Annotated in this window: 95 protein-coding genes, 1 tRNA gene and 1 pseudogene (1 of these 97 cut by a window edge); 40 read left to right on the top strand and 57 right to left on the bottom strand. The window is 58.4% G+C overall.

The window, feature by feature from the left end:
* From K5R89_RS15380 to K5R89_RS15365, 4 genes and pseudogenes are all read right to left on the bottom strand, one after another.
* A pseudogene (locus K5R89_RS15380) lies at window positions 1-182 on the bottom strand (hypothetical protein); the annotation flags it as partial.
* Window positions 183-327: 145 nt separating this feature from the next.
* On the bottom strand, window positions 328-630 hold the full coding sequence (locus K5R89_RS15375; protein ID WP_004205145.1) for a PTS lactose/cellobiose transporter subunit IIA: 303 nt from the start codon (window positions 628-630) through the stop codon (window positions 328-330).
* A 98-nt stretch (window positions 631-728) separates the two neighbouring features.
* Window positions 729-2,051, bottom strand: a complete 1,323-nt coding sequence (locus K5R89_RS15370; RefSeq protein WP_023291424.1) for a PTS sugar transporter subunit IIC — start codon at window positions 2,049-2,051, stop codon at window positions 729-731.
* Between the two features lie 11 nt (window positions 2,052-2,062).
* A complete protein-coding gene (locus K5R89_RS15365) occupies window positions 2,063-2,377 on the bottom strand; it encodes a PTS sugar transporter subunit IIB (RefSeq protein ID WP_023291423.1) in 315 nt (104 codons plus the stop codon).
* Window positions 2,378-2,670: 293 nt separating this feature from the next.
* Here K5R89_RS15365 and K5R89_RS15360 point away from each other — a divergent pair, with 293 nt between their 5' ends.
* Complete coding sequence (locus K5R89_RS15360) at window positions 2,671-3,612, top strand: LacI family DNA-binding transcriptional regulator (RefSeq protein ID WP_032429020.1); 942 nt, start codon at window positions 2,671-2,673, stop codon at window positions 3,610-3,612.
* Between the two features lie 64 nt (window positions 3,613-3,676).
* Here the strand turns inward: K5R89_RS15360 and K5R89_RS15355 are convergent, their stop codons facing one another.
* From K5R89_RS15355 to eefA, 8 genes are all read right to left on the bottom strand, one after another.
* Complete coding sequence (locus K5R89_RS15355) at window positions 3,677-3,967, bottom strand: YicS family protein (protein ID WP_101991011.1); 291 nt, start codon at window positions 3,965-3,967, stop codon at window positions 3,677-3,679.
* A gap of 106 nt (window positions 3,968-4,073) precedes the next feature.
* Window positions 4,074-4,976: a DMT family transporter gene (locus K5R89_RS15350; protein ID WP_004205129.1), complete on the bottom strand. Its 903-nt coding sequence runs from the start codon at window positions 4,974-4,976 to the stop codon at window positions 4,074-4,076.
* A 152-nt stretch (window positions 4,977-5,128) separates the two neighbouring features.
* Window positions 5,129-6,559 carry a PTS N-acetylmuramic acid transporter subunit IIBC gene (gene murP, locus K5R89_RS15345; protein WP_023291414.1) on the bottom strand — a complete coding sequence of 477 codons (1,431 nt, stop codon included), beginning with the start codon at window positions 6,557-6,559 and terminating at the stop codon, window positions 5,129-5,131.
* A gap of 24 nt (window positions 6,560-6,583) precedes the next feature.
* Window positions 6,584-7,486 carry an N-acetylmuramic acid 6-phosphate etherase gene (gene murQ, locus K5R89_RS15340; RefSeq protein ID WP_023291413.1) on the bottom strand — a complete coding sequence of 301 codons (903 nt, stop codon included), beginning with the start codon at window positions 7,484-7,486 and terminating at the stop codon, window positions 6,584-6,586.
* Window positions 7,487-7,648: 162 nt separating this feature from the next.
* Window positions 7,649-8,812: a multidrug effflux MFS transporter gene (locus tag K5R89_RS15335; RefSeq protein ID WP_023291412.1), complete on the bottom strand. Its 1,164-nt coding sequence runs from the start codon at window positions 8,810-8,812 to the stop codon at window positions 7,649-7,651.
* Between the two features lie 45 nt (window positions 8,813-8,857).
* Window positions 8,858-10,222, bottom strand: coding sequence for a multidrug efflux RND transporter outer membrane subunit EefC (gene eefC, locus K5R89_RS15330; protein ID WP_032454402.1), 1,365 nt, complete (start codon window positions 10,220-10,222; stop codon window positions 8,858-8,860).
* 3 nt (window positions 10,223-10,225) lie between these two features.
* Window positions 10,226-13,333 (bottom strand): efflux RND transporter permease subunit, encoded by a 3,108-nt coding sequence (gene eefB / locus K5R89_RS15325; protein WP_217220507.1) that lies wholly within the window; start codon window positions 13,331-13,333, stop codon window positions 10,226-10,228.
* Complete coding sequence (gene eefA, locus K5R89_RS15320) at window positions 13,333-14,457, bottom strand: multidrug efflux RND transporter periplasmic adaptor subunit EefA (protein WP_032454398.1); 1,125 nt, start codon at window positions 14,455-14,457, stop codon at window positions 13,333-13,335. The genes eefB and eefA overlap by 1 nt, the downstream gene beginning before the upstream one ends.
* 206 nt (window positions 14,458-14,663) lie before the next feature.
* Here eefA and K5R89_RS15315 point away from each other — a divergent pair, with 206 nt between their 5' ends.
* On the top strand, window positions 14,664-14,786 hold the full coding sequence (locus tag K5R89_RS15315; RefSeq protein ID WP_032454401.1) for a hypothetical protein: 123 nt from the start codon (window positions 14,664-14,666) through the stop codon (window positions 14,784-14,786).
* Here K5R89_RS15315 and K5R89_RS15310 read toward each other — a convergent pair.
* The gene (locus K5R89_RS15310; protein ID WP_065805572.1) at window positions 14,746-14,862 is read right to left on the bottom strand and encodes a hypothetical protein; all 117 of its coding nucleotides are present in this window, start codon (window positions 14,860-14,862) and stop codon (window positions 14,746-14,748) included. The two genes, K5R89_RS15315 and K5R89_RS15310, sit on opposite strands and share 41 nt — an antisense overlap.
* On the opposite strand from K5R89_RS15310, the gene K5R89_RS15305 reads away from it, so the two are divergent.
* Window positions 14,837-15,253 (top strand): GNAT family N-acetyltransferase, encoded by a 417-nt coding sequence (locus K5R89_RS15305; protein ID WP_032454397.1) that lies wholly within the window; start codon window positions 14,837-14,839, stop codon window positions 15,251-15,253. The genes K5R89_RS15310 and K5R89_RS15305 overlap by 26 nt on opposite strands.
* A gap of 548 nt (window positions 15,254-15,801) precedes the next feature.
* Here K5R89_RS15305 and K5R89_RS15300 read toward each other — a convergent pair.
* Window positions 15,802-16,449, bottom strand: coding sequence for a TetR/AcrR family transcriptional regulator (locus tag K5R89_RS15300; protein WP_023291407.1), 648 nt, complete (start codon window positions 16,447-16,449; stop codon window positions 15,802-15,804).
* Between the two features lie 80 nt (window positions 16,450-16,529).
* On the opposite strand from K5R89_RS15300, the gene K5R89_RS15295 reads away from it, so the two are divergent.
* A complete protein-coding gene (locus tag K5R89_RS15295) occupies window positions 16,530-18,023 on the top strand; it encodes an MDR family MFS transporter (RefSeq protein ID WP_049013931.1) in 1,494 nt (497 codons plus the stop codon).
* On the opposite strand, the gene K5R89_RS15290 is transcribed toward K5R89_RS15295, so the two are convergent.
* On the bottom strand, window positions 18,020-18,934 hold the full coding sequence (locus K5R89_RS15290) for a LysR substrate-binding domain-containing protein (protein ID WP_023291405.1): 915 nt from the start codon (window positions 18,932-18,934) through the stop codon (window positions 18,020-18,022). The two genes, K5R89_RS15295 and K5R89_RS15290, sit on opposite strands and share 4 nt — an antisense overlap.
* Window positions 18,935-19,029: 95 nt before the next feature.
* Here K5R89_RS15290 and K5R89_RS15285 point away from each other — a divergent pair, with 95 nt between their 5' ends.
* Window positions 19,030-19,662 (top strand): pyridoxamine 5'-phosphate oxidase family protein, encoded by a 633-nt coding sequence (locus tag K5R89_RS15285; RefSeq protein ID WP_048298581.1) that lies wholly within the window; start codon window positions 19,030-19,032, stop codon window positions 19,660-19,662.
* Window positions 19,659-20,129 carry a nuclear transport factor 2 family protein gene (locus K5R89_RS15280; protein ID WP_044525066.1) on the top strand — a complete coding sequence of 157 codons (471 nt, stop codon included), beginning with the start codon at window positions 19,659-19,661 and terminating at the stop codon, window positions 20,127-20,129. Before K5R89_RS15285 ends, K5R89_RS15280 begins: the two co-directional genes overlap by 4 nt.
* Before the next feature lie 20 nt (window positions 20,130-20,149).
* Here the strand turns inward: K5R89_RS15280 and K5R89_RS15275 are convergent, their stop codons facing one another.
* A complete protein-coding gene (locus K5R89_RS15275) occupies window positions 20,150-20,686 on the bottom strand; it encodes a carboxymuconolactone decarboxylase family protein (RefSeq protein ID WP_032433699.1) in 537 nt (178 codons plus the stop codon).
* Between the two features lie 118 nt (window positions 20,687-20,804).
* On the opposite strand from K5R89_RS15275, the gene K5R89_RS15270 reads away from it, so the two are divergent.
* From K5R89_RS15270 to K5R89_RS15260, 3 genes are all read left to right on the top strand, one after another.
* Window positions 20,805-21,710 carry an AraC family transcriptional regulator gene (locus K5R89_RS15270; protein ID WP_087827819.1) on the top strand — a complete coding sequence of 302 codons (906 nt, stop codon included), beginning with the start codon at window positions 20,805-20,807 and terminating at the stop codon, window positions 21,708-21,710.
* Between the two features lie 127 nt (window positions 21,711-21,837).
* Window positions 21,838-22,647, top strand: coding sequence for a lipoprotein NlpA (nlpA, locus tag K5R89_RS15265; RefSeq protein ID WP_023291400.1), 810 nt, complete (start codon window positions 21,838-21,840; stop codon window positions 22,645-22,647).
* A 24-nt stretch (window positions 22,648-22,671) separates the two neighbouring features.
* Complete coding sequence (locus K5R89_RS15260; RefSeq protein ID WP_087827818.1) at window positions 22,672-23,526, top strand: DMT family transporter; 855 nt, start codon at window positions 22,672-22,674, stop codon at window positions 23,524-23,526.
* Here K5R89_RS15260 and K5R89_RS15255 read toward each other — a convergent pair.
* Window positions 23,516-24,076 carry an NUDIX hydrolase gene (locus K5R89_RS15255; protein ID WP_044525065.1) on the bottom strand — a complete coding sequence of 187 codons (561 nt, stop codon included), beginning with the start codon at window positions 24,074-24,076 and terminating at the stop codon, window positions 23,516-23,518. The two genes, K5R89_RS15260 and K5R89_RS15255, sit on opposite strands and share 11 nt — an antisense overlap.
* A 167-nt stretch (window positions 24,077-24,243) precedes the next feature.
* Between K5R89_RS15255 and K5R89_RS15250 the strand changes: the two genes are divergently transcribed.
* A complete protein-coding gene (locus K5R89_RS15250) occupies window positions 24,244-25,023 on the top strand; it encodes an MBL fold metallo-hydrolase (protein ID WP_023291397.1) in 780 nt (259 codons plus the stop codon).
* A 21-nt stretch (window positions 25,024-25,044) separates the two neighbouring features.
* Complete coding sequence (locus tag K5R89_RS15245; protein WP_023291396.1) at window positions 25,045-25,998, top strand: GlxA family transcriptional regulator; 954 nt, start codon at window positions 25,045-25,047, stop codon at window positions 25,996-25,998.
* Here K5R89_RS15245 and K5R89_RS15240 read toward each other — a convergent pair.
* Window positions 25,995-27,044 carry an NAD(P)-dependent alcohol dehydrogenase gene (locus K5R89_RS15240; protein WP_044525064.1) on the bottom strand — a complete coding sequence of 350 codons (1,050 nt, stop codon included), beginning with the start codon at window positions 27,042-27,044 and terminating at the stop codon, window positions 25,995-25,997. The two genes, K5R89_RS15245 and K5R89_RS15240, sit on opposite strands and share 4 nt — an antisense overlap.
* 362 nt (window positions 27,045-27,406) lie before the next feature.
* Here K5R89_RS15240 and K5R89_RS15235 point away from each other — a divergent pair, with 362 nt between their 5' ends.
* Window positions 27,407-28,105, top strand: coding sequence for a winged helix-turn-helix transcriptional regulator (locus K5R89_RS15235; protein ID WP_044525063.1), 699 nt, complete (start codon window positions 27,407-27,409; stop codon window positions 28,103-28,105).
* 49 nt (window positions 28,106-28,154) lie between these two features.
* Here K5R89_RS15235 and K5R89_RS15230 read toward each other — a convergent pair whose 3' ends face one another.
* The 4 genes from K5R89_RS15230 to K5R89_RS15215 all read right to left on the bottom strand — a co-directional run bounded on the left by K5R89_RS15230 (window position 28,155) and on the right by K5R89_RS15215 (window position 30,301).
* Window positions 28,155-28,445, bottom strand: coding sequence for a putative quinol monooxygenase (locus K5R89_RS15230; protein WP_023291393.1), 291 nt, complete (start codon window positions 28,443-28,445; stop codon window positions 28,155-28,157).
* Between the two features lies 1 nt (window position 28,446).
* Window positions 28,447-29,454, bottom strand: coding sequence for a zinc-binding alcohol dehydrogenase family protein (locus K5R89_RS15225; RefSeq protein ID WP_044525062.1), 1,008 nt, complete (start codon window positions 29,452-29,454; stop codon window positions 28,447-28,449).
* A 112-nt stretch (window positions 29,455-29,566) separates the two neighbouring features.
* Window positions 29,567-30,034, bottom strand: a complete 468-nt coding sequence (locus tag K5R89_RS15220) for a DUF3237 domain-containing protein (protein WP_087827829.1) — start codon at window positions 30,032-30,034, stop codon at window positions 29,567-29,569.
* Window positions 30,035-30,206: 172 nt separating this feature from the next.
* Window positions 30,207-30,301: transfer RNA gene (locus tag K5R89_RS15215), tRNA-Sec, on the bottom strand.
* Window positions 30,302-30,589: 288 nt separating this feature from the next.
* Here K5R89_RS15215 and K5R89_RS15210 point away from each other — a divergent pair.
* A complete protein-coding gene (locus K5R89_RS15210; protein WP_087827817.1) occupies window positions 30,590-30,784 on the top strand; it encodes a hypothetical protein in 195 nt (64 codons plus the stop codon).
* A 31-nt stretch (window positions 30,785-30,815) separates the two neighbouring features.
* The gene (locus K5R89_RS15205) at window positions 30,816-31,538 is read left to right on the top strand and encodes a MurR/RpiR family transcriptional regulator (RefSeq protein ID WP_087827816.1); all 723 of its coding nucleotides are present in this window, start codon (window positions 30,816-30,818) and stop codon (window positions 31,536-31,538) included.
* 108 nt (window positions 31,539-31,646) lie between these two features.
* Here K5R89_RS15205 and K5R89_RS15200 read toward each other — a convergent pair whose 3' ends face one another.
* From K5R89_RS15200 to K5R89_RS15185, 4 genes are all read right to left on the bottom strand, one after another.
* A complete protein-coding gene (locus K5R89_RS15200; RefSeq protein ID WP_048335591.1) occupies window positions 31,647-33,026 on the bottom strand; it encodes a glycoside hydrolase in 1,380 nt (459 codons plus the stop codon).
* 12 nt (window positions 33,027-33,038) lie between these two features.
* Complete coding sequence (locus tag K5R89_RS15195; protein ID WP_087827815.1) at window positions 33,039-34,598, bottom strand: PTS transporter subunit EIIC; 1,560 nt, start codon at window positions 34,596-34,598, stop codon at window positions 33,039-33,041.
* 247 nt (window positions 34,599-34,845) lie between these two features.
* Complete coding sequence (locus tag K5R89_RS15190) at window positions 34,846-36,561, bottom strand: AsmA family protein (RefSeq protein WP_087827814.1); 1,716 nt, start codon at window positions 36,559-36,561, stop codon at window positions 34,846-34,848.
* A 151-nt stretch (window positions 36,562-36,712) separates the two neighbouring features.
* Window positions 36,713-38,104 (bottom strand): NCS2 family protein, encoded by a 1,392-nt coding sequence (locus K5R89_RS15185; RefSeq protein ID WP_004150226.1) that lies wholly within the window; start codon window positions 38,102-38,104, stop codon window positions 36,713-36,715.
* Between the two features lie 283 nt (window positions 38,105-38,387).
* On the opposite strand from K5R89_RS15185, the gene gltS reads away from it, so the two are divergent.
* Entirely contained in the window at window positions 38,388-39,590 is a 1,203-nt protein-coding gene (gene gltS / locus K5R89_RS15180) for a sodium/glutamate symporter (RefSeq protein ID WP_032454381.1), read from the top strand.
* Window positions 39,591-39,810: 220 nt separating this feature from the next.
* On the opposite strand, the gene glpK is transcribed toward gltS, so the two are convergent.
* Together glpK and K5R89_RS15170 are read right to left on the bottom strand one after the other, a co-directional pair.
* Window positions 39,811-41,322 (bottom strand): glycerol kinase GlpK, encoded by a 1,512-nt coding sequence (glpK, locus tag K5R89_RS15175; RefSeq protein ID WP_004873089.1) that lies wholly within the window; start codon window positions 41,320-41,322, stop codon window positions 39,811-39,813.
* A 21-nt stretch (window positions 41,323-41,343) separates the two neighbouring features.
* Window positions 41,344-42,195, bottom strand: coding sequence for an MIP/aquaporin family protein (locus K5R89_RS15170; RefSeq protein ID WP_012967047.1), 852 nt, complete (start codon window positions 42,193-42,195; stop codon window positions 41,344-41,346).
* Between the two features lie 442 nt (window positions 42,196-42,637).
* On the opposite strand from K5R89_RS15170, the gene zapB reads away from it, so the two are divergent.
* From zapB to K5R89_RS15150, 4 genes are all read left to right on the top strand, one after another.
* Entirely contained in the window at window positions 42,638-42,883 is a 246-nt protein-coding gene (gene zapB / locus K5R89_RS15165; RefSeq protein ID WP_086075620.1) for a septal ring assembly protein ZapB, read from the top strand.
* A gap of 152 nt (window positions 42,884-43,035) precedes the next feature.
* Window positions 43,036-44,025 (top strand): sulfate ABC transporter substrate-binding protein, encoded by a 990-nt coding sequence (locus K5R89_RS15160; protein ID WP_023291381.1) that lies wholly within the window; start codon window positions 43,036-43,038, stop codon window positions 44,023-44,025.
* A gap of 162 nt (window positions 44,026-44,187) precedes the next feature.
* Window positions 44,188-44,958: a CDP-diacylglycerol diphosphatase gene (locus K5R89_RS15155; protein WP_072096576.1), complete on the top strand. Its 771-nt coding sequence runs from the start codon at window positions 44,188-44,190 to the stop codon at window positions 44,956-44,958.
* Between the two features lie 64 nt (window positions 44,959-45,022).
* On the top strand, window positions 45,023-46,327 hold the full coding sequence (locus K5R89_RS15150) for an SLC13 family permease (RefSeq protein ID WP_217259434.1): 1,305 nt from the start codon (window positions 45,023-45,025) through the stop codon (window positions 46,325-46,327).
* Between the two features lie 91 nt (window positions 46,328-46,418).
* Here K5R89_RS15150 and tpiA read toward each other — a convergent pair whose 3' ends face one another.
* Window positions 46,419-47,186 carry a triose-phosphate isomerase gene (gene tpiA / locus K5R89_RS15145; RefSeq protein WP_002922909.1) on the bottom strand — a complete coding sequence of 256 codons (768 nt, stop codon included), beginning with the start codon at window positions 47,184-47,186 and terminating at the stop codon, window positions 46,419-46,421.
* Window positions 47,187-47,295: 109 nt separating this feature from the next.
* A complete protein-coding gene (locus tag K5R89_RS15140) occupies window positions 47,296-47,895 on the bottom strand; it encodes a YiiQ family protein (protein ID WP_130941848.1) in 600 nt (199 codons plus the stop codon).
* A gap of 112 nt (window positions 47,896-48,007) precedes the next feature.
* Between K5R89_RS15140 and K5R89_RS15135 the strand changes: the two genes are divergently transcribed.
* Window positions 48,008-48,436, top strand: a complete 429-nt coding sequence (locus K5R89_RS15135) for a DUF805 domain-containing protein (protein WP_004173894.1) — start codon at window positions 48,008-48,010, stop codon at window positions 48,434-48,436.
* Here the strand turns inward: K5R89_RS15135 and fpr are convergent, their stop codons facing one another.
* From fpr to gmk, 7 genes are all read right to left on the bottom strand, one after another.
* Window positions 48,437-49,183 (bottom strand): ferredoxin--NADP(+) reductase, encoded by a 747-nt coding sequence (fpr, locus tag K5R89_RS15130; RefSeq protein ID WP_087827813.1) that lies wholly within the window; start codon window positions 49,181-49,183, stop codon window positions 48,437-48,439. It lies immediately after the preceding gene.
* Window positions 49,184-49,333: 150 nt separating this feature from the next.
* Window positions 49,334-50,344, bottom strand: coding sequence for a class II fructose-bisphosphatase (gene glpX / locus K5R89_RS15125; RefSeq protein WP_023291376.1), 1,011 nt, complete (start codon window positions 50,342-50,344; stop codon window positions 49,334-49,336).
* 48 nt (window positions 50,345-50,392) lie between these two features.
* Window positions 50,393-52,474 carry an ATP-dependent DNA helicase RecG gene (gene recG / locus K5R89_RS15120; RefSeq protein WP_023291375.1) on the bottom strand — a complete coding sequence of 694 codons (2,082 nt, stop codon included), beginning with the start codon at window positions 52,472-52,474 and terminating at the stop codon, window positions 50,393-50,395.
* A 5-nt stretch (window positions 52,475-52,479) separates the two neighbouring features.
* The gene (trmH, locus tag K5R89_RS15115; protein ID WP_017900060.1) at window positions 52,480-53,169 is read right to left on the bottom strand and encodes a tRNA (guanosine(18)-2'-O)-methyltransferase TrmH; all 690 of its coding nucleotides are present in this window, start codon (window positions 53,167-53,169) and stop codon (window positions 52,480-52,482) included.
* A gap of 163 nt (window positions 53,170-53,332) precedes the next feature.
* Window positions 53,333-55,453 (bottom strand): bifunctional GTP diphosphokinase/guanosine-3',5'-bis pyrophosphate 3'-pyrophosphohydrolase, encoded by a 2,121-nt coding sequence (spoT, locus tag K5R89_RS15110; RefSeq protein WP_004205080.1) that lies wholly within the window; start codon window positions 55,451-55,453, stop codon window positions 53,333-53,335.
* An 18-nt stretch (window positions 55,454-55,471) separates the two neighbouring features.
* The gene (gene rpoZ, locus K5R89_RS15105; RefSeq protein WP_000135058.1) at window positions 55,472-55,747 is read right to left on the bottom strand and encodes a DNA-directed RNA polymerase subunit omega; all 276 of its coding nucleotides are present in this window, start codon (window positions 55,745-55,747) and stop codon (window positions 55,472-55,474) included.
* Window positions 55,748-55,801: 54 nt separating this feature from the next.
* The gene (gene gmk / locus K5R89_RS15100) at window positions 55,802-56,425 is read right to left on the bottom strand and encodes a guanylate kinase (RefSeq protein ID WP_002922664.1); all 624 of its coding nucleotides are present in this window, start codon (window positions 56,423-56,425) and stop codon (window positions 55,802-55,804) included.
* 258 nt (window positions 56,426-56,683) lie between these two features.
* Between gmk and ligB the strand changes: the two genes are divergently transcribed.
* A complete protein-coding gene (gene ligB / locus K5R89_RS15095; RefSeq protein ID WP_217220510.1) occupies window positions 56,684-58,363 on the top strand; it encodes an NAD-dependent DNA ligase LigB in 1,680 nt (559 codons plus the stop codon).
* 5 nt (window positions 58,364-58,368) lie between these two features.
* Here ligB and K5R89_RS15090 read toward each other — a convergent pair whose 3' ends face one another.
* A complete protein-coding gene (locus K5R89_RS15090) occupies window positions 58,369-58,986 on the bottom strand; it encodes a trimeric intracellular cation channel family protein (protein ID WP_002922654.1) in 618 nt (205 codons plus the stop codon).
* Window positions 58,987-59,261: 275 nt separating this feature from the next.
* Between K5R89_RS15090 and K5R89_RS15085 the strand changes: the two genes are divergently transcribed.
* Window positions 59,262-60,512: a chloride channel protein gene (locus K5R89_RS15085; protein WP_217220513.1), complete on the top strand. Its 1,251-nt coding sequence runs from the start codon at window positions 59,262-59,264 to the stop codon at window positions 60,510-60,512.
* A gap of 58 nt (window positions 60,513-60,570) precedes the next feature.
* Here the strand turns inward: K5R89_RS15085 and K5R89_RS15080 are convergent, their stop codons facing one another.
* A complete protein-coding gene (locus K5R89_RS15080) occupies window positions 60,571-61,434 on the bottom strand; it encodes a YicC/YloC family endoribonuclease (RefSeq protein WP_002922636.1) in 864 nt (287 codons plus the stop codon).
* Window positions 61,435-62,056: 622 nt separating this feature from the next.
* On the opposite strand from K5R89_RS15080, the gene K5R89_RS15075 reads away from it, so the two are divergent.
* The 6 genes from K5R89_RS15075 (at window position 62,057) to pyrE (ending at window position 68,368) form a co-directional block, all read left to right on the top strand.
* Window positions 62,057-63,757 (top strand): lysophospholipid acyltransferase family protein, encoded by a 1,701-nt coding sequence (locus K5R89_RS15075; protein WP_110237994.1) that lies wholly within the window; start codon window positions 62,057-62,059, stop codon window positions 63,755-63,757.
* A gap of 89 nt (window positions 63,758-63,846) precedes the next feature.
* Window positions 63,847-64,812: an HlyD family secretion protein gene (locus K5R89_RS15070; RefSeq protein WP_276097429.1), complete on the top strand. Its 966-nt coding sequence runs from the start codon at window positions 63,847-63,849 to the stop codon at window positions 64,810-64,812.
* The gene (locus tag K5R89_RS15065; protein WP_101997453.1) at window positions 64,805-65,722 is read left to right on the top strand and encodes an ABC transporter ATP-binding protein; all 918 of its coding nucleotides are present in this window, start codon (window positions 64,805-64,807) and stop codon (window positions 65,720-65,722) included. Before K5R89_RS15070 ends, K5R89_RS15065 begins: the two co-directional genes overlap by 8 nt.
* Window positions 65,709-66,848, top strand: coding sequence for an ABC transporter permease (locus K5R89_RS15060; RefSeq protein ID WP_048335572.1), 1,140 nt, complete (start codon window positions 65,709-65,711; stop codon window positions 66,846-66,848). Before K5R89_RS15065 ends, K5R89_RS15060 begins: the two co-directional genes overlap by 14 nt.
* Before the next feature lie 96 nt (window positions 66,849-66,944).
* On the top strand, window positions 66,945-67,661 hold the full coding sequence (rph, locus tag K5R89_RS15055) for a ribonuclease PH (RefSeq protein ID WP_004205074.1): 717 nt from the start codon (window positions 66,945-66,947) through the stop codon (window positions 67,659-67,661).
* A gap of 65 nt (window positions 67,662-67,726) precedes the next feature.
* Entirely contained in the window at window positions 67,727-68,368 is a 642-nt protein-coding gene (pyrE, locus tag K5R89_RS15050; protein ID WP_004205073.1) for an orotate phosphoribosyltransferase, read from the top strand.
* A gap of 45 nt (window positions 68,369-68,413) precedes the next feature.
* On the opposite strand, the gene slmA is transcribed toward pyrE, so the two are convergent.
* The 3 genes from slmA to coaBC form a co-directional block, all read right to left on the bottom strand.
* Window positions 68,414-69,010: a nucleoid occlusion factor SlmA gene (gene slmA, locus K5R89_RS15045; RefSeq protein WP_050533485.1), complete on the bottom strand. Its 597-nt coding sequence runs from the start codon at window positions 69,008-69,010 to the stop codon at window positions 68,414-68,416.
* 124 nt (window positions 69,011-69,134) lie between these two features.
* On the bottom strand, window positions 69,135-69,593 hold the full coding sequence (dut, locus tag K5R89_RS15040) for a dUTP diphosphatase (protein ID WP_004145270.1): 459 nt from the start codon (window positions 69,591-69,593) through the stop codon (window positions 69,135-69,137).
* The gene (gene coaBC / locus K5R89_RS15035) at window positions 69,571-70,785 is read right to left on the bottom strand and encodes a bifunctional phosphopantothenoylcysteine decarboxylase/phosphopantothenate--cysteine ligase CoaBC (protein WP_050533623.1); all 1,215 of its coding nucleotides are present in this window, start codon (window positions 70,783-70,785) and stop codon (window positions 69,571-69,573) included. Before coaBC ends, dut begins: the two co-directional genes overlap by 23 nt.
* A gap of 172 nt (window positions 70,786-70,957) precedes the next feature.
* Between coaBC and radC the strand changes: the two genes are divergently transcribed.
* The 4 genes from radC (at window position 70,958) to mutM (ending at window position 73,209) form a co-directional block, all read left to right on the top strand.
* A complete protein-coding gene (gene radC / locus K5R89_RS15030; protein WP_017900054.1) occupies window positions 70,958-71,623 on the top strand; it encodes a DNA repair protein RadC in 666 nt (221 codons plus the stop codon).
* 216 nt (window positions 71,624-71,839) lie between these two features.
* On the top strand, window positions 71,840-72,076 hold the full coding sequence (rpmB, locus tag K5R89_RS15025) for a 50S ribosomal protein L28 (protein WP_000091955.1): 237 nt from the start codon (window positions 71,840-71,842) through the stop codon (window positions 72,074-72,076).
* Between the two features lie 20 nt (window positions 72,077-72,096).
* Window positions 72,097-72,264, top strand: a complete 168-nt coding sequence (gene rpmG / locus K5R89_RS15020; protein WP_002922510.1) for a 50S ribosomal protein L33 — start codon at window positions 72,097-72,099, stop codon at window positions 72,262-72,264.
* Between the two features lie 135 nt (window positions 72,265-72,399).
* Window positions 72,400-73,209, top strand: coding sequence for a bifunctional DNA-formamidopyrimidine glycosylase/DNA-(apurinic or apyrimidinic site) lyase (gene mutM / locus K5R89_RS15015; protein WP_032454367.1), 810 nt, complete (start codon window positions 72,400-72,402; stop codon window positions 73,207-73,209).
* Between the two features lie 123 nt (window positions 73,210-73,332).
* Here mutM and coaD read toward each other — a convergent pair whose 3' ends face one another.
* The 7 genes from coaD to rfaQ all read right to left on the bottom strand — a co-directional run bounded on the left by coaD (window position 73,333) and on the right by rfaQ (window position 80,267).
* A complete protein-coding gene (coaD, locus tag K5R89_RS15010; protein WP_004205067.1) occupies window positions 73,333-73,812 on the bottom strand; it encodes a pantetheine-phosphate adenylyltransferase in 480 nt (159 codons plus the stop codon).
* On the bottom strand, window positions 73,809-74,585 hold the full coding sequence (locus tag K5R89_RS15005; protein ID WP_032454366.1) for a glycosyltransferase family 2 protein: 777 nt from the start codon (window positions 74,583-74,585) through the stop codon (window positions 73,809-73,811). The genes coaD and K5R89_RS15005 overlap by 4 nt, the downstream gene beginning before the upstream one ends.
* The gene (gene waaA, locus K5R89_RS15000; RefSeq protein WP_004205065.1) at window positions 74,585-75,859 is read right to left on the bottom strand and encodes a lipid IV(A) 3-deoxy-D-manno-octulosonic acid transferase; all 1,275 of its coding nucleotides are present in this window, start codon (window positions 75,857-75,859) and stop codon (window positions 74,585-74,587) included. The genes K5R89_RS15005 and waaA overlap by 1 nt, the downstream gene beginning before the upstream one ends.
* A 91-nt stretch (window positions 75,860-75,950) precedes the next feature.
* Complete coding sequence (locus K5R89_RS14995; protein WP_217220516.1) at window positions 75,951-76,940, bottom strand: glycosyltransferase; 990 nt, start codon at window positions 76,938-76,940, stop codon at window positions 75,951-75,953.
* A 29-nt stretch (window positions 76,941-76,969) separates the two neighbouring features.
* Window positions 76,970-78,064 carry a glycosyltransferase gene (locus K5R89_RS14990; RefSeq protein ID WP_217220519.1) on the bottom strand — a complete coding sequence of 365 codons (1,095 nt, stop codon included), beginning with the start codon at window positions 78,062-78,064 and terminating at the stop codon, window positions 76,970-76,972.
* 2 nt (window positions 78,065-78,066) lie between these two features.
* The gene (locus K5R89_RS14985; protein ID WP_023291363.1) at window positions 78,067-79,194 is read right to left on the bottom strand and encodes a glycosyltransferase family 4 protein; all 1,128 of its coding nucleotides are present in this window, start codon (window positions 79,192-79,194) and stop codon (window positions 78,067-78,069) included.
* Window positions 79,191-80,267: a putative lipopolysaccharide heptosyltransferase III gene (gene rfaQ / locus K5R89_RS14980; protein WP_217220521.1), complete on the bottom strand. Its 1,077-nt coding sequence runs from the start codon at window positions 80,265-80,267 to the stop codon at window positions 79,191-79,193. Before rfaQ ends, K5R89_RS14985 begins: the two co-directional genes overlap by 4 nt.
* Before the next feature lie 111 nt (window positions 80,268-80,378).
* On the opposite strand from rfaQ, the gene K5R89_RS14975 reads away from it, so the two are divergent.
* Window positions 80,379-81,341, top strand: a complete 963-nt coding sequence (locus K5R89_RS14975; RefSeq protein ID WP_023291361.1) for a polysaccharide deacetylase family protein — start codon at window positions 80,379-80,381, stop codon at window positions 81,339-81,341.
* 18 nt (window positions 81,342-81,359) lie between these two features.
* Window positions 81,360-82,439, top strand: coding sequence for a glycosyltransferase family 9 protein (locus K5R89_RS14970; RefSeq protein ID WP_171005042.1), 1,080 nt, complete (start codon window positions 81,360-81,362; stop codon window positions 82,437-82,439).
* 44 nt (window positions 82,440-82,483) lie between these two features.
* Here K5R89_RS14970 and K5R89_RS14965 read toward each other — a convergent pair whose 3' ends face one another.
* From K5R89_RS14965 to rfaD, 5 genes are read right to left on the bottom strand one after another with little or no spacing between them, the layout of a single operon-like run.
* Entirely contained in the window at window positions 82,484-83,653 is a 1,170-nt protein-coding gene (locus tag K5R89_RS14965; protein WP_179207818.1) for an O-antigen ligase, read from the bottom strand.
* Window positions 83,631-84,539: a sugar glycosyltransferase gene (locus tag K5R89_RS14960; protein WP_049013046.1), complete on the bottom strand. Its 909-nt coding sequence runs from the start codon at window positions 84,537-84,539 to the stop codon at window positions 83,631-83,633. The genes K5R89_RS14965 and K5R89_RS14960 overlap by 23 nt, the downstream gene beginning before the upstream one ends.
* Window positions 84,539-85,510, bottom strand: coding sequence for a lipopolysaccharide heptosyltransferase RfaC (gene rfaC, locus K5R89_RS14955; RefSeq protein WP_217259435.1), 972 nt, complete (start codon window positions 85,508-85,510; stop codon window positions 84,539-84,541). The genes K5R89_RS14960 and rfaC overlap by 1 nt, the downstream gene beginning before the upstream one ends.
* A 3-nt stretch (window positions 85,511-85,513) precedes the next feature.
* Window positions 85,514-86,572, bottom strand: a complete 1,059-nt coding sequence (gene rfaF, locus K5R89_RS14950; protein WP_217259436.1) for an ADP-heptose--LPS heptosyltransferase RfaF — start codon at window positions 86,570-86,572, stop codon at window positions 85,514-85,516.
* 8 nt (window positions 86,573-86,580) lie between these two features.
* Entirely contained in the window at window positions 86,581-87,513 is a 933-nt protein-coding gene (rfaD, locus tag K5R89_RS14945; RefSeq protein ID WP_023291355.1) for an ADP-glyceromanno-heptose 6-epimerase, read from the bottom strand.
* Window positions 87,514-87,726: 213 nt separating this feature from the next.
* On the opposite strand from rfaD, the gene kbl reads away from it, so the two are divergent.
* The 3 genes from kbl (at window position 87,727) to K5R89_RS14930 (ending at window position 90,916) form a co-directional block, all read left to right on the top strand.
* Entirely contained in the window at window positions 87,727-88,920 is a 1,194-nt protein-coding gene (gene kbl / locus K5R89_RS14940; protein WP_017900044.1) for a glycine C-acetyltransferase, read from the top strand.
* 12 nt (window positions 88,921-88,932) lie between these two features.
* A complete protein-coding gene (tdh, locus tag K5R89_RS14935) occupies window positions 88,933-89,958 on the top strand; it encodes an L-threonine 3-dehydrogenase (RefSeq protein ID WP_004205051.1) in 1,026 nt (341 codons plus the stop codon).
* 169 nt (window positions 89,959-90,127) lie between these two features.
* Window positions 90,128-90,916 carry a glycosyltransferase family 2 protein gene (locus tag K5R89_RS14930; RefSeq protein ID WP_023291354.1) on the top strand — a complete coding sequence of 263 codons (789 nt, stop codon included), beginning with the start codon at window positions 90,128-90,130 and terminating at the stop codon, window positions 90,914-90,916.
* A 5-nt stretch (window positions 90,917-90,921) separates the two neighbouring features.
* Here the strand turns inward: K5R89_RS14930 and K5R89_RS14925 are convergent, their stop codons facing one another.
* From K5R89_RS14925 to gpmM, 3 genes are read right to left on the bottom strand one after another with little or no spacing between them, the layout of a single operon-like run.
* On the bottom strand, window positions 90,922-91,878 hold the full coding sequence (locus K5R89_RS14925) for a divergent polysaccharide deacetylase family protein (RefSeq protein ID WP_023291353.1): 957 nt from the start codon (window positions 91,876-91,878) through the stop codon (window positions 90,922-90,924).
* A gap of 3 nt (window positions 91,879-91,881) precedes the next feature.
* Window positions 91,882-93,153, bottom strand: a complete 1,272-nt coding sequence (gene envC / locus K5R89_RS14920) for a murein hydrolase activator EnvC (protein ID WP_023291352.1) — start codon at window positions 93,151-93,153, stop codon at window positions 91,882-91,884.
* A 9-nt stretch (window positions 93,154-93,162) separates the two neighbouring features.
* Window positions 93,163-94,707 (bottom strand): 2,3-bisphosphoglycerate-independent phosphoglycerate mutase, encoded by a 1,545-nt coding sequence (gene gpmM, locus K5R89_RS14915; RefSeq protein WP_086075609.1) that lies wholly within the window; start codon window positions 94,705-94,707, stop codon window positions 93,163-93,165.
* A 245-nt stretch (window positions 94,708-94,952) separates the two neighbouring features.
* Between gpmM and K5R89_RS14910 the strand changes: the two genes are divergently transcribed.
* The 3 genes from K5R89_RS14910 to secB all read left to right on the top strand — a co-directional run.
* Window positions 94,953-95,384: a rhodanese-like domain-containing protein gene (locus K5R89_RS14910; protein ID WP_023291350.1), complete on the top strand. Its 432-nt coding sequence runs from the start codon at window positions 94,953-94,955 to the stop codon at window positions 95,382-95,384.
* A gap of 104 nt (window positions 95,385-95,488) precedes the next feature.
* Window positions 95,489-95,740, top strand: coding sequence for a glutaredoxin 3 (gene grxC / locus K5R89_RS14905; RefSeq protein ID WP_002922429.1), 252 nt, complete (start codon window positions 95,489-95,491; stop codon window positions 95,738-95,740).
* Window positions 95,741-95,800: 60 nt separating this feature from the next.
* On the top strand, window positions 95,801-95,927 hold the beginning of the coding sequence (gene secB / locus K5R89_RS14900) for a protein-export chaperone SecB (protein ID WP_002922428.1). Its footprint extends 341 nt past the window's final position; 127 of the gene's 468 nt are visible here — the first part of the coding sequence; its start codon is at window positions 95,801-95,803; its stop codon lies off the right edge, out of view.

Here is a 95,927-nt window from a genome sequence, read left to right as displayed (position 1 = left end):
ACGTCGACCTTTTTGTCGGCCGCGGCGTCAATTTTCGCCTGGCGGTCGGCCAGCGCTTTATCAACGGCTTTGGCGACAATGGCGTCGATCTGTTCCTGAGTAAATTCTTGCGCCATTACGGAAATTGGGCACAGCGCGGCGACAACCGCCATGGCTAAAGGCAGTTTTTTCACAGTATTCATGGTTATCTCGCTTTAATAATTAATATATTTCAGATAATAACCATCCCATTCTGGCTAAAATAAATAACCAAAATAAGCTGATTTGTTTTTTTAGGGTACAGCGACGCCGGAGAGTAATATTCTCGCTGACGTTATTCCATATTAATTAACGCTGGTACAGATGGATTAATTCTTCTGAGAACTCGCGGGCCAGCAGCGAATTCATCAGATGATCCTGGGCATGTACCATAATAAGCGTCATAGGCTGACGCGCTTCACCGGCATCCTGCTCGATGAGCTGGGTCTGCATCTGATGCGCCCGGCGGGCGTAACCGTCGGCCTCATTTAAGAGTAAACGCGCTTCGTCGATATTTCCGGTTCGGGCCGCATGCAGCGCTTCAAAACATAATGAGCGTGACTGTCCCGCATTGACGATAATTTCCATTACCGCATCTTCTAATTCAATCATGTGTATTCCTGAAGTCTTTATTATTTAATAATGCAGTGAAAGTCCTTTTTCTGCATTATGACGCTGTCATCATATTATCTCTCCGGGGCGGAGAGGAATTAGCTAACGGTTTCTGCCACCGGAACGCTATTTTTGGTTTTCTCAACTTCGGTTTTCATTAAGGAACGTTCATAGGCGCGCAGGAACGGCAGGTAAATCACCGCCGACATCACCATGCAGATAAGGCACATCACTACCGGGCTCAGCGTCCAGTTGGCCGCCCACGAGGCGCCAATCGGTGCCGGCGTGGTCCACGGAGTGAGAGACACCACCTGGCTCAGCCAGCCAAGACGCGTCGCGCCGTAAGCCAGCACCGCGTTGACCATCGGTACGCAGACGAAGGGGATAAACATCATCGGGTTCATGATGATCGGCGCCCCGAACAGGATCGGCTCGTTGATATTAAAGAAGCTCGGCACGATGCCCATCTTGCCGATGGTGCGCAGATGAGTGGCCCGGCTACGCAGCAGCAGGAAGGCCAGCGGCAGGGTCGAACCGACGCCGCCAATCAGCAGATAGTGATCCCAGAAACCCTGCAGATAGACGTGCGGCAGCACCGTGCCGGCCGCCAGCGCCGCCTGGTTTGCCGACAGGTTGGCCATCCAGAACGGGTTCATAATGCCGGTGACAATCAGCGAGCCGTGGATCCCGGCGAACCAGAAAATCTGGCACATCAGAACGGAGAGCAAAATCGCCGGCAGCGAGTCGGAGGCGGAAACCAGCGGCTCCAGCAGATGCATGATCGCCTGCGGCAGGATCATCCCGGTCTGCGCTTCGATAAACAGGTTCAGCGGATGCAAAGTACCAATCACCACCAGCACCGGGATCAGGATTTCAAATGAACGGGCGACGCCGGTCGGCACCTCTTTCGGCAGACGGATGGTGATGTTGTTTTGCTTCAGCCACGCGTAGACGCGGGTGGAGTAGATGGCGGTGATCAGGGCGGTAAAAATGCCCTGGCCGGACAGATACTGAGTGGAAATTTTACCATCGGCATAGGGCGCGGCGACCAGCAGGAAGGCCATAAACGCCAGCAGACCGGACATCACCGGATCGAGCTGAAACTGACGACCGAGGCTGGCGCCAATGCCGACCGAGATAAAGAAGGTCATTACGCCCATGCTGAGGTTAAACGGCAGCATCAGCTGTTCGCGGTAGTGCTGGGAGAAATCGAGCCAGCCGCGGGCAAAGCCGTTGGTGGTATCGGGTGAAAACGGCGGAAAGATAAATACCAGCATGAAAGAGCCGATGATCATAAACGGCAATGCGGCAGTGAAGCCATCGCGGATAGCGATAACATATTTCTGCTGCCCAAGGCGTCCTGCCAGCGGAGTAATAGATTGCTCGATCACGGCAATCATGGACTGATACAGAGAACTCATTTCAACACCTCTCAGTGCGCCGCTGGGATCAGCGACAGAGCATAATTCAGGACGTTGTCTCCCCGCTGCATGCCGTAGTCCATCGTATCGATGGGCTGAACCGGAATGTTCAGGGAAGCCGCTTTGTCAGACAGGGTTTTCAACATGTATTTCACCTGGGGGCCAAGCAACACCACCTGATACTGCGGAAACTGGATGTCAAATTCGGAAACGCCATAGGCGTCAATCTGCACCGGCAGATCACGTTCATTCGCCGCCTCCACCATCTTTCTGACCAGCAGACTGGTGGACATTCCGGCAGAACAGCACAGCATAATCTTGTACATCGACGACCATCCTCAAAATGTAAAAAGTTATTGCGTGGATGATTTGATATCAGACGGAAACCGGTTTCCATTTATAAAAAGCAGAACTGTGATAGTGGTCAAGATCTCCTGCTTATGGGGCGGATTTATTGGATTTGGCTCACATTATTCTGTCGATTTGGCGATGTTTTGCGCTGAAATGGAAAATCGGTTTCCAAACAAATGGTGAAATGGATATACTGCGCTGGTCATAATTGAAGCGATTCAGGTTTACGGGATTTTAGCGGGGCGCGGCGCCCGCGCAGGGGAAAATGATGTCGACAATCAATGATGTTTCACGACTTGCCGGGGTTTCCAAAGCCACGGTGTCGCGAGTGTTGAGCGGCTCACGTGGCGTGAAGGAGGCCAGTCGTCAGGCGGTGCTGCAGGCGGCGGAAACGCTCAATTACCGGCCAAACATGATAGCCCAGTCGTTGCTTAGCCAGTCCACCGGCTGCATCGGCGTCATCTGCGCCCAGGACAATATCAATCAAACCACCAGCTATCTCTACGCCCTGGAAAAACAGCTCAGCCAGCACCAGAAGCACCTGCTGCTGCGCTTCGCCAACACCAGCAGCGGCGTGATGAACTCGCTGGAGGAGTTGACCTGCGGGCTGTGCGATAACGTGCTGATCATCGGCGCGCGTTTTCCTCTGAATATTAACCGCCCGGACGTGGTGCTGGTGGACTGCCTCGACAGCGAGGGCGAAAACAGCATTCAGTTCGATCACGCCTTCGCCGCCGAAACCGCCTGTCACTATCTGATAAGCCAGGGCAGAAGGCAGATTGCGCTGATCCATCCCCAGAGCAGCGGCTTCGCCGATCAGGTGCTGCTGGGCTACAAGCACGCGCTGGAAAAAAACTTTTTGCCGTTTAATCGCAATCTGGTGTTTTTGGATAACACCTCGCCGTCGGTGGCGGTGCAGGAGCTGGTCAATAACGCCACGACGCTGAACTTTAACGCGCTGCTGGTGAGCGATGAACAGCAGGCGCAGCGCGTGGTGCCGCAGCTGCAGGCGTTTAACCGCGCCGTTCCGCAAAATGTGATGGTGTTTAGCCTCGCCGGATCGTTACAGCTGCCCGGTATCCCGACTATCCCGGCGATTGAATATTCCATGGACGCGATGGCGTCGCGGATCGTCAACTGGTTGACCGAGAAAACGGACAACCCGGGCGGCAGCCCGCTGCGCGGCGATTTAATTATTCCGAAGCACTAAACGCAGCACTCACCGAGATCTCCCGCCGTCTGTCCACGACAGGACGGCGGTCATGCCGAGATGGCTATTTGGCCGGACAGACGATTTTGTCGATCGCGGCCTGGTAGCTTTTCTGGTTATTGCGCTCTTTCGCCAGCGTTGCTTCGCGGACCGCGTTCTTGTTGCCGTCGGTCGCCAGCACGTTATTGGCAAAATCGTTGTCGCTGAGGTGGCTTGCTGGCGCGCATTTTTCCTTCACCGCTTTAAGCACCAGCTGCTTTTGCTGTTCGAACTGCAGGCTTTGCAGCGGTGATTCAGCCCACGCCGACGTGGCGCTCAGGGCGGTGACCAGGCATACCATCCAACATGCTTTCATCAGGCTTCTCCTTCCGTAATCGCTTCCGTCAACTATATGCGCAGGCGGGCAAACACGCAAATAGCGGTTAATTTAACTTGTTGAAAAGGCGTTTGTTATCATCGCCTCAGGCGGCTCTCACCCGCCGCCGCGAGTCGATGGCGATCAGCACCACCGAGGCCAGGATCAGCAGCGTGCCCAGCCAGTCCGGCAGCGTGAAGGTGATCCCCAGCAGCAGAAGCGACAGCAGGGCGCTGCTCAGCGGTTCGGCGCAGCTGAGGATCCCGGCTTTGGCGCCGCCAATCTTCTGCGCGCCGTTAAGATAAAGGCTGAAGGTCAGCGAAGTACCGATCACCACCAGGTAGAAAAAGGCTAACAGCAGGCTGCCGTTAACCACAAAATCGGTGCCCTGGCCGCCATAAAACGGCAGCAGCATCGCGCCGCCGAACAGCATGCTCCATCCCACGATCGGCAGCGTCCCGTAGCGGGCAATCAGCGTCGAGGGATAGGTGGTATAAAACGCGGCGGCAAACGCCGAGGCGATCCCCCAGAACAGCGCCGCCGGCGAAATCGACAGCGTCGTCGGGTTGCCGTGGGTCACCAGCAGAAAGGTGCCTGCCAGCGAGGTGCAGATAGCCCCCAGCACCAGCGGAGTGGGGCGCGCTTTACGGGCGAGGGCGAACCAGGCGACGATGATCGTCGGGGACAGGAACTGCAGCACCGTGGCCGTGGCGGCATTCGATTTTTCAATGGTCATCAGAAAGGTGAACTGCACGGTTAACGCGCCAAACAGCGAGAAAAACAGCAGGCTGACGGCGTCGCGGCGGTTTTGCAGCACGCGGAAAATGCGGTCGCCGTGAACAAAGCCGAGCATCAACAGGATCAGCCCGGCGAACAGCAGACGCGTCATGGTCAGAAACGGCGACGACATCTGGCTTTCCTGCATAATAAACTGCGCGCACACCCCGGAACTGCCCCACAGCACGGCGGCAATCAGTACGTTCAGCATCCCTTTTTTGCTGGAGCCCATCTTTTCCTCTGGCGAAATATGACAAAGGGGAATCATAGCATGCGCCCGCCCGGGGCGGCGGGGCAGGAAATGGTAGTCGGGCGCGGCGGTACAACTATTTTGCAGGCCCGGTAAGGCGAAGCCGCCGCCGGGCATTAACCGACAATCGCGTTCTAACTTAAATCGACATTTTTACTGCCGAACAGCCAGGTGAGCGCAAAGCCGCACAGGTAGGAGACCGCCAGTCCGCCGGCGTAGACCGCCATCCCGGCGTAAATCCCGCTGCCGGAGGTCATCAGCGGCAGCGCCACCAGGCCGGACGGACCAAACACCGTGTTCAGGCCGACCGGCAGCCCCAGCCAGGCGATCAGCCCGACGAAGAAGCCGCCGCAGGCGCCGCCGAGGCAGGCGGTGACAAACGGCTTCATCCGCGGCAGGGTGACGCCGTAGATTAGCGGCTCGCCAATCCCGAGGAAGCCCGGAATAATCGCCCCCTTAATCTGGGTTCGCAGCAGCGAATCGCGCTTCGCCCGCCAGAACAGCGCCAGCGCCGCCCCCACCTGCCCGGCCCCGGCCATCGCCAGGATTGGGAACAGCGAGTTAAAGCCCTGGGCATCCACCAGCGCAAAATAGACCGGGACAAACCCCTGATGGACGCCGAACATCACCGCCAGCAGGAACAGACCGGCCAGCACCGCCGAGCCAAACGGATTGCCGTTAAGATGCAGGAACAGCCACGACATGCCGGTAAACAACCAGCCGCCAATCGGCATGATCACCGTAAAGGTCACCGCGCCCATGATCAGCAGCGTCACCGCCGAGGTGAGGATCATATCGAGGTTGGCCGGCATGACCCGCCGCACCTGGCGTTCAACCCACGCCCCAAGGATGGCGGCGATCAATACGCCGATGATATTGCCGCGCGGATCGATACCGTGGCCGAAGAAGGTGGAGATCCCGGCATAGACGCCGCTGGTCGCCTCCGGGTTGTAGCCCAGCACGAACAGCGAGGCGATAATCGCGCCGTTCACGCCGGAGCCGCCGAACGCCTTCTGGGCGTTATAGCCAATCAGGATACTCAGGAAGGTGAACATCCCTTTGCTGAATACCTTCATATAGCCAATCAGCGCCACCAGGCTGGCGTTCGGATGGGCGTTCTCCAGCACGAAAACCTGTTCCGCCAGGGTGGCGAAGCCCAGCAGCAGCCCGACGGCGATAAAGCCGGGGATCAGCGGCGTAAAAATGGTGGCGAATTTGGCGAGAAACTTCTGCACCGCGCTGGTCTGCTTGCCCTTCAGCGCCTGTTTTTTCTCCGCCGCGACGTCGGCCAGCGTCGGCGCGGCGGGCGCCTCCTCCAGCAGGCCGTTCATCATCTCGGCGGCGGTTTGCGCCTTGCCGGGGCCGAGCACCACCTGGAACTGCTCGTCGCTGACGATCACCCCCATCACGCCGTCAATCTGGCGGATGGCGGCGGTGTCGGCCAGGCCTTCATCGCGCAGGGTCAAGCGCAGGCGCGTCATGCAGTTGCCTGCCTGCGCGACGTTAGCGGCGCCGCCTGCGTGGGCGAGGATCCGCGCTATCATCTCTTTCGTTATTTTTGCCATTGCCCGTTACCTGTCTGTCGGCGCTCAGGTGTTGCTGAGCGCCTTGCGGATGTAGCCGTTGTTCTTCGCCAGCAGCGACTGCGCCGCTTCGGCGCTTAAGTCCGCCAGCACCATCACGATTGCCGTTTTACAGTGGCGGCCGCAGGCCTCCAGCGCCTTCTGGGCAGTGGGACGATCGCAGTCGGTCGCCTCCATCACGATGGAAACCTGGCGCTCAATCAGCTTGGCGTTGGTCGCTTCGACGTCGACCATCAGGTTGCTGTAGACCTTGCCGACGCGGATCATCGCCCCGGTGGAGATCATGTTCAGCACCAGCTTCTGCGCGGTACCGGCTTTCAGGCGGGTCGAGCCGGTCACTACCTCCGGGCCGACCACCGGGGTGATGGCGACGTCCGCCAGCTGAGCCATTTCGCCATGCGGGTTACAGCTGACGATGGCGACAAAGGCATTCTGACGATGGGCATACTCCATGGCGCCAATGACGTACGGCGTGCGTCCGCTGGCCGCCAGCCCCACCAGTACATCGCGGTTGCTGAAGTTCAGGTTCTGCAGATCCATCGCCCCCTGCGCTTTGTTGTCTTCCACGTTTTCCACGGCGCTGAGAATCGCTTTATGTCCGCCGGCGATGATCCCCACCACCTGCTCCGGGCGGGTGCCAAAGGTCGGTGGGCATTCGCTGGCATCGAGGATCCCCAGACGCCCTGAGGTGCCAGCGCCGATATAAATCAAGCGGCCACCGGCCTGCAGCGCCGTCGCGACCTTATCCACCACCTCGGCAATCTGCGGCAGATAGGGCGTAATCGCCTGGGCCACCTGCTGGTCTTCCTGGTTTATCACCGTCAGCATCTCGAGGGTGGAAAGGGTGTCAATGTTGGCGCTGTTGGCGTTGCGTCGCTCGGTCAGCAGTTTGCTCAGGTCAATACTCATAGAAACCTCGTTATTCTCAGTCGTGCGCAGTATAAGGAATTATTTATTCCTTTCCTGTGAAGAGTATCACGATTAGTTCGAGGAGAATAATATGAGAATGGTAGAGATGGCGGGAAATAGTGCGGTAATCAAGGTGGAATATTTTATTACCGCACCTGGCGTTTAGCGCGCGCCGCGCGGCTGGCTGAGGCCCATCAGCAGCGCCAGCAGGTAGCAGATCGCCATCGCGAGGCTCATCTTCAGCATCGTTTCGCCGCCGAGGCCCGCCAACGGCGCGGCGATGCCGCCGAAAACAAACATCAAGGTGCCCATCAGCGCGGACGCGGTCCCGGACTGGGCGGCGTCGACGGCGCTCATCGCTTCCGCGCCGGCGACGGTACTGATGCCGCTCATCAGCGACACGGTAAAAAACAGGCCGACCAGCGCCAGAACCGGCAGCTGCAGCCAGGCAAACAGCAGCATGATCGCCGCGCAGCCCACCGCCAGCGTCAGGCCGCCGCGCAGCAGGCCTTCGGCGCTGAAGCGGCGCGCCAGACGGGAAAAGATCATCGCCGCGATAATCAGCCCGATACCGTTCAGACCAAACAGCAGGCTGAACTGCATGGCGCTCATGCCGTATTCGCTCTGCATTACGAAGGAAGAGGAGCCGATGTAGGAGAACAGCCCGGCCATCATAAACGCCTGAATCAGGCAGAAGCGCAGAAAACGACGATTCTTCAGCACCGGCTGGCCGGGCCGCTGGCGGGCGGCATGGGTCGCCGCGGCCGGGCGCGTTTCCCGCAGGATAGTCAGGCTCATGACCAGCAGCGCGCCGCCAATGGCGGCCATCGTCCAGAAGAGAATTCGCCAGTCGAAGGCGGTGATCACGTAGCCGCCCAGCACCGGGGACAGGACCGGCGCAATGCCGTTCACCGTCATCAGCAGGGCGAAAAACTGGGTCAGCAGGGTGCCCTGGTATTTATCGCGGGCGATGGAGCGCGACAGCACCGAGCCGCCGGCGCCGGCGAAGCCCTGTAAAAAGCGCCAGACAATCAGCATGTTGATATCCCGGGTCAGGGCGCACATCGCCGAAGAGAAGATAAACAACAGCAGGGACAGCGCCAGCGGTTTCAGGCGGCCAATCCGGTCGCTCAGCGGGCCGAAAAACAGCTGACCCAGGCCGAGGCCAATCAGCGCGGCGGTCAGCGACAGCTGGGTCTGGGTGCTGGTGGCCTGCAGCTGCTGAGTGATCTCCGGCAGAGCCGGCAGATAAAAATCCGTGCACAGCGGCCCAATGCCCGACAGCAGGCCGAGGATCAGCGCCCAGGAGAGGGAAACACGTGGCATAACGATTCCTTACAGAAGCCGGGCGCGGTCGCCCGGCGGGTGAAATTAACTGGCGCCGCCGCCCAGCGACTGCCAGAGGGTGATCCGGTTATTGAGGTCGGTCTGCTGCAGGGACAGCAGCGTCGTCTTCGCCGACCACAGCGTGCGCTGGGCGGTGAGCACCGACAGATAATCGCCGACCCCAGCCTGATAGCTCTTCATGGCGATATCCAGCGAGGTCTGCTCGGCGGCGACATACTGTTGCTGGGCATCGAGCTCTTCATTTAGCGTTTCCCGGCGCGCCAGCGCATCGGCAACGTCCTTAAAGGCGCTCTGAATCGATTTCTCGTAGGTGGCGATCAGCCCCTTCTTCTCCGCTTCCGCATAGCGCAACTGCGCCAGGTTGCTGCCGCCGGTGAACAGCGGCAGGCTAATGGAGGGGGCGAACGACCACACCTGCATCCCGTGGCTGAACAGCGACGACAGCGAGTCGCTGCCGACGCCGGCGCTGGCGGTCAGGGAAATCGACGGGAAGAAGTTCGCCCGCGCCGCGCCGATATCGGCATTGGCGCTCTTCAGATTATGCTCCGCTTCCTGAATATCCGGCCGGCGCAGCAGCACCGACGATGACACCCCCGCCGGCACCAGGGCGATGCAGTTATCCCCGAGACTGTCGAGGGTGCCGGGCAGCAGGCTCTCCGGCACGGTTTCCCCCGCCAGCAGGTTAATAGCGTTTTTATCCTGCGCCACCAGCGTGCGGTAGCTGGCGACGCTGGCGCGCGCCTGCTGATAGACGCTTTCCGCCGAGCTTAAATCGCCGGCGGAGGCGGTGCCCACCGCCATCTGACGGGCGACGATGTTGCGCGAGTTTGCTGCGCTGTCCATGGTCTGCTGCGCCAGCGCCAGATTGCTGTTATCCGTCGCCAGGGTCACCCAGGCGGTGGTCAAATCGGCAATCATCGTCAGCCGGGTATTCTGCGCGGTGAATTCGCTGGCAAGCCAGGTTTCGCGCGCCGCGCGCGACAGGCTCTGGTTCTTGCCAAACAGATCCAGCTCGAAGCTGGAGACCGCCCCGTCGGCCTGCGAAGCGGAGCTCAGGCCGCTGGCCACCGTTTTGCTGCGCGTATGGCTCAGCTCGGCATCGACGGTGGGGAACAGCGACGCCCGCGTCTCGCCGTACTGGGCGCGCGCGGCCTCGATATCGGCCAGCGCCTTTTGCACATCGCGGTTGCTGTTCAGCGCGATACTGACCACTTTTTTCAGCCGCGCGTCATTGACCACTTTCTGCCAGTCGCCGACCACCGCCGTCGATTCGCCGTGCGCCCCGGGGAGGGTAGCCGGCACCGGCGCGGCCGGGCGATCATAATGCGGATCAAGCGAGACGCAGCCCGCGGTCAGGAGCGCGATAAACATAAAACTCAAACGAAACATACCTTACTCCTGAGAAGAACGTTGGCGGGTGAAGAAGCGTTTCACCAGCACGAAGAACAGCGGTACGAAGAACACCGCCAGCAGGGTGGCCGTCAGGGTGCCGCCGATGATGCCGGTGCCGATCGCCACGCGGCTGTTGGCCCCGGCGCCGGTGGCGATGGCCAGCGGCAGCACCCCGGCGATAAACGCCAGCGAGGTCATGACAATTGGGCGCAGACGGGTCTGCGCGGCGCGGATAGCCGCCCGGGAGAGCGAATAACCCTCATCCACTGCGGATTCAGCGAACTCCACGATCAGGATGGCGTTCTTCGACGACAGGCCGATGGTGGTCAGCAGCGCCACCTGGAAGTAGACGTCATTGCTTAAGCCGCGCAGCGTCGCCGCCAGCGCCGCGCCGAGCAGGCCGAGCGGGATGACCATGATCACCGAGAACGGCACCGACCAGCTCTCATACAGCGCCGCCAGGCACAGGAACACCACCAGAATCGAGATGGCGTACAGGCTCATCGCCTGTCCGCTGGCCAGCTTTTCCTGCAGCGAAATGCCGCTCCACGCCCAGGTGGAGCCCGCCGGCAGGCTGTCGGCCAGCTTTTCCATCTTGTCCATCGCCGCGCCGGAGCTGAAGCCGGCGGCGTTTTCGCCCTGGATCTCAAAGGCGGCGGAGCCGTTGTAGCGCACCAGGCTTTCCGGACCGTATTGCCAGTGGGTGGTGGCGAAGGCGGAGAAGGGCGTCATGCTGTTATCGCTGCCGCGAACGAACCATTTGCCGAGGTCGGAGGGCACGGCGCGCGCGTCGCTCTCGCCCTGGATGTACACCTTCTTCACCCGGCCGCGGTCGATAAAGTCATTCACGTAGGTACCGCCCCAGGCGCTGGAGAGGGTATCGGTCACGTCGCTCAGCGACAGCCCCAGCGAGACCGCTTTGTTGTTATCGATATCCACCTGCAGCTGCGGCATCTGCGGCAGGTCGTTGGCGCGCACCGACTGCAGCTCGCCGCTCTGGTTGGCCGCGGCCAGCAGCTGACTGCGTAGCTTCATCAGGCTGTCGCGGTCGGTACCTCCGCTGGCCATCAGCTCGAAGGTGAAGCCGTTGCTCTGTCCGAGACCGTCCACCGACGGCGGGGTCATGGCGAACAGGGTGGCGTCGCGGATCGTCCCCAGCTCTTTATTGGCGCGCAGGGCGATGGCCTGGGCGGTATTGTCGTCGCCTTTGCGCTGCGACCAGTTGTTCAGCGACACGAAGGCCATCCCGGCGTTCTGACCGCTGCCGCTAAAGCTGAAGCCGTCGACGGTGAAAATGACGTTGGTATTGGCTTTCTCTTTGGTCAGGAACCAGTCGGTGACCTGGCGACGCACCTCGGCGGTACGCACCGCGGTGGCCCCGGCGGGCAGGGTGTACTGGACCATGATCTCCCCCTGGTCCTCCACCGGCAGAAAGCTGCCCGGCAGTTTCCACATCGCCAGCGCCATCGCCCCGCAAATCAGGACGTAAGCGCCCATCATCACCGCGCCACGGCGCAGGCCGCCGAGCACGCGGCGCTGGTAGCCCGCTTCCGTGCGCCCCCACAGGCGGTTAAACGCGCCGAAGAACCCTTTGGTATGAGGCCTGGAGTGGCTGAGCAGCGCGCCGCACAGCGCCGGGGTGAGGGTCAGGGCCACCACCACCGACAGCATCATCGCCGAGATAATGGTCACCGAGAACTGGCGATAAATGACCCCGGTCGAGCCGCCGAAGAAGGCCATCGGCAGTAAGACCGCCGACAGCACCAGGGCGATCGCCACCAGCGCGCCGGAGATTTCGCCCATCGATTTTTCGGTGGCTTCCCGGGCGGGCAGCCCTTCGTCGCGCATAATGCGCTCGACGTTCTCCACCACCACAATGGCGTCGTCCACCAGCAGGCCGATCGCCAGCACCATGGCGAACAGCGTCAGGGTGTTAATCGAGTAGCCGAACAGCGCCAGCACGCCGAAGGTGCCGAGCAGCACCACCGGGACCGCTACCGCCGGGATCAGCGTGGCGCGGAAGTTCTGCAGGAACAGATACATCACGCAGACCACGAGGATAATCGCTTCGAAAAGGGTCTGAATCACGTCTTCGACCGAGATTTTGATGAACTCGGTGCTGTCCTTTGGATAGGCGATATCGTAGCCCTGCGGCATCTGACGCTGGAATTCGGCGATTTTGCTTTTCACCAGGGTCGCGGTGTCCAGCGCGTTGGCGCCGGGGGCCATCATCACCGCGATCCCGGCGGCCGGGTGGCCGTTGAGATTGGCGGTAGCGGTGTAATCCTCGCTGCCCATCTCCACCCGTGCGACATCGCTCAGGCGCACTACCGAACCGTCGGCCTGGCTTTTCACGATGATCGCTTTGAACTGGTCAGGGGTTTGCAGCCGCGACTGCGCGCGCACGGTGGCGGTCAGCTGCTGGGCGCTGGACGATGGCAGGGCGCCGATTTTACCGGCGGAGACCTGCACGTTCTGCGCCTCAATCGCCGACTGGACGTCGGAAGGCATCAGCGAGTAGGAGGCGAGTTTGGTCGGGTCCATCCAGACGCGCATCGCGTATTCGGCGCCGAACACCTGCAGGCTGCCGACGCCCTCTACGCGCGCCAGCGGGTCCTGCAGGTTGCTGACCAGCCAGTCGGAGATATCGGAGCTGGTGGCGCGGTCGGTTTTGTCATACACCGCGAGGATCAGCAGGAAGCTGCTCTGCGATTTTTCCACCGTCACGCCGGACTGCTGGACTTCGCTCGGCAGCCGCGATTCCGCCTGCTGGACTTTGTTCTGCACCTGCACCTGGGCGGTGTCCGGGTCGGTCCCCTGCTCAAAGGTGACGGTGATGCTGACCGAGCCGTCGGAGCTGCTGGTGGAGCTGAAGTAGAGCAGATGGTCGAGGCCGGTAAGCTGCTGCTCGATCACCTGGGTGACGCTGTTCTCCAGGGTTTCGGCGGAGGCGCCGGTATAGGTGGCGGAGATTTTCACCGCCGGCGGGGCGACGTCCGGGTACTGGCCCACCGGCAGAGTGCGGATCGCCAGCACGCCGGCGAGCATAATCAGAATGGCGATCACCCAGGCAAAGACCGGGCGACGCACGAAGAAACGGGAGAACATCAGGCGTTGCCTCCGTTATTGTTGACGGCAACGGCCTTCACCGTCTGGCCAGGGGCCACTTTACCCGTGCCTTCGACGATCAGCTTGTCGCCCGCTTTCAGGCCGCTCAGCACCAGCCATTTATCGCCGTAGGTGTCGCCGGTTTCCACGGCGCGCTGCGCAACTTTGTTGTCGGCATCGACCACCAGCGCCGTGGCGTCGCCTTTGGCATCGCGGGTAATCCCCTGCTGCGGGGCGAGGATCGCGTCGTTCATGATGCCTTCATCGATGCGCGCGCGGACAAACATCCCCGGCAGCAGGACGTGCTGCGGGTTGGGGAAGATGGCGCGCAGGGTTACCGAGCCGGTGGATTCATCGACGGCGACTTCGGTGAGCGCCAGACGCCCTTTTTCGCTGTAGGTGCTGCCATCTTCAAGGATTAACGTCACGCTGAGGGTATCGCTGTTGCTGGCCAGGCTTTGTTTGCGTAAACGCAGGAGATCGACGCTGGATCGCGTCAGATCGACATACATGGTGTCGAGACCGCGGATCGTCGCCAGCGCGGTATCCTGATCGGCGGAGACCAGCGCCCCCGGCGTGACCGACGAGATGCCGATGCGTCCGGCAATCGGCGCGGTGACGGTGGTCCAGTTCAGGTTGATGCGCGCGCTCTCCAGCGCCGCTTTCTTCGATGCCACGCTGGCCTTGTCCTGGGCGCAGGTGGAGGCGGCGTCGTCGGCATCCTGGCGGGAGACGCCGTTATCCCGGACCAGCGACGCGTAGCGCTGAGCCTTCTGGCAATCGGAGACCACCAGCGCCTGGGCCTGTTTCAGCGCCGCCGCCGCTTCATTCCAGGTCGCGCGATAGCTGGAGGGATCGATCTGGTAAAGGGCCTGCCCGGCCTTCACCATATCGCCTTCGGTAAACAGGCGCTTCTGGATGATGCCGCCCACCTGCGGGCGTACTTCGGCGCTGAGCGAGGCGGTGGTGCGGCCGGTGAGCTGGCTGACTACCGGAACCGGCTGGCTTTGCAGAGTGACCACGCCCACTTCCGGCGTGGGTTGCTGCGGGGCAGATGTCTGCGCATTATCACATCCGCTAAGGAGAAATAATGCTGTTGCGATGGGAGCTATGATGTATTTCATTATATTTTCTCAAGATATAAGACGTCCGCCCCGTTTATTTAAAAACGAGGGAATAGGTTGGGCGCTGAGGCATTTTCGGCTAAGCGAAAATGACAAAAAAGGAACACAGATGTTCCTGAACGTGATTGTTATCGTGTCTCCGCTGAAGCCAACCTCTTCGGCCTTCAGGAGGTGAAAAGCGCATCTCCTCTGGTTTTGTGGTGAGAATGATCATTCTCATTTTTTCCCATTATACGATCCGCCGCGATAATGGAAAGGTTTTTTTGCTTACTTTTAGAACGCAAAAAATTAAGGCAAATAATCATGGAGAAAATAAGAATTTTTTGTGAAAGTGGAGAGGGAAAATAACCTTTCGGCACTGCGATACTGGAGATAGTTAATGGCGTTAATTATTACAAAAAGCATTAATCCCGACGATCAACAAGAATTGTTTGCCGGTCTGCGGCACTATAATCAGCAGTATCTTGATGCGGCGCAGTTTGGCGATCTGGGCGTTTACTCCCGCGATGCGCAAGGGGTGATGCAGGGCGGGCTGATTGCCAAACGCAAGGGTAACTGGCTGTGCATTGAGTATCTGTGGGTCAGCGAAGCGACGCGCGGACGCGGACTGGGGAGCGAGCTGATGCAGGAGGCGGAGCGGCAGGCGCAGGCGCAGGGCTGCAGCCATCTGCTGGTGGATACCTTTAGCTTCCAGGCGCTGCCGTTTTATCAGAAATTAGGCTATCAGCTGCAGATGTCGCTGCCCGACTTCCCGCATGCGGGAATGCAGCGTCACTATTTGTCGAAGGCGCTGTAACGATCCTGATATCGCCGGGCGGTCAGGTACCGTACCTGTGATTGTGCCGGATGGCGGCATAAATGCCTTATCCGGCCTACACAGTTCTCCCGTCGTTTCGCCCCACCCAGGACCGGCAAGCGCAGCGCCGCCGGGCAGGATATCAGGCACGGCACCTGTATTCTTGCCGGGTGGCGGCTGCGCCTTACCCGGCCTACGGTTCGTGCTGTGCCCGCCATGATGCCGAGCGGCCTGTTGTTGATATACCCACTTGCGCGACTGAAACTGCCGGTGCTGGCCGGAGCCCGGGGGTACAGGGGGCGGCGGCGACTGGCCGCCCCCTGTGCGCTCCCTGCGCCATGCCAGGCATAACGCAGAAGAAGTATCGGGAGCGCAATCTGCCCGGACATAACACGGGAGTGCTGGCCCTGCTAAGCGCAGTGCGAGCAGGGAAATTTAAGGTTGTGCCGTTATTTCTGTAGCCCTGCTAAGCGTAGCGCGAGCAGGGAAAATCCCGGATGGCGGCGCGTGGCGCCTTATCCGGGCTACAAAAGCGTCAAAACCACGCCTTAACCCCCGACGCCATGGCCCATTAACGCCAGCGCGTGGCTGACGATGGTCTGGCGGTCGACCGCCTGTAAACGCGGATCGCTGTGGATGCGCGAAAACGGCACCAGCACCAGGCTAATCACCGTGGTAAACAGCAGCTCCGGCGACAGCGCCGGGTTAATCTTGCCCTCCCGCTGCCAGCGGCGCACCGCCTCCAGCATCACCTGAAAACGCTCCTCGCCGAAGCGGGCGTCCATATGCTGACGCAGGATCGGCATCTCGCCGATGATCTCCTGCATCCACAGCGGCGCGAACCAGGCGTTTTTCTCCGCCATGTGCGCCAGCGTCTCGACCATCATCGTCAGCGCCAGCACCGGGTCCTGCGGATGGTCGACAAAGATGCGGCTGATGTGGTTGCGCAGCGGCATAAAGCGCTCTTCGATCAGCTGCGTCACCAGCGCATCCCGCGAACTGAAATAGTAATGCAGCATCGCCGGCGTCACCCCGGCCTCTTTGGCGATGGCATTCAACGACACGCGGGCCGCGCCGTCGCGGGCAAACAGCGTCAGGGCGATGTCCATCAGCTGTTCGCGGTTGGCGGTACCCGGTTTTTTACCGCGCGGCCGCCCCGGGCGGCGGGGGGTATCCTGATCCTTTTGTGCTGTCATGATATGGCGATCTCTTGACCCGACTCATTCTTTCACTAAATATTAATTATGCATTTAATTAATTTCAAGCGAGTGTTGTGATGACTTCTCAAGTCGCGAACCCACCGGTGCAGTCGATACGCCTGCTGTTTAGCGCCTTGCTGCTGGTGATGCTCCTCTCCGCGCTGGATCAGACCATTGTCTCCACCGCGCTGCCGACGATTGTCGGCGAACTGGGCGGGCTGGACAAGCTTTCCTGGGTGGTTACCGCCTATATCCTCAGCTCCACCATCGCGGTGCCGCTGTACGGTAAATTCGGCGATCTGTTCGGCCGCAAAATCGTGCTGCAGGTGGCGATTGGGCTGTTTCTTGTCGGCTCCGCCCTCTGCGGGCTGGCGCAGAACATGACCCAGCTGGTGCTGATGCGCGGCCTGCAGGGGCTCGGCGGCGGCGGCCTGATGGTCATCAGCATGGCGGCGGTGGCCGACGTCATCCCGCCCGCCAGCCGTGGCCGCTATCAGGGGCTGTTCGGCGGCGTTTTTGGCCTGGCGACGGTGATCGGCCCGCTGATCGGCGGCTTTTTGGTGCAGCACGCCTCCTGGCGCTGGATCTTCTACATCAACCTGCCGCTGGGCCTCTTCGCGCTGCTGGTGATCGGCGCGGTATTCCACAGCAGCAATAAACGCAGCCAGCATGAGATTGACTGGCTGGGGGCGATTTACCTCAGCATGGCGCTGCTGTGCATCATCCTGTTTACCTCGGAAGGGGGCAGCGTTCATGCGTGGAATGACCCGCAGCTGTGGTGCATTCTGGCCTTCGGCATCGTGGGGGTCATCGGTTTTATCTACGAAGAGCGAATGGCCGCCGAGCCGATTATTCCGCTGTCGCTGTTCCGCAACCGCAGCTTCCTGCTGTGCAGTCTGATCGGCTTCGTCATCGGCATGTCGCTGTTTGGATCAGTCACCTTCCTGCCGCTCTATCTGCAGGTGGTGAAGGAGGCGACCCCCACCGAGGCCGGGCTGCAGCTGATCCCCCTGATGGGCGGCCTGCTGCTGACCTCGATTATCAGCGGGCGGATTATCAGCCGTACCGGTAAATATCGCCTGTTTCCGATCCTCGGTACCCTGCTTGGCGTGACCGGCATGGTGCTGCTGACCCGGATCACCATTCACTCACCGCTGTGGCAGCTGTACCTGTTTACCGGCGTGCTGGGGGCCGGTCTGGGGCTGGTGATGCAGGTGCTGGTCCTGGCGGTACAGAACGCGATGCCGGCGAAGCTTTACGGCGTCGCCACCTCCGGCGTGACCCTGTTCCGCTCGATCGGCGGCTCCATCGGCGTGGCGCTGTTTGGCGCGGTGTTCACGCACGTGCTGCAGAGCAACCTGCAAAAGCTGTTGCCGGAAGGCGCGGTACTGCCGCCGGGAATGAATCCGGTGGCGGTGCAGCACCTGCCCGCGGATATCCGCCTCGACTATCTCGACGCCTTCGGCGCGGCGATCCACGGGGCGTTCCTCATGGCGGCCTGCATTATGGCGGTGGCGTTTGTCCTCTCCTGGCTGTTAAAGGAGGCGCCGCTGAAGACCGCGACGCACTAAGCGGCCCCGGCGATGCGCAGCAGCGCCTGACGCAGCGCCGGCGCGGCAAAATCGATAAATTTTCGCAGCTTAAGCGGCGCCAGGTCCCGGGCGGTATACAGCAAATGGACCGGCGCCGGCTCCGGCTCGACGCGCTCCAGCAGCAGACGGAGCTCACCCTGTCGCAGGCCGTCCAGCGCCTGATAGTGCAGTAAGCGAGCTACGCCCACCCCCAGCCGCGCGGCATCGGCAGCGCTCTCCGGCGTGGTGACCGATAACGCCGGCGGCAGGTTAATCAACTGGTCCTCGCGCTCAGCGGCGCGAAAGCGCCAGCCGCGATAGGGCATCGGCGATTCAATGCGGATGATCGGCAGCGCCGCCAGATCGCGCGGCCGCTGCGGCTCGCCGTATTTCGCCAGCAGCGCCGGATGGGCGCAGGCCACGATGCGCATCCTGCCGAGGCGGGTGGCCACCATGCTGCTGTCCGCCAGGTCGCCTATCCGCACCGCCAGATCGATATGGTCGCCCACCAGGTCGGCGTTACGATCGCTGAGCAGCAAACGGACGTGAATCTGCGGGTAACGGGCGATGAATTCAGCGATCACCGGGAGAACGTGCTGGCGCCCAAACATTGTCGGCGCAGAGATCACCAGCTCGCCTTTCGGTTCCTGATACTCGCCCGTCGCCTGGCGTTCGGCGTTTTCCACCTCCTCAAGGATCCGCCGCGCGGCAGCGACATAATCGACCCCGGCGTCGGTGAGCGTCAGTTTGCGGGTGGTCCGCGCCAGCAGGCGCACCCCCAGCGCGTTCTCCAGCTCGCCGATATGGCGGCTGACGGTGGTCAACGGCATATTCAGCGCCCGCGCCGCCGCCGACATACTCCCCAGCTCGGTCACTTTCACCAGCAGCGCCATCGCGCTTAATCGATCCATTATTCTCCCGATTTTTGGAAAGATGATTGCCACGAAACCAGTATTATCATTTTTCGCAGTACAGTCCATGATGGCGCCAGACAACAGGAGGCGCTATGGCAGCAACCTTTCTCGATATCGCCATCACCCCGGACGTGATGGATGTGCAGCATGAAATGGGCAGCGACCAGCTGTGGCAAACGCCGCACAGCCGACGCCAGGCCGACCGCTTCGGCGACAGCGAAGCGGGGATGATCGCCACCCGCGACAGCTTTTATCTGGCGACGGTGTCGCAGAGCGGCTGGCCCTACATTCAGCATCGCGGCGGCCCGCCGGGGTTTCTGCATCTGCTGGACGATACCACCCTGGCGATGGCGGATTTCGGCGGCAACCGTCAGTACATCACCACCGGCAACCTGCGCGGCAGCGACCGGGCCTGCCTGTTTTTGATGGATTATCCGCGCCGTGCCAGGCTGAAAATCTACGCCACCGTCGAGGTCGTGGCGGCAGAGAACCACCCGCCGCTGCTGGCGCAGGTGGCGCCGGCCAACTATCGCGCCCGCATCGAGCGCCTGTTTCTTTTTCATCTGCAGGCGTTTGACTGGAACTGCCCGCAGCACATTACGCCGCGCTACAGCGCGCAGCAGGTGGCGGAGTACAGCCAGAACCTGCAGCAACGTATTCATGACCTGGAGCAGGAGAATCAGCGCCTGCAGCAGCAATTAGCCCGCAGAGGAGAGTCAGCATGACCGAACAACGTCCCCCGTTACCGCCGTTTACCCGCGACAGCGCTATCCAGAAGGTCCGCGCTGCGGAAGATGGCTGGAACAGCCGCGATGCCGAAAAGGTCGCTCTGGCCTACACCATGGACAGCGAATGGCGCAACCGCAGCGAGTTTGTCCACGGCAGGGGGCAAATTGTCGAATTCCTGCAGCGAAAATGGCATAAGGAGCAGCAATATCGGCTGATTAAGGAGCTGTGGGCATGGCAGGAAAATCGCATCGCCGTGCGCTTCGCCTATGAGTGGTGCGACGACAGCGGCAACTGGTTTCGCTCGTACGGCAATGAAAACTGGGAGTTTGATCAGCACGGGCTGATGCAGACGCGCTACGCCTGCATCAACGACCTGCCGATCGCCGAAAGCGAGCGCCTGTTCCACTGGCCCCAGGGGCGTCGCCCGGACGATCATCCGGGGCTCAGCGACCTGGGGCTGTAAAACCGGCGCTGCGCGACGGATTAATCGGCTTTCGGGAAGTCGACCACCGTGTCGTTAACCCGGTTCACCATATTGGTGAACAGGATCGCGCTGATGGCGCTGATAATCTCAATCACCTGCTGGTCGCTAAAACCGGCGTTGCGCAGCGCGGCGACGTCGGCTTCCGGCAGCGTGCCGGTGGTGGTCACCAGCGTCTGCGCAAATTTCACCAGCGCATCAAGCTGTGCCTCTTCCGCATACTCCCCGCGGCGCAGGGCGTGGATCTGTTCGCTGCTGAAGCCGGCTTTTTTCGCCATCAGCGTATGTGCGGCCAGGCAGTAGTCACAGCCGGTGGCTTCGCTGACCGACAGGTTAATGGCTTCCAGCTGTTGGGCGCTGAGGCTGCCTTTATGTAGCATCGCATTGTGCGCCAGCGCCTGCTGCAGCGCGGCCGGCGAGTGGCCGCCGATGGCCAGGTAGGCATTCGGCACTTTGCCCATCGCTTTTTTGATCCCGGCGAAAATATCGGCGGCTTTGCCGGTGGCGTCTTGTTCACGGATATCAGCTAAACGGCTCATGGTTAACTCCTGTTGTTTTCGAGGGTGTGTGTTGGCATCGGGGTCATCTTAGGCGGTTGCCGCATGCTAGACTGGCGGTCTTCGTCTCACCTTTTTGTCTTATCGTCTCAGGAGAAGCATGGACAGTCTCAGTCATCTGCTGGCGCTGCTGGCGCCGCGCTGCGAAGTGAACCTGCACTGTCGCTTCGGCGGCCGCTGGCAGGCCGGGCACCAGCAAATGCGCAGCGGCGTGGTGCCATGGCACGTGGTGCTGCGCGGCGAGGGGCGGCTCAACGTCGGCGGCCAGACCCATCACCTGCGCGCGGGAGATGTGGTCCTCCTGCCGCACGGTTCGCCGCACCTGATGGAGAGCCTGGTGGAGTGGGGCCAGGTGCTGCCGGTGGCGCATCGCTTTAACGGCACGGTGACGGAAATGCGCGCCGGCCCGGCGGAGGGGGCGCTGGAGATGCTGTGCGGCGAATTCTATTTTGGTCCGCACGTCAGCTGGCTGTTCACTGAGGCGTCGACGCTGATCCATCTCCATACCGATGCGCGCGAAGACTGCCCGGAGCTGCAGCCGTTGCTTAACATACTGGTCCGCGAAAGTCTGGCGCAGCGTCCCGGCGGCAGCGCTATCGTGCGCAGCCTCGGCGATACGCTGCTGGTGCTGCTGCTGCGCATGCTGCTTGGCGAGCAGCAGCCGCCAGGCGGGCTGCTGCGTCTGATGAGCGATGAGCGCCTGATGCCGGCGGTGCTGTCGGTGATGGCGACCCCGGAGCAGCCGTGGACGCTGGAAACCATGGCCGCCCGCGCCTTTCTGTCGCGGGCCACCTTTGCCCGCCATTTTGCCCGCGTTTATCACCTGACGCCGCAGGCGTGGCTGTCGCAGCTGCGAATGGCGCTGGCCGCCCGGCTGCTGCGCCTGGAGCGTCAGACCAACCTCGAGGTCATTGCCGAACGCTGCGGCTTTCAGTCGCTGGCGTCCTTCTCGAAGCGCTTCAAAATGCGCTATGGCGTGACGCCGGGCGAGTGGCGACGGGGCTAGCGCTTCGCGCCTGGCGAAGATGATTTTATTTCCGGTTGCGCGGTTTGCTGTTTATTACCCCACCCGAAAGTCGCTATAGTTTTGCACGAAAAAAACAACGACAGTCAGGACGGACAGGGTGAAGAGGATGAGATTACGTTTACGTGCCGCCGCCGCGGTAATGCTGGCGGGTCTGGCGCTGGTCGGCTGCGACCAAAAGGGTAATGAAGCGAAGCACATTAAGGTCGGCGTGATTAACGGCGCTGAACAGGATGTGGCGGAAGTGGCGAAGAAAGTGGCCAAAGAGAAATATGGTCTGGAGGTTGAGCTGGTGGGGTTCAGCGGCTCGCTGTTGCCTAACGAATCGACCAACGCCGGGGATCTGGACGCCAACGTCTTCCAGCATCGGCCTTTCCTTGAGCAGGACAACAAAGCGCATAACTACCATCTGGTGGCGGTAGGCAATACCTTCGTCTTCCCGATGGCCGGCTATTCGCGCAAGATAAAGTCAGTCGCCGAACTGAAAGACGGCGCGACGATCGCTATCCCCAACGATCCGACCAACCTCGGGCGGGCGCTGCTGCTGCTGCAAAAAGAGAAGCTGATAACCCTCAAAGCCGGTACCGGCCTGCTGCCGACGGCGGTGGATATCACCGACAACCCGCATCATCTGAAAATTATGGAGCTGGAAGGGGCGCAACTGCCGCGCGTACTCGACGATCCTAAAGTCGACGTGGCCATCATCAGCACCACCTACCTGCAGCAAACCGGGCTGTCGCCGGTTCGCGATGGCATCTTTATCGAAGATAAAAACTCGCCCTACGTGAACATCATCGTGACCCGGGAAGACAATAAAGACGCGGAAAACGTGAAGGAGTTTATGCAGTCGTACCAGTCGCCGGAGGTGGCGAAGGCGGCAGAGACTATCTTCAACGGCGGCGCGGTGCCGGGCTGGTAAGCCAACTTACAGGGAGAGGCGCGTATGTTACGCCAACGGCAGGCCGATCTGCTGCTGATTGCCGCGACGGTGATTGCCGCCTGCGGCTGGATTTTTTCCCGCGAGGCGATCGCCGGCATGCCGGTATTCGCGTTCCTTGGGCTGCGCTTTTTCTTCGCCGCGCTGCTGCTGCTGCCGTTTTGCCGCGGGTTTCGCCCGCAAAAGCAGCACTGGCCAAAGCTCATCATCAGCGGGCTATGGTTTGCGCTCAACCTCTGCCTGTGGATCTACTCGGTCTCCACGACGGCATCGCTCGGCGAAGGGGCGTTTATCATGAGCCTGTCGATGATGTTCGTCCCGCTGACCGCGTGGGTGATGATGAAGGTGCGTCCGCCGCGGGCCTGGTGGGAGTGCCTGCCGATCGCGGTGGTGGGCCTGGGCCTGCTCAGCCTGCACATGCCGATAGTCTTCCATCCCAGCCAGGGCTGGTTTTTGCTGACGGCGCTGGTGCAGTCCATCTGGTTCTGTTACACCAGCCGCTGCGCGCGCGAAGTACCGCTGATCCCCCTGACCACCGTGCAGCTGGCGATCACTGGTATCGTCGGGTTGACCCTCTCCGCTGCCGTTGAACGCTGGGACCAGCCGATGACCCTGCCGACCTTCGGCTGGCTGGTGGCCAGCATTGTCATCGCCACCAGCCTGCGCTTCGGTCTGCAGATGAAGGGGCAGAAGTACGCGGCGGTGGCCAGCGCGGCGATCATCATGGTGCTCGAACCGCTGCTGACGGTCATTGCCGCCGCGCTGTGGTATGGCGAACAGCTGCCGCTGCAGAAGATTATCGGCGGCGTGCTGATCCTGGTTGCCCAGCTGTGGTTCCGCTGGCGGATGCTTAAGCCGTAGCCTGCCCGGTGCGCGGCTGCGCCATCAATTGCAGCAGCGGCACCAGCGACAGCCCGTCCGGCATTTCGCCGCGGGCGATCAGCTGGTTTATCTCCTCAAAGGTAAACCAGCCGGTTTCCATCACTTCATCCTGATCCGCATCCATCCCCACCCAGCGTAAACCGGTGGCCAGCCAGGTGATAAACAGCTGATCGCTGCTGCCGTAGGAGGGGTTGAAGCGAATGATCTCCTCGACGCGTTGCGCCTGCCAGCCGGTCTCTTCCCGCAGCTCGCGCAGCGCGGCGACCGCCGGATCTTCCCCTTCGTCAACGCCGCCTGACGGAATGGCCCACACCACCTTGTCGATCAGGTAGCGGTAGTGGCGAATCAGCAGCACTTTCTCATCCTGAATGGCCACAATCCCCACCGCCGGGCGCGGATAGTGAATGGCGTAAAAGTCGCGGCGCTCGCCGGGGGCGATATCAATACCCACCTTGCGCATGCTGAACCACGGCGTCTCGGCGATGACCTGCGGGTCGTGCATATCGGCGGCGGTCAGTTTTTTCTTCATCCTGCCACTCCTGTCAAAAATGGAGCCTTCAGAACAACATAGCCGGAGGCGGATAGCAATCGCCGCAGGTTGGCCCGATTTCATCGATCCTTGCCCAAATGCCCCTATTGCGCCAGGCTGGTACTCAGTACGATGTTCGTCAAATCACCCCCCTGAGGAACGCCAACATGAACATCACCCATATCCGTAACGCGACCCAGATTATTGAATACGCCGGGAAAAAGTTTCTGATCGATCCGATGCTGGCGGACAAGGGCGCCTGGCCGGGTTTTCCTGGCACCGCGCGCAGCGAGCTGCGCAACCCGCTGGTGGCGCTGCCTTTTTCCCGCGATAAAATCATCGACGTTGACGCGGTGATCGTCACCCATACCCATGACGATCACTGGGACGAGGCGGCGATCGCCGCGATCCCGAAAACCCTGCCGGTGTTCGTCCAGCACGAAGCCGACGGCGCGTTGCTGCGCAGCCAGGGTTTCCAGGATATCCGCCTGCTGACGGCAGACAGCGAATTTGCCGGCGTGCGCCTGCTGAAAACCACCTCCGGCCAGCACGGCAGCGATCGCACCTACGCGGTGCCGGCGATGGCCGAACGCCTGGGCGAGGCCTGCGGCGTGCTGTTTCGCCATCCGCAGGAGAAGACGCTATGGCTGGTGGGGGATACCATCTGGCGTGATGAAATTGCAGCCGACCTGCTGAAGCTGCGCCCGGACGTGGTGGTCCTCAACGCCGGCTACGCCCACGTCATCGGCTTTGGCCCGATTATCATGGGCAAAGAGGATCTCCTGAACGTACACTTCACCCTGCCGGAAGCGAAAATCATGGCGATTCACCTGGAAGCGGTCAACCACTGCCTGGTGAGCCGGGAAGAGATGCGCCAGTATGCGCTGGATAATCAGATAGCCGAGGTAGTGTGTATCCCGCAGGATGGGGAAACCGTGGTTTATTAACGTGCGCAAGGGGAAGGAACGATGAAACTCACCGACGTGGCGATTGTTGCCGTAGAGGGCTTTAGCCCGTTTCATTACGCCGTTCCCTGCATGCTGTTTGGCGATTCGGTCTCTGAAAGCAAACGCTTTAACCTGCACATTTGCGCCGAGCGGCCGGGGCTGCTGCGCGCCCGCGACGGCTTTGCGCTGTACGCCAGCGGCGATTACGCCGTGCTGGAACAGGCGGATATCGTGGTGGTGCCTTACTGGGGCGAGGTTGACCGCCGCCCGCCGCAGGCGCTGCTTGATAGCCTGGTGCGGGCCCGGAATAACGGCGCGGAAATCGTCGGTCTGTGCCTCGGCGCGTTCGTCCTGGGCTACGCCGGGCTGCTGGACGGGAAACGCGCGGCGACCCACTGGGAGTTTGAGCAGGATTTTCAGCGTCGGTTTCCGCAGGTGCGGCTGGATATCAACGCCCTGTACGTCGACGACCAGCGGATCATTACTTCGGCGGGCACCGCGGCGGCGCTGGACTGTTGCCTCTACATCATCCGCCAGCGTTTCGGCAGCCTCGCGGCCAACCAGATCGCCCGGCGGCTGATTGTTTCACCGCACCGCGAGGGCGGCCAGGCGCAGTTCATCGCCCAGCCGGTGCCGAAAAACACCCGCGATGCGCGAATCAACTGCCTGCTGGATTATCTGCAGCAGCATATTGCCGAGCCGCATAATCTTGATTCGCTGGCCCGGGTGGTGGCGATGAGCCGCCGCAGCCTGACCCGCCACTTCGCCCGGGCGACCGGGATGAGCATTACCGACTGGCTGACCGCCGAACGCCTGCGCCGCAGCCAGAGCCTGCTTGAGGCGGGCGATCTGCCGGTTGAGCAGGTGGCGGAGGCGGTGGGTTATCTCTCTGCCGTCACCTGGCGTCAGCAGTTTAAGGCGCGCTTTGGCGTCAGTCCGACCGAATGGCGGCGCACCTTTCGCCGCGGCGCTTAGCCGGCGAGGGTCGCGCTGTCGATCACGAAGCGGTATTTCACATCGCCCTTGACCATTCTTTCCCAGGCTTCGTTGATCTCATCGCCGCGGATCAGTTCGATATCGGCGACGATGCCGTGTTCAGCGCAGAAGTCGAGCATCTCCTGAGTTTCTGCGATTCCGCCAATCATCGACCCGGCAATCGACCGGCGGCGGATGATCAGATTGAACACTTCCGGCGACGGATGCGGCGTGGCCGGAGCGCCCACCAGCGTCATGGTGCCATCGCGCTTCAGCAGCGTGGTGAAGGCATCGAGATTATGCGGCGCCGCCACGGTGTTGAGGATGAAATCGAAGCTTTTGACGTGGGCCGCCATTTCGTCTTCGTTACGCGACACCACCACCTCATCGGCGCCCAGCGCTCTGGCCGCATTACGCTTGGATTCGGAGGTGGTAAAGGCCACCACGTGAGCCCCCATGGCGTGTGCCAACTTGATTCCCATATGCCCAAGGCCGCCGATGCCGACCACGCCGACTTTTTTACCCGGCCCGGCGTGCCAGTGGCGCAGCGGCGAGTACGTCGTGATCCCGGCGCACAGCAGCGGCGCGACGGCGGCCAGCTGCGCTTCGGGATGGGTTATCCGCAGCACGTAGTGTTCTTTAACCACGATCTGCTGTGAATAGCCGCCCAGGGTGTGGCCCGGCGCGTCCTGGGTCGGGCCGTTGTAGGTCAGCACCATATGGTCGCAGTAGTTCTCCAGCCCCTCAGCGCACTCCTCGCACTGTTGACAGCTATCGACCATGCAGCCGACGCCCACCAGATCGCCGACGGCGTAGCGCGAGACAGCGTCGCCGACCGCAGTGACCCGGCCCACAATTTCATGCCCCGGCACGCAGGGATAGAGCGTTCCCGCCCATTCCGATCGCGCCTGGTGGAGATCGGAGTGGCAGACGCCGCAGTAGGCGATGGCGATCTGCACATCCTGCGGCCCCGGTTCGCGGCGGGTGATGGCCATTGATTCCAGCGGCTGGCTGGCGGAGTAGGTACCTATAGCGTTGATCAGCATAGCGAAACCTCTTGATCGAATAGAGCGGGAGATGGATGCGGGTGGTCAGTGGCATCGATAAGGGTAGCCTGGACTGGGAGAGATGCGAGGGGGAAAGCGGCATCAGGCACGGCGTAAGCGAGCGAGTCGCCGGAGCCGCAATTTATAAGGCTGGTTTATCATTTAAGCGGCTAAGCCGTATAAATATTTACGAAAATTATTGTTTTTTAGTGATGGAAAATCGAGGTAAACCGCTTATGCCGATAATAATGCTTACACTCTTTTTATTATGGAAACGACTTGGTTTTTATTCATGATTGCGCGTGTTGATACTATTACCGCTGAAAATCATGCCCTTCAACCTGACTTAATGACACAACACGATGTCGAAACCTGACGCCAACGGCCAGAATTCCCGGTCATTACCCTCTTTTTTTTATGGACGACGAACAAAACCGTTACCTGCGGTGGAATCCTTATTATCCGCGTTCCGGCCTGTCAGCACCCCTTTTGAACTGGCGCAGTCAAACTATTACCATTTTCCCTTGGCCCAAAGCGAATCCGGCTTCATTCTCCTCGAAGAAGGCGTGGCTTCAGTTTGCTTTGCGGAAAATCAACTGGTGATATCGACGGTCCTCGCCCCGGCTATATTGGGATTAATTGATAATTATGGCGTGTTTAACGGACTCCCGGATATACGCCACAGTTCTCTGTTTGCTGAGACGGATTTAAGCGGGCGCTGGATAGCGCATCAGGCTGCGGTCAATATCCTGAATGAGAAAAACCTGTGGCAGGAGATGGCCCATATCCTGACGCAGCGGTTGATGGTGTTGAGCATGCGCGAGCGGGAGCTGCTGGGGGTGGACTCTTACCAGATGGTGCGCATCCTGTTAATGGAGCTGGCGGTCTATTCGGAGACGTACCGTAGACAGATCAATGTATTAAGGTTTATCCAGCGGCGTACCAACCTGTCGCGTAGCCGCATTATGTCGATTCTGTCGGAGCTGCGCAAAGGCGGTTATATTATTATCCACCGCGGGGTGTTGATGACTATCGCCCAACCGCTTCCCGCCAATTTTTGAGCCTGGCAGGCGAAGGGCGTGATTTGTCGCCCCCCACCTGCTGGTCCGCTTAGGGCTCAATCGCCGTCAGGTAGTCCAGCCGCAGCGGCTCAGCCAGCAGACGCTCCATCTGCGTAACAAACGCCTGAAAATAGGGCATCTCTACATGCGCATCAAGGGCGTCCTGCCCACGCCACGCTTCGCGCATGTAGAAAGTGTCCGGCGCGTCGCGCAGCTGGAACAGCGCGTAGTCGAGATTGCCCGGCTCCTGTCTCGTCGGCAGGAGCAGCTTCTGCAGGGCCTGGCGCAGCGCGTCCGTTTGGCCTGGTTTCGCCTTGAGCACGGCGAGCAGGGTTATCATCTTAAAATCCCTCCAGCACAATCTTGCCCACCGCGCGTCCGGTTTCCAGCTGGCGATGCGCTTTCTGCAGATTGTCGGCAGTGATGGCGCCGTAGTGTTCGCCGAGGGTGGTTTTGATCGTGTGGTTGTCGATCAGGGCCGCCACGCGGGTCAGCAGCTGATGCTGGGCGATCATGTCATCCGTCTCAAACATTGAGCGGGTGAACATAAATTCCCAGTGCAGGGAGAGGCTTTTGGCTTTCAGCGGCACCACGTCCAGGGTCTCCGGATCATCAATCAGCGCTAGCTTGCCCTGCGGGGCGAGGGCGTCAATCAGCGCGTTGAAGTGCTGGTCGGTGTTGGTCAGGCTGGCGACATGGGTCACCGCGTTGATGCCGATACGCGCCAGCTCGTCGGCGAGCGGCTTGCTGTGATCGATAACATGGTGCGCGCCCGCCTCGCGGACCCACCGTTGACTCTCCGGACGCGAGGCGGTGCCGATCACCGTCATGGCGGTCAGTTTGCTGGCCAGCTGGGTCAGGATCGAGCCCACGCCGCCCGCCGCGCCGACGATCAGCAGCGTGTCGCCCGCGTTGCCGCCTTCCGTGACGCCGAGACGGTGAAACAGCAGCTCCCAGGCGGTGATCGCCGTCAGCGGCAGCGCGGCGGCGGAGGCGTTATCGAGGGTGCGCGGTTTGTGCGCCACCAGGCGCTCATCCACCAGCTGATATTCACTGTTGCTGCCGGCCCGGCCCAGGGCGCCGGCGTACCAGACCTCATCGCCTGGCGCGAACAGCGTCACTTCCTCGCCGACGGACTGCACCACGCCAACGGCGTCCCAGCCCAGCACCCGCGGCGTGTCGCCCTGGAAGCCGGCGCGCACTTTGGTGTCTACCGGATTGACCGAGACCGCCTTCACGGCAACCAGCAGGTCACGCCCGTGGGCGGAGGGGACCGGCAGGTCGATCTCGGTTAAAAAAGGGATATTGTCGCCGTCAGCGGCGGCTTGAGTAATGGCGATAGCTTTCATAACTGCTCCGGTCTGTGAATCGGGTGAATAAAGCGATGACGCGATAGTAGACCGGTGCCGGGAGGGGAAAAACGGGTTAACGGCAATAACAGTTATATGCAGAAAGTGAAAATCAGCCCACCTGATAGAAATCGAGCATCACCCCATCCTGAGTACGCCCGCCAGCACAGATAAACAGCGAGGTGGTTAGCCAGCTGAGCGCGGGGGTATCCACCTCGAAGGTGGGGACGGTGCGAAAATAGATATCTTCCGGCGGAATAGTGCTAAAAAAGCGCATATCGTCGGCGAACAGTTGGTCATGATAGTGGGCCGGCACCCGGCGGATACCGTTGTTTTCCACGTACACCGTTCCTTCCTCCACCTGCAGGGCATAGCGGGCGGATAGCCTGCACGTGCCGTCGGGCTCGATAATCTGGCTGTCGACGCCGCCGGGCAGCACGTGGCCGCGAAGTTGACCCGAAACGCTGCCCCCGAGAATCGGGATCAGCTGGCGCTTGCCGGTTTGCGGACTGCGGGAAACGATTATCGGTTTATCAACCTGGATGGTAATGGAAAAACAGTGTCTCAGTTCGGGGGTCATCATGGCTCTCCTGTTTCTGTTGGCAACGGCACGCGGCCTTTGCGCCAGTGTAACGGGTTCGCAGGAGACAAAATAACGCAGAGTTTGGATGAAAATGATTGACTGGGATGATGGGTTTTGCGGCTCAGTTTGGAGTTTGGTTGGGCGTGGCTGTGGGCGAGCAGAGGCAAACTGGCGGAAGATCACAGGAGTTGAACCTGCCCGGGACCGCTGGCGGCCCCAACTGGATTTGAAGTCCAGCCACCTCACCGGAGATGACGATCTTCCGCGCCTCGATTGCTACATGGAGGCGGGGCGCATTATAGCTACTTTCAGCCGTTTACCACATACCTGAACGCACTTTTTTACTGTTAAAACTGGACTTTGCAGAACAGTCTGAGACAAATCCGTTCAAAATCCATGAGTTACACTTTTTCATACTCTTTTCAGGCTAACGCGATCGCAAAATACATGAAACATATTCTGATAATGACCTAATTCATCTTCCTGCGGCAAAGGCTGATAAAAAATGTAACCGGTACCCATCTGTGGTGCCGCCAAGGGAATTGTGCCCATATGAAAGATCCTGTTTTGTCCGTCAAAGAGAAAATTGGCTACGGCATCATGGGCGACGGCGCCACCCTCACCATTATTCTCGCCTTGTTCACCCTCATTCCGGCGGAGAGGGTTTTTTTATTCCATTTTTTCACAAAAAGTAACATTCATTTCAGTCTGGTGACTCAGGCCGCAGACGCTATTCCTGAACGGTGATAGCGTATGCTGCCGCTGAGAGGAGCCCGCCATGGACTTAGAAAATATCTTTCGTGACGTGAAGCTAAGCAAAACGGAAATGACCGTGCTGCGCTTTATCCAGAACGACCCGGAGCTGTGTATCCGCCAGGGGATCCGCGCCGTGGCGGAGCAGTGCTACAGTAATCCCTCCTCGCTGGTGCGGTTGGCGAAAAAGCTTAAGTTCAGCGGCTGGCTGGAGCTGGTCTATTTCATCAAGTTCAATATCACCATGCCGAAGCTCGATGTCACCAACGATATCGACTATATGAGCATTCAGCCGGCGGAGGCGCTGACGCCGCTGCTGGCAAGCCTCGCGCAGCAGCGCGTCCTGATCCACGGCAGCGGCTTTTCGCAGCTGATTGCCCAGTATATTTATAACAAGTTTCTCGTCACTGGGGTGAATGCCAGCCTGGCGCTGTGGCCGGATTACGAAATCCTTGAGCAGAAAAACGCCGCTCGCTTCGACTCCATCTGGATCATTTCTAAATCCGGGCGCAGCAGCTCGGCGCTCAACTGGGTGAAGGCCCTGGAGGGGAAGGAGATCAACCTGGTCTGCTTTACCGGTGATTATCAGAGCCCGCTGGCGCAGGCTGCGGATACGGCGTTTATCATTCACGATCCGCAGAAATTCGACGATGATATTTACTGGAGCAACCCGTTTTTCGGCTACTGCATCCTAGGCTTTGAGCGGCTACTGAAGATGTGGTTTACCCGCGCACGTAGCAATAGCTAGCCCCGCTAAGCGCAGTGCCGCCGGGCAATATATCAGGCGCCGCGCCGCCATGTTGCCGGGTGGCGGCTGCGCCTTACCCGGCCTACGCCTCCAGGTCCGGTCAGTGATTTACCGCCAGGCGGCGAACTGCTTATCGTCGAGATAAGCTTCGACCAGGGTTTTCGCCAGCGACCAGGAACCGATCAGCGGGTGCGCCATCAGCGCCCGCACCGCCAGCGACTTATCCTGCTGCAGGATCGCCGCTACCGCCAGCCGCTCATACTCTTTCACGCAGGAAATCATATTCTTCTGCGCCGTCGGCACCTTCGTCGGCGTGACCGGCTTGAGGCCCTCCCGGCTCAGGTCGCAGCTGATCTCAATCACGTCGTCAGGGCGCAAAAAGTCGAGCGTGCCATTATTCTGGATCGACACCACGATCCGCTTGGTGGTGGTGCTGTTCACCGCTTCCAGAATATCCAGCGCCACCCCGGCATAGCCGCCGGTGTCCGGCTCTTCGATAAACTGCCGCAGCGTCAGCGGCTCGCGGGTATGAAATTTCTCCTGCCGGGATTCGTTCTGCATATAGCTGTTTTCCCGGCGCAGGTAGTGCTGCATCCAGATATTGAAGGCGGCTTCCGGCTGCGTTCTGGCATCCACGGTGCGCAGCGCCTGACGCATCTCCTGATTGATACGGGCGATCTGCTCCCCGCGCGTTTCGCCTGCCCCCTGAATCGCCTTCAGCGCCTCGTCGCGATAGTAGTAATAATAGAGATATTCGTTGAGTAACTGGTTATCGCACAGCCGCACCAGCTCGGGTGAGAAGTACTGCATCGCGGTCTTCTGGTACAGCGCCGGGCTGGCGATCAGCCGCTCGGTCACCGCTTCCCCGCGCACGGTGAAGTGGGTAAACCAGGAGAAATGGTTCAGCCCATAGCATTCCACGCTCAGGTCGCGCTCCTCACAGCCGAGGATCGCCGGCAGTTCACGAATCAGCTCGGAAGGCGCATCGCAGATCCCATAGACCCGACGCTTAAAGCCGGACTTGACGATCGCTTCCGTCACCAGGCCTGACGGGTTGGTAAAGTTAAACAGAATGGCGTCTTCGGCGGCATGGGCTTCGATCAGCCGGCAATAGTCGAGGATCGCCGGGATCGAGCGCATGGCCATCGCGAAGCCGCCGGCGCCGGTGGTCTCCTGGCCGAGGGTGTTATGTTGCAGCGCAATGCGCTCGTCGCGAATGCGGCTTTCATCGCCGCCGACCCGCAGGGTGGTAATAATATAATTGGCGTTTTGCAGCGCCGCGACCGGGTCGGTGGTGGTCGTGAAATGAATATCCGGGCGAATGGTCGTAAATACATAGCGGGCAATTTCGCCGAATATCGCCAGATTATCCGCAGAGTTATCGAGAAAAACCACCTCCGTTAAACCAATGCGGTGAGCATTATAGGCCAGAGATTTCGCTAAAAATGCAGAGCGAACGCCGCCCCCGCCTAATACGGTTAATTTCATACAAACTCCTCATTAATTTTCTGCTAACCAGTTATCAACCCGGGAACGTACCTGTCCCACTTTTACGCCATAAATAACCTGAACTTCATTACGATTGCGCACCACGCCGTTGGCGCCGGTATTTTTTAATTGCGCGTCATCAACTTGCGCCATATCGCGCACGGCTATGCGCAGACGTGTAAAACAATTATCGACGGAGAGAATATTCTCCTTGCCCCCGAGGCCGCGGATAATGTCATCGGTAATCGACTGCGGCTGCGCGACTTTCTGGCGGTACTCCGCTTTGCTGTAGAGCTTCACGTTCTCGTCATCTTCCCGGCCCGGCGTTTTCAGATTCAGCTTCACCACCAGGGTGCGGAAAATCACGTAGTAGACGGCGAACTGGCCGATCCCGATAAGGACATATCCCGGCCAGCGCGTTAAGGAGACCGGCAGCGGCAGGTTATAGATCAGAAATTCGATCAGGCCCGATGCGCCCCAGGGGCGTACGGTGAAGAGGTCGCAAATGGCCTGCGAGGCGGCGGTTAACGTCGCATGGATCACCCACAGCAGCGGCGAGACAAACAAAAAGGTGAACTCAATCGGCTCGGTGATGCCGGTCAGCATGGAGGTGATAATCGCCGGCAGCAGAATCGCCTTAGCCATTACTTTTTTCTCCGGCTTCGCGGTGTGGTAGAACGCCAGCGAGGCGCCGGCGAGGCCGAAGATAGTGGTCATCCCTTGCTGTGAGAAGCGTAGGGCCTCATTCATCACCGGGGTCAGATCCGGGTGGCGCATATAGGCGAGGAAAATGGCCTGGGTACCGGAGACCACCTGGCCGTCCACGTTCAGGGTGCCGCCAATCTGGGTGAGCTGGAAGGGGGACCAGACAAAATGGTGCAGGCCGGTCGGGATAAGAAATTTTTCAAAGAAACCATAGACGAAGACCCCGGCGACCCCGGCATTTTTCATAAAGCCGGTGAGGGCGGAGATGCCGTGGGTCATAAACGGCCAAATCCAGGTAAAGGCGATGGCGTAGAAGATAACCACCGGCGTCATCGCCACCAGCGTCAGCTTGGCGCCGCCGTACATCGACAGCGCGCCGGGCAGGTCAATGGTAGAGACTTTATTGTGCACCCACGCGATGGTGCAGCCGAGAATTATGCCAAGGAAAACGCCCATATCCACCACCACAAAGCCCAGCAGCTGGGTTTGCCCGGTGCCATAATATTCACCGTTAATTTTTTCGGCGAGTCCGTGAGTGTGTTCCAGCCAGGAGTGGTTGGCGCCAAGAAACATAATGAAGCACATCACCGCAACCAGCGCGACTTCGGTTTTTTTATCTTTTGCCAGACCATAGCTAATGCCGACGCAAAATAATAAGCCGAGGTTGCCAAATAAAGGCCAAAAGGTGTCGCCGAGCATCTGCCCAAGCTGGTGCAGGAAACTGGTTTCAGCAATTAATGTCGGATTAGTTAATACTGAACTGAGGGCCAGAATTAAGCCAATGACCGGCAAGAACAATACGGCGCCGATCATGGCCCGGGAGAATTTTTGCATATTCTCCAGAATACGCTGACGTATTTCAGGCATGATTGATCCTTTTATATTTTTGTAGGGACAGGGAGCGGTTTTTTATCGACTTCCAGTATTTTGGTTATAGCAACTCTGATATTTGAAGGGAACCAGTAGCGGTAAATAGGCACAGATAGCCGCTTATTGCACACAGGTTTCAGAATGCCTGCAGACCCTCTCCCTGACAGGGAGAGGGCGTAGCCAGAGCGGCGTTTTTGCTGAGAAGCCTTCCCTCTCCCGTGGGGGAGAGGATGATGGGATATCGCTATGGCGTGACGGGAGCGGGCGCTGGCGCGGCGGGGGCGGTATTGACCTCGCCGTTGCGCATCGTTTGCGCCACCTGCTGTTTCTCCATGTTCACGGCGCTAAGCTGTGCGTTGACCGTCGGCTTGAGCGGGGCATCGGCCTGCACGCTGCCGCTGGCGGTCAGCTGGAGATTGCCATCCCCGCTGATGGGGAGCGAAGGCCAGCCCCAGGCCTGCAGAATATTCAGCGGCACGCCGCGGCCGTTCAAGCTCAGATTGACCTGGCGCTGCGGCAGCTGGGATACCGCGGCGGTGGCCTGCAGGATACCGCGCTCGGTGAACGCGCTGAGCTCAGTGATATTGAGCGTCGACGCCGTGGCGCTCAGCTTGAGTGAAGGGCGGCGCACGTCAATTCGGTTAAAAGTCGCCGCCGCGGCGTTCAGCGTCGCACTACCGTTCCACACCCCCCAGCTGCCGTTTTTCACCAGCTGAAGCTCGCCGCCATAGCCATCGAGAGCGGTAATTTGCCATGGGAAGGCAGGGTCCACATCGATGATCAGGTTGCGGCTGGCGCTGAATTTTTTCAGCGTCAGGCTTTGCAGCCAGGCCGGCAGCGGCGTCATCCACAGCGGCTTCCAGTTCGCCGGCAGCGTGTACTCCAGCCCGGCGAAGGCGGTGTCGTCGAGCACCAGCGCGTTACCGGCGCGCAGCCAGTTGCCGGAGGTTCGCACCATGCCGCCCTCCCAGCGCGAGGAGAACTGGCGCAGGGCAATACCCTGGGGTGAAAATTCGGCATTCACGATCGGGTCGAAAAAGTGCAGCGAGCCGTAGATAAATTCGCTGGCATTCATCGACAGCGTGCCGTCCTGGCTCTGCCAGCCGCCGTGACTGAGCGTCAGGTTGCGCAGGTTCAGGTCGAGGTCGGTTACCGCCCAGTCCGGCCCCTGCAGGCGGGCGTCGGTGATATCCAGGCGGCCAATCTGCAGAGAGGGGACCGTGGTTAACGGCGCGAAAAAGTCGGCCAGCGAGGCGGCGCTCTGCAGTCGGATCTCATTTAGCTGAAGGTTATCCACCAGCCAGCTGCCGTCGGCGCTGCGTTTCGCATTGCCGGTTAAGGTGCCGCGGGCGACATCGGCGCCGAGGGTGGAGAGGGTGACCTCGCCCTGATCAATTTTGCCCTGAATCAGGACGTTGCTGGCTTCGACGCCGTTGAGCGTCATTGAACCCGCGCTCATCTGGATCTGCGCCGTTTTCCCCAGCACATTGCCTGCCTCCGGCGCCCATGGGCTGACGCCGCCGGTGACGCGCTGCGCGCTGAGCGCCCAGCCGGTTTCCGGACTATTGAAAGCCATATTGCGCAACATCAGCCGGTCGGCAGCGAACGGCAGGTCGGCAGAGTGGGGGGATAGATTCAGGGTGCCGTCGTTAAGGGCAATCTCATCCGCATGCAGCGGGTCGCTAAACTGGCGGGTGCTGAAACCAATATCGACCGTTTTCGCCACCAGGGTTGCCGGCTTGCCTTCCCGGCCAAAGGTGACGTTTTGCAACTGCACATGCAGAGGGGAGGAGAAATCATGATCCATCGCATCGAAGGAGACCTGCCAGCCGGTGCCATTGCTGAGCCAGGCGCTGGCCTGGCGGGCGCCCCAGTGGGTTTGCAGCAGGAACCACGCGCCAACCATGACGAGCAGCAGAGCGACTAGCAGCCAGAGAATCAGCTTTCCAAGAAATTTCATGGTCTTCCATTCTGTGAGATGCACATAACCGTGTTATGCCCGATTTAGGCGCACTTCTCAAGGCAGGCGTGGTTTATTTCCGTGACGGAGCAGGCGGTGGAGGACAACAGGGGTGCGTCCCGGCCGATGGCACGACCGGGGGCGCGTTAAATCAGGCTTTTTCCGGCGGGAAAATTAAATTCAGAACAATCGCCGTGATACCGCCGGCGGCGATGCCGGAGGAAAGCAGATTCTTCAGCCAGTCCGGCGCGAACTGCAGGATCAACGGCTGTTGCGACACGCCGAGGCCCACCGCCAGCGACAGGGCGATAATCAGGATCGCCCGGCGATTCAGCGGCTCGCGGGAGACGATGCGCACGCCGGACGCGGCGATGGTGCCGAACATCACCAGCGTGGCGCCGCCGAGCACCGGCTCAGGGATATGCTGTACGAAACCGCTCACCGCCGGGAACAGCCCGAGGACGATCAGCATCAGCGCTACCACAAAGCCGACGTAGCGGCTGGCGACGCCGGTCAGCTGGATCACGCCGTTGTTCTGGCCGAAGCAGGAGTTCGGGAAGGTGTTGAAGACCGCGGAAACAAAGGAGTTGAGGCCGTTAGCCAGCACGCCGCCTTTCAGGCGTTTCATATACAGCGGACCGGAGACCGGCTGCTCGGAGACATCGGAGGTGGCGGTGATATCGCCGATGGTTTCCAGGGAGGTGATCATAAACACCAGCATCAGCGGCAGCAGCAGGCTCCAGTCGATGCCGAGGCCATAGTACAGCGGCGTCGGAACGGTGATGAGGCTGCTGTTGGTCGGGGCGGTGTTGGCCGGCAGCATATCGAGGAACCACGCCGCCAGATAGCCCGCCGCCATGGCAATCACCAGCGAAGCGATGCGCAAATAGGGATTACGCTGGCGGTTGAGAATGATGATCAGCGCCAGCACGATGCCCGCCAGCAGCAGGTTCTTCGGCGCGCCGAAGGTGTGGTCGGCCATCGCCGCGTAGCCGCCGCCGATGGAGGTCAATCCGACCTGAATCAGCGACAGGCCGATAATCATCACCACCACGCCGGAGACCAGCGGGGTAATGATGCGACGCGCCAGATGCAGGACGCGGGAGAGGACCATTTCCGTGCAGCTGGCCAGCATCAGGGTGCCGAACAGGGCGGCCATCATTGTCGGGACGTCGGCGCCGCCGGTTTTCAGCGCGGTGCCGCCCATGATGAGCGGGGCGACAAAGTTGAAGCTGGTGCCCTGGATGGAGAGCAGTCCGGAACCGACCGGGCCCCAGGCTTTGATCTGAATAATGGAGGCCACGCCCGAGGCGAACAGCGACATGCTGATGATATGTTGGGTATCTTGCGCCGGGAGACCGAGAGCCTGGCAGATTAACAGCGCCGGGGTGATCACCGCGACAAACATCGCCAGCAGGTGCTGGAAGGCGGCGAACAGGGTTTGCGGTAGCGGTGGGCGATCTTCGAGGCGGTAGATTAATTCGCTGGCTGGTTTATGCGCAACCGGTTGCGCATTTTCTGACTCTGCGGTGTTAACGGACATCACAAGCAATCCCAAGGTGGCAAAGCGGGAATTTTATCGGACTGTAGACCAAAAGCAAACGTTTGCCAGCGTTTGCCCATAAAAATTTATGCCGTGAATATGCGCAACGAGATAATTAACATTTTGTATGCTAAATCGCATCATTCAGGATACAAAATATGTTTTTCTGTCATTTTTTCCGCCGTTCTGCGTAAAATCCCCCTCTGACTCCTCATGATGAGAAGCTAAAGACACCAGGAATATCGTCGCGTGTGAATGGATCATGCGCCATAAGGAGCTTTTTATGTTTCATCTCGATACCTTATCGACGCTCGTTGCCGCAACGCTTGTGCTGTTACTCGGCAGAAAACTCGTCCAAACCGTTCCCCTCCTCAAGCAATACACCATTCCTGAACCTGTTGCCGGCGGTCTGCTGGTGGCGCTGGCGCTGCTGGTGCTGAAAAAAAGTATGGATATCGAAATTGATTTCGATATGAGCCTCAAAGATCCGCTGATGCTGGCGTTCTTCGCCACCATCGGGCTTAACGCCAACCTCGCCAGCCTGCGGGCGGGCGGCAAGGTGCTGGGTACCTTTCTGATTGTGGTGGTTGGTCTGCTGCTGCTGCAGAACGCTCTCGGTATCGGCATGGCGAAGCTGCTGGGGCTGGATCCGCTGATGGGGCTGCTGGCCGGCACTATCACCCTTTCCGGCGGCCACGGCACCGGCGCGGCGTGGAGCAAGCTGTTCATTGAGCGCTATGGTTTTGCCAATGCCACGGAGGTGGCGATGGCCTGCGCGACCTTCGGCCTGGTGCTCGGCGGTCTGATCGGCGGCCCGGTGGCGCGTTACCTGGTGAAGCACTCTTCCTCTCCTGACGGGACGCCGGACGATCAGGTGGCGCCGACCGCCTTTGAAAAGCCGGACGTGGGGCGGGTGATCACGTCGCTGGTGCTGATCGAGAGTATCGCCCTGATCGCCATCTGTCTGACGCTGGGCAAGGTGGTTGCGCAACTGCTGGCGGGCAGCGTCTTTGAGCTGCCGACCTTCGTCTGCGTGCTGTTTATCGGCGTGATCCTTAGCAACAGCCTGGCGCTGGCGGGGTTGTATCGGGTGTTCGATCGCGCGGTGTCGGTGCTGGGCAACGTCAGCCTGTCGCTGTTCCTCGCCATGGCGCTGATGAGCCTCAAACTGTGGGAGTTGGCCTCCCTGGCGCTGCCGATGATTATTATCCTGGCGGTCCAGGCGTTGGCGATGGCGCTGTATGCGGTGTTCGTCACCTACCGGATGATGGGCAAAAACTACGATGCCGCGGTGCTGGCGGCGGGCCACTGTGGGTTTGGTCTGGGGGCAACGCCGACGGCGATTGCCAATATGCAGGCGATTACCGACCGTTTTGGCCCGTCGCACATGGCCTTCCTGGTGGTGCCGATGGTGGGGGCGTTCTTTATCGATATCGTCAACGCGCTGGTGATTAAGCTGTTTCTGCTGCTGCCGGTGTTTGGCTGATAAAAACCCGGAGGCGGTGCGCTACCTGATTATGCGGTCTGCGGGCTGTGTAGCCCGGGTAAGGCGTTTACGCCGCAACCCGGGGATACCCCGGGATTTATGCGTTGGCGCGGCTTCTCCCCGGCTCGCGCTGCGCTTAGCCGGGCTACGGGGTGTGCGGCCTGCTGGTTGTATCCCGGCCAAGGCGTTTACGCCGCCAGCCGGGAATACCTCAACAATCTTACGCTTCGTCGTGCTCTTCCCACGCCAGGGCGCGTTTCACCGCTTTCTTCCAGCCGCTGTAGCGATAGTTGCGCTCGGTGGTTTCAATGCCCGGGCGGAATTCGCGCTCAATCACCGCTTTCTCCTGCAGCTCATCAAGGTTCTGCCAGAAGCCGACCGCCAGCCCGGCCAGATAGGCGGCGCCCAGGGCTGTGACTTCGCGCACTTCCGGACGCTCCACACGGGTGCCGAGGATATCGGACTGGAACTGCATCAGGAAGTTGTTGGCCACCGCGCCGCCGTCCACGCGCAGGGCATGCAGACGGATACCGGAGTCAGCCTGCATTGCTTCCAGCACGTCGCGGGTCTGATAGGCGATGGACTCCAGCGTCGCACGGATAATGTGGTTCGAGTTCACGCCGCGGGTGAGGCCGAAAATCGCGCCGCGGGCATACGGGTCCCAGTAAGGCGCGCCAAGACCGGTGAACGCGGGCACGACATACACGCCGTTGGTGTCCTTCACTTTGGTGGCGAAGTACTCGGAGTCGAACGCATCGCTGATGAGCTTCATCTCGTCGCGCAGCCACTGAATGGAGGCGCCAGCCATAAACACCGCCCCTTCCAGAGCGTAGTTCACCTCGCCGCGCGGACCGCAGGCGATGGTGGTCAGCAAACCGTGAGTGGAGGTCACCGCTTTTTCGCCGGTGTTCATCAGCATAAAGCAGCCGGTGCCATAGGTATTTTTCGCCATCCCTTCCTTGACGCACAGCTGGCCGAACAGGGCCGCCTGCTGGTCACCGGCGATCCCGGCGATAGGAATACGGGTCCCGCCTTTACCACCGATGTTGGTCTGGCCGTACACTTCGGACGACTTGCGCACTTCCGGCAGCATGGCGCGCGGAATATCCAGCGCGTCGAGCATCTTATCGTCCCAGTCCAGGTCGTGGATGTTGAACAGCATGGTGCGCGAGGCGTTGGTGTAGTCGGTGACGTGCACGCGACCCTGGGTCATCTTCCAGATAAGCCAGGTGTCCACGGTGCCAAACAGCAGCTCACCGCGCTTCGCACGCTCACGGGAACCTTCGACATGGTCGAGGATCCATTTCACCTTGGTGCCGGAGAAGTAGGGGTCCACCACCAGGCCAGTGGCCTTGCGGATATACTCCTCCATCCCGTCACGCTTGAGCTGCTCGCAGATCTCTGCGGTGCGGCGGCACTGCCAGACGATGGCGTTATAGATCGGTTTGCCGGTCTCACGCTCCCACACCACCACGGTCTCACGCTGGTTGGTGATACCGATGGCCGCGATCTGATCGGAGTTGATATCCGCTTTGGCCAGCGCTTCGACCAGCGTCGAGCTTTGGGACGCCCAGATTTCCATCGGGTCGTGTTCGACCCAGCCTGGCTTAGGATAAATTTGTTCGAATTCTCGCTGGGAGACGCTGACGATATTGGCATCATGATCCATCACAACGGCCCGGGAGCTGGTAGTGCCCTGGTCAAGCGCAACGATATATTTTTTGTCGGTCATAGTCGGTGTCCCGTAGTCAGATTACAGCGAAGCTTTATGTTGAGTGGTGGAAGAGGAGGGGCTCTGTTGCTCTTCGTCCACGCAGGTGTCGCAAGGCAGGTGGCGGCCAATCAGCTTACGATAGCTGAACGCGCCCAGCGCCGCGCCGACCACCGGTGCGCACAGCGGCACCAGGAAATAAGGTATATCTTTGCCGCCGGTGAAGGCGACATCACCCCAGCCGGCCAGCCAGGCGAAGGCTTTCGGGCCGATATCACGCGCCGGGTTCATGGCGAAGCCGGTCAGCGGGCCCATGGAGGCGCCAATCACCGCGATCAGCAGGCCGATCAGCAGCGGCGCCAGCGGGCCGCGCGGCACGCCGTTGCCATCGTCGGTCAGCGCCAGGATGACGCCCATCAGGATAGCGGTAATCACCATCTCTACCGCGAAGGCCTGCACAAAATTGATATGCGGGTTCGGGTAAGTGGAGAAGATGCCAGCCAGATCAAGGCTTTCCACGCTGCCGCGTACCATATGGTGGGTGGTTTCATAATCGAGGAAAAGATTGTAATAAAGCCCGTAAACTAATGCCGCAGCGCAAAAGGCGCCAGCGAATTGCGAAATAATAAAAGGAACCACTTTGCGGCCATCGAAGCAGGCGAACAGCCAGAGCGCGATGGTCACCGCAGGGTTAAGGTGCGCACCGGATACCCCGGCGGTCAGGTAGATCGCCATGGCGACGCCCAGACCCCAGATGATGCTGATTTCCCATTGTCCGAAGCTGGCTCCCGCGACCTTGAGCGCAGCCACGCACCCAACGCCGAAAAAGATCAACAACCCGGTACCGAGGAACTCTGCGATGCACTGGCCTTTTAAGGTTGATGTTTGGCTCATAATCGAATCCTGAAGCGTGGTGATGATTATTGTATGTAGGGCGGTCACAGACGACCATATTGCCATGTAGGCATAGTGTTAATTTATCGTTAACGAGCAAAAACGAGAAATATCGAACTTCAAATGTGTGTACCACGTCAAGAAAATGAGCGTTTTCGCGCCATTCGCGCGCATTGAGCGCGCTGCCGGAGCGTTTCACCTCGCATTTTGTTAACCATAAAATTAACAATGGCTCATGAAGTACGAGCGAACTGCGCTGAAAGTACCAGGTAAAGACTGAAAAGTGTTGCAAACCGCAATCTGCGCGGCTTGCCGCTGGACAGGGGAGGCGGGGATTCATACAATCGACGATAACACCGCTATGTGCGCTAATTTTCGTTAAGGCGGGACCGCGTATACGAAACACCAGTTTCTATCAACGCCTTGCAAGTTCAGGAGAGGTATGACGATGTCATTAGAAGTGTTTGAGAAATTAGAATCTAAGGTTCAGCAGGCGATTGATACCATCACTCTGTTGCAGATGGAAATCGAAGAGCTGAAAGAAAAGAACAACACCCTGGCGCAGGAAGTTCAGAGCGCGCAGCATGGTCGTGAAGAGCTGGAGCGCGAAAACAGCCAGCTGAAAGAGCAGCAGCAGGGCTGGCAGGAGCGTCTGCAGGCGCTGCTGGGCCGCATGGAAGAAGTCTAATCGCTTCGCGCCCTCTCCCGCCAGGGAGGGGGTGTTCCTTATCCCTTCCTTTATTCTCGCAAGTTATAGCCAATCTTTTTTTATTCTTTAATCATTGAATCGCTTTCTGGCACGCTTAGCCCATCACAACACGACATAAAGAGAGCGGTGCGATGAATAAGTGGGGCGTAGGGTTAACTCTGTTGCTGGCATCCGCCAGCGTTCTGGCAAAAGACATTCAGCTATTAAACGTATCTTATGATCCAACGCGCGAGCTGTACGAACAGTACAACAAAGCGTTCAGCGCGCACTGGAAGCAGGAGACCGGCGACAACGTGGTGATCCGCCAGTCGCACGGCGGCTCCGGCAAGCAGGCGACCTCGGTGATTAACGGTATTGAAGCGGATGTGGTTACGCTGGCGCTGGCCTACGACGTCGACGCGATCGCCGAGCGCGGCCGTATCGATAAAAACTGGCTGAAGCGCCTGCCGGATAACTCCGCGCCCTATACTTCCACCATCGTGTTCCTCGTCCGTAAGGGCAACCCGAAACAGATCCATGACTGGAACGACCTGATCAAACCGGGCGTGTCGGTCATTACCCCGAACCCGAAAAGCTCCGGCGGCGCTCGCTGGAACTACCTGGCGGCCTGGGGCTATGCCCTGCATCAGAACCATGGCGACCAGGCGAAAGCCCAGGAGTTCGTCAAGGCGCTGTATAAAAACGTGGAAGTGCTGGACTCCGGCGCGCGCGGTTCGACCAATACCTTCGTAGAACGCGGGATCGGCGATGTGCTGATCGCTTGGGAAAACGAAGCGCTGCTGGCGACCAACGAACTGGGCAAAGACAAGTTTGAAATCGTGACTCCGAGTGAGTCGATTCTGGCTGAGCCGACCGTTTCGGTGGTCGATAAAGTCGTGGATAAGAAAGGCACCCGTCAGGTGGCGGAAGCGTACCTGAAGTATCTCTACTCGCCGGAAGGCCAGGAGATTGCGGCGAAGAACTTCTACCGTCCGCGCGATCCGAACGTGGCGAAGAAATATGCTAATGAATTCCCGAAACTGAAGCTGTTCACCATCGATCAGGAGTTCGGCGGCTGGACGAAAGCGCAGAAAGCGCACTTCTCCAACGGCGGCACCTTCGACCAGATTAGCCAGCGTTAATCCTCTTGTCCCTGCTTGCGCTACGCTTAGCAGGGCTACAGTTTTGCGCCGTACGTAGCCCGGGTACGGCGTCAGACGCCATCCGGAAAAGCGCCCCGCCCGTCATCTGTTTTCATTTAGTCATCAAATTACGTTACTCTTCCGCTTCAGGCTTAACAGGGAATGAAAATGAGAAGAGTAAGATACTTTTTGCTGGCGCTGCTGGTGGCGATCCTCGCGGCGCTGGCCGGCGGCTACTACTGGCTGCACTCTGGCAACCCGGACGCGTTGCGCAAGATTGTTCTGCAGCAGTGCGTTCCCCATCAGCAACAGCAGCAAAACCCGTCGCCGTGCGCCGAAGTGAACCTCAAGGGCGGCTATGTGCTGTTTAAAGACCGTAACGGCCCGCTGCAGTATTTGCTGATGCCGACCTACCGCATTAACGGCACCGAAAGCCCGCTGCTGTTGGATCCGCTGACGCCCAACTTCTTCTGGCAGGCCTGGCAGGGGCGTGAAATCATGAGCCAGCGCCACGGCGCGCCGGTTCCGGATAACGCGGTATCGCTGGCAATCAACTCGCGCAGCGGACGCACGCAAAACCATTTCCATATTCATATCTCTTGCCTGCGCCCCGATGTGCGCGCGCAGTTAGATAAGGATGCGGCGGCGATCAGCAGCCGCTGGCTGCCGCTACCGGGTGGGCTTGAGGGCCATGAATACCTGGCGCGCCGGGTGACGGAGGCGGAGCTGGCCCAGCGCAGCCCATTCCTGATGCTGGCGGAAGAGGTGCCGGAGGCGCGTCAGCATATGGGACGCTTCGCGCTGGCGATGGCCCAGCAGGGCGACGGCTCGCTGGTGCTGCTGGCGACGGAGCGTAACCTGCTCTCCCTGAACCGGGCCTCGGCGGAAGAGATTCAGGATCATCGCTGCGCCATCCTTAACGCAAACCACTAGTTCTGGCGTTTACCTGTCTTACCTGTCGTCGTATTCTTGCTGAAAAAAACGACAGGAGACAGGCATGTCGCTCTGGCTTACCCACCCGCTGTTCCTCCCTTCACTGATTGTCGGCGTCACCATTGTGCTCTGGGCGACGTCGCTGCTGCCGGAGTTTATCACCGCGCTGCTGTTTTTCGCTGCGGCGATGATGGCGAAAATCGCCCCGCCGGAGGTGATCTTTGGCGGCTTTGCCTCCTCGGCCTTCTGGCTGGTGTTCAGCGGCTTTGTGCTCGGCATCGCGATCCGTAAAACCGGGCTGGCGGACCGGGCGGCGCAGGCGTTGTCTGCGCGGCTAACCGACTCCTGGCTGCGGATGGTCGCCAGCGTGGTACTCCTGAGCTACGCCCTGGCGTTCGTGATGCCTTCCAACATGGGGCGCATCGCGCTGCTGATGCCGATCGTGGCGGCGATGGCCCGCCGGGCGGCCATTGCCGACGGTAGCCGCGGCTGGTTCGGCCTGGCGCTGGCGGTGGGATTCGGCACCTTTCAGCTGTCGGCGACCATTCTGCCCGCCAACGTGCCGAATCTGGTGATGAGCGGCGCGGCGGAAGGCTCGTACGGTATCCACCTGAATTATGTCCCCTATTTACTGCTGCATACGCCGGTGCTTGGCTGGCTGAAAGGGGCGGTGCTGGTGGCGCTAATCTGCTGGCTGTTTCCTGGTAAGCCGCATCCGCCGCGCGACCTGGCGCCGCTGCCGGCGATGAGCCGCGACGAGAAGCGTCTGGCGTGGCTGCTGGCGGTGGTCCTCACGCTGTGGGTGACCGAGAGCTGGCACGGCGTCGGCCCGGCGTGGACCGGCCTGGCGGCGGCGGTGGTAACGCTGCTGCCGCGGGTGGGCTTTATCAGCGGCGAGGAGTTTGCCAGCGGCGTGAATATGCGCACCTGCATCTACGTCGCCGGGATTCTGGGGCTGGCGATCACCGTCACCCAAACCGGGATTGGCGGCGTGGTGGGCAATGCGCTGCTGGAAGTGATGCCCCTGGATAAAGACAATCCTTTCACCAGCTTTCTCGCTCTGACCGGGATAACCAGCGCGCTGAACTTTATTATGACCGCCAACGGCGTGCCGGCGCTCTACACCACCTTTGCCCAGAGCTTTGCCGACGCCACCGGCTTCCCGTTGCTGAGCGTAATTATGATTCAGGTGCTGGGCTATTCCACGCCGCTGCTGCCGTATCAAGCGTCGCCGATCGTGGTCGCGATGGGGTTAGGCAAGGTCCCGGCGAGGGCGGGGATGCTGCTGTGTCTGGCGCTGGCGGCGGTGAGCTATTTGATTTTGCTGCCGCTGGACTACGCCTGGTATCAGCTGTTGGGGAAACTGTAGCGGCAAAAAAAGCCCGGCTTGCGCTGTGCGAAGCCGGGCTTCAGAGATTTATCAGTCATCCCGGTCGCGTGTCGCCGCCGGGAAAAGCGGATTAGGCTTTTTTCGCCGCTTCTGCAGCTTTCACGATCACCGCGAAAGCGTCTGCTTTCAGGGAAGCGCCGCCAACCAGCGCGCCGTCGATGTCCGGCTGGGTGAACAGCTCTGCTGCGTTGCCAGCGTTAACGGAACCGCCGTACTGGATGATCACTTGCTCAGCGATTTTGGCGTCAGCTTTAGCAATGTGGTCACGGATGAATTTGTGCACCGCCTGAGCCTGAGCCGGGGTCGCGGATTTGCCGGTACCGATAGCCCATACGGGTTCGTAAGCGATAACCACGCCTTCGAAAGCGGCAGCGCCCTGCGTTTTCAGTACCGCGTCGATCTGACGCGCGCAAACTTCTTCCGTTTTGCCCGCTTCGTTTTCCGCTTCGGTTTCACCGATGCACAGTACCGGAGTCAGACCCTGCTCTTTCAGCACGGCGAATTTCTTCGCGATCAGCTCGTCGGATTCTTTGTGGTAGGTACGACGCTCGGAGTGGCCGATGATGATGTACTGCGCGCCGATATCTTTCAGCATTTCGGCGGAGGTTTCACCGGTGAAAGCGCCGGACAGGTTCACGTCAACGTTCTGCGCGCCCAGGTGGATGTGGCTGCCTTCTGCCGCACGCTTAGCCAGGTCCAGATACATTTCCGGCGGGGCGATGGCAACTGCACAGCCGCTTACGCCAGCCAGCTCGGTACGCAGGTTCGCAACCAGTTCGTTTACCATGTGGCGGCTGCCGTTCAGTTTCCAGTTACCCATCACTAAAGGATGTCGCATTTTAATTCTCCACGCTACTTAAGCGAATTAAGGAATATAGCCGCCCCAGAGGGCAGCATGGTCTGTGAAACAGTATAGAGACTCGTCACTGGAAAGGCTTTGCTTTTTGTCATTTATTGTTACCTTCCAGCGTTTCAGATAGCGCCAGCTTAATCGGTTCAATAGCGAAGGTCAGACCCTTTTCGCCATGATCTGCCACCACATAGCGCACGGCGCCCTCGGTGTCGGCGAAGTAGCGTTTGCCTTTGCCGGCGGTCAGCAGTTTCTGCAGTTTTTGCTGGCTCTGCGCCGGGCTAAGGGTGGGCACGAAGGCGCGGATCATGGCGCTCATATACTCCAGCGCTTTGGCCTTCGCCGTTTTTTGCTCCGGCCCCTGGATCGGTAGCCAGGTGATCTGCATGGATTTGATCTTCAGCGTGCCGCGCTCCAGCGCGGTGGAGGCATAGAGATTTTCGTTTATCTTGCTGGCGGCGCGGGTCAGGTTAGCCCGATCGCGGCTGGTTGATATGGAACGGAATTCATTCAGAGGCAGCTTCGGGTTATCGGCGTTAAATTTTTCCCGGAACTGGCTGATCGACAAGTCAAAGCTCGGCGCGCCGGCGAGCAGGTAGGGAGCAGCGGTCGTCGATTCGCTTTCTGCGGACAACGCGTGCGGGCCGACGGCAAGGCCCATCAGCCCACTGAAACACAAGATTGTCCACTTCTTCATGCCCGTCGTTCCTTTTTTTGCCTGCTGACGATTAAATCGGGAAGCGCGGCGCTTGTCAAAAAGTCACGACGCCAGGGTAAACTACGCAGACGATGATGATAAGGAAAAACGCATGACCCTACAGCAGTGGTTATTCTCAATTAAAGGGCGCATTGGCCGCCGCGATTTCTGGATCTGGATTGCCATCTGGCTGGTGACCATGAGCGCTCTGTTCACCCTGGCAGGGAGCAATCTGCTTAATCTGCAGACGGCGGCGTTTATTATCGTCTGCCTGCTGTGGCCGACGGCGGCGGTGGTGGTGAAGCGACTGCACGATCGCGGCAAATCCGGACTGTGGGCGCTGCTGATGATTTTGGCGTGGATGCTGCTGGCGGGGAACTGGGCGATGCTGCCGCAGGTCTGGCAGTGGGGCGTCGGGCGCTTTGTGCCGACGCTGATTATCGTCATGATGCTGATCGACCTGGGGGCGTTTGTCGGCACCCAGGGCGAGAATAAGTTCGGCAAGGAGACCCAGGACGTGCGCTGGAAAGCGGACGCCTGATTACCAGTAGTGCTCCGCCGTCATGTGGCCCGGCCGGCGACGCAGATGTTTAGTCATCTGCCGGGTCTCTTTTAACAGCTGTTGGGTATCGCGCACCATCTGCGGGTTGCCGCACAGCATCACATGGCTGGTGTCGTTGGTCATCGGCAGGCCGACCGCCTCCTCCAGCGCCCCGGTTTCAATCAGGAACGGCACCCGGCCGGTCAGCGAGCCTGCCACGGTTTCGCGACTGACCACCGTCTGGATGCGTAATTTGCCGGCGTAGCGCTGCTCAAGCTCGCGCATCAGCGGCAGATAGCTCAGGTCCGCGGCGTAGCGCACGGCATGGACCAGCACCAGATGGTTAAAGCGCTCAAGATCTTTGCCTTCCTGGAGAATCGACAGGTAAGGCCCAAGCGCGGTGCCCGTCGCCAGCATCCACAGGGTATCGCAATTCGGTACTTCCTCGAGGACGAAGAAGCCAGCCGCTTCGCTCACCACCTGGACCTTATCGCCCGGCTTCAGCGCCGCCAGACGCGGGCTCAGTTTGCCTTCCGGGACGGTGACCAGATAGAACTCGAGATCGGGATTGCCGGGAGCGTTGACGTAGGAGTAGGCGCGCTGCACGCGTTCGCCGTCGATTTCCAGCCCGAGCTTGGTAAATTGCCCGGCGGTAAACGGCTGAACCGGCGCCTGCACGTATAAACTGAACAAGGCATCCGTCCAGTACTCCACTTTTGTCACTTTGCCGCTAACCCAGTCCGCCATCGTCTTCTCCTGTTGCCAAGCGATGCTTTATCTTCGGCCCAGACGGGCAAGATTTCCACCCCGCAGGCGCAAGAAAGCTCTATTGATCAAATATAAACGAAGAACAGGACAACCGCCCGCGGACGGTTGCCTGGAGGAGAGAAAGCGGCATTACAGGATGTGCTGCTGGACGTCCGGATCTTTACGGTCGAGGTAATGAATCGACTGGATCCGACGGATGGTGCGCGACTTGCCGCGGATCAGCAGCGTCTCGGTGGTGGCCATATTGCCCTTACGGGTGATGCCGTCCAGCAGATCGCCTTTGGTGATGCCGGTGGCGGAGAAGACGACGTTATCGCTGCGCGCCATTTCATCAAGGCGCAGCACTTTACCCGCTTCGATGCCCATGGTTTTGCAGCGCGCCAGCTCGTTTTCACCGATGCGACGATTCTCTTCGCTGTCGCCCTTCACGTGGTGACGAGCCAGCAGGCGGCCCTGCATATCGCCGTCGAGCGCGCGGATCACCGCGGCGGAAACCACCCCTTCCGGCGCGCCGCCGATGCCGTACAGCACGTCGACTTCGCTATCCGGCATGCAGGTGAGAATGGAGGCCGCGACGTCGCCATCGGGAATGGCGAACACGCGCACGCCCAGCTGCTGCAGCTGAGCAATCACCGCGTCGTGGCGCGGTTTCGCCAGCACGGTGACGGTCAGCTCGCCCAGCGGCTTGTTCAGTGCGCGGGCGATATTGCGCAGGTTCTCTTCCAGCGGCAGACTGAGGTCGATAGCGCCTTTAGCGCCCGGGCCGACAATCAGCTTTTCCATATACATATCCGGCGCGTTGAGGAAGCAGCCTTTATCGCCGACCGCCATCACCGCCAGGGCGTTAGCCTGGCCCATCGCCGTCATCCGGGTGCCTTCGATGGGATCGACGGCGATATCCACCGCATCGCCCTTGCCGGTGCCCACTTTTTCGCCGATATAGAGCATCGGCGCTTCATCGATTTCGCCCTCGCCAATGACGATGGTGCCGTCGATATTGACGAGGTTAAGCATAATGCGCATGGCGTTCACCGCGGCGCCGTCGGCGGAGTTTTTATCGCCGCGGCCCAGCCATTTATAGCCCGCCAGCGCGGCGGCTTCGGTGACACGCGAAAATTCGATGGCCAGTTCTCGTTTCATAATCCACTCATTGTGTAGAAAAATTGCCCGCAGCGCGGCAAAAGCGCGCTACGCGTTGGAATAGCGTTCGGTTTCCGGCATCCAGCGCTCGATCAGCGCCTGGGCCTGCAGCGGATAGCGTTCATGAATGTGGCGCGCAATGCGCTGAACGTCGGGGATCATCGCCTGATCGCGCAGTAAATCCGCCACTTTAAACTCGGCGTTGCCGGTCTGGCGGGTGCCGAGCAGCTCGCCGGGACCGCGAATTTCAAGGTCTTTCTGCGCGATGACGAAACCGTCGTTGCTGTCGCGTAGCACCTGCAGACGCTTCTGCGCCGTTTTAGAGAGCGGCGATTTATAGAGTAGCACGCAGTGGGAAGCGACCGCGCCGCGCCCGACGCGCCCTCTGAGCTGGTGCAGCTGCGCCAGACCCAGACGTTCCGGGTTTTCGATAATCATCAGGCTCGAGTTCGGCACGTCGACACCGACTTCAATGACCGTCGTGGCTACCAGCAGGTGCATTTCGCCCTGCTTGAAAGCCTGCATCACCGCCTGCTTTTCCGCCGGTTTCATCCGCCCGTGCACCAGACCGATATTCAGCTCCGGCAGCGCCAGCTTGAGCTCCTCCCAGGTGGCTTCCGCCGCCTGGGCCTCCAGCAGATCGGACTCTTCGATGAGGGTACAGACCCAATAGGCCTGGCGGCCTTCGTGGGTGCAGGCGTTGCGCACGCGGTCGATAATATCGCTGCGCCGGGTGTCCGGGATAGCGACGGTGGTCACCGGGGTTCGGCCCGGCGGCAGCTCGTCGATAACCGAGGTATCGAGGTCGGCGTAGGCGGTCATCGCCAGGGTGCGCGGGATCGGCGTGGCGGTCATGATCAGCTGATGCGGATGGAAACCCTGCTGCTGACCTTTCTCCCACAGCGCCAGCCGCTGGTGTACACCGAAGCGGTGCTGTTCGTCGATAATCACCAGCGCCAGGCCATTAAACTGCACCTGTTCCTGGAAGATGGCGTGGGTGCCGACAATCATCTGCACCTCGCCGCTGGCGATCGCGTCCTGCTGCGCCTGGCGGGCTTTGCCTTTCTGTTTGCCCGCCAGCCAGCCGACTTCAATGCCCAGCGGTGCAAACCAGCTGCGGAAGTTATTGGCGTGCTGCTCGGCGAGCAGTTCGGTGGGCGCCATCAGCGCCACCTGTTTGCCGTGGGCGATAGCGCGCAACGCGGCCAGGGCGGCGACCAGCGTTTTACCGGAGCCGACGTCGCCCTGCACCAGGCGCATCATTGGCACGTCCAGCGCCATATCGCGCTCGATCTCGGCGGTGACCCGCGCCTGCGCGCCGGTGGGCTTAAAGGGCAGGGAGGCCAGCAGCTGATTTTTCAGGGTATCGTTGGCGCCGAGCGGCAGGGCGTGATAGCGCTGGGCGCCTGCCCGCAGCGCCAGCATGCTGAGGTTGTGCGCTAGCAGCTCTTCCAGAATCAGGCGCTGCTGCGCCGGGTGCTTGCCGCTTTCCAGCTCGCTAAGCAATAACGATGGCGGCGGACGATGCAGGGTGCGCAGCGCCTCCGGCAGGCTCATCATCCCCTGCGCCAGCTCCGGCGGCAGGAGTTCGCCGATAGCGCAGGTCTCCAGCAGCTCGAGCGCCTGATCGGTGAGCTTGCGCAGGGTCGCCTGCTTAATGCCCTCGGTAGTCGGATAGACCGGCGTTAGGGTCTCCTGTAGCTCCGGGGTGCTCATATCGCCCTGGACGCGATATTCCGGGTGGATCATTTCGGCGCCGTACTTCCCGCGTTTGGCTTCACCGTAGGCCAGCACGCGTCGACCGGTCGCGAGGCTGTTTTTCATCGCCGCGTTGAAGTTGAAAAAGCGCATGGTGAGGATGCCGGTGCCGTCGCTGATCTGGCAGGTCATCATTCGGCGGCCGCCGAAGGTGATATTGCTGTTGAGCACTTCGCCTTCCACGGTGGCATAAACGCCGGGAAGCAGATCGGCTATCGGATAAAGATGGGTGCGATCTTCGTAGCGCAAAGGCAGGTGCAGCAGCAGATCCTGTACCGTATGCAGGCCGATCTTCGCCAGCTTGCTGCTCTGCGCAGCCCCGACGCCGGTGAGTGAACTGAGCGGAACGGCATCTAACAGGCGGCCTGACATCGGGTTTACCTCGCAGCCTGCATGGTGGCCCACCACGCGGCATCGGCTTCCACTTCGCCCTGCTCGTTAACGTGGGGGTAAGGCAGCCCTTTTTGTCTCGCGACGCGGGCCAGCACCGGATAGCCGCCTTCAAACAGCAGGCGCTGTTGCTCTTCCGGCGGCAGCATGCTGTTGGCGCGTTGGTACATCCCGGCATTCTGTCGCTGCCGCTGGGCTTCATACAGGATCAGCGCCGAGGCGACGGAGACGTTCAGCGACTGCACCATGCCGATCATCGGGATAATAATGTCCTGATCCGCCAGGGCCAGCGCTTCCTGAGTGATGCCGGTTTTCTCCTGACCCATCAGGATGCAGGTTGGGCGCGTATAGTCGATTTCACGGAAATCGATGGCTTTGTCGGAAAGATGGGTGGCGAGGATTTGCATACCCTGGCCTTTGAGGTGGCCGACGGCATCTGCGATGGTACGGTGGGTTTTCACCTGCACCCAGCTGTTGCTGCCCGCGGCGGCGGAGGCCATGGTGCGCATCCGGCTGCTCGGCCAGACCGCGTGCACCTCGTGTACGCCAACGGCGTCTGCGGTCCGGATGACCGCAGAGACGTTATGGGGCTTATGGACCTGCTCCATGCAGACCGTCAGGTCAGGCTGACGCCTGGCGAGCATCTCGCAGATACGCGCATAACGCTGTGAATTCATTACTCTTAATCCTTCGAATTACCTCTTTAGCCGCTGCGGATCACGCAGCCCATCCCTGGGCTTCGCCCCTGACGGGGGCGCTGCAGGCAGCGTTCAAATCTGCTCCCGGCAGATTTGTCATTCGCTTGCCGCCTTGATGCAATTCGAATGTTTTGTCTAAAAGCTAATTTCGGTTACGGGTGACTTTAATCACGTCCGGCATGACGCGTATTTTGCGCATGATATTCGCCAGATGCACGCGGTCGCGGGCGGTCAGGCGGATAAAGGCGCTGTATACGCGGCCATCTTTCTCTTCCGTATTCAGGCTCTGGATATTGGAAGAGGCGGTGTTGATCGCCGCCGTCAGGTTAGCCAGTGCGCCCTGGTGGTTAAACATATCCACCTTGATCTCCGTAATGAACTCCTGAGCGGTCTCTTTATCCCACTCAACCGCCATAAATTTCTCCGGCTCTTTCTGGTAGCCGCGGATGTTACGACAGGATTCATGATGGATAACCAGCCCTTTGCCAGGACTGACGTGGGCGATAATCGGGTCACCGGGGATCGGGCGACAGCACTTGGCGAAAGTGATCAGCACGCCATCGGCGCCTTTGATCGGCAGATGGCCGTGGTTTGAGGCATTGGCCGGCACCGGCGCCGCAGCGGCTTCGCCCTGCTGCAGGTTTTTCGCCACCACCACGCTCATGGCGTTGCCCAGACCGATCTCCGCCAGCAGATCGTCAAGCGAGGCCAGCTTCATCCGGTCGAGCTCGCGCTGGATATTCTCCGGCGGGATCTCGGCGAGTTTGCGGCTACCGCCCAGCGCGTGGTTGAGCAGACGGCGACCAAGGCTGACCGAGTCATCGCGCTTGAGGTTTTTCAGCAGCTGACGGATCTTGGCGCGCGCCTTCGAGCTGACGACAAAGTTCAGCCAGGCGGCATTCGGACGTGCGCCCGGCGCGGTAATAATTTCGACAGTCTGACCGCTGGAGAGCGGCTGCGACAGCGGATAGGGCTGGCGGTCGACGCGCGCGCCGACGCAGGCATGGCCGATATCGGTATGCACCGCATAGGCGAAGTCCACCGGCGTGGCGCCAGCGGGCAGTTCGACAATGCGCCCTTCCGGGGTGAAAACGTAAATCTCATCGGGGAACAGATCGGATTTAACGCTCTCGATAAATTCAAACGAGCTGCCGGCGCTCTGCTGCAGCTCCAGCAGGCTCTGCATCCAGCGCTGGGCGCGGATTTGCGCGGTGGTGCTGCTTTCGCCGCCGTGCTCTTTATAAGCCCAGTGCGCCGCGACCCCCATCTCCGCCATCTGGTCCATGTCTTCGGTACGAATTTGTACCTCGACCGGGACGCCGTGGGGGCCGATCATCGAGGTGTGCAAAGACTGATAGCCGTTCGCTTTCGGAATAGCGATGTAATCTTTGAAACGACCTGGACGCGGTTTATAGAGGCTGTGCATCTGGCCAAGCACGCGGTAGCAGACATCGGCATCATGGACGATAACGCGGAAGGCGTAGATATCCATGATCGAGTGAAAACGCTGCTCTTTAAGCACCATTTTGCAGTAGATCGAGTACAGATGCTTTTCGCGACCGCTGACGCGGCAGGGGATCCCCGCTTCCTGCAAACGCCCTTCGATTTCCGAGAGAATCTTTTGGATCATCTCTTTACGGTTGCCGCGCGCCGCTTTGACCACCTCTTTAATGACGCGGTAGCGGTTCGGGTACAGCGCCTCAAAGCCCAGCTCTTCGAGCTCGGTTTTGATGTGATGGATACCTAAACGGTGCGCCAGCGGGCTGTAGATTTCCAGCGTTTCGCGGGCGATGCGGCGGCGTTTATCCGGGCGTAGCGAGCCCAGGGTACGCATGTTGTGGGTGCGGTCGGCAAGCTTGATGAGGATGACGCGGATGTCCTGCACCATCGCCATGATCATTTTGCGAAAGTTTTCGGCCTGTGCCTCTTTCTTGTCGCGGAACTTGAGCTTATCAAGTTTCGATACCCCCTCTACCAGTTCGGCGACGCTTTTACCAAAAAGCTGTTCCATGTCCTGGTAGGTGGCGGGAGTATCTTCAATCACATCATGCAGCAGCGCGGCCATCAGCGTTTCGTAGTCGAGCTTCATCTCGGCCAGAATACAGGCTACCGCGACCGGGTGCGTGATATAAGGTTCACCGCTTGAACGTGTCTGACCCTCGTGAGCGTCACGTGCAACGAGATACGCCTGCCGCAGACGTTTGATCTGGTCTTCCGGCAGGTAGTTTTGAATCAGCTGATTCAGGCTTTCAAACAGATACAAGGGCGACCCGCTGTGTGATTAACGACGACCTTCAGCAATCGCGGTAACGGCTTGTAATTCAGCGGCTTCCTGCTCTTGCTGTTCCTGGCGCTCACGTACGTCGAGGATCTGGTTGTTGATCAGACCTTCTTCGATTTCGCGCAGTGCGATTACGGTGGTTTTATCGTTTTCTTCCGGTACCAGCGGATCCTTTCCGCCTACCTGCATCTGACGAGCGCGACGCGCGGCGACCAGTACCAGGTCAAAACGGTTACCAATTTTCTCTACAGCGTCCTGAACAGTTACGCGTGCCATACTTAAAATGCTCCACAGGTGAAGAAATGACTGGGCATGATACTGAATGTGGGTTCAGTCTGCCAATAGTTTGGTGATTAAAGCGCCATGTCGCTGCTTTTGGCGGCTCATGCGCAGACGTTCAGCGCGGATGATATTTTTCAGGTCGCTCAGGGCGGTGTCAAAATCATCGTTCACAATCAGATAATCATATTCGGCGTAATGGCTCATTTCCGCAACGGCCTGAGCCATTCGCTTCGCGATCACCTCTTCGCTGTCCTGGCCGCGGCCGCGCAGGCGACGGTCCAGTTCATCTTTTGACGGCGGCAGAATAAAAATGCTGCGTGCGCCAGGCATGCTTTTACGGATCTGCTGCGCGCCCTGCCAGTCGATATCGAGGAAGACATCAACGCCGGTCGCCAGCACCTGCTCGATCGCTTTACGCGACGTGCCGTAATAGTTGCCAAAGACCTCTGCATGTTCCAGAAACGCGTTTTCGCCAATCATCGAGCGGAATTCGTCGTGATTCACGAAGAAATAATGTTCGCCGTGCACTTCACCCGGACGCGGCGCCCGCGTGGTATGGGAAACCGATACCTGGGTGTCATACAACGGTTGGGTTTTTAATAAAGCCTGAATCAGGCTGGATTTACCCGCGCCGCTAGGGGCGGAAACAATATAAAGCGTGCCTTGAGCCATGAGTGTCTTTTGTATGTGGTTATCGAAAGAGGTCCTACATACGAGCCTATTATACACGTCGCCGCGGCGTGACGCAGTCCTTGTCACACTTTTTGCCGCTGTTTCTTTCATTTTGCCTGCCGTTTTCCTGAATTCGCCAGCCGTTGCTGCAACGAGGTGTAAATCCTGGAAGGCGCTTCGCAGGGTGAAAAAGCGCCCGTCGCGGTTTCCGGCATTCTGCCGCAGACTCTCCGCCAGGTGATGAAGGAGGGGACAGCAATGCGTAAAGGAGGAGGGTGGCTGGCGATAGGGATGTTCTCCGCCAGCGCGCTGGCGTCGTGTCCGGACTGGCCGCCGGCCAAAGGCAGACAGGAGATCGCACGTCTACATCAGCAGATTGACGCCTGGAACGAGGCTTACTGGCGACAGGGCGCCAGCGAGGTGAGCGATGACGTTTACGACCAGCTCACCCTGCGCCTGGCGCAGTGGCGGCAATGCTTTCCGGGCGCGACGCCGGAGGATGACGATCTGCCTCCGCTGACCGGCGATACGCGTCATCCGGTCGCCCATACCGGCGTGCGCAAGCTGGCGGATGAGGCCAGCGTGGCCCGCTGGATGAAAAATAAAGCCGACCTGTGGGTACAGCCTAAAGTGGACGGCGTGGCGGTCACCCTGGTCTATCGCCAGGGGCATCTGGTTCAGGCTATCAGCCGCGGGGATGGCCTGCGCGGTGAGTTGTGGACCGCCCGAGCGCGGCAGATCCCGGCGCTGGCGAAGCTGACGACCGGCGAATTGGCCAACAGCGTGCTGCAGGGGGAGCTATTTCTGCGTCGGGAGGGGCATATTCAGGAGCAGGCTGGCGGAATGAACGCGCGGGCGAAAGTCGCCGGGTTGATGATGCGGGCTGACGCGGCGGCGCCGCCGCTCAGCCAGCTGGACGTTTTTATCTGGGCCTGGCCAGACGGTCCCTCGGATATGCGCCGTCGACAGCAGCTGCTGGCGCAGGCGGGGTTTGGCTACAGCGGACAATACACCCATTCGGTAACGCGCGTTGAGCAGGTGGCGGAGTGGCGCCAGCGCTGGTATCGCTCGCCGCTCCCCTTCGTCAGCGATGGCGTGATTGTGCGTGAAGGACGCGAACCTTCGGGGCGCGTCTGGTCACCGGGAAGGGGCGAGTGGCTGGCAGCCTGGAAATATCCTCCGGCATCGCGGGTGATGGGGGTACGGGCGATCCATTTCAGTACTGGCCGCAGCGGCAGACTCAACGTAGTGGCTGAGCTTGAGCCCCAGCGGCTGGATGACAAACGCGTGCAGCGGGTTAACGTTGGCTCTGTGAGCCGCTGGCAGGCGCTGGATATCGGGGTTGGCGATCAGCTGCAGATCAGTCTGGCAGGCCAGGGTATTCCACGGATCGACGCTGTTGTCTGGCGGACGGTCGAGCGCCATAAACCGACGCCGCCGACGGCGAAATTCAATGCGCTAACCTGCTATTTCGCCACCCCCGAGTGCAGCGAACAGTTTCTTTCCCGGCTGGTCTGGTTGTCATCAAAGTCGGCGCTGGATATCGATGGCGTAGGGGAAAGCGTATGGCGCGTTATTCAGCAGCAGCACCCGATGGAGCATCTTTTTTCCTGGCTGGCGCTCACGCCGGAGCAGCTGCAGGCGATGCCGGGGATCTCGGCTGCCCGCGGGCAGCACCTCTGGCATCAGTTTGATCTTATTCGTAAACGGCCTTTTATACGCTGGGTGCTGGCGATGGGGATCCCGGTGCCCCAGGGGGCGCTGGCGCAGCCTGGCAGTGAAAACTGGCGCCTCCTCACGGCAAAGAGTGAAGCGCAATGGCGCACGCTGCCGGGCGTGGGGGCGATCAGAGCCCGACAGTTAGTGGCTTTCCTGCATGACCCTGACGTGGCGGCGCTGGCGCAATGGCTTAGCAGGCAGCGCATCCCCGGGTTTTGAGGCGGTTAGTGGGCGTCGTGGGTGTAGTGGAAGACCGGTAGCCCGAGCTTCCAGCGCAGCGCCAGCATGCGGGCGGTAAAGCCGAACAGCAGCGTGGCCAGGACCACCACATCGTGGCTGCTGACGTAGTGTTGCAGCGCTATATAGAGTACCGCTGCGGCAAACGAGATCCCGGCATACAGCTCTTTCTGGAAGACCAGCGGAATGCGCTTGCAGAACATATCGCGCAGTACGCCGCCGAAAACGCCGGTGATGACCGCAGCAATAGAGGCGATAACCGGGCCTTCGCCCATATCCAGGGCGATCTGCGCGCCGATGATGGAAAACACGATCAGCCCCAGCGCATCCAGCACCAGGAAAAGCCGGCGAAGGTGCGGCATTACCGGGGCGGCAATTGTGGTAAGGACGGCGGCGACGGCGACAATGATGACGTATTCCGGATGCTTCACCCAGCCGAGAGGATAGTGTCCCAGCAGGATATCGCGAACAGAACCCCCGCCCAGCGCGGTCGCGGTGGCGATAATAATGACGCCAAACGTGTCCATCCGCCGACGACCGGCAGCCAGCGCTCCGGTCATGGCTTCCGCGGTGATACCGATTAGATACAGAACATGAAGCAGCATAGATCCCCCCAGACAGTGGCCGGCAGGTTAACGATTTGTGCGCAGGATCACGATTGATATTTTCTAAAGTGAAGTCGTTAGGCCAGGAAAAAGTAATGACAACATGGCTTAAATTGGCTTTATTTGGCGGTTAAGTATTATTTTTTGAATTTTTACAGATTAGAAAAAGTAATGTCTTATTCCCGATCGGTTATCTATATTGAAAACGCTATGAATACCTAATGTTTAAGTCCCGACCTTTATCCTTTTATTTTCTTTCTCGAGGAGATGAGAAAATGCGTGTCGCCGCCGGGAACAAACATTCTCTGACTCGCCTGATGGCCGTGGCATTAACCGGGATTCTGGCCGGTCTCTCCGGTATGGCGCTGGCGCTGATTTTACATGCCATTCAGCACCTGGCTTTTGGCTACAGTCCAGCGCATATCGTCGGTTCGGTATCATTTTTACAGGGCGTCACGGCGTCGCCCTGGCCACGTCGCATCGCGGCAATCGTGGCCGGCGGCATCGTCGCCGGATTTGGCTGGTGGCTGCTTGGTCGCTATGGGCAGAAGCGGGTTTCCATTGCCGCGGCGGTGGCTAACCCTTCCGTCCCCATGCCCGCGGGCACCACGACGATCCACGCTCTGCTGCAGATCGTCACCGTAGCGCTGGGGTCCCCGCTTGGCCGCGAAGTGGCTCCTCGGGAAATGGGCGCGCTGGGAGCGGGGATGGTGGCGCGTAAGCTGCGCCTGCTGGAGGATGAAACCCGTACGCTGATTGCCTGTGGGGCGGGCGCGGGCCTGGCGGCGGTGTATAACGTCCCGCTGGCAGGGGCGTTGTTCACCCTCGAGGTCATGCTGCTGTCGTTTAGCTGGGAAAAAACGCTGGCGGCGATAATGACCTCGGCGATTGCCGCCTGGACGGCCACCCTCGGGTTAGGGGATGAATCGCAATACCATTTTGTTTCCAGCGCGCTTCCGCACACCTTTCTCTGGTGGGCGATTCTGGCGGGCCCGATTCTTGGCGCCGGCGCCTGGCTCTTTCGCAAAGCGACCAGCGCAGCGCGTTCACGCGTGCGAAGTAACTGGCAGATGCCGGTGTTCTGTCTGCTGGCGTTTTCGCTTCTGGCCGTCCTTAGCCTCTGGTTCCCTGCGCTACCGGGCAATGGCAAGGGGCCGATGCAGTTGGCGCTCAGCGACGGGCTGCCTCACTCCATGGTCGCGATCCTGTTAGGGCTGAAGCTGGTGGTGATCCTGGCGGTGTTGCGCGGCGGCGCGGAAGGCGGGTTGTTAACCCCGGGGCTGGCGGTGGGCGGGCTGGCCAGCCTGCTGCTCTGCGCGCTCTGGCAATCAGGGTTCCCTGGCGGAGATGAAAGCAGTTTCGCCCTGGTGGGGGCAGCCGCTTTTCTCGCCGCCTCCATGCAGATGCCGCTGACGGCGGTGGTGCTGGTGATGGAGTTCACCCACATGGATCACAGCTATCTGGCCCCGACGCTGCTGTGCGCGGCAGGGGCGTTTTTGACCTGCCGGGTACTGGATAAAAAATAGTGCTTTTGAAATGAATGAAAAAAGGCCGGTAAACCGGCCTTCAGAAAGGTATCTGAGATTACTCGATATTCTGGATCTGCTCGCGCATTTGCTCGATCAGCACTTTCAGCTCAATCGCAGAGTTGGTGACCTCGGCATTGATCGATTTTGACGCCAGGGTGTTCGACTCACGGTTGAACTCCTGCATCATAAAGTCGAGACGGCGACCCACAGCCTCTTTCTTTTTCAGAATGTTGTAGGTCTCTTTTACGTGGGCTTCGAGGCGGTCCAGCTCTTCGGCAACGTCGATACGCTGCGCCATCAGCACCAGCTCTTGCTCGAGACGGTTATTCTCCAGCTGCACTTCCGCATCTTCCAGCTTGGCGACCAGACGCTCGCGCTGCCACTGGAGAATTTCCGGCATATGGGCGCGAACTTTCGCCACTTCGCCGCTCACGCCTTCAAGACGCTGCTCGATAAGCGCTTTCAGCGCCTGGCCTTCCGTTTCGCGAGCGACGATGAAGTCATCCAGCGCGCCGTCAAGGGCTGCCAGAATGTCGGCGGCGATGGCGTCAAGATCCTGTTCTTTGGCGGCCATCACGCCCGGCCAGCGCAGGATATCAACCGGATTGATTTCCCCTTCATCGCTCTGCATTTTTACCCAGTTGGCAGCGTTAACCAGCTGTTTAGCCAGCTTTTCGTTGAGAATCAGTTCGCCCTGAGCGCTGGGGTCTTGTTCAAAACGCAGGGTGCATTCGACTTTACCGCGAGTCAGGCGGGCGCGAATGCGCTCGCGTACCACGGGCTCCAGGCTACGGAACTGCTCCGGCAGGCGGAAGTACGTTTCCAGATAGCGCTGGTTTACCGAGCGCAGCTCCCATGCGGCGCTACCCCAGTCACCCTTGATTTCACGGCGGGCATAGGCGGTCATACTGCGGATCATAGACGTTCCTGTTTTCGTAATAATGAATGCAAGGATTATAGCTATGCCAGCGGTGACTTAACAGGAATAGTGATGAAATACTTCAAGACTGATTTTTTAAGGGACATAGCTTCGGTGTATTTAATGCGATTACTTTGCTTAGTGAAATCTATCCTTTTATAGCGGATAGGAAATAAGCTTTGATTCTTTCGCGGCTTAAGCATCATTATGCTGTTAATTTTTATCAAATGAATTCTGTCTATTCGCAGTAAAGCTATCTCTCCCTGCTTTCAGGCAGAATAAAAAAGAGTGAAAAACCGTAGGCCTATTTTTATTATTGAATGTGAGTATGATCATCCACATGTTTTTGTATCGTCTTAAAGCTATATCGTTGTATTTTTTACAAAGTATAACCGCCAAAAATGTTATGGGGTATTACCTTTAACTATTATGTATGTTTTTTCTGAATTCAATATGACAAAAGTATTAATATCTCTGTTGGGTGCATTCTCTTCATGAATATAATCAATTTAATTATATTTATTTGTTTTGTAATGGCAATGATTTAACTTTATGTAGTATTGTCCGGCAGCAAGATCGCGAGTATAGTCATTTTAGATGAGTTCTATAAAAGGATTTTAATATGGACACTATCTTTGATAAAGTCATTAGAGAATTTTTCCCAAATACAAATATACCCTTTTGGAAAAAATGGCTTTTCAGGTCCGCTTTCGGCAATAAGAAATTTACTCGTATAATATATAACGATCGGTTAGTTAATCAAAGTGGAGTCGAATGGGTTAATTCGGTCGTCGATCTCCTTGAATTGCAATGTGCAACCGAACAGCATCAATTTAATAACATACCCGAAAATGGGGCAGCGGTTGTTATTTCAAATCATCCAACAGTCATCGATGGTCTTGCTTTAATACATACGGTCTCCCGGGTGAGGAAAGATATAAAAATAATTGCCAACCACATTTTGCCAATTATATTTCCACAGGTGGCAGAACTGACCATTGGTATTGAAAATATGGCCGGTAAGATGAGCCATAAAAAATTTAGAGAGATGAACAATCATCTGCGAGAGGGAGGCGTATTAATTATATGTCCAGCGGGTAAACTGGCTAACTGGTCTCTTTCAGGTTTACAGGAGCATAAGTGGAACCCCGGTTTTTTACAGCTGGCGATGAGAAATAATGCGGCGCTGGTGCCTATTCATATTACGGGTAAAAACAGTAACGTTTATTATCTTACTGCAACGATCTGGCGGCAACTGTCAAATATAATGGTTATTCGTGAAGCTCTCCGCCATCGTGGAAAGACCATGGGAATCAATATCGGACAGCAAATAACCTTATCTTCATTGCAAAAATACAATGAAGATCTTTCTGCAGCAGCTAATGTATGTTTGATGCACCTCCAGAGCATAGGGAAGAATGGAGCAGCTCTTGTCGATACGATTTCGCCACAAGGACTAAAAGAAGATAGAGAGGATTTAATAAGTGCGATAGATGAGTGCGAAATATTAAGACAGTTTGATGATGGAAGAAAATTATTGATTTATCGCTGTAATACTGGCCGTTTCTCACCAATTATTGATGAGTTAGGACGCTTACGCGAACGCTGTTATCGCGATATTGGTTCAGGGTCCGGTAAAGATAGAGATAATGATATTTTTGATGAAAGTTATTATCACATTATATTGTGGGATCCTGCTGAAACAGAAATTCTGGGGGCGTACCGTCTCGTTCCTGTTGGCGAGCAACTCGCCCGCCATGGAATAGCTGGCCTCTATAGTAATAGCTTATTTAAATATCATGATAGCGCCTATTTGTGCTTAGAGCAGTGTGTAGAAATAGGTCGTGGCTTTATCCAGAAACCTTATCAAAAAGGTAATGTTCTTGATTATTTATGGCAAGGTATATTCGATTTTATAAAAAGATACCCCAACTATAAATATTTATTAGGTGTGTTGACTATCCCAGGATCTTTTCCTGAAGAGGTACAGAAACTGATTGTGAGTTTTTATAATATGTACTTTCCCACCACGACTGATTTTTGTACACCAATAGCCCTGTTCACGGTAGAAACTACACAAAGCGATAGTCCTTTTAGCGGAAACGATTTTAGCGAAGACTGGAGTATGTTAAATCATCTTCTGAGAGAAAAAGGTTATAAGCTGCCCTGGCCTTTTAAACAGACTGCTAAATGGTTCTCACCAGGTGGATCGTCGATTATTTCATTTACTAAAGATGAGGCTTTTAACTCGATAGCTGGGTTAAATCTGAGCGCTATTGATAAATTGAATGAAGTATACGTTAAACATTATTTAAAAGACTGAGTTGACGATGACTAACGGGTACTGGAGTAATAATGCTTTAATCCAGCCGTCAGTAATAAGGGAAATGATATGCGTATGGATACGTTTTAATGCAAAAGTCAGTAACTAAATGCTTTGTCATGATTTCGATGCTAGTACTCTCGGGATGTGATAACAAACCGGATAACATGCTATCCGGTTATTCACATGGTGAATTTGTATACCTTTCTTATTCTGGTAATGAAAAAATAGAACGAATCTTCATTAATAAGGGCGATAATGTCATTCCAGGACAGGAGTTAGTGAAGATTGACTCCTTCGATGCACAAAATATTTTCCTGCGTGCTGAAGAAAAACTTTCAGCTGAGAGCGCAGTGTTACGAAATCTGAAATCGGGAGAGCGGCCAGAAGAGCTGGATATTATACGGTCACAGCTAAAAAAAGCCCAATCGGCAGAATCACAGGTAAAGCGGCAGCTTGGGCGATATCGTCATCTTTATGCCAACCATGCCATATCGCGGGCGGAATGGGAGGATATCAGGGATGAGTTAACGCAAAAAGGCGCACAGGTTGAAGAGTTAATTAATCAACTCAAGGCACGGCAACTACCGGCCCGTCAGGATGAAATTAGCCAACAGCTCTCGATGGTGGCCGCGGCAAAACTCGAACGTGATAAAGCGCTTCGGGATGTTCAGCAAACGACGATTGTATCTCCAATAAATGCCAAAGTTTTTGATATTATATATCGTGTTGGGGAGCGTCCTTCAGCCGGCAGACCAATAATCAGTCTGTTACCACCTGAGAATATAAAAGTACGCTTCTTTATACCCGAGGCGATGCTTGGTAAATTTAATATCGGGACGAAGGTAAGACTTTTATGCGACGGTTGTGCAGAACCTATTCCTGGCGTTATTAATTATATCAGTCCTGAAGCAGAGTTTACGCCCCCGGTTATTTACAGTACGAAACGCCGTGAAAAACTTATTTTTATGGCCGAGGCGATCCCTATCCTGGAGCAGGCTGAACGGATGAAAATCGGCCAGCCGTTTGATGTGGAGATTATTGGCAATGAATAATCTTTGTATTGATGTGAAAAATCTCAATAAACATTTTGGCGAACATCATGTCGTAAAGGATTTCTCATTACAGGTGGCAAAAGGCGAGATTTATGGTTTTCTTGGTCCGAACGGTAGCGGAAAAACGACATCGATACGGATGATGTGCGGTTTGATTACGCCCGATTCAGGTGAAGGTTTTTGTCTGGGTATGGACATCTTCACTCAGCGGGAAAAAATAAAACAAAAGATAGGCTACATGACTCAGTATTTCTCGATGTGGGGAAATTTAACTATTCGGGAAAACTTATTTTTTATTGCACGATTATATGGCCTCGACCAGCGTAAGGCCCGGGTTGAGGATGCGCTTACAGAATTAGGTCTTACTTCCCGACAGCACCAGCTGGCTAAGGAACTTTCTGGCGGCTGGAAGCAAAGAATGGCCCTCGCCGCCTGCATGTTGCATGAACCTGTTTTGCTGTTTCTGGATGAACCGACCGCTGGCGTGGATCCAAAAGCGCGACGGGAGTTCTGGCAAATGCTGCATCAGCTCTCTGACAAAGGGATCTCAATACTGGTGAGTACGCATTATATGGACGAGGCTGAGCGCTGCCATAAAGTTGCTTACCTCTCTTATGGCCGGCTACTGGCGAATGGCACTATTGCATCGATTATCGCTTCGCAGAATCTTATTACCGTGAGAACCAGCGGCGCTGGGCTGACGGTGCTTGAAAGGCAGCTCCAGCGCTTGCCGGATATTGAACAAACGGTCATTTTTGGCAATCAGCTTTATGTTACTTCCAGAGATGAAGCGAAGTTAGCATCCGCGCTATTTGCTTTTAAACAACAGGGTTATGAGTTCTGCCAGGTCGATACCAATCTGGAAGACGCATTTACCTATCTGATGAAAAACAATTGTGAAAAAAATTAAATTAAACTTCTCTCTAACCCGCTGGTTCGGTGTGGTTATTAAGGAGATCCACGAATTACGTCGTGATAAAGTCAGTATCAGCATGGTACTCCTTACCCCTATTTTTCAGCTGATCATTCTTGGCTATGCGATAAATATGGACCCGCATCATCTTCCTACCGCATTACTGAATTACGATAGCGAACGCATGAGTCAGGTTTTTGTGACAGGAGCGCAAAATACCGGATATTTTTCGATGATACCTGTCGATTCTGAAGAGGCAGCTCAGAAAGCATTTGTTCGAGGTGATGTCACTTTTATCGTAACGATCCCCGAGGGGTTTACGCGCAAGATGCTGCGTGGAGAAAAACCTCAGCTGCTCATTCAGGGGGATGCTATCGATCCGATGACCACGGGAAATGCGTTAAGTGCTCTGGTGCAGGTTGCGAAATCGATGTTTCAGCAAGACTTGCCGGGTGAAATGCGTGTAGAGCAAAAAGAGGATGATTTTGAGCTTATTATCCATCGCATGTTTAACCCGGAGGGGATCACCCAGTTTAATACGATTCCCGGTATTATGGGGTCGATACTCAGTACAACCTTGATCCTGATGACCGCTCTGTCGATTACTCGTGAGAGAGAAAACGGTGCGTTAGAAAATTTACTGGTTTCTCCTTTGACCGGGCTTGAGGTCATTGTTGGTAAGATAACACCTTTTGTTATCATTGGCCTGTTTCAGGCGACGTTAATTCTGATTGCCGCCGTTCTGTTATTCGATATTCCTCTTCATGGCAGCGTTTTCCTGCTTTTTTTAGTGTTGTTAATTTATGTCTTCCTCTGCCTGTCAATCGGCATTGGTATTTCTGGCATAGCGCAAAACCAACTGCAGGCGCTGCAAATGTCGTCATTTTATTTTATCCCTTCCATTATGCTGTCTGGCTTTATCAGTCCTTTTATTAGTATGCCCGACTGGGCGAAAGCCATTGGCTCCTGTTTGCCGCTGACCTACTTCATCCGGTTGGTAAAGGGCATTATGCTGAAAGGGTATTCTGCGACGGCATTATTACCCGATCTGTTGCCGCTGATTGGCCTGGCGGTGATAGTGATCGGCGTAGGGTTGAAATCTTATCGGAAAACGCTGGACTGACATTATGTGCGCGCCCGGCAGGTGTTGGCATAGGCTTTTCGCCATGAAATTCGTATAATGCGGCCTTACATTCGTTTCAAGCCGGAGATTTCTATCATGCGTCCAGCAGGTCGTAGCGCCAACCAGGTGCGCCCCGTTACCCTGACCCGTAATTACACAAAACACGCTGAAGGCTCTGTGCTGGTTGAATTCGGTGATACCAAAGTGCTGTGCACCGCCTCCATTGACGAAGGCGTACCGCGTTTCCTGAAAGGACAGGGACAGGGGTGGATCACCGCTGAATATGGCATGCTGCCGCGTTCAACGCACACGCGTAACGCGCGTGAAGCGGCAAAAGGCAAACAGGGCGGCCGGACGATGGAAATTCAGCGCCTGATCGCTCGTGCGCTGCGCGCGGCGGTTGATCTGAAAGCGCTGGGCGAGTTTACCATCACCCTCGACTGCGATGTGCTGCAGGCCGACGGCGGCACCCGCACCGCGTCTATTACCGGTGCCTGCGTGGCGCTGGCCGACGCGCTGAATAAGCTGGTGGCGGCCGGCAAGCTGAAAACTAACCCGATGAAAGGGATGGTGGCGGCGGTCTCTGTTGGGATCGTTAATGGCGAAGCCATCTGCGATCTGGAGTACATCGAAGACTCTGCCGCGGAAACCGATATGAACGTGGTGATGACCGAAGATGGTCGCATCATCGAGGTGCAGGGTACGGCAGAAGGCGAGCCGTTCACCCATGAAGAGCTCCTCACTCTCCTGGCGTTAGCCCGAGGGGGGATCGAATCCATTATTACGACGCAGAAGGCGGCGTTAGTAGATTAGTTTTTAAGGCGACTGAGAAGTCGCCTTTTTTTTGACCGTAAAAAAGTAAGATGAGGAGCGAATCCATGAAGCCGTATCAGCGCCAGTTTATTGAGTTTGCGCTTAGCAAGCAGGTTCTTAAGTTTGGCGAGTTCACGCTGAAATCCGGGCGTAAGAGCCCCTATTTCTTTAACGCCGGCCTGTTTAACACCGGGCGCGATCTGGCTCTGCTGGGCCGTTTTTATGCCGAGGCGCTGGTGGATTCCGGGATTGAGTTCGACCTGCTGTTTGGCCCGGCCTACAAAGGGATCCCGATTGCCACCACCACCGCGGTGGCGTTAGCCGAACACCATGACCGCGACCTGCCTTACTGCTTTAACCGTAAAGAGGCAAAGACTCACGGCGAAGGCGGCAATCTGGTCGGTAGCCCACTGCAGGGCCGGGTCATGCTGGTGGATGATGTGATCACCGCCGGTACGGCGATTCGCGAATCCATGGAGATCATCCAGGCCAACGGCGCGCAGCTGGCGGGTGTGCTGATCTCCCTGGATCGTCAGGAGCGCGGCCGCGGCGAAATCTCCGCCATTCAGGAAGTGGAGCGGGATTACGGCTGCCAGGTTATCTCGATCGTCACCTTGAAAGAGCTGATCGCTTACCTGGAAGAGAAACCGGAGATGGCGGAACACCTGGCGGCAGTTCGCGCTTATCGCGAAGCCTACGGCGTGTAACGAAAAAGCCCGGTAAGCAGAGCGCTACCGGGCAATGCAAAAAAACTACTGCAGCTGTGCGGCGACCAGCGGCCAGCGGGCGTCGAAATCATCCGTCGGACGGTATTTGAACTCGCTGCGCACAAAGCGCGACAGCATGCCCTCGCAGAAGGCCAGCAGCTGGCTGGCCAGCAGCGTTTCGTCGAGACTATAGCCTTCGCCTTCGCGCATTTTTTTCTCGCGCATCACCTGACGCAGCTGCACTTCGATGCGTTCAAAAAGCTGGTTGATACGGCCCTGCAGCCGATCCTGTTCGAACATCAGCGCGTGTCCGGTGAGGATGCGCGTCAGCCCAGGATTACGCTCGCCAAACCCAAGAATCAACAGAACAATCAGGCGCAGGCGCGCGGATGTGTCCTTCTCATCTTTCAGAATCAAATTGATGCGCGTAATCAGACTGTCTTCAATGAACTCGATCAGGCTGTCAAACATGCGGGTTTTGCTGGGAAAATGGCGATACAGCGCGGCTTCAGAAACGCCGACGGAAGCCGCCAGTTTCGCGGTGGTAATACGTTGGCTACCATCGCTGGATTCCAGCATTAGCGCCAGAGATTGAAGTATTTCTTCGCGACGATTCCGTTTCGCAGTTTGCTTTTCTGCCATGTTTTAAAATACCCCTGAAAATAAGCACTTGTCAGGCAGACATCCACAACGCGACCGCAAACCAGAGTTTGCGGTGATGTTATTGCATTATGCGCGTTGGGATGCAGATTCCGTGTTGCTGGGCTTATTTACGCCCTGAGTGACCGAAGCCGCCTTCGCCGCGGTCGGTGGCATCGAAAGATTCCACCAGGTTAAATTCCGCCTGCACGACCGGCACAAAGACCATCTGCGCGATACGTTCGCCCGGCTCGATAATAAAGCTCTGCTGACCGCGGTTCCAGACGGACACCATCAGTTGCCCCTGGTAATCGGAGTCGATAAGGCCCACCAGGTTGCCCAGCACCACGCCGTGCTTATGACCCAGGCCCGAGCGCGGCAGGATCACCGCCGCCAGAGAGGGATCGGCGATATGAATCGCAAGGCCGGTCGGCAACAGCGTGGTTGCGCCCGGCGCCAGCTCTACGGCGTCGTCGAGACAGGCTCGCAGGTCAAGTCCGGCGGAGCCGGAGGTGGCATAGGTCGGCAGCGGAAATTGCTGGCCGACACGCGGGTCCAGAATCTTAACGTCGATTTTTTTCATCATAACGGGTCACGATCTCGTCGAGTAATAATTGGCCCAGGAGTTCCTTGCGCTCAAGTGGTAAGCGCTTTTCCCCATCCTGCCAGAAAAGGTGTAATGCGTTGCTATCGCTGTTAAATCCCTGATTAGGCTGGGAAACATCGTTGGCGCAAATCAGGTCGAGGTTTTTGCGGGCACGTTTTTGCCGCGCATATTCTTCCACATTATTCGTTTCGGCGGCAAACCCAACGACGTAGGGGCGATGCGATTTTAGCGCTGCAACCCCGGCGACGATATCCGGGTTTTTAACCATTTTTATTGTTAATTCATCACCTTGTTTTTTTATTTTATCTTCGGCGATGGCGGCGGCGCGGTAATCCGCCACCGCGGCGCAGCCAATAAAAATGTGCTGCTGCTGAGCGCTGGCCTGGACGGCCGCTTCCATTTCCAGCGCGGTAGTGACATCAATGCGCTGCACAAAGGGCGGTGTCGGTAGCGATACCGGTCCGCTGACCAGGGTCACGTTCGCGCCGCGCTGTGCGGCGGCGGCGGCAATCGCGAAGCCCATCTTACCGGAGCTGTGGTTTGAGATGTAACGTACCGGATCCAACGGCTCACGGGTCGGGCCCGCGGTAATCATGAGGTTGAGATGTTGCAAATCTTTGACAGGGGAGGCGAAATGCTGTGCGACCATCTCCACGATGGTTAACGGATCGAGCATTCGCCCCGGGCCGACGTCGCCGCAGGCCTGGCTACCGCTGTCCGGTCCCCACAGCAGCAGGCCGCGGGATGCGAGCGTCTGCAGATTATGCTGGGTGGCCTGCGCGCGATACATCTGCTGGTTCATGGCGGGCAAGAGGGCAACCGGGGAAGGGGTGGCGAGACAGATCGTCGACACCAAATCATTGGCCATGCCTGCCGCCACGCGGGCGATCAAATCGGCGGTCGCCGGGGCGAGGATCACCAGGTCGGCCCATTTTCCGAGCTCAATATGGCCCATGGCCGCTTCCGCCGCCGGATCGAGCAGGCTGTCGGAAACCGGATAGCCGGATACCGCCTGCAGGCTGAGTGGGGTGATGAACGCTTTTGCCGCCTCCGTCATTGCGACACGCACTTCCGCGCCGCGTTCACGTAGTCGCCGTACCAGTTCCGGGGTTTTATACGCCGCGATACCGCCGCTGACGCCCAGGACGATTTTTTTACCCGCCAGAGTCATCATGATGTATTCCTGTTGCCGTAGACCAGAATCCGCGCATCTTATCACAATCCTGCCGCCGTCGTGCCTCTGACGGGCATTCACTTTGCGAGCGGCTACGCAGGGTGAAAAGCGGCGGGTCGGCAGCGTCGTCAGGTTGTGCCAGGATAGGCTGATTCACGCAGGAGGGCGCATGGACGGAACGGAAAATCTGATGCCACGGGAGAAGATGCTGCAATTCGGCATCGAGGCGCTGACGGACGTTGAGCTACTGGCGCTGTTTCTGCGCATTGGCACACGCCGTCAGGATGTGCTGAGCTACGCCCAGGCGTTATTGCAGCGTTTTGGTTCGCTCTACGCTCTGCTTTCCGCTGATAAAGCGCAACTGGTTGCCGTTGACGGGCTGGGGCTGGCGAAATATGCGCAACTGAAGGGAATTGCCGAGTTGGCGCGGCGCTATTTTAGCTCGCAGCTGGTTGAGGAGGCCGCGCTGGTCACCCCCTCGATGACGCGGGAATTTTTGCAAAGCCAGCTGACGGAAGAGGAGCGCGAGATCTTTATGGTGATCTTTTTAGATAATCAGAACCGCGTGTTGAAACATAGCCGCCTTTTTTCTGGTACTCTTAGCCACGTTGAGGTGCATCCGCGAGAAATTGTACGCGAAGCCATCAAAGTGAACGCCGCCGCCGTGATCCTTGCGCATAATCATCCCTCCGGTAGTCCGGAGCCGAGTCAGGCTGACAGGCTGATTACCGAAAGGGTGGTAAAGTGTTGTCGATTCATGGAGATACGCGTGCTTGACCATCTGGTTATCGGCCGCGGTGCGTATGTATCTTTTGCCGAACGTGGCTGGATTTAGCCCCGAACTGGCGATCCTTCGGGATCTTTGTCTGTTCGGGACTTGAGCACATCGCCGAGTCAGCGTATACTACGCCACCTTTGAGAATCTCGGGTTTGGCATTTGGGCCTGGCAGTCGAGAGTTCACATTGAACTGCGATGACCAGGCTGTAAAGCCTGACGAGGCGCCAATACCCCATACGAAGCTCGAGCTAATTTGATTTTTGGAGAATAGACATGTCCCGAGTCTGCCAAGTTACTGGCAAGCGTCCGGTGACCGGTAACAACCGTTCCCACGCACTGAACGCGACTAAACGCCGTTTCCTGCCGAACCTGCACTCTCACCGTTTCTGGGTTGAGAGCGAGAAGCGTTTTGTCACCCTGCGCGTATCTGCTAAAGGTATGCGTGTAATCGATAAGAAAGGCATCGATACAGTTCTGGCTGAACTGCGTGCCCGTGGCGAAAAGTACTAAGTACTTAGAGGAAATAAATCATGGCTAAAGGTATTCGTGAGAAAATCAAGCTGGTTTCTTCCGCTGGTACTGGTCACTTCTACACCACCACGAAGAACAAACGTACCAAACCGGAAAAAATGGAACTGAAAAAGTACGATCCGGTTGTACGTCAGCACGTTATCTACAAAGAAGCTAAAATCAAATAATTTTAGCCTCCTTGTATAAAAACCCCGCTCCGGCGGGGTTTTTTGTTTTTAAAACTCCCCCATATTGCTTTCACACACTCCCTTTTCAGCCACCTGTCCGTGAAGCACAATACGCCGGGTTAATGGAGGAAAATCATGCCTGAATTACCAGAGGTTGAAACCAGCCGCCGCGGCATTGAGCCGCACCTGGTTGGCGCAACCATTCTGCACGCCGTCGTGCGCAACGGACGGCTGCGCTGGCCGGTTTCTGAAGAGATTTATCGCCTGAGCGACGTTCCGGTGCTCAGCGTGCGTCGTCGCGCCAAATACCTGCTTCTGGAACTCCCGAACGGCTGGATCATTGTCCATCTCGGGATGTCGGGAAGCCTGCGCATCCTGAGCGAAGAGCTGCCTGCGGAAAAACACGATCACGTTGATCTGGTTATGAGTAACGGTAAAGTCCTGCGCTATACCGATCCGCGCCGCTTTGGCGCCTGGCTGTGGACCAAAGAGCTGGAAGGCCACCCGGTGCTGGCGCATCTGGGGCCGGAGCCGCTGAGCGACGCCTTCAACGCCGATTATCTCCAGCAGAAATGCGCGAAGAAGAAAACCGCGATCAAACCCTGGCTGATGGATAACAAGCTGGTGGTGGGCGTCGGCAATATCTACGCCAGTGAATCGCTGTTCTCCGCCGGGATCCACCCTGACAGGCTGGCGTCCTCACTGTCGCGGGACGAGTGCGAGCAGCTGGTGAAGGTGATTAAGCTGGTCCTGCTGCGTTCGATAGAGCAGGGCGGCACCACGCTGAAGGACTTCCTGCAAAGCGATGGCAAGCCCGGCTATTTTGCCCAGGAGCTACAGGTCTATGGCCGCAAGGGCGAACCCTGCCGGATCTGCGGCACGCCGGTTGTCGGGACCAAGCATGCCCAGCGGGCGACCTTTTATTGCCGCCAGTGTCAGAAATAGTCACCGGAACAGGAATGATTGTCGGCCAGGTCAGCGGACCTGCGGGTGCGCATCTGGTGGGCCGGGGACGTTTGTAGGCCAGGTGAGCGCAGCGCCAGCCTGGCACATGCCCCAGCAGATGCGTTACTTCAGCTTATTCAACAGCGCCTGGTGGACGTTGGCTGGCAGGAAGTGAGAGACATCGCCCTGGTGGCGCGCGACTTCTTTGACCAGCGAAGAGGAGATAAACGACCACTCTTTGCACGGCATCAGGAACACGCTCTCAAGGGTGGGCATCAAATGGCGGTTCATATGGGCCAGCTGCATCTCATATTCGAAATCCGCCACCGCCCGCAGGCCGCGGATCAGGATATTGGCCTGCTGCGCGCGCGCGAAGCTGGCCATCAGGTCGCTGAAGCCGACCACCTGAACATTCACCAGGTGGGCCGTCGCCTGCTCCGCCAGCGCAATACGTTCATCAAGGCTGAACATCGGCTTTTTACTCGGGCTGGCGGCGATAGCCAGCACCACTTTATCGAACATACTCGCCGCGCGGGTGACGATATCGATATGGCCATTGGTGATGGGATCGAAGGTACCCGGATAGATCGCTTTTGTGCTCATGATGACTCTTTCTCCGAGTAGCCGTGGCTCAGCGCCCACAGCTCGGTATATTTCGTAAACGTATACTGCGCGTTGACCATCGCCAGTAACCAGCCCTGCTTACCGTCCAGCACCCCACCGCGCAGCAGCAGCGTTTTCAGGAACGCGCCCAGCGTGTGGCTGAATATCCCCGCCATCGAGGTCTTCTTGCCCTTCTGGTGGCGTTCTAGCGCCCATGCGGCGGCATACGCCAGCTGTTTTTGCTGAAAGCCAGCGAAGTCGCGGCACGTCAGATGCAGGAGATCGCCGGTCAACGGAATGACCTCGGCGCCCAGGCTATCCAGCGATTCATGGACCAGATTATCGTTATAGCGGTAACGGGCGCGTTCGTACAGGCGCAGGACGCGATCGGGGTACCAACCGCTGTGGCGCATAAAGCGTCCGAGAAAATAGTTACGGCGGGCGATGCTGTAGATGGCGCCGCGCTGCGGGGCTGCCAGTACCGTAAGAATAGCCTGCCTGAGTTCCGGCGTGACGCGCTCATCGGTATCGATCATCAACACCCAGTCGCCGGTGGCGTAGTCCTGCGCGCGCTGGCGCTGAATGCCATAGCCTCGCCAGTCGGTATGGGTATAGACCTGCGCCCCGAGGCGGCGAGCCAGCTCGACGGTGCCGTCGGTACTGCCGGAGTCGAGGACGATAATTTCATCCGCCCAGCTAACGGAGTCCAGACAATCCGGCAGCAGGTCCGCTGCGTTTTTGGCGATCATCACCACGGAAAGCCGGTTCGACATTAATGACTCCGCTGCGGCAGGTAAGGTTGCAGTAACTGTAGCAGACGCGACAGCGCGCCCTGGTTCTGGTGCAGCACTTCCACCGCGTGACGGCCATACCACAGGCGGTAGTCTTCATCGGTCAGCAGCGTGGAAACCTCTTTGACCAGCGAGTTAGCGTCGGTGACGGTGATCAGGCCATCGTCCTGCTGCAGCTTGGCGCAGATATCTTTGAAATTGAAGGTATGCGGCCCCATCAGCACCGGAATGGCGTGCGCCGCCGGCTCGAGCGGGTTATGGCCGCCGCGCTCCACCAGGCTGCCGCCGACGAAAGCGAGGTCGGCAATGCCGTAGAGCAGCATCAGTTCGCCCATGGTATCGCCAATGACCACCTGGGTACTGGAGGAGGGGATCTCGCCGGTGCTGCGCAGAGTGAAGCTCATTCCGGCTTTTTGCACCATGTCGCGGGCGTCAGGGAAGCGCTCCGGATGGCGAGGAACAAGGATCAGCAGCAGGTTCGGAAAGGTCTCCAGCAGCTTTTTATGCGCCTGGAGGATAATTTGCTCTTCGCCATCGTGGGTGCTGGTGGCAATCCAGACTTTGCGGTGCGGCGCCCATTGCCGGCGCAGCGTCACCGCGCGGGCCGCCAGCTCTGGCGTGACGGAGATATCGAATTTCAGGCTGCCGGTGACCGCCAGCTGGTTGCGCTTCAGTCCCAGCGCGAGGAAGCGGTTGCCATCTTCTTCATTCTGCGCGGCGATAAGCGTAATACGGCTCAACAGGCGGCGCATAAAGCCGCCCAGTTTGGCATAGCCTTTGGCGGAACGTTCGGACAGGCGCGCGTTGGCAATCACCAGCGGGATCTTACGCTTATGCAGCGCGGCTACCATATTCGGCCACAGTTCGGTCTCCATGACGATCACCAGCTTCGGCTGAACGGTGTCCAGGAAGCGGTTCATGGCGCCGGGCAGATCGTAGGGCAGATAGACGTGATGGACATCTTTGCCGAAGGCCGACATGGCGCGCTCGGAGCCGGTCGGCGTCATGGTGGTGACGGTGATCGGCAGAGAAGGGTAGCGGTGGCGCAGGGCGCGAACCAGCGGGATGGCGGCTAAGGTCTCGCCGACGGAAACGGAGTGCAGCAGAATGCCATCCGGCTCTACCTTGTTCTGACAGAAGCCATAGCGTTCCGCCCAGCGTTTACGGTAGGCAGGAGCCTTACGACTGCGCAGCAGCAGCCGCAGCCACACCAGCGGCTGAATAAGGTAAAGTAGGGTGGTATAAAGCAATTCCAAACTATTTATCCGTTCTCTGTTTTGGCGGGCAAATTCTAAGCATTTAGCCCGCGTAAAGCTATCTCTTTGGCGGAAACAGCGGGTTTTTGGTCTATCCCCCGTGGCGATAACGCTTAATACGCAGATAACGGCGTCCCAGGCGCCAGCGTAAACGGAAAGTACAGGCGTTTTTCCAGATTAACCGCCAGATACCGCGGTCGAAGAATTCTTTAATGATAACATGCTTTTTCGACTCATCTTTCATACTGTCGAAGGTGTGGATGATCCCCAGGCCTTCTTTGGCGATCTGCCAGCGACAGGCGGCGATATGGCGCACTTTGTCCGGGTAACGCTGGTTGATCGCCTCCAGCATCTCCAGAATTTTCATGTAATGGCGCGCCGAACGCATCAGCGTGTCGTCGTTGTCCGGCTTATGCGACACCGACTCAGAGTGGATGTAGTAATCATAGAATTGCTGACTGGTGTACTGCACGCGCTCCGCGGCCAGCAGCGCCTCTGTGGTCCAAGGGATATCCTGATGGCGCAGGCCGGGCTCGAAATGGAAGTGATGCTGGCGGATAAAATCGTGGCGATAGATATTGAGCCAGGTGACGTGCAGAAATTTTCGCGAATCCAGGGCCTGCTTGAGCCAGACATGGCCCGGCAGCACACCGGTCGAGGGCAAGCGATCCAGCGGAAAGATCGGGTGGCTCTCGCGGCGCTTTTCGTACACGTAGGTGCCGTTGCAGGTGGCGACATCGAGATGTGCTTTCTCCGCCATCTCCAGCAGCGTGCGATACATGCCCGGATAGAGTTTATCGTCGATGTCCGGAAACGCGAGATACTTGCCGCTGGCAACCGCCAGGCCGGTATTGCGCGCGACCGAGACGCCCTGGTTTTCCTGCTCCAGCACCTGGACGTTCTGCAGCCGATCCCGCCATTCGGCGATCACCGCCAGGCTGTTGTCCGTCGACCCATCGTTCACCAGGATCAGTTCATAGCTGTCCAGCTGCTGCTGTTCAATGCACTCAAAGAATTGCGCAAGAAATTTCTCACCGTTGTAGACGGCAGCCACGATGCTCAGTAAAGGCGTTTGACTCATAAATCTTCGATCCTGGTTAACTAACGGCGTCAGATGCGCTGCAGCTGACGGTACTGCTGACAAATGGACACGACGCTGAATTTTTCCAGCGCGGCATCGTCGATGGCCGGCGGGTTATGGTAAATGCTTTGCATCGTCTGAGCCAGCGCCGGACTGGTGAGATCCGCCAGACCGCGGGCAAGTTCGCCGGTGAGGATCTCGGTGATGCCGCCGGGGCAGCGGGTGCTGGCGACCGGGGTATGCAACAGCAGCGCCTCCACCACCACATTGCCGAATCCTTCGCTATCCGAGCTCAAAACCAGCATCCGCGCGCCTTTGATCCACGGTAAGGGGTTTTCCTGAAAACCTTTGAACCACACCCGGTCGTCAATCTGCAGCGTTTTGGCCAGCTGGCGCAGGCGCTGCTCTTGCTCCGGTTTCCCCTGGCCTAACAGCACCAGCGGCGCGTCGATGCCGCTTTGCGCGTAGGCTTCGAGCAGGCGGTCGTGGCGTTTGCCGGGATGGAAGCGGCCGACGTGAATCAGGTAGTCGCCGTCCGGGCGCTCGCTGTCGGCTTCCGCCCCGGCGCGCAGGGCGGCGATATCGAAGGGGTTATAGATGGTTTTCAGCTGCGCCGGGCGCAGGGCGAAGGCGTCCACCAGATCGCGCCCCACGGCGTCGGAAACCGCCACCACGTTGCGCCCCTGGTAAATCCGCTTAATTTTCTGCTGCTTCATCCAGCGGTCAAAGCCGGTACGGTGACCAAGATAAGAGGCCGAGAAGACGCCGTGCAGGCAGAACCAGACGTTGCGCTCGCGCAGCGCCCGGCTGCGGGCGACGATGCGGTCGGTTTTGTGCAGGTTGGAGAGCACAAGGTCAAATTGTCCCTGCTGCTCGGCCCGGATGACCGCGGCGTCCAGCTGGCGGGCGCGGCGGGACAGCTCGGTCAGCTTGCGCCACGGTTTGCGGCAGCGATCGGCCACCACCTGGTAGTCGAGCCCCTCGGGCAATGGGTACTCGCAGACGTCGCGTAGCGAAATGAGCGAGACCCGATCGCCGTCGCGCAGGAACTGCGCCGCCAGGGTGAGAACCACTTTCTCCGCGCCGCCGCCGGGCAATCCGTCAATCACAAATAAGATGCGCATCGTTATTTCACCAGATCCTGATAAAGGGAAAGCAGCTGGGTTGAGAGGCGTTCGCTGGTGCAGGCCATGATGCGCTCGCGGGCGCGGTCGCCTTCCGCGGAGCCCAGCGCGCGGGCAGGCAGGGCCATCACCGCCTGCTGTAGCGCCGGGATATCCAGGGCGTCGCAGACGTAACCGTTGTGGCCGTTGACGATAAACTCCGCCCCGCCGCAGCCGGTGGTGGTGATCACCGGCAGACCGCAGGCCATTGCCTCAAGGATGACGTTGGGGAACGGATCGTAGAGGGTCGGCAGCAGCAGGCCATCGGCCATCTGATAGAACGGCAGCGTCTCCGACTGCATGCCGAAGAAGCGCACCCGCGCTTCGCAGCCGAGACTCTTCGCCAGCGCCTGATAGCGCGGCTGATCTTTATCTTTGCCAACCACCAGCAGATAGCGATCGGTCGGGGCGATGGCGCGGATCGCCGCCGCCAGCCCTTTACGCTCAAAGCCGGAGCCGACGTAAATCAGGCAGGTCGCCTGCAGCGGCAACTGCCATTTGGCGCGTAAGGCGGCAAAGGTTTCTTCGCCCGGCGGCAGGAAACGCTGGTTATCAATGGCGTTATAGATAACGTGGATCTTGTCCGCCGGCAGGCCAAAGTCTTCGATGATCTCGCGTTTGATCATCTCGGCGTTGCAGATCACCCCGCGCAGATGCGGGTCTTCGTACATCTCCCGTTCCGCTTGCATCACATAACGGTGGTAGCGGTCGGCAAACAGCAGGCGGCTTTTCCAGGCCGGTAAAATGCGCGAGCGCTGTTGCAGCCAGCGGCGATGAACGCCGTCGCCGGCGCGGTAGAGATCGCAGCCGGGAATACGCTCATGGCTCTGCACCAGGTCGAAAGATTCGCGCTGCCAGAGCGCCCGCGCGGCGTTGGCAAACCCGCGCTCGCGGCTGATGCGCCCCCATTTGCGCGGATTACAGATATGGATCTGCCAGTCCGGTTTCACCGGCCCCTGCCATTCGCGGGTGATGACGTTCAGCTGCAGATGACTGCTGTCGAGGGCTTCCAGCGCGCGGGAGACAAACCGTTCTGCGCCGCCGTCCGGGCGGTACTTCTGCCGCACCAGAGCCAGCCTGAATTTACTCATGCCAGTACCTTTTTCGCCGCCGCGATCACGGCGTCGGTAGGAATTAAATCGAGATAACGTTCGTCGGTGTTGGTGTTGATGGCGTCCGGGTCGGGCAGCGGACCGAAGTCGCCTGCCCAGATCACCTCGCCTTTCGCCTGCCATGGACGCCAGAAGGTCAGCTTCGAGGGGCCGAACAGGGCGACCAGCGGGGTGCCGAGAGCCGCAGCCATATGCATCGGCACCGAGTCGACGCCGATAAACAGCCGGGCGTGATCGATCACCGCCGCCAGCTGGCGCAGCGTTAACTGGCCGGCTAAAGAGTGCAGCCGCGCCTGCGGGCAGCCGGCGATGATGGTCTCCACCATCTTCTTCTCTCTATCGTCGGGGCCGGAGGTGAGTACCACCGGGTACCCTTCGGCGGACAGCGCGTTGATCAGCGCGCTCATCCTGTCTTCGCGCCAGCATTTGAAGAACCAACGCGACGTTGGCTGGATGACGATGTAGTTATCCCGGAAGTCCTCCGGCAGCAGGGCGCGGCTGGTGGCCCAGTCTGCTTCGCTGTAGCCCATCCGCGCCGGGGCGTCGTTCAACTGGATACCGAGCGGAGCGAGGATAGAGAGATTCTGCTGTACCGTATGCAGCTGATTATGCTGTTGGGTAGCGGCCAGCGCGGTGTGGCAATAGCGCCAGAACGGGTGGCGACGCTTCGGAAAATCAAAGCCGATCCGCGTCGCGGCGCCGGTCAGTTTGCTGATAATCGCGCTCGGCCATTGGTCGGCAAGGTTGAGCACCATATCGTATCGCTGCTGGCGCAGCGTCTGAATGAGCTGCCATTGCATCTTCAGCTGATGCTTTTTCCCCTGCTTTTTCCAGCGGCGGTCGAGACCATAAATATGGTGGATTTCAGGGTTGGCGGCGAGCATATCCCGGGTCTCTTCATACAGCAGGACATCCACGCTGGCGGCGGGATACTGCTGTTTCAGCGCGTGAATAAGCGGGGTGATCAGCAGCATGTCGCCATGATGGCGCAGCTTAATGACCAGGATCCGCGCCGGGTTCAAGGGGCTGCGGGAGAGGGTTTCAGGCGTCATACTCTGTTCTTCATCCAGGATAAGGGTTCCGATTCTAGGGGATCAGACAGATTGAGAGAAGCGTTGTATTGCTCTACCATGACCCGATACGTATGGCCTGAGGACGTTTTCGTGCACAATCCCGCATTTCTCATCACGATTGATACAGAGGGCGATAACCTCTGGCAAAAACATGACAGCATCACCACCGAGAATGCGCGTTATCTCCCGCGTTTTCAGCAGCTTTGCGAAAAGTATGGCTTTAAACCGGTCTATTTGACCAATTATGAAATGGCCATCGACCCCTTTTATATCGAATTCGCCAGAGACGTGATTGCCCGCGGCACCGCGGAAGTCGGTATGCATCTGCATGCCTGGAACAGCCCGCCGACCGAGCCGCTGACCGCCGATGACTGGCGGCATAAGCCTTATCTCATTGAATACAGCGATGCCATGATGCGTGAGAAGGTCGACTATATGACGCGTCTGCTGGAGGACACCTTCCAGACCAAAATGGTTAGTCATCGCGCCGGGCGCTGGGCCTTTGACGAGCGCTATGCGCGTCTGCTGGTGGAGTACGGGTATCAGGTGGATTGCTCGGTGACCCCGCGGGTGAACTGGAAGACCGCAAAGGGGGCGCCGCAGGGCGATGGCGGGACCGATTATCGTCGCTTCCCGCAGCATGCCTATTTCCTCGATGAAAATGACATCAGCCGCGAGGGCCGCTCGCCGCTGCTGGAAGTGCCGATGAGCATTCAGTACAAGCACTCCGCGTGGATGAACAGCGTGAAGCAGGGCTACGACCGCCTGCGCGGCAAAGTGCGTTCCCCCTCCGTGCACTGGCTGCGTCCGATGGGCGGCAACGTGGAGACGATGAAAAAAGTCGTCGAACAAACGTTGACGCAGGGCAATGACTACGTGGAATATATGCTCCACTCTTCAGAATATATGCCCGGCGGCAGCCCCACGTTCCAGAATGAACGGGATATTGAGCGTTTATACGCTGACCTTGAAGCCTTTTTTAGCTGGCTGGCGCCGCAGGTGAAGGGCATGACGTTGGCAGAATATTACCAGCGGAAAATCACACAGCGCTAACACAGCTCAAGGTACCGTATGCGTATCCTTAAACAATTGACGCGGAAAAAGAACGCTTTTTTCCGCGGTATTAAATTTAATTTAATTAACTATCGATACAGAAATAAGCCGGCGCGCAAACCCTTCGACCCGGCCCCCGTGCGCCGCGTGCTGCTATTGCGCCTGGACGATAAAGTCGGCGATATGGTGGTGACCACCGGCTGCGCCAGAATACTGGCCGAAAGGGGATATCAGGTTTCGGTGTTAACCGGACCAATATGCTGCGAAATATTAGCCGGCTCAGAATTCATTGAGCAAGTATATTTATATCGACCACGCATGTCCTTAAATACGTTACGGGCGGCGGGTTTTGATGCGGTTATCGATTTTGATGACGTGACCAGCTATGAACGCTTTAAATTACTCGCCGATTTACGGGCGACCAGCGTGATTGGCTTTAATAAAGAGCCCTATAAACTTTACGATCATTCGATCGCTTTTTTTGACAGCAACAGCCATATTTCCCTGCGCTATCAGCAGGTGGTGAAGCTTTTTGGCGTCGTTGACGACCAGCCATACGACTATCATCTCCCCGGCTGTCGCCATGAGCGGGAGAAAGTGGCGCGCTTGCTTTCCCAGGCCGGAGAGGTCGCACTGCGCATCGCCATTAACCCTTTTACCGCCTCCGAGGATAAAGACTTCTGTCGTCATCAGGTGGCGACCCTGGTCGAGCGGCTACATGCTCTGCCTTACCGGGTCTGTATCGTGATGGTGGGTCGCAGCGAGAAAATTCAGCAGCTGGGGCTGGATATGGCGCTGTACGTCGCCGACAGCACCATCAACTCCGCCGTGGAGGTGATTCGCAGCTGTGATTTAGTCATTACGCCGGACACCTCGATCGTGCATATCGCCCGCGCTTTCGATAAACCGATGGTGGCGTTCTATAACAAACGCAAACTCAAGGATACCGGGCTGCCCGGCTATCATATCTGGGCGCCGGGCTATGACAAAGCGAGGCAGATCGTTTGTGAAGAAGCGAATGTCGCCGATGTGGCGATTGAGTCGGTATGGCCGGTGATTAAAGAGCAGGCCGACCGGCTGGTCGCCGCCCGCAGTTAATAGAAAAGTGAATATAAAAAAGGGCCGTCAGCGGCCCTTTCTTGTTAACGCTTTTCCGCCAGCCCTTTGCTGAGCGCAATGCCCAGCGGCAGCCAGAACAGCACCCAGGTTTCCCGGGGGTTGCTGATGATAAACATCCCCTGCGAGGCCATAAATACCAGCGCGTAAAACAGGATCGCCAGACTGTAGCGGCTGTCGGAGCGGCGCTTGCGCCACGCCTGCCACAGTCCGCAGGCAATGACCGCCAGCAACAGCAGTAAACCCACGATGCCGCCTTTCAGCAGGGCGCCCATATATACGCTGTGGGTGGTGGTGATGTGTTCGCCGCTGTAGTTGATGAAATCCAGTTCATAGCTGAAACCGCGTCCCAGCCAGGGCTGGCTGGCCATCTCCGACAGCGTATGGTGCCAGATGCTCAGGCGCAGTCCGCTTTGGGTGCCCAACTCTTCGAAACGGGCGAGCAGCATGTCGCCCACCGGCGTCATGACCAAAAGCAGAGCCACCAGCACGGCCAGCGCCGCGGCGATCAGCAGGTTGCGGCGGGTGAAGACGTGCAGGTGCAGCGTACAGCCGACCGCCAGCACCAGGGCGATGATCGGCCCGCGGCTTTGGGTCAGCAGCATCATCACCAGCATGATGGCCACTGGCAGATAGAGCCAGTGGCTGGCTTTTTCTTTCAGCAGCATGCCGCAGATTAAGATGCCGATGCCGCAGTATCCGGCAAGGTCGATAACGTTTGTTGGCCCGGGGTTCTCGGGAGAGACCGCCCGTTCGGTGAGGACCAGGGTGTGGTCGAACATCAGCGTCCACAGTGAGAGCACAGTGATCCCGCCAACCACCGCCAGCATGGCCAGGCGGCGGGTTCGTTCGTCGCTGAGCAGCATCGCCATCAGCAACAGATAGCCCGTCAGGTACACGCCGTGGGTGATCGGCGAGTCGATATGCTGCGGCGTATGGCCCCACAGGTTACTGAGGGCGTAATAGATAAAGAAGACCGCCAGCAGCGCCCAGGTCTGCCGCTGTTCGCGTAACACGCCGGCCAGCGCCTGGCGGTTTTCCGGGCGTACCAGCGAGAGCAAGAGCAGCAGGATCGATAAATGCAGCAGGTTATTGGTCCGGGTGGACATGCAAAAAATCGCGCTGAAAAATAAAAACAAAGGAAAAACAATCGAGTAACCCTGTCTGGCGTAGTTACTCATTTTTAAAGTACTCATTAAACGCAACCTTTTCGAAAATAGTGTCCGGCACAGCGCTTTCTGGTGAAAAATTAATGACCCGGATCTGGCGTTGCTGCAGTACCTGCGCGGCATGCGCAAAGGAGGGCATGACGAGGGTATCCACTTTTGTTGCCAGGTACGAAGGCAATTTTTCTTGTTGTGTTTCGTAGAATCGCGGCTGGTTGAAGTTAGTCATATCCAGACCACTCACCAGGATAGTGTTGAAGCCCAGCCAGGCGAGGATCTGCAGCGCCCAGTAGACCACCGTGCCGGCATCAAAGACGCCCTGGCGAATATCGGTACTAAAACAGATATCCGGGCGCTGGGGATGAAAGCACATCGCCGGATTCTGCTGGTAAGTGCGCTTTATCGCTTCGCTGGCGACTTTCGGCTGGTAAATCTTATAGCAACCGTCCTCAATCAACGCCAAACGGCAGCGCAGCGCGTCCGCATGGCGATCGACGATTTTGGCGATCCCATGCATGGTGGTGAATAGCAGAATGTCCGGCTGACTGACGATGGCGCGGATAATGTCCGGCTTCTTATCGAAAAACTCCATGTCGACGATGGTATAGAGCGAAAAGTGCAGGCGGTCGGCAAGATGCCAGGCGCCATTGACGCCCATCACCGGGATCGTTTTCGACAACAGGGAAAAATCGATATTGCGGGTCGAAGGGCCAGTGGCGGTCAGCAGGACTTCGCCCTGCATGCTGTTTTTCAGCGCGCTCAGGCTGACCAGCGGCACCGTTTTCCCTTTATAACGCAACGCGCTGATTTCGCCGCTCGGCGCGCGGGTGATGCGGGTAAAAGGCCACAGATTTTCATTGTGACGATAAGCGCGAGGGCGGGTGTAGCGATAGATCTGCTTAAACAGGGATCCCATCAGAGCAGCCCCTGATTTTGCAGAAGAAGATGAACCCGGCTGGCGGTAATATCGCCGGTGCTGGCGCTGTTTTCCGGCCGCACGATGTGCTGGTTTTTACCGTATCCGCCAATCAGCCCCGGATCGGTCGGGCCGTAGAGCGTGAAGTTCGGTTTATCCAGCGCGGCGGTCAGATGACTCAGGCCGGTATCGACCGAGACGACGGCCCGGGCGCTGGCCAGAACCTGCGCCACCTGCTCAAGGCTCAGGCGCGGCAGCACTTCAACATACTCCCGGCCTTCCGCCAGCCGCTTCGCCCGCGCCTCTTCGTGCGGGGCGCCCCACGGCAGCTTAATGCGGACGCCGCTGTCGGCCAGCAGATCGAGCAGTTCCTGCCAGCGGTTTTCCGGCCAGTGCTTATCGTCGCGGGTGGTGGCGTGCAGGAACACCAGATAGGGGGCGGCAGCGTTAGCCTCGTGCTGCAGGAAATGGCGCGCAATGGCGTAATCCCCCTGGGTTTGGGGTTTCGCGTAGCCGAGGCTTTTGGCGAACAGCTCGCGGGTACGCTCCACCGCGTGCTGCTGTTTCGCAATGTGGTGGCGGCGGTTGTAAAACAGGCTGGCCAGCGGCTCGCGGGCCGTTTGCCAGTCCATACCATGCTTGACGCCGTGCGCCAGACGGGTGACCAGCGCAGCGCTTTTCACCAGCCCCTGGGCGTCGATAATGGCGTCATACTTGACCGCCTGGACGGCCTCGCGAAAGGCTTTACGCTCCGCTTTGATCGGCGCGGAGAACCAGGCTTTACGCCAGCGGCGGATCGCCACCGGGATCACCCGCTCGACGCTGTCATGCCAGGAGGGGATCTGCGCGAAGCCTTCTTCCACAACCCAGTCGAAGCGGATGCCGGGGATGGCCTGCGCGGCGTCGGTCAGCGCGGGCAGCGTGTGCAGCACGTCGCCCATCGATGAGGTTTTTACAATCAATACCCGCATCCGCTACGCTTCCTCGTGCCCGGTTTTTTCCGTCAGCAATTCGTTCAGCTCTTGCAGGACGCGCTCTGGCGTAATGTCGATCAGGCTCTGATGATAACCTTCCGCGGCATCGCCTTTGCGCACCTTGTGGTAGCCGGTAATCAGACGGATCACGCGCGCTTTATGCGACAGCGGCGGGGTAAAGTCCGGACTGCTCGGGCCATACAGCGCCACCAGCGGGCGGTCCAGCGCCGCGGCGACGTGCATCAGCCCCGAATCGTTAGTCACCACCGCTTTACAGGCGGCAATCAGGATCACCGCCTGCTCCAGCTGGGTTTCACCCGCCAGATTCCGGCACCAGGCCTGCTGCTCGCTGCTGAGGGCGGCGATGATCTCTTTGCCGCCCTCGTTATCTTTTGCCGAGCCAAATAGCGCAATCTGATAACCATCGTCGATGAGCTTTTTCGCCAGCGCAGCATAGTGATAGTGCGGCCAGCGTTTTGCCGGGCCGAACTCCGCGCCGGGGCAAAAGCCGATGATCGGCCGATCGTTGGACAGGTTAAAGGCGCTGCAGGCCTGCGACTTTTCCCCTTCGTTGACCTGCAGCTGCGGCCATAGCAGCGGCTGCGGCAGATCTTTGGCGCAGCGCATCACGCCGTTGTCGTAGGCCAGCGCCACGTAGCGTTCCACCATCAGCGGCCAGGCGTCTTTGTCCAGCACCCGGGCGTCGTTGAGCAGGCCGTAGCGCATCTCGCCGCGCCAGCCGGTGCGCAGCGGGATGTTGGCGAAGAAGGGGACTAATGCCGATTTAAACGAGTTTGGCAGCACGTAAGCGCGATCGTAGCGACGCTCGCGCAGGCTGTGGCCGAGCTTGCGGCGTTCGCCGATAGCCAGCGCGCCGTGGCCCAGCGGCATCGGGATCGCTTCGTTCACTTCCGGCATGCGCGATAACAACGGACGACACCAGGCTGGCGCCATCACGTCGATAATCGCCTGGGGATAGCGCGCCCTGAGCGTACGATAAAGACTTTGCGACATCATCATGTCGCCCACCCAAGACGGGCCTACCACCAGAATTTTCATGTTATCTCTTACGCATCCCGATTCAGCCAGGCCATATACTCCGTTACGCCTTCGGCAACGGTTTTGAACGGTTTGTCATAGCCCGCTTTACGCAGGTTAGTCAGATCCGCCTGGGTGAACGCCTGGTAGCGGCCTTTCAGTTTGTCCGGGAATGGGATGTACTCGATGCTGCCTTTTTTGTGGTACGCCAGGGTCGCGTCGGCGACGGCCTGGAAGGATTCCGCGCGGCCAGTGCCGAGGTTGAAGATGCCGGAAACGCCGTTTTCCCAGAACCACAGGTTGACGTCAGCCACGTCGCCGACGTAGACGAAGTCGCGCTTGAAGCCGTCGCTGCCTTCGAACAGTTTCGGACTTTCGCCATTATTCAGCTGGGTGTTGAGGTGGAAAGCGACGCTCGCCATGCTGCCTTTGTGGCCTTCGCGCGGCCCGTAGACGTTGAAGTAGCGGAAGCCGACGATCTGCGAATTGGCTTCCGGCAGGATCTGACGAACGTATTCATCGAACAGGAATTTGGAGTAGCCGTAGACGTTAAGCGGCTGCTCATACTCGCGAGACTCGATGAAATCGCTGGTGCGTCCACCGTAGGTGGCCGCCGAAGAGGCGTACAGGAACGGAATTTCGCGCTCCAGGCAGTAGTGCAGCAGCTCTTTGGAGTACTGATAGTTGTTGTCCATCATGTACTTGCCGTCCCACTCCGTGGTGGAAGAGCACGCGCCTTCGTGGAAGATTGCGTCAATGTCGCCGAACTCTTCGCCTGCCATAATCTGGATCAGAAAGTCTTCTTTATCCATGTAGTCAGCGATGTTCAGGTCAACCAGGTTCACAAACTTGGTGCCGTCTTTCAGATTGTCGACAACCAGAATGTCGGTAATGCCCTTGTCATTCAGCGCTTTAACGATGTTGCTGCCGATAAAGCCTGCGCCGCCGGTTACGATGATCATAACTGTACCTTTGAAGTTGAGAGCCCGGAGACAATCCGGACATGAATGCTCATATCATATCACCACATGAGCAAGCCTACAGCCATTCGCAGAATAAGGTGCTGGGCTGACGTGATTTATGCTGCAAATAATTCATTCAGGCCTGCATCATCTCGTATCAGCGTATAGCTTTGGGTAATATGTGCCAAATTTTGCCGAATCTGGAGAGTTGCAATGCGTGGTGATTTCTACAAACAGTTAACTAGCAATCTGGAGACCGCTCGGGCCGAAGGCTTGTTTAAAGAAGAGCGCATCATCACCTCGGCGCAGCAGGCGGACATTACCGTCGGCGACAGCCACGTGATTAACTTCTGCGCCAATAACTATCTGGGTCTGGCCAACCACCCGGCGCTGATCGACGCGGCGAAATCCGGTATGGACAGCCACGGCTTCGGGATGGCCTCGGTACGCTTCATCTGCGGCACCCAGGATACGCACAAGCAGCTGGAGAAGAAGCTGGCGGATTTCCTCGGTATGGAAGACGCAATCCTCTACTCCTCCTGCTTCGACGCCAACGGCGGCCTGTTTGAAACGCTGCTCGGCCCGGAAGACGCCATTATCTCCGACGCCCTGAACCATGCCTCGATCATCGACGGCGTGCGCCTGTGTAAAGCGAAGCGCTTCCGCTATGCCAACAACGATATGCAGGAACTGGAAGCGCGTCTGAAAGAAGCCCGCGACGCTGGCGCGCGTCACGTGCTGATCGCCACCGACGGCGTCTTCTCGATGGACGGCGTGATCGCCAACCTGAAAGGCGTTTGCGACCTGGCGGATAAATACGATGCGCTGGTGATGGTCGATGACTCCCACGCCGTCGGCTTCGTCGGCGAAAACGGTCGCGGCTCCCACGAATACTGCGATGTGATGGGGCGCGTCGACATCATCACCGGCACGCTGGGTAAAGCGCTGGGCGGCGCCTCCGGCGGCTACACCGCCGCACGCAAAGAGGTGGTCGAGTGGCTGCGCCAGCGTTCCCGTCCGTATCTGTTCTCCAACTCTCTGGCGCCGGCCATCGTGGCCGCCTCCATCAAAGTGCTGGAGATGGTCGAAGAGGGCGCAGACCTGCGCGATCGCCTGTGGGCCAACGCGCGTCTGTTTCGTGAAAAAATGACTGCGGCAGGCTTCACCCTGGCGGGCGCCGACCACGCCATCATTCCGGTGATGCTGGGTGAAGCGGTGGTGGCGCAGAACTTTGCCCGCGAACTGCAGAAAGAAGGGATCTATGTCACCGGCTTCTTCTATCCGGTGGTACCGAAAGGCCAGGCGCGTATTCGCACCCAGATGTCGGCGGCGCATACCCCTGAACAAATTGAGCGTGCGGTGGAAGCCTTTACCCGCATCGGCAAACAACTGGGCGTCATCGCCTAATAAGGGTGTGAGATGAAAGCGTTATCCAAACTGAAAGCGGAAGAAGGCATCTGGATGACCGACGTACCGGAACCGGAAGTCGGCCATAACGATCTGCTGATTAAAATCCGCAAGACCGCCATTTGCGGGACCGACGTGCACATCTACAACTGGGATGAGTGGTCGCAGAAGACCATTCCGGTGCCGATGGTGGTCGGGCACGAATATGTCGGCGAAGTGGTGGGGATTGGCCAGGAAGTGCGCGGCTTTAAGATTGGCGACCGCGTCTCCGGCGAAGGGCATATCACCTGCGGCCACTGCCGTAACTGCCGCGCAGGCCGTACCCACCTGTGCCGCAACACCATCGGCGTGGGCGTCAACCGCCCGGGCTGCTTTGCCGAGTATCTGGTGATCCCGGCCTTTAACGCCTTTAAAATTCCCGACAATATCTCTGATGACCTGGCGTCCATCTTCGACCCATTCGGCAACGCCGTGCACACCGCGCTCTCCTTCGATCTGGTGGGGGAAGACGTGCTGGTCTCCGGCGCCGGTCCGATCGGCGTGATGGCGGCGGCGGTGGCGAAACACGTCGGCGCGCGTAACGTGGTGATCACTGACGTTAACGAGTACCGTCTCGAGCTGGCGCGCAAAATGGGCGTCACCCGCGCGGTGAACGTGGCGAAAGAGAACCTCAACGACGTGATGGCCGAGCTGGGGATGACCGAAGGTTTCGACGTGGGTCTGGAGATGTCCGGCGCGCCGCCGGCGTTCCGCAGCATGCTGGATACCATGAACCACGGCGGCCGTATCGCGATGCTGGGTATCCCGCCGTCGGATATGTCCATCGACTGGACCAAGGTCATCTTCAAGGGGCTGTTTATCAAAGGGATCTATGGTCGCGAAATGTTCGAAACCTGGTACAAGATGGCGGCGCTGATCCAGTCTGGCCTGGATCTTTCGCCGATCATCACCCACCGCTTCGGCATTGACGACTTCCAGAAGGGCTTTGACGCCATGCGCTCCGGTCAGTCCGGTAAAGTGGTTCTGAGCTGGGAATAACGCCTCCGGTCTGTTGTAAACATCAGCAAAAAAGGCGCCTGCGGGCGCCTTAATTTAGATTTGGATAACATTTTTAGCCTGCTTAATATCAAGCGCACAATTTCTACATCGATTTTACGGTTATTCGCTTATACAGTGTGTTTAGTCGCGGTTTAACTTTGAAACGATCATGCTTAAACTCTCCGTATGCTTACTGACCTGTAACTCTGCACGTCTGCTCATGGAGGTGCTGCCCCCGCTGCTGAAGGTGGCTGATGAGTGTATTGTCGTCGACTCCGGTAGCACCGACGAAACGGTCTCTATTTGTCAGCAGTTTGGTCTCACCGTCCATCATCATGCCTATAAAGCCCACGGCGCGCAGATGAACTATGCCATCGGGCTGGCCAGCCATGACTGGGTGCTGTGCATGGACAGCGATGAAATTCTTGATAACGACGTCGTGGCGGCCATTCAGGCGCTAAAAGCGGGGGAGGAGCCTGACCCAGCCTGCGCCTGGCGTTTGCCGCGCTACTGGTTTGTCCTCGGCACGCAGGTGCGGACGATCTACCCCATTTCCTCGCCGGATTACCCGGTGCGCCTCTTTAACCGCCAGCAGGCGCGGTTTAACGACCGGCCGGTGGATGACCAGGTGGTCGGACACGCGCGCTCCGTCAGGCTGCCGGGCTTTGTACGCCATGACACCTTTTATTCGCTGCATGAAGTGTTTAATAAGCTGAACAGCTATACCACCCGGCTGGTGAAGCACCAGCAGATCACACCTTCGCTGACGCGGGGGATCGTCAGCGCCATTGGCGCTTTCTTTAAGTGGTATCTGTTCAGCGGGGCGTGGCGCTATGGCAAAGTCGGCGTGGTCACCGGCCTGTACGCCACGTTTTACAGCTTTCTCAAATATTTTAAGGCGTGGTACGCCCACGAAGATAACCAGGCGCCCGTCGCGCAAAAGCGAACGGACCCCTGAGTGGTCTAGCTGCCGGGATTGTCCCAGCCCTGCCATTTGAGGCGATAGTACTGGACCAGCGCGCTCTGGCTGATGCTGTCGCTGAGGATAGTGAAGAAGCGGCTGGCGTTCACGGGCTCCAGCGGGCGCTTCGGCTTGCAATACTTCACGCCGTGGAACGGATTACGCGGCTTCTGCTGCTGCGGCGGCGTTTGTTGCGCAGGCGGCTGAGCGTAGTTTGGCGTCGAGTTGTCAACCTGCGGCTCGTTGAGCAGGCTGCTCGGGCGCACCAGCGTGATATCCGGCGGCAGGTTATAGACCATCTGCTGCAGCACCCGCACCGTCGTCGGATGCGGATGGCCAATGGCTATCGCCGAACCGTTACGCCGCGCCAGGGCGATGGCGCGGTTGAACTGAGTGCGGATATCGGCTTCATTCTGCGTATCGTCCAGAAACACCTTACGCTTAATCACCTTCACCCCGGTGCCCTGCGCGGCGCGCATGGCCTGGGTATTGCCGATGGTCACGCTGTCGAGAAAATAGAGATTGTAGCGCTCCAGGGCCTGCATCACCTTCTGCATGCCAAACAGGTTGGAGGTCATCGCGCTGCCCATATGGTTATTCAGCCCGACGGCGTAGGGGACTTTGCCATAGGCCTCGCGGATGATGCGCTCGATCTCCTCGCTGCTCATTTCGGGACGCAGGGTGTCTTTTTCCAGCGGCTGTTTGCTGAGCGGCGCCATCGGCAGGTGGATGAGCACTTCATGGCCCAGATTATGCGCTTTCGTGGCCATTTCCCGGGCGTGCGGCGCGTTCGGCAGCACGGCGACGGAGATAGTGGACGGCAGCGCCAGCACCTGATTTTCGGTCTGCGGGCGGTAGCCAAAATCGTCAATAACGATGGAGAGTTTGCCAGCGAACGCTGGCGCCGCCAGAGCCAGCGAACCGGCTACGGCAAGAGCAATTGCGCGAAATTGAAGCAAAACTTATCTTCCCAACCACGGCTGTGGATTGACCGCCTGACCCTGGCGGCGAATTTCGAAATAGAGCGACGGACGGCCCTGACCGCCGCTGCTGCCTACGAGCGCGATAGGCTGACCGGCACGCACCTGCGTACCGACGCTGACCAGCGCGCTTTGGTTATAGCCATACAGGCTCATGTCGCCTTTGCCATGCTCGACCACCACCACCAGACCATAGCCCTGCAGCCAGTCGGCCAGAATGACCCGACCATCGGCAATCGCTCTGACTTCGGTGCCTTCAGACGCGGCGATAACCATCCCTTTCCAACGTAGTTCACCTTGCAGCTGTTCGCCATATCGATGAAGGAGCGGACCGCGAACCGGCCAGAACGCCTGACCGCGCGGCGAGCCCAGCCCACCGGTGCGTGACATCAGCGAACGCTCGCTTTCCGTTGGTTTATAGGTGGTGCCTTTGCGCGATGCTTCCTGCTGGCGGTCGCGCACCGCCTGCGCATCGCGAGCTTCCCGATCGGCACGGGCTTTGGCGGCAGCCTCCGCCTGGGCGATACGACCGCGTAGGCGCGATTCGTTAGCCCGCAATTCACTTAACTGTTGCTGACCCCGCTGAATGGAGGACTCCAGGCCGGAAAGGGTCTTTTTCCGTTCGTTACGCGCCTGCTCCAGCTTCGCCTGCTGGGCTTTTTGCTCGTAGACCAGCGTCTGCTGCTGGCTCTGCTTCTCTTCGAGCATCGACTTTTGCACCGCCATCTCTTCGCGCGTTTTCTTCAGTTCCGCGATGGTTTCCTGGCGGGCCTGGTTGAAATAGCTGAAATAGACCTGCATCCGCTGATTGCGCTGACCCTCTTCACCGCTCAGCACCATCTGGATGCCGGTATGCGGCCCCTGGCGGAACGCCGCGTCAAGCTGCGCGGCGAGGTTACGCTCCTGAGACGCGCGCTGGCGCTCCAGCTTCGCGAGAGAAGCGTTCATCTCGTCAATCTGCTTATTGAGCTGGTTCAGGCTGTCCTGGGTTTCGCGCAGTTTGCGGGCCGCGGCGGCGATCGCCTCTTCCTGCGCTTTGAGCTGAGCGAGCAGGCTTGCGCGCTGCTGCTGCTGTTGCTTAATCGCCCGCTGCCTGGCGGCGATGTCGGCCTGGATGGACTTTAGCTGATCGCGATCGTCGGCGTGCGCAGATGACGCGCACAGTAATACGCCAGCGCTGAGCGCGCTGGCGTAAAGGACGGATCGAACTGCCGTTGCGATCCATGTAGTTGAATACGTCGCCTTTCCCCTCATGGGGAAGGATTATTCCACGATGAACAGCGGCTTGCCAGTCATCTCTTGCGGGATTTCCATTCCCATCAGCGACAGCATGGTCGGGGCGATGTCGGAAAGTTTGCCGCCATTGACCGCTTTAACCGCTTTGTTACCGACGTAAATCAGCGGAACCGGCAGGTTGGTGTGGGCGGTGTGCGCCTGACCGGTGGCCGGATCGCGCATCTGTTCGGCGTTACCGTGGTCGGCGGTGATCAGCAACTGGCCGCCAACGGATTCCACCGCCTGCGCCACCTGATCGATACAGTGATCCAGCGCTTCAACGGCTTTCACTGCCGCTTCCATCACGCCGGTATGGCCAACCATATCGCCGTTCGGGTAGTTACAGATGATGGTGTCGTACTGGCCGCCTTTGATGGCCGCGACCAGTTTTTCGGTCAGCTCGGCGGAGCTCATTTCCGGCTGCAGATCGTAGGTCGCCACTTTCGGCGAGTTAATCAGAATCCGCTCTTCGCCTTTGAACGGCTCTTCTACGCCGCCGTTGAAGAAGAAGGTGACGTGGGCGTATTTCTCGGTTTCGGAGATGCGCAGCTGGGTTTTATCGTGCTTCGCCATCCACTCGCCGAAGGTATTGGCCAGCGAGGCTGGCGGGTAGGCGCAGGCCACTTTGATGTCGGCGGCATATTCGGTGAGCATCACGAAGTCGAGGTTAACCACTTTCTTACGCGCAAAGCCGTCGAAGTCGGCGTTGACGAAGGCGCGGGTGATTTCGCGTGCGCGGTCAGCACGGAAGTTCATGAAGATCAGCGCATCGCCATCTTCCATCGCGGCATCGGCCTGACCGGCGGCGCGGATCACGGTCGCTTTCACGAACTCGTCGTTTTCGTCACGGGCGTAGGCAGCCTGCAGGCCGGCGACGGCGGTATCGGCCTGGAATTCGCCTTTCGCCAGCGTCATCAGATCGTAAGCCTGCTCAACGCGATCCCAGCGGTTGTCGCGGTCCATGGCGTAGTAGCGGCCAATGAGCGACGCGATGCGGCCCTTGCCCAGCGCGGCAAATTTGGCTTCGAATTTTGCCAGCGTTTTTTCCGCGCTGCGCGGTGGGGTGTCACGACCGTCGAGGAAAGCGTGCAGGTAGATCTTCTCAGCGCCGCGCTCTGCCGCCAGCTCCACCATCGCCATGATGTGATCTTCGTGGCTGTGAACGCCGCCCGGCGACATCAGACCCATGATATGTACCGCTTTACCCGCGGTAACCGCTTTATCGACCGCGGCGGTCAGTACCGGATTGGCGAAGAAGGTGCGCTCTTTAATTTCCACATCGAGACGGGTCAGGTCCTGATAGACGATACGACCGGCGCCCAGGTTGACGTGGCCCACTTCGGAGTTCCCCATCTGACGGTCCGGCAGGCCAACTTCCAGGCCGGATGCATCGATCAGGGTATGCGGACGTTTGGCCCACAGGGCGTCCATTACCGGCGTTTTAGCGCTGTAAATGGCGTTATCCTGTTGGTCTTCGCGATAGCCGTAGCCATCCAGAATCACCAGTACCATAGGTTTTTTAGTAACCGACATTGCGACAACCTCATGCTCAAAGACAGAAATTTTGCGTAATTTTACTACAGCTGAATCGTTTAAATCCCCGTGAAAGATCAAAGAAAGGGAGCGGCCGGGCCGCGGCGTGTCAGCGAGAACGGCTTTTTTTCGCCGCCGCCCGCAGAAAATACATTACATCGCGCTCACTGGCTGTAATTGCCGCAAGGCACAGGTATACTCCTTTCCTGGTTTTTTTCTCACTTAGTCGGGAGTTGTAACCCCCCATGCAAGAAATTATGCAATTCATCGGCCGTCACCCTGTTCTGAGCATCGCGTGGATCGCGCTGCTGGGGGCGGTGCTGTTCACCACCTTCAAGGGCCTGATGTCGAAAGTTAAAGTCATCACCCGTGGTGAAGCGACGCGTCTTATCAATAAAGAAGACGCGGTGGTGGTCGACCTGCGTCAGCGTGACGATTTCCGTAAAGGCCATATTGCCGGCGCCATCAACCTGCTGCCCAGCGATATCAAAGCGAATAACGTCGGCGAGTTGGAAAAACACAAATCGCAACCCATTATTGTGGTAGACGGTTCCGGCATGCAGGCGCAAGAGCCAGCCAGCGCGCTGAACAAAGCCGGGTTTGAAAAAGTCTTTGTACTGAAAGAGGGCATTGCTGGCTGGAGCGGCGAAAACCTCCCTCTGGTACGCGGCAAATAACTTACCTCGCGTGGTGATGCCGCCGCGTTTTCCCCTTCGCGCCTGACGTGAGGGGAACACAGGCTGCGGCGTAAAACCCTCAGGGTAATAACAGGAGTGAAGTCATGGCCAATATTGAGATCTACACCAAAGCGACCTGCCCGTTCTGCATCCGCGCGAAAGCGCTGCTGAACAGCAAAGGCGTAACGTTCCATGAGTTGCCGATCGATGGCGATGCCGCGAAGCGTGAGGAGATGATCCAGCGCAGCGGACGGACGACGGTTCCGCAGATTTTTATTGATGCGCAGCACATTGGCGGCTGTGACGACTTGTATGCGCTTGATTCACGTGGTGGACTTGATCCCCTCTTGCGCTAATTTTTGCGCGCTTTCCCTGCCGGAAGCGCGTATTTAAGGACAACACGAAAGGGTTTTACTATGTCAGAACAAAACAGCACCGAAATGACCTTCCAGATCCAGCGTATCTATACCAAAGATATCTCTTTTGAAGCGCCGAACGCGCCGCAAGTTTTCCAGAAAGACTGGCAGCCGGAAGTTAAACTTG

It is taken from the genome of Klebsiella sp. TF21-TM (genome assembly GCF_019753495.1).
In the GTDB taxonomy this organism is placed as follows: domain Bacteria; phylum Pseudomonadota; class Gammaproteobacteria; order Enterobacterales; family Enterobacteriaceae; genus Klebsiella; species Klebsiella quasipneumoniae.
This window is presented reverse-complemented; position numbering and strand designations above follow the sequence as displayed.

Excerpts from the sequence above, each read along its gene's own strand:
- K5R89_RS15225 (WP_044525062.1), bottom strand. The coding sequence starts at position 29,454 with ATGAAAGCTATCGCCATTACTCAAGCCGCCGCTGACGGCGACAATATC.
- envC (WP_023291352.1), bottom strand. The coding sequence starts at position 93,153 with ATGAGGGGAAAGGCGACGTATTCAACTACATGGATCGCAACGGCAGTT.
- nlpA (WP_023291400.1), top strand. The coding sequence starts at position 21,838 with ATGAGATTACGTTTACGTGCCGCCGCCGCGGTAATGCTGGCGGGTCTG.
- K5R89_RS14990 (WP_217220519.1), bottom strand. The coding sequence starts at position 78,064 with ATGCGCATCTTATTTGTGATTGACGGATTGCCCGGCGGCGGCGCGGAG.
- K5R89_RS14985 (WP_023291363.1), bottom strand. The coding sequence starts at position 79,194 with ATGAGTAAATTCAGGCTGGCTCTGGTGCGGCAGAAGTACCGCCCGGAC.
- K5R89_RS15370 (WP_023291424.1), bottom strand. The coding sequence starts at position 2,051 with ATGAGTTCTCTGTATCAGTCCATGATTGCCGTGATCGAGCAATCTATT.
- K5R89_RS15005 (WP_032454366.1), bottom strand. The coding sequence starts at position 74,585 with ATGTCGAACCGGCTTTCCGTGGTGATGATCGCCAAAAACGCAGCGGAC.
- tdh (WP_004205051.1), top strand. The coding sequence starts at position 88,933 with ATGAAAGCGTTATCCAAACTGAAAGCGGAAGAAGGCATCTGGATGACC.
- K5R89_RS15220 (WP_087827829.1), bottom strand. The coding sequence starts at position 30,034 with ATGACCCCCGAACTGAGACACTGTTTTTCCATTACCATCCAGGTTGAT.
- rfaD (WP_023291355.1), bottom strand. The coding sequence starts at position 87,513 with ATGATCATCGTAACCGGCGGCGCAGGCTTTATCGGCAGCAACATCGTT.
- K5R89_RS15300 (WP_023291407.1), bottom strand. The coding sequence starts at position 16,449 with ATGACAGCACAAAAGGATCAGGATACCCCCCGCCGCCCGGGGCGGCCG.
- glpK (WP_004873089.1), bottom strand. The coding sequence starts at position 41,322 with ATGACCGACAAAAAATATATCGTTGCGCTTGACCAGGGCACTACCAGC.
- K5R89_RS15245 (WP_023291396.1), top strand. The coding sequence starts at position 25,045 with ATGAAACTCACCGACGTGGCGATTGTTGCCGTAGAGGGCTTTAGCCCG.
- K5R89_RS15135 (WP_004173894.1), top strand. The coding sequence starts at position 48,008 with ATGACCCTACAGCAGTGGTTATTCTCAATTAAAGGGCGCATTGGCCGC.
- K5R89_RS15140 (WP_130941848.1), bottom strand. The coding sequence starts at position 47,895 with ATGAAGAAGTGGACAATCTTGTGTTTCAGTGGGCTGATGGGCCTTGCC.
- K5R89_RS15070 (WP_276097429.1), top strand. The coding sequence starts at position 63,847 with ATGCAAAAGTCAGTAACTAAATGCTTTGTCATGATTTCGATGCTAGTA.
- K5R89_RS15310 (WP_065805572.1), bottom strand. The coding sequence starts at position 14,862 with ATGCTTTTTGTAATAATTAACGCCATTAACTATCTCCAGTATCGCAGT.
- eefB (WP_217220507.1), bottom strand. The coding sequence starts at position 13,333 with ATGTTCTCCCGTTTCTTCGTGCGTCGCCCGGTCTTTGCCTGGGTGATC.
- rfaF (WP_217259436.1), bottom strand. The coding sequence starts at position 86,572 with ATGAAAATTCTGGTGGTAGGCCCGTCTTGGGTGGGCGACATGATGATG.
- K5R89_RS15075 (WP_110237994.1), top strand. The coding sequence starts at position 62,057 with ATGGACACTATCTTTGATAAAGTCATTAGAGAATTTTTCCCAAATACA.
- K5R89_RS14970 (WP_171005042.1), top strand. The coding sequence starts at position 81,360 with ATGCGTATCCTTAAACAATTGACGCGGAAAAAGAACGCTTTTTTCCGC.
- K5R89_RS15305 (WP_032454397.1), top strand. The coding sequence starts at position 14,837 with ATGGCGTTAATTATTACAAAAAGCATTAATCCCGACGATCAACAAGAA.
- K5R89_RS15210 (WP_087827817.1), top strand. The coding sequence starts at position 30,590 with ATGAAAGATCCTGTTTTGTCCGTCAAAGAGAAAATTGGCTACGGCATC.
- K5R89_RS15275 (WP_032433699.1), bottom strand. The coding sequence starts at position 20,686 with ATGAGCCGTTTAGCTGATATCCGTGAACAAGACGCCACCGGCAAAGCC.
- K5R89_RS15185 (WP_004150226.1), bottom strand. The coding sequence starts at position 38,104 with ATGTCCGTTAACACCGCAGAGTCAGAAAATGCGCAACCGGTTGCGCAT.
- rfaC (WP_217259435.1), bottom strand. The coding sequence starts at position 85,510 with ATGCGGGTATTGATTGTAAAAACCTCATCGATGGGCGACGTGCTGCAC.
- K5R89_RS15190 (WP_087827814.1), bottom strand. The coding sequence starts at position 36,561 with ATGAAATTTCTTGGAAAGCTGATTCTCTGGCTGCTAGTCGCTCTGCTG.
- K5R89_RS15200 (WP_048335591.1), bottom strand. The coding sequence starts at position 33,026 with ATGAAATTAACCGTATTAGGCGGGGGCGGCGTTCGCTCTGCATTTTTA.
- K5R89_RS15295 (WP_049013931.1), top strand. The coding sequence starts at position 16,530 with ATGACTTCTCAAGTCGCGAACCCACCGGTGCAGTCGATACGCCTGCTG.
- rpmB (WP_000091955.1), top strand. The coding sequence starts at position 71,840 with ATGTCCCGAGTCTGCCAAGTTACTGGCAAGCGTCCGGTGACCGGTAAC.
- K5R89_RS15240 (WP_044525064.1), bottom strand. The coding sequence starts at position 27,044 with ATGCTGATCAACGCTATAGGTACCTACTCCGCCAGCCAGCCGCTGGAA.
- rfaQ (WP_217220521.1), bottom strand. The coding sequence starts at position 80,267 with ATGACGCCTGAAACCCTCTCCCGCAGCCCCTTGAACCCGGCGCGGATC.
- kbl (WP_017900044.1), top strand. The coding sequence starts at position 87,727 with ATGCGTGGTGATTTCTACAAACAGTTAACTAGCAATCTGGAGACCGCT.
- K5R89_RS14930 (WP_023291354.1), top strand. The coding sequence starts at position 90,128 with ATGCTTAAACTCTCCGTATGCTTACTGACCTGTAACTCTGCACGTCTG.
- K5R89_RS15270 (WP_087827819.1), top strand. The coding sequence starts at position 20,805 with ATGGACAGTCTCAGTCATCTGCTGGCGCTGCTGGCGCCGCGCTGCGAA.
- zapB (WP_086075620.1), top strand. The coding sequence starts at position 42,638 with ATGACGATGTCATTAGAAGTGTTTGAGAAATTAGAATCTAAGGTTCAG.
- glpX (WP_023291376.1), bottom strand. The coding sequence starts at position 50,344 with ATGAAACGAGAACTGGCCATCGAATTTTCGCGTGTCACCGAAGCCGCC.
- K5R89_RS15260 (WP_087827818.1), top strand. The coding sequence starts at position 22,672 with ATGTTACGCCAACGGCAGGCCGATCTGCTGCTGATTGCCGCGACGGTG.
- K5R89_RS15250 (WP_023291397.1), top strand. The coding sequence starts at position 24,244 with ATGAACATCACCCATATCCGTAACGCGACCCAGATTATTGAATACGCC.
- coaBC (WP_050533623.1), bottom strand. The coding sequence starts at position 70,785 with ATGACTCTGGCGGGTAAAAAAATCGTCCTGGGCGTCAGCGGCGGTATC.
- radC (WP_017900054.1), top strand. The coding sequence starts at position 70,958 with ATGGACGGAACGGAAAATCTGATGCCACGGGAGAAGATGCTGCAATTC.
- fpr (WP_087827813.1), bottom strand. The coding sequence starts at position 49,183 with ATGGCGGACTGGGTTAGCGGCAAAGTGACAAAAGTGGAGTACTGGACG.
- K5R89_RS15235 (WP_044525063.1), top strand. The coding sequence starts at position 27,407 with ATGTCGAAACCTGACGCCAACGGCCAGAATTCCCGGTCATTACCCTCT.
- K5R89_RS15335 (WP_023291412.1), bottom strand. The coding sequence starts at position 8,812 with ATGCCACGTGTTTCCCTCTCCTGGGCGCTGATCCTCGGCCTGCTGTCG.
- tpiA (WP_002922909.1), bottom strand. The coding sequence starts at position 47,186 with ATGCGACATCCTTTAGTGATGGGTAACTGGAAACTGAACGGCAGCCGC.
- recG (WP_023291375.1), bottom strand. The coding sequence starts at position 52,474 with ATGTCAGGCCGCCTGTTAGATGCCGTTCCGCTCAGTTCACTCACCGGC.
- mutM (WP_032454367.1), top strand. The coding sequence starts at position 72,400 with ATGCCTGAATTACCAGAGGTTGAAACCAGCCGCCGCGGCATTGAGCCG.
- K5R89_RS15090 (WP_002922654.1), bottom strand. The coding sequence starts at position 58,986 with ATGCTGCTTCATGTTCTGTATCTAATCGGTATCACCGCGGAAGCCATG.
- K5R89_RS15290 (WP_023291405.1), bottom strand. The coding sequence starts at position 18,934 with ATGGATCGATTAAGCGCGATGGCGCTGCTGGTGAAAGTGACCGAGCTG.
- gmk (WP_002922664.1), bottom strand. The coding sequence starts at position 56,425 with ATGGCTCAAGGCACGCTTTATATTGTTTCCGCCCCTAGCGGCGCGGGT.
- K5R89_RS14910 (WP_023291350.1), top strand. The coding sequence starts at position 94,953 with ATGCAAGAAATTATGCAATTCATCGGCCGTCACCCTGTTCTGAGCATC.
- K5R89_RS14960 (WP_049013046.1), bottom strand. The coding sequence starts at position 84,539 with ATGGGATCCCTGTTTAAGCAGATCTATCGCTACACCCGCCCTCGCGCT.
- K5R89_RS15375 (WP_004205145.1), bottom strand. The coding sequence starts at position 630 with ATGATTGAATTAGAAGATGCGGTAATGGAAATTATCGTCAATGCGGGA.
- K5R89_RS15285 (WP_048298581.1), top strand. The coding sequence starts at position 19,030 with ATGGCAGCAACCTTTCTCGATATCGCCATCACCCCGGACGTGATGGAT.
- slmA (WP_050533485.1), bottom strand. The coding sequence starts at position 69,010 with ATGGCAGAAAAGCAAACTGCGAAACGGAATCGTCGCGAAGAAATACTT.
- K5R89_RS15195 (WP_087827815.1), bottom strand. The coding sequence starts at position 34,598 with ATGCCTGAAATACGTCAGCGTATTCTGGAGAATATGCAAAAATTCTCC.
- trmH (WP_017900060.1), bottom strand. The coding sequence starts at position 53,169 with ATGAATTCACAGCGTTATGCGCGTATCTGCGAGATGCTCGCCAGGCGT.
- murQ (WP_023291413.1), bottom strand. The coding sequence starts at position 7,486 with ATGAGTATTGACCTGAGCAAACTGCTGACCGAGCGACGCAACGCCAAC.
- gltS (WP_032454381.1), top strand. The coding sequence starts at position 38,388 with ATGTTTCATCTCGATACCTTATCGACGCTCGTTGCCGCAACGCTTGTG.
- rph (WP_004205074.1), top strand. The coding sequence starts at position 66,945 with ATGCGTCCAGCAGGTCGTAGCGCCAACCAGGTGCGCCCCGTTACCCTG.
- K5R89_RS15350 (WP_004205129.1), bottom strand. The coding sequence starts at position 4,976 with ATGGGCTCCAGCAAAAAAGGGATGCTGAACGTACTGATTGCCGCCGTG.
- murP (WP_023291414.1), bottom strand. The coding sequence starts at position 6,559 with ATGGCAAAAATAACGAAAGAGATGATAGCGCGGATCCTCGCCCACGCA.
- rpoZ (WP_000135058.1), bottom strand. The coding sequence starts at position 55,747 with ATGGCACGCGTAACTGTTCAGGACGCTGTAGAGAAAATTGGTAACCGT.
- K5R89_RS15155 (WP_072096576.1), top strand. The coding sequence starts at position 44,188 with ATGAAAATGAGAAGAGTAAGATACTTTTTGCTGGCGCTGCTGGTGGCG.
- ligB (WP_217220510.1), top strand. The coding sequence starts at position 56,684 with ATGCGTAAAGGAGGAGGGTGGCTGGCGATAGGGATGTTCTCCGCCAGC.
- K5R89_RS15170 (WP_012967047.1), bottom strand. The coding sequence starts at position 42,195 with ATGAGCCAAACATCAACCTTAAAAGGCCAGTGCATCGCAGAGTTCCTC.
- rpmG (WP_002922510.1), top strand. The coding sequence starts at position 72,097 with ATGGCTAAAGGTATTCGTGAGAAAATCAAGCTGGTTTCTTCCGCTGGT.
- K5R89_RS15230 (WP_023291393.1), bottom strand. The coding sequence starts at position 28,445 with ATGATAACCCTGCTCGCCGTGCTCAAGGCGAAACCAGGCCAAACGGAC.
- K5R89_RS15080 (WP_002922636.1), bottom strand. The coding sequence starts at position 61,434 with ATGATCCGCAGTATGACCGCCTATGCCCGCCGTGAAATCAAGGGTGAC.
- eefC (WP_032454402.1), bottom strand. The coding sequence starts at position 10,222 with ATGTTTCGTTTGAGTTTTATGTTTATCGCGCTCCTGACCGCGGGCTGC.
- K5R89_RS15365 (WP_023291423.1), bottom strand. The coding sequence starts at position 2,377 with ATGTACAAGATTATGCTGTGCTGTTCTGCCGGAATGTCCACCAGTCTG.
- K5R89_RS15085 (WP_217220513.1), top strand. The coding sequence starts at position 59,262 with ATGCGTGTCGCCGCCGGGAACAAACATTCTCTGACTCGCCTGATGGCC.
- pyrE (WP_004205073.1), top strand. The coding sequence starts at position 67,727 with ATGAAGCCGTATCAGCGCCAGTTTATTGAGTTTGCGCTTAGCAAGCAG.
- K5R89_RS15150 (WP_217259434.1), top strand. The coding sequence starts at position 45,023 with ATGTCGCTCTGGCTTACCCACCCGCTGTTCCTCCCTTCACTGATTGTC.
- K5R89_RS15205 (WP_087827816.1), top strand. The coding sequence starts at position 30,816 with ATGGACTTAGAAAATATCTTTCGTGACGTGAAGCTAAGCAAAACGGAA.
- K5R89_RS15160 (WP_023291381.1), top strand. The coding sequence starts at position 43,036 with ATGAATAAGTGGGGCGTAGGGTTAACTCTGTTGCTGGCATCCGCCAGC.
- eefA (WP_032454398.1), bottom strand. The coding sequence starts at position 14,457 with ATGAAATACATCATAGCTCCCATCGCAACAGCATTATTTCTCCTTAGC.
- K5R89_RS15360 (WP_032429020.1), top strand. The coding sequence starts at position 2,671 with ATGTCGACAATCAATGATGTTTCACGACTTGCCGGGGTTTCCAAAGCC.
- K5R89_RS14995 (WP_217220516.1), bottom strand. The coding sequence starts at position 76,940 with ATGAGTCAAACGCCTTTACTGAGCATCGTGGCTGCCGTCTACAACGGT.
- grxC (WP_002922429.1), top strand. The coding sequence starts at position 95,489 with ATGGCCAATATTGAGATCTACACCAAAGCGACCTGCCCGTTCTGCATC.
- K5R89_RS15280 (WP_044525066.1), top strand. The coding sequence starts at position 19,659 with ATGACCGAACAACGTCCCCCGTTACCGCCGTTTACCCGCGACAGCGCT.
- gpmM (WP_086075609.1), bottom strand. The coding sequence starts at position 94,707 with ATGTCGGTTACTAAAAAACCTATGGTACTGGTGATTCTGGATGGCTAC.
- K5R89_RS15065 (WP_101997453.1), top strand. The coding sequence starts at position 64,805 with ATGAATAATCTTTGTATTGATGTGAAAAATCTCAATAAACATTTTGGC.
- K5R89_RS15255 (WP_044525065.1), bottom strand. The coding sequence starts at position 24,076 with ATGAAGAAAAAACTGACCGCCGCCGATATGCACGACCCGCAGGTCATC.
- K5R89_RS15315 (WP_032454401.1), top strand. The coding sequence starts at position 14,664 with ATGATCATTCTCATTTTTTCCCATTATACGATCCGCCGCGATAATGGA.
- coaD (WP_004205067.1), bottom strand. The coding sequence starts at position 73,812 with ATGAGCACAAAAGCGATCTATCCGGGTACCTTCGATCCCATCACCAAT.
- K5R89_RS14965 (WP_179207818.1), bottom strand. The coding sequence starts at position 83,653 with ATGAGTACTTTAAAAATGAGTAACTACGCCAGACAGGGTTACTCGATT.
- K5R89_RS15355 (WP_101991011.1), bottom strand. The coding sequence starts at position 3,967 with ATGAAAGCATGTTGGATGGTATGCCTGGTCACCGCCCTGAGCGCCACG.
- dut (WP_004145270.1), bottom strand. The coding sequence starts at position 69,593 with ATGATGAAAAAAATCGACGTTAAGATTCTGGACCCGCGTGTCGGCCAG.